Here is a 111,082-nt window from a genome sequence, read left to right as displayed (position 1 = left end):
AGGCGCGCGGCCAGGTCATGCCGATCAGACCCGCGGTCCCGGCACGGCGGCTGAAGCCGCGGTCGAAGGTGGTCCACGTCACTTCCCAGGGCTTGAAGCTGCCCCGCTCCACCTCGGCGGCGAGAAATGCCCGCACCCGCTGCCGCGTGGGCTCGCAGACCGAGAGGTCCGGCGGTTGATTGAACTCGAACATCGCCTCTCCTCAACGGCCCGTGAACATGGGCTTGCGCTTTTCCAGGAACGCCCGTACCGCTTCGTCGTGGTCCGAGGTGTAGTGCGCCAGCGCCTGGTAGGCCGCCGCCATCTCCAGCGACGAAGCCAGCGACACGGAGTCACTCTCGCGCAGCAGCCGCTTGGTGAGGCGCACCGTGCGCGACGGATTGGCGCTGATACGCGCCGCCAGATCGAGCGCCTGCGGCATCAGTTCCTCCGGTGGGATCACGCGCGAGACCAGCCCCAGCGCCAGCGCACGGGCGGCGTCGAAGGTGTCGCCGGTCAGCATCATTTCCATCGCCTTCGGCTGGCCGATGGTGCGCGCCAGCAGCCAGGCCCCGCCGTCGCCCGGCACGATGCCCAGCTTGACGAAACTGCTGGCGAAGGTGGCCCGCTCGGACGCGAGGCGAATGTCGCACATGCACGCCAGATCCAGACCGGCGCCGATGGCCGGGCCGTTCACCGCGGCGATGGTCGGCACGTCCACTTCGTACAGCGCCAGCGGGATCTGCTGGATGCCGTTGCGGTAGGCGTCGCGGATGTCGGCGGGAGAGCCGGCGGAAAAGCCCTTCTTGTCCCGCATGTTCTTGAGATTGCCGCCGGCGGAAAAGGCCGAGCCCGCGCCGGTCAGCACCAGTGCCGTCACGCCCGGATCGCGCCGAATCTGCGCGCACAGCTCGACGAATTCGAGCATCTGGTGCTCCTCGGTCAGCGCGTTGCGCTCGTCGGGCCGATTCATGGTGGCCACCACCACCCCGTCCATCCTGTCGATGCTCAGAAATCCGCTCATTGACGCTCCTTGTTGTCTTCTGGGGCGCAGTGTAGGAAGCCTGAATCAGTCTGAAAAGTGATATTTATGAATACTTTAAAAGTCGTTTTTTGAATAATCATAAGTGTCTAAAAACGACTGTCTTCTATTGAATAAATATCGCTTTCGCTACTTTGTGGATCGATTCAAGATTCGGCGCCCCTATGACAACTTCGGAGACATCGTGATGTTCAGCACCTCCATCCATCGCTCGATCCTCGCGGCCGCCGCGGCCCTTCTGACCGGCCTCGCGGCCGCGCCGGCGCACGCCGCCTGGCCCTCGGACGCGCCGATCAGCATCACCGTCGGGTTCGCCGCCGGCGGCACCACCGATGTGATGGTGCGCAATCTGGCGCCCTTCATCGCCAAGCATCTCGGCGACAACGCCTCCTTCGTCATTCAGAACCGGCCGGGAGCATCGGGCGAGATCGCCATCAATTCGGTGATGCGGGCCAAGCCGGACGGCTACTCCCTGGTGGTGGTCAATCTGCCGGGCTATTTTTTCGTACCGATGTACCGCAAGTCGTCGTACACAACCAAGGATCTGACCCTGGTCGCGCGCCTCGTCAGCGACCCCACGATCATGGTGACGCGCAAGGACAGCAAGCTGACCGACCTGCGGCAGGTCGTGAGCCAGCTGAAAACCGCTCCGTCGTCCTATTCGGCCGGCCACAACGGCCTGGGCACCAACGGACACCTGGCGATGGCCCAACTGGAAAACGCCGCCAGCGTGAAGTTCAACTCCATCCCGTTCAACGGCTCGGCGCAGCAGAAGGCCGCCCTCACGACCAGCACGCTCGACATCGCGTTCCTGGCCGCTTCGGAGGTGCCGGATCCCGAAAACGAAGCCACGCCCGTACGTCTGCTGGCCCAGTTCACCAAGGACAAGGTGCAGCGCATCGCCAGCACGCCGACCACGTTCGAGATGGGATTTCCGGTTGAGATGACGGCCGAGCGCGGCATCGCCGCGCCTAACGGCGTTCCGGCCGCGATTCGCGCCCGGCTCGAGAAAGCCATTGAAGCCGCCCTCAAGGATCCCGAGTACGTCAAGACGGCTCGCAACGATGCGCCTTTCCTGTCCTTCCTCGGTGGCGCCGAATGGGCCAAGGCAGTCGAACAGGCACAAAAATCCTACGAGCCGATCGCGCGGACGCTGCCCAAGGAATAAACGGAACTCATGGGTCGCGCTACGCTGGTATCGGCTCATGTGCCGTTGCTTCGTGCGCGCGGACATCGGCCTGGCTATTGCCGCGCGCCGTGGGCATGGCCAAGGTCTCCGAAATGGCCTTCACCGGCGAGGCCATCAATGCGCTGGATGCGCTGGCCTGCGGGCCTGGTCATCCGCGTGGTGCCCGCCGATCAGCTGCTGCCCACGGCCCGCGCGCTGGCCGAAAAAATCGCCGCCAACCCCGGCGCCGTGATGCGCATGACCAAGCGCCTGCTGCGCGAGGGCCAGCTCGCCACGCTGGAATCGCTGCTGGAGCTGTCCGCAGGCTACCAGGCCCTCGCCCACAAGACGGCCGACCACCGCGAGGCCGTCACCGCCTTCATCGAAAAGCGCGCGCCGCGCTTCCAGTGAGACGCGGGGGCCGGAGCGTTCGATAATCGCCCCATGGCATCACCCCACAAACGCTTCTCGATGATCCGCGAGTTCCACCTCGCGGACTGGTTCACACTGGGCAACGCCGTGTGCGGCGTCGGGGCACTGTTCTCGTCCATGACCTACCTGGAAACGGCGGACGTGCGCCACGTGTACTTCGCCTGCGCGCTGGTGCTGGCGGCGCTGGTGTTCGACGTGCTCGATGGCCGCGTTGCGCGCTGGCGGCAGAAAAGCTCGGCCATGGGGCGCGAACTGGATTCGCTGGCCGACGTGATCTCCTTCGGCGTGGCGCCGGCCATCATCGCCTATGCCTGCGGCATGCAGGGGCTGTACGACCGCATTGTGCTCGCTTTCTTCGTGGCCTGCGGCGTCTCGCGCCTGGCGCGCTTCAACATCACGGCCGAGGCGATGGCGGAGGGGCCGTCGGGCAAGGTCAAGTACTTCGAGGGCACGCCCATCCCCACCTCCATCGTGCTCGTGGGCCTGTTGGCGCTGGCGGCCTCCATGGGCGCGGTGCGCGAGCACCTGTGGCTGGGCACGGTGGTGATCGGCGGTTTCACGCTGCACCCGCTGGTGCTGCTGTTCGCGGTGTCGGGGTCGTTGATGATCAGCCGGATCAAGATACCGAAGCTCTGAAAACAATAGCTGTCTGCGCTTGCTGGATAAGCGCTAGCAGCCATTTCATCCAAAGCCGCAGGCCGCCCAGCCAGGCGCGGGGCAGGGCGGCATGTTTGCGGATCAGTGGTGTGGCCGATCAGGGGCAAGCCCAAGTGCCGTTGTTGCGCGTGAACAGTTCATTGCCGTAAAGCAGCGTGTTGCCATCGCGGGCCAACGCCCACGAGGTGCTACTTTGATAACCGCGCGAGATAGCGGCTTGCCGCTGCCATGTAGCGCCGCTGCGTGCAAACAATGCCATGTAATAGCGATGCGCTGACCCCTCTCCCACCAGAGGGCCGCACGAGAGATCGGCAGCATGGATAGCGCGCCCGGAGAGGTCATCTGGCAGATCTCGCGCCATGACAGCAAGGGTGCTGCCATCGTCGGATAGCTGCATACTGCTGTAAGCACCTGCTGCAACGTCCAAGAAGTAATGAATACCAACAGGAATGCGGGCTTGCTCGCTCCAGATACCGTTGCTTTGCTGTGCGAAGACCAGGGCGAAGGACGGCATGCTCCTGTCACGGTATGTGGCACCCTGGTTCACCGCCAAGGTCTTGCCATCACGGGCCAGCGTCATGAGAACAGTGTCTCTGTCACCTGTATCGAACAAGGCCCGTTGAGACCAAGTCGCTCCGTCGCGAGCGTGAATCGCGACGACTTTCATGTACTTGGCCGCGGTTTGCGAGGAGAGAGTTATCAACTCAGCCAGCAAGTTGCCGTCAGCGGACAGTGCGAATGTTGAGAGATCCATCTCGCATGGCTGTTGGCAGGCCGACGGGATATCGTGGGGTGTTAGCGAGGCTTGTTGGTTCCAGGTGCTGCCGCTGCGCTGATAGATGTAAGAACGTGTCCCGCGAGGGGAAAGGTTATCTTGGGGCCGTATGGATTCACCTACGGCCAGGGTGTTGCCATCGTCAGACAGCGCCAGGCCATATCCGAACCAGGCATTGCCGGAACGCAGCAGGGCGTGTTGCTGCCATGGTTGTGCGCTGCTGCTGCGTGTGAAAACAAATACGGCGGAATTTGCATCTCCACTGGGCTGGCCGATGGCAAGTGTGAGGCCGTCTTTGGACTGCGAGTGGAAGATTGGGACTCGACCTGATGGAAATTCGTAGCTGTACTCCTTGACGATGGGTGCTGTGTAGGCGCCACATCCCTTGGTATCGCACGCACGCAACCGATAGGTGGCATTGATTCTCCCAACTAAGTCAGGCGCAACAACGCTGCCATCGTAAAAGTACAGGGATCCGGTAAACGCCTGCGTACCATTTGATTGGAAATTGAAACCCGTCCCGGTGCCGTTGTTGTCGGGTACCTTGGTTTCAGGCAGTGGGCCAGGACCGTCTGGGTCGACATGCAACTCGTAGCGGGTGGCGCCTGGTGTGGCAGTCCACCGAAATTGCACTTCGTAGGTGAAGTTCGTGGGGGCCGCGAGGCTGGGGGCGGGGGGCTGTGCCGTGTCGTTAGAGCTCCCGCCGCAGCCCGCCAGGGCTACCAGGGCAAAGCCCGCGGCCGCAGCAATGCACAAGGGGTTCATGGCGCGCCATGGCGCGGGGAGTAAACCGGCAATGGAAGGCATCTGACACATCTTTCTTTAAAACGAGTGATGCGCCCGCAGTCTGTGGGGGGGCCGTGGTGCGCCCAGCGATTAAAACATCGTCGATTCGAATTTGCAGTGCCGTTCAAGGAAGGTCAGGTCTGCGCTCAAGACTCAGGGAGCAGCACGGTACACTTCGCGGGTTTCCGAGCCCCCTTCTCCACCCTCCTCCATGGCCCTTACGATGGCGGCCCAGGCCCGCACCAGCTTTGACCTCAAGAGCGCCTCGCTGCCCGTGGTGGCCGTGGTGCTCAAGACCTCCGACGCCGCCATCGACTTTGCCGCCCTGGTGGCCGTGCGCGGCGGCAGTCCCGCGCAGATGCCGGTGCTGCTGTTCGCGCTGTCGGGCTCGCTGATGATCAGCCGCATCCGCCTCCCGAAATTCTGACCCCCGGCGCAGACACTTCCTGAAGCAGTCCCGGCGCATGGCGCGGGTACACTTCGCGGCTTTGGCGCCGCTGGCGCGGCCCTTTCTCCACCGCATTGCTTCATGGCCGTTGATACGGCGGGCACCACCCGCACCCATCTAGACCTCAAGAGCGCGCAGTTGCCCGTGGTGGCCGTCGTGCTCAAGACCACCGACGCCGCCGCCATCGCCTCCGACCTGGCGGCCCGCGTGGCCGACGATCCCGAATTTTTCGACAACGACCCCGTGCTGCTCGACCTGACGGCCGTGCAGGGCGAGGCGCGGCCTATCGACTTTGCCGCGCTGGTGCAGGCGCTGCGCGGCCTGCGCACCCAGCCCGTGGCCGTGCGCGGCGGCAGCGCCGAGCAGATGCAGGCGGCCCACGCTGCGGGCCTGATCGCCGCACCCGATGTGGCCCCGGCGCGTGCGCAGCCGCGTGAGGCGATGCGCGAAATCGTCCGCGAAGTGCAGGTCGAAGTGCCCGTTCCTGCGCCCGGCACGGTGGTGGTGGACAAGCCGCTGCGTTCCGGCCAGCAGGTGTATGCGCGCGGCGCGGACCTGGTGGTGATGGCCGTGGTGAGCTTCGGCGCCGAAGTGATCGCCGACGGCAACATCCACGTCTACGCGCCGCTGCGCGGCCGCGCCATCGCCGGCGCGCGCGGCGACACCAGCGCCCGCATCTTCAGCACCTGCCTGGAGCCGCAGCTCGTGTCCGTGGCCGGCATCTACCGCACCACCGAGACCGAACTGCCCGACAACGTGCGCGGCAAGCCCGCGCAAGTGCGGCTGGACGGCGAGAAGCTGCTCATCGAACCGCTTTGAAAAGAACTAACGCAAGGAAACCGCACACATGGCCAAAATCGTCGTCGTGACCTCCGGCAAGGGTGGCGTGGGCAAGACCACCACCAGTGCCGCCTTCGCATCGGGCCTGGCGCTCGCCGGCTACAAGACCGCCGTGATCGACTTCGATGTCGGCCTGCGCAACCTGGACCTCATCATGGGCTGCGAGCGCCGCGTGGTGTACGACCTCATCAACGTGATCCAGGGCGAGGCCAACCTGAACCAGGCCCTCATCAAGGACAAGCAGTGCGAGAACCTGTTCGTGCTGGCCGCCAGCCAGACGCGTGACAAGGACGCGCTGAAGCTGGATGGCGTGGAGAAGGTGCTCAAGGACCTGGCCGAGATGGGCTTCGACTACATCGTCTGCGACTCCCCCGCGGGCATCGAGAGCGGCGCCCTCATGGCCATGCACTTCGCCGACGAGGCGCTGCTGGTCACGAACCCGGAAGTGTCCTCGGTGCGCGACTCCGACCGCATCCTGGGCATGCTCGGCAGCAAGACCAAGCGGGCCATCGAGGGCAAGGAGCCCATCAAGGAGCACCTGCTCATCACGCGCTACAACCCCAACCGCGTGGAGGACGGCCAGATGCTGAGCCTGGAAGACATCCAGGACATCCTGCGCATCAAGCTCATCGGCGTGATTCCCGAGTCCGAAAGCGTGCTGCAGGCCTCGAACCAGGGCCTGCCCGCCATCCACCTCGCGGGCACCGACGTGTCGGAAGCCTACAAGGACGTGGTGGCGCGCTTCCTTGGCGAGGACAAGCCTTTGCGCTTCATCGAGGCGGTCAAGCCCGGCTTCTTCAAGCGCATCTTCGGCGGGAGGTAAGCGGCCATGTCCCTGCTGTCTTTCCTGCTCGGCGAGAAGAAGAAAACCGCTACGGTGGCCAAGGAGCGCCTGCAGATCATCCTGGCCCACGAGCGCAGCGGCCGCAACGCGGGCCAGCCCGACTACCTGCCCGCGCTGCAGCGCGAGCTGGTGGCCGTGATCTCCAAGTACGTGAAGATCAACGCCGAAGACCTCAAGGTGCACTTCGAGCGCCAGGACGACCTGGAGGTGCTCGAAGTGAAGATCGAACTGCCCGAGGCGGTCAAGTAAAACTCCTCTGGACGGCGGTGGGGCCGGGCGCCAAGAATGGCGCTCCCAACCCCGGAGGAGACATGACCCTGACACGCCGCGCCTGCTGCGCGCTCGCCCTGGCGGGCCTGTGCGCCGCCCTGATGCCCCCATCCGCCCTGGCGCAAGAGCGCGTCGGCATCCTCATGCTGCACGGCAAGAGCCCGGGCAACCCGAACGACCCGAACTTCTCGCCGCTCAAGACCCGCTTCGAGGGCGAGGGCTGGCTGGTGCGGCTGCCCGACATGCCGTGGTCGCGCACGCGCTACCTCGACGGCAACTGGGACCAGGCCATGCAGGAGATCGCGGGCCACGTGCGTGCGCTGCGCGAGCAGGGCGCTACGCGCATCGTGCTCATGGGCCACAGCATGGGCGTGCCTGCCGCCATGGGCCATGCGGTTCGTGGCGGCGACGTGCAGGCGCTGGTGCTGCTGGCGCCCGGACATGTACCGTTGCTGTACGACACCCTGCCGGGCCTGTCGGCCGTTCATGACAGCATCGTGAAGGCGCGCGAGCTGGTGGCCGCAGGCAAGGGCGGCGAGCGCGAGCGCTTCATCGATATCAACCAGGGCCGCCAGCAACCCTTGATCACCACGGCGGCCAACTTCCAGTCGTACTTCGACCCGGCGGGCGATGCCGAGATGTCCGTCACCGCACCGCGCTTGCCCGCCAGCCTGCCTGTCTTCACGGCCGTGGGCGAGAAAGACCCGCTGTTCGGCCGTATCCGTGCCTACCTGGTGGACAAGCTGCCCGCCAACTCCCGCAATCGCTACCTGGAAGTGCCTGGCGGCCACCTGGAGACGCCCCGCGCCGCCTACGACGCGATGGTGGAATGGATCAAGACCACCGGCGCGGCGCCATAACCACGGGTTCGGAGTCAGTAGCCCGTTTCCTGGACGTAGCTGCGGTTGGCCCGGTCCCAGGCGGCCTTGAATGCCGGCTGGGCCTTTTCCCACTTGAGCCGGCCCTCGGCATGCTCGGCGTCCCACCTGCGGGCCCATTGCGCGCGCGCGGCATCCCAGTCGCTGCCGGCCGCACGGGCTTCCCAGCCCGCACGGTACGCGGGGGCGTAGTCCTCATAGGCGTAATCCGGGGAGTAGTACGGCTCGCGCACATAGGCCTCGCGCCAGTGCGCTTCTTCCACCGTGGGGTTGACCGCCTCGGCCGCGCCCTTGCCGGCCAGCCCGCCGATCACCGCGCCGACGACGGCGCCTGCCGCCGCCCCGATGGGGCCGCCCAGCGCGCCGGCCGCTGCGCCTGTGACCGCGCCGCCGGCGGCGCCGATGCCCGTTCCGATGGGATGCGCTCCCGGCGCACCGGTGAGGGGATCGCGGTTGAGAGTGTCCTTGGGGCTGTTCATGTGAGGCTCCTTGTGCATTGACGTTGCGGGAAGCCTCCATTGAGCGGCCCGCCAGCCGCCCTGTCTGTAGGAGAAGCGAGCCTGGGCTTTTAGGACGCGGGCATGTCAGGCACTGCCGTGTCCGACAGCGTGCCCAGCGGGTGCTCGGTATAGAACATCCCGCCGTGGTAGAGCAGCGGCGCCGCGCCGCCCAGGTGCGCGCAACGCTCCACCAACCCCACGAAGATCGTGTGGTCGCCCTCCACGTACTGGCTGCGGTTGGCGCACTCGAACACCGCCGCTGCCCCTTCGAGCACCGGCGCGCCGTGCAGGCCCGGGCGGTGTGCGACGCCCGCCCAGCGGTCGATGCCGCGCGTGGCGAAGCGCTCGGCCAGTGCGCGCTGCTCCACCGCCAGCACGTTGATCGCGTAGTGCGTGGCGGTGGCGAACGCCTGCAGCGACGAGGCCTTGTGCGCCAGGCTCCACAGCACCAGCGGCGGGTCGAGCGAGACGGAATTGAACGAATTGGCCGTCATGCCCACCAGCTCACCGCCCGCGCCGCGTGCGGTGACGATGGTCACGCCCGTGGCGAACATGCCCAGCGCGCTGCGAAATTCGCGCGAAGAGAAGGCGGTCGGGGGGTCGGTGTCAGGGCGAGAAGGCAGGCTGTTCACTGAGGCACGGAGCGCGGCGCGCTCCGGAGCGGGCGAAGGGAGGGCTATTATCGGCTGGCGGGCGCAAGCCTGCAGCGGCCCCGGCCGCACGGCCCCAGGCGCTTCCATGTCTCTTCTTCCCAGCTTTTCCCTCCTGGGCTCCGGCCCCACCGTCGTGCTGCTGCACGACGCCGACGGCGACCACCTCAGCTTCGCGCCCCAGCTCGAAACCCTGGCCTGCGCCGGCTACCGCGCCGTGGCCTGGGACATGCCGGGCTACGGTCGCAGCGCGCCGGTGGAGCCCTACGGCTTCAAGGGCCTGGCCCAGCGCTGCCTGCTGCTGCTCGACGCGCTGCAGTGCGGCGCGGTGACGCTCGTGGGCCATGGCCTGGGCGCCATGCTGGCACTGGAGGTGGCGCTGCGCGCGCCTGAGCGCGTGCAGCGTCTCGCGCTCTGCGCGGGCGGCCCGGCGCTGGATGCGGCCGCCACCGCCGCCTGGGTGGCGCCGCGCCTGGCAGCGCTGGGCGAAGGGCTGGACATGGCACGCATCGCCGAGCGCATCGTGCCGCGCGATGCCGGCCCGGCCGCGCTGCCCGAAGGGCTGCGGCTGGTGCACCACGCCATGGGCCGCGTGCACCCGGCCACCTACCGCCGCGCGCTGCAGGCGCTGCCGGAATTCGCGCGCAGTGCGTCCGCGCTGGCGCAATTGCATGTGCCCACGCTGCTGGTGGGCGGCGCTCTGGACCGCTGCACGCCGCCCGAGGCCCTGCTGGCCCTGGCCCACGTGCTGCCCGATGCGCGCGCTGTGATGCTGCCCGGCGTGGGCCATTGGCCGCAGCTCGAGAACCCCGAGGCCTTCGAGGGCGCGCTGCTGGACTTCCTGGCCCAGCCGGGGCGCGTGCTGCACTGATGAGGGGTCAAAACGGGCGCTAGCGCCCGCCCATCAAGCGCGAGCTGCTATCGAAAGAGGATTGGCGCCCTGACGGGCCGCGCCGTCGCCCAGGAACCGGAAATCCATCGCCGGCCGCTCGCCGCTGATCAGCTCGGCCATGGCCTTGCCCGAGCCTGCGCCGTGCGTCCAGCCCAGCGTGCCGTGGCCCGCGTTCACCCACAGGCCGCCCAGGCGCGTGCGGCCGATGAAGGGGATGTTGGTGGGCGTGGCCGGGCGCAGGCCGGTCCAGTACTGCGGGTTGCCGCCTTCCTCGGGCGTGCGCGTGTCGCATACGCCGGGCAGGATCTGCTCGATGCGGCGCGACAGCATGTGGCAGCGCGCGCGGGCCAGGGGGCTGTCCAGCGACAGGTCCCAGCCGCCCAGCTCGATGGTGCCCGCCACGCGCAGGAAGCCGCCCAGGCGGCTCATGGCGATCTTCTTGCCGTCGTCGATGGTGGAGACCATGGGCGCGCCCTCGGGCTTCAGAAGAGGGAAGGTGGCGCTGTAGCCCTTGCCGGGGTAGATGGGCAGGTCGACGCCCACGGTGCGCAGCAGCGGCGCGCTGTAGCTGCCGCAGGCGACGACGACGGCGTCGGCCTTCAATATCTGGTCTTTTTGGCCTCCAGCGCTTGTCCCGCGAGCGCGAACAGCTACCGATTCGATAGCATCCCCCACGCGGTTCAGGCGCAGCACGTCGTGGCCGTAGAGGAAGCGCACGCCGCGCTCGGCGCAGCGCTGCGCGAGCTGCTGGGTGAACACGCGCGCGTCGCCGCTCTCGTCGGTGCTGGTGTAGGTGCCGCCGGTGATGCGGTCGCCGTAGGCGCGGAATGCGGGTTCGATCTGGAGCAGCTCGTCCTTGCTGACGATGCGCCGCTGCACGCCGAAGCGGCGCATCAGCTCCACGGCGTGGCCCGCGTCGTCGAAGGATTTCTGGTCGGTGTAGAAGTGGGCGATGCCGCGCTCCAGCCGGTGGTACTCGATGCCCGTGGCGCGCACCATGTCCTTGAGCGCGGCGTGGCTGTAGGCGCCCAGCGCCACGATCTGCTGCACGTTGCGCGCGAAGGCCGCATCGTTGCATTGCGCCAGGAACCGCAGGCACCAGCGCCACTGGTCCCAGTCCATCCGGGGGCGAAAGAGCAGCGGCGCTTCCTTGTCGAACATCCACTTGAGCGCCTTCCACGGCGCCGAGCGGTTGGCCCAGGGCTCGCAATAGCTCACCGAGATCTGCGCCGCGTTGGCGAAGCTGGTCTCCAGCGCCGCACCGGGCTGGCGGTCGATGACGGTGACTTCATGCCCGCGCTCGCGCAGATGCCAGGCGGTGGAAATGCCGATGATGCCGGCGCCCAGGACGATGGTGTTCATGGCGCGCAGTGTGCTGCGGGCCGTGCGGAAACAAAAGCGTAATTAACGTTCCTCCAAAAACATCAGTTGCGCTAATAATCCACGGCCATGAGCACCTTCGATCCCGCCGCTTTGGAATGCCTGGCCGCCATCGTCGAGGAGGGCGGCTTCGAGCGCGCCGCGCGGCGCCTGCACATCACCCAGTCCGCCGTGTCGCAGCGCCTGCGCGCGCTGGAGGCGCAGGTGGGCTCGGTGCTCATCGTGCGCAGCCGCCCGCTGCGGCCCACGAACGCGGGGCAACTGCTGCTCAAGCACACCAAGCAGCTGCGCCTGCTGCGTGCCGACCTGGACCGCGACCTGCAGGACCTCGCGCCCAGCGCGCCCGGCGGCGTGCGCGAGGACGAGCGCATCGCCATCGCCATCAACGCCGACAGCATCGCCACCTGGGCGCTGGACGCCCTGGGCGACCTGGTGCGACAGCGCCTGCCGCTGGAGATCATCGCGGACGACCAGGACTTCACCCAGGAATGGCTGCGCTCCGGCCAGGTGCTGGGCTGCGTGACCACGCTCAAGAACGCGCTGCGCGGCTGCCGCGTGGTGCCCCTGGGCGCCATGCGCTACGTGGCCGTGGCCGCGCCCGGGCTGGCGCGCCGCCACCTGCCGCAAGGGCTCACGGCGCACAACTTCCGCAGCGTCTCCTTCGTCTCCTTCAACCGCAAGGACGACATGCAGGCCGAATTCGTCATGCGCACCTTCGGCCTCAAGCGCGCGGCCCTCAGCCGCGTCTTCGTGCCCAGCTCCGAAGGCCAGGTGCGCGCCGTGGTGGCCGGCTGGGGCGTGAGCGTGGTGCCCGAGCTGCTCGCGCGGCCGCTGCTGGCCGAGGGCCGGCTCGTCGACCTGGCGCCCGGCCACAGCCTGCCGGTGCAGCTCTACTGGCACTCGTGGAACCTGGAGTCGCAGGTGCTCGACGCACTGGCCGACGCGCTCACCACCGCCGCCGCGCGGTCGCTATCCGGCTGAACTGTGGGGCTTCTGGGGTTATGCGCCCGCGGCTTAACATGCGCCGCATGAACCTGCCGCAGCCGCCGCGCCCCTCCTTCAAGGCGCAAATGCACCAGGCGCGCGAGGACGCCATCGTCCAGGCCGCCAGCCGGCTGCTGGGCGAGAAAGGCTTCGAGTCCATGACCGTGGACGAGGTGGCCGCCGCTGTGGGCATCGCCAAGGCCAGCCTGTACAAGCACTTCGCCGGCAAGGACGACCTGTGCACCGCCGCCATGCTGCGCGCGGTGGAGCGCCTGCAGCGCTTCGTGGCCGAGCTGCCCGCTGGCCTGCCCGCCATGGAGCGCCTGCGCGCGCTGCTGCGCTGCCTGCTGGAGCTGCAGCTCGGCGACGAGACCCCGTTGCTGCCCGGCCGCAACTCCGCCCTGGCCCAGGCGCTGCGCGACTGCGCGCCCTACCAGGCGGCCATGCGCGAGGTGCACGCCCGTGCGCTCGGCTGGATCGCCGAGGCCCAGGCCGCGCGCCATCTGCGGTGTGACCTGCCGGCCGAGGTGGCGCTGTGCGTGCTGCTGGCGCGCTCGGCCGACCCGCTTCCGGGCCTGCTGCGCGAGCGCGGCCACGCGGACGCGCAGATCATCGACTGGGCCATGGACACCTGCCTGCAGGGCCTGGCCACCGCTCAGTGCGGCTTGCTCACCAGCAGATAGCAGCCTTCGCCGGGCGCCAGCACCAGTCCGGCCGTGCAGCGCGGCGTGTCCATGGGCGCCCGGTCGGTGTGCGCCGGCGTGAGGGTGATGCCCGTGATGCGCAGCGGCTGGCCGGTGGCGTTGCCCACCTCGTACTGGTACATGAAGTCGGCGAAAGGGGTGTCCAGCGCGACGTGGTAGGGGATGTCCGCCGACCCTCCGGCAGGGTTGTCCAGCAGCACGTCGCCCATCGCCAGGGGCAGCGCCTGCGCCCGCTCGCTCCAGCCCGCCGCCAGCAGCAGCGCGGCGGCCAGCAGCCCCGGCCCGGCCAGCGCCAGGCAGGTCAGGCGTCCGCGCGCCGCGCGCCAGGCCAGCGGCGCCAGCAGCAGCGAAAGCAGCAGCACGCCCCATTGCGTCAGCGTGGGTACCGGTTGGGCCGCGCCGGCCAGGGCGTAGGTGATGGTGCCTACCGGGGGCTGCGCCTGGGCCCAGGCGGCGGGCGCGCAGCAAGCGGTGGCGGCCAGCAGGGCGGCTGCGGAGCGAAGGGGGTAGAGAGTCCGTTTCATGGCAGGTTCTTGGCAGATGGGAAATCAATGAAAAAGGCCGCTGGCGCTTGCTGCGAAAGCACGGCCAGCTATCAAAAACAAAGCAGGAAAGAGCGCGCGGGGCCTCACCGCATCAGCGTGAAGCAGACGCTCACACCCTGGCCCGGCACGGACGGCTCCTTCAAGGCCACCATCAGGTCGATGGCGTGGCCGCGCTGGACGGTGGCTGAAAGGGGGCGGCCCGTGGTGCCGTTGCGCACATCCAGCACAACGGTGGAGTCGAGGCCGCCCGGCGGCGTGCCGAACACGATGAAGTAGGCGGGGTTGCCGGTCGTGTTGTCATAGGCGGGGTTCACGGTGTAGTCCGCACCGCTGATCAGTGTGGCTATGCCCCAGGTGTTGCCGGTAGGGTCGTCCTGCACCGAAAAGCAGCCGTGCCGCATGAAGGTCACGCCAGCCACGGCGCCTTGCGGCCCGGCGGGACCGGTATCGCCCTTGGGGCCGGCGGGGCCTTGCGGGCCGGGGTCGCCCTGGGGTCCAGCGGGCCCCGCAGGGCCGGCGGCACCGGCAGGGCCTTGCAGGCCGTTCGCGCCGGCGGCACCGGCAGGGCCTTGCGCGCCCGTTGCACCCGTTGCACCCGTTGCGCCCGTTGCACCCGTGGCGCCGGTATCGCCCTTCGGCCCCGCGGGCCCCGCGGGCCCCACCGGCCCGGCCGGATCGACCGACAGCACGCCCTGCGCGTCCGCCCGCACGAAGCCCGCGGCGCCGAGCTGGGGCATGGCGATCTTGCCGTCGTTGCCAAAGCCGGCGATGGCCTGCCCGGTGGTGTGGGACTGGATGTGTACGCCACTCGCGCCCGACAGGGTGACTTGCGCTTGCGCGGCACTGGCCGCCATCAGGGCAGCGCACAGGAGATGCAGTTGGTTTGGCATGGATCGCTCACGGATGAATGCAGAGGTACTTGCGCCGCCAGCCCAGCAGGCCCGTCAGCGCGGACAGCAGCAGCAGGCTCCAGGCACCCAGCGAGGGCACCGGCACGGCGCCCGGCGCGGGAGCCAGCGCAAACCAGCCTGGCGCGTTGCCGCCTCCGGGGCCGTTCTGGCCGGTGGGAGCCAGCCGTTGGCCGCGCGAGGCGTCCACGCCCGACACGCTCACGGCGCCGATCTGCTGCACGCCGCCAGGCAGCAGCGTGAGAAATGCGGCGCCGCCTTGGCCCCATAGCGTCACGTTGCCCAACGTGAGCGTGCCGGTCACCTGTTGTTCGCTGCCTGCGGCCAGGTGCAGCGTCTGCCCCGCCTGCGCAGCGCTCAGGGTGTCGAAGGTGGTGCTGCCGGTGATGTCTGTGGCGTTGCCAATGCTGCAGCGGCCCACCAGGGCCACGGTGCTGCTTGCGCCGGTGAAGCCGCTCGGGCCGGCTGCGTTGTGCCATCCCGCACCCACCTCGATGCGCGCGCCTGCTGCTGCGATGGAGCCCGCCGCGCCAATGCGCACGCGGCCCACGCCGGTGAAGGTGGCGCCCGCAGCGTCCAGGGGGCCATTCACCTCCAGGTCATCGCAGGCCAGGTCGATCGTGCCGTGGTACGCCCCACCCCCGGAGCCCACGGTGAACGCCGCTGCCTGCGCGCCTGCCGCGCCGGCCATCAGCAGCGCGGCCAGACTGGCGCGTAAACGTGAATGACTCCGTTTTTGATAGCTACGTGTGCTTTCCAGGCAAGCGCTGGCAAGGGGGTGGCTTGCATGGTCTTACTTGTTGACGCAGGTGATGTAGAGGGTGCCCGTGGCGCCTTGCCAGTCGCCAGAGGCCGGCGGGGCGAACTTGGCTATCCAGCCGTAGTAGGTCTTGGGAGCGGTGAAACCATCCACATAGGTGGGCGCGCACGTGACCAGTCGGGCGTCATGGTTGTTCGTCGTACAGCCGCCGGCAATGGCTTGCTTGCCAGCGGGGCATTTGGCGTAGATGTTCATGTACGCGCCTGCCTGCTTGGGGGCTTCAATCTCATACTCCATCACCTCCAGGCCCGAGAAGCCTGCCGGGCCTTGCGGGCCGGTCTCGCCCGTATCGCCTTTGTCACCCTTCGGTCCCTGGCCTCCTGTGGCGCCGGTCTCGCCTTTGGCGCCTTGTGGCCCCGTGGCACCGGCAGGGCCTGTCGGCCCCGTGGCTCCCGCAAGCCCTTGCGGCCCTGCCGGGCCTTGCGCGCCCGCCGCGCCCTGGGCTCCTGGCGCCCCCGCGGGCCCTGCGGCCCCACGGGCCCATTCGGATCGGCGGACAGCACGCCCTGCGCATCGGCCCGCACGAAGCCCGCCGCACCCAGCGCGGGAATGGCGACCGTGCCGTCGTTGCCGAAGCGGGTCACGGCCTGCCCCGAGGGGGCCTGGACGACCACGCCGCCAGCGCCCGAGAGCGTGACCTGGGCGTGGGCGGCGCTGCCCAGCAAGGCGGCGGCGAGGCTGATGAAGACCAGGAAGGGGTGCATACGGGGGCACGCAGGGGTTGTCATGGAAAGGGGTAAGGGGGGCGTCCGCTGCACCGTCATTGCGCATGAAAAATGCCTCCAGCGCTTATGTATCAAGCGCAGGCAGCTATCTTTATGGAAGCGATCGGCGCGGGTGGAAGCGCAACGCGGGCGATCTTGCGGGCGCCGCGCCCCGGCGGCTTGACTGGGCGTTTGCACGGCGCTTGACTGGGCGTCCGGCGGCGCTCACGCCCTGCGCCGCCGCGCGCCCAGGCCCGCCGCCAGCAGCGAGAGCAGCGCCAGCGCCCAGGCCGACAGCGTGGGAATGGCCTGCGCGCCGCCAGGCGGCGCGGCCAGCAGCACGGGCAGGCCGGGGTCGGTGATCTGGCCGGGCACGGCGTCGCTGTCGCCCGCGCCGCCGTCGGCCAGGGTGAAGGTCACGCTCAGGCCGTCGGGCGCGAACTGCGCGCCGGGCAGCGCGTACCAGTGCGGCTGCGCGCAGGCGGCGGCGCCGGTGCAGCCCAGCCCTTCGGGGCTGGGGCCGTATTTGAAATAAATGGCACCCTGGGGCACAGGCGCAGTGAAGCGCACGGTCACCTGCGCATCGCCATTGCCAGCGACACGCCGCAGTACCAGCCCCAGCGGTGCGTGCACCGCCCGCACATGGGGCGGCAAGGGCGCGGGCAGGGTGGAGGCAAAGGCGGCGCTGCTGATCTCCCAGCCGTTCGCGCCGTCCACCTCCACCGCACCCAGATTGCCATCGCCGCCCGCACCCTGCCAAGGCGCGCTGCACTGCTGCGCCGCGCCGCCATATTCACCGCTGCACTGCCATGTGTATTGGCCGCTGGCTGACAGCACGGCACCTGGCGTGCCCGTGGCGCACAGATTCGCGCCGGGCTTGAAGGCCACAGCGCCGTTGGCCGCCGAGCCGCAGGTGGCATCGACCGGGTCGTGGGTGAAAGTGGCCGAAACGCTGCGCGGGCTGGTCACGTTGGTGAGCTGGCATGAGCCCGTGCCCAAGCAATCGCCCGACCAACTGGTGAAGTGGTAGCCCGTATCGGGCGTGGCGGTGCAGCTTGCGTTCTGCCCATGGTTAACGGGGTTGGGTGCGCAGGTGACCGTGCCGTTCGCGGCGGCGGGGGTGGTGCTGATGGCATAGGCGTTGAGCGCAAAGGTGGCGCTCACGCTGCGCGGCGCGGTCACGTTGGTGAGCTGGCACGCACCGGTGCCCTCGCAATCGCCCGACCAGCCGGTGAAGTGGTAGCCCGCATCGGGCGTGGCGGCGCAGCTTGCGTCCTGCCCATGGTTAACGGGGTTGGGCGCGCAGGTGACCGTGCCGTTGGCGGCGGCGGGAGTAGCGATGGCGTGGGTGTTGGGCGTGAATGTGGCTGAGACGGTGCGCGACGCGGCCACGTTGGTGAGCTGGCATGTGGTGTTGCTGCCAGCGCCAGCACAATCGCCCGACCAGTTAGTGAAGTGGTAGCCCGCATCGGGCGTGGCGGTGCAGCTTGCATCCTGCCCATGGGTGACGGGGTTGGGCGCGCAGGTGACCGTGCCGTTGGCGGCGGCGGGGGTGATGCCGATGGCGTAGGTGTTGAGCGCAAAGGTGGCGCTCACGCTGCGCGGCCCGGTCACGTTATGGAGCATGCACGCAGTAGCAGTGCCTGAGCAATCGCCCGACCAATGGGTGAAGTGATGGCCTGCACCGGGTGTCGCGATGCAGATCGTGTCTTGCCCATGGGGCACGGGGTTGGACGTGCAGTACACGCTGCCGCCGGTGGCAGTGGGGGTGGCGACGGGGTAGGTGGTTTGTGCAAAGGTGGCGCTCACGCTGCGCGGGCTGGTCACGTTGGTGAACTGGCATGCGCCCGTACCCGAGCAATCGCCTGCCCAGCCGGTGAAGTGGTAGCCCGTATCGGGCGTGGCGGTGCAGCTTGCATTCTGGCCGCGGGGCACAGGGTTGGGCGTGCACGCCACACTGCCGCCGGTGGTGGAGGTGGTGGCGATGGCGTAGGTAATGGGTGTCGAGTGGGCCGAGACGGTGGTCGGGCCGAAAACCAGGGGCATGCAAGCCCCCGTGCCGCTGCATGCACCGCCCCAGCCGCTGAAGGGGCGGGCGACAGGGTCGGATACCGTGGCCGTGCAAACGGTGGTGACGCCATAGGCCACGGGGTTGGGGGTGCATTGCGCGCTGGCGATGCCCTCATCCATATTGACTGTCACCGTGTATTGGCGCGGCGCCTGGCAGGCAGCCGTGGCGCCGCCGTGGGTGCCTGCGCAGTTCCAGCGGAAGGCATCGGACGTGGCAAATGGGTTGGTGGGCGAACCGGCGCTGCACAAGCTGGTGGGCCAGTGGAGTGAGGGCGCCGTGTCGCCGCATGCGCCGTTGGCGGGCGGCGGGGTGAAGCTGGCGCTGACGGTGCATGGCCCGGTAATGGCTGCGGTGGTGTAGGTGCTGCCCGAGAGCGCGCCCCCGCAGCCGCTGGCCTGGGCCGTGTAGCCTGGCGGAATGGTGAGCGTGAAGCTGGCCTGCTGCCCCGCGGCCACTTCGCGCCCGGGCTCGATGCCGCCGCCGCCCGTGGCCTGGGTGGCGACGAAGTGGGCCCGGGGCGCAGAGCATTGCGGCGACGGGTTGCCGCCGTATTCGCCCTGGCACTGCCAGGCAAAGCGGTTCTCCTCTCCCCAAACACCGTTCGCCGTACCTACGCTGCACAGCGAGGCCCCCTGGGGCGGGTAGCGCAAAGGCGTGCTGCCGCTGGCGCTGCCGCAAACGCCATCGAGTTGCACAGACGCGCCGTTGACCGCCATGCCGAGGGACGTTTGGGGCTCGGCGACCCAGTTCGGGTTGTGGCTGGCACCCGAATACCAGGTCAGCCCGTTGTTGGTGGCGGTTGTGATCTGGCGGCGAATCTTGCTCCAGCCCGTGCTGCGCATCACCACCCAGGCGAAGTCGCCCGCCGCAACGACGCGGTTGCCCGTGAACACGCGCCGGCCCGCAGTGCTTGCATCGGGGGTGAAGGGGGCGCAGGCACCCATGAACGGTGTGTCGGCACTGGCGCTGGTTGCGCACACTTGCACCTCGAAGCCGTCGAACTGGTCCAAGTCCATCGTCACCTGGTTGATGCGCAGCGACTCGGCGCCGATGGGGATGCGGTTGGCCACCCACAGGTTGGTGTGGTACTGGGACGTAAAAGTGATGAGCCACGGGTCATTGGCCGCATTCAGGTTGTCGAACACCGTGACTGCGCCGGCAGACACTGAAGCCGCCGCCGTCAGCAGAAGCGAGGCCATCCGAAGGGCAAAGGTTTTCATGGACGTGGTCCGAAGGGGCGAGGTCCAAAAACCCCGCTAGCGCTTGCGTATCAAGCGCTGAAAGCTATCTTTATGGAAGCGTTCGGCGCCGATGGATGCGCGCTGTGGCCGATCTTGCGGGCGCCGCGCCCCGGCGGCTTGACCGGGCGTTCGCGCGGCGCTTGACTGGGCGTCTGCTCAGAGCCCGAGCAGCCAGTCGGCGTATTCCACCGAGGCCGCGCTGGGCAGCGCAGGCGGGTTGCGTCCGCTGGCGCGGGCGGCCTCGGCCATGGCGCGCACGTCGCTGGGCGTATGGCCGAAGGCGGCGCGGAAGGCGCGGCTGAAGTGCGCCTCGCTGGCGAAGCCCAGGCGCGCGGCCACGTCGGCCACGCGCAAGTGGCGGTAGACGGGGTTGGACAGGGTCTGGAAGGCGCGCTGCAGCCTGCGCTGCTGCACGTAGCGTGACACGCCGCCCAGCGGCTCGAAGAGCTGGTAGAGCCGGTGGCGCGAGAGGCCGAAGGCGCGGCAGAGCGCCTCGGGCGTGAGCGGCGCGCCCAGGTTGCGCGCGATGTGGCGCTGGATGCGCTCCAGCGTCACGGCCTGCACATCGGCGCGGGCCTCGGCCAGCGTGCGCTGGCTGGGGCGCAGGCAGGCGGCCAGCATCTGGGTGGTGGCGCGCACCACGTCGTCGGCCTGCTCCATGCCGATGGCGGGCAGGCGCCGGTGCAGCGCTCCGAGGTGGTCGGCCAGCAGGCCGCCGAAGACGCTGTCGCCGCGCAGCACGGTGCCGTGCGGGCTGGCCGCGCCCGCGAAGGCCACGTCGCCCAGCGCGCGCGGCACGATGAGCGAGAGCACGTGCGAGTCCTGCGCCACGGTGTGCTGGGTGCGGGCCATGTCGAAGACCACCACGTCGCCGCCGCGCACGCGCAGGCCGACACCATCGCCGTGCTGGCCGATGAATCCGCCCTGGCGGTACCACTGCACGAGGTAATGGTCCAGCCCGTCGTGCGCGGCGCGCGCGTGGCTGCGCGCGAAGCGCTGGGCGCCGAAGTGCAGGTCGCCCAGCAGGAGCTGGCCCAGGTGGACGGCCTCCACCTGCGCCTGGAAGTCCTCGACCGGCGCGCCCTGCGCCAGCGGGGCCACGTCGAAGAGCACCGAAATGCTGGTGCGCCACGCCTCGAAGCGGTCTTCGCCCGGGAGCTGGCTGGTGGAGAAGGTGGTGGAGGGGAGGGGCTGGGTGGGAGGCAGCATGGCCCAGCCCAGGCGGATCAGCGCACCAGCAGCACCGGCACGGTGCAGTTGGCCAGCACCTGCGTGCTCACGGAGCCCATCACCAGCTTGCCCAGCGAGCCGTGGCCGTGGGTGCCCATGACGACGAGGTCGAATTTGCCGGACTCGGCGGTTTTGGCGATGGTCTCGCCGGCGGGGCCCACCTTGGAGATGGTCTTGAGCTGCACGCCCTGGCGGCCCAGGAACTTCACCACGGGCGCGAGCACCTTCTCGGACTCCTCGGCGTAGTACTTATCGAGCACTTCCTTGCCCAGCGTGGCGCGCGCGCGCGGGGGCAGCTGGGGCTGGACGGTGATGGCCGTGTAGCTGTGCGAGGTGCCCAGCATCTCGTCGTGGGCGGCCAGGTAGGCCAGCATCTTCTTGGTGTAGGGGCTGCCATCGACGGCGAGCAGGATGTTCATTGCGAGACTCCGTAAGGGGATGGTTCAGGCTACTTCGCGACCGCGCCTGTTGTCTTGACCAGGGTCATATTTTGCGTGCTCTGTGTGCCGGCGATGGGTGCGCAGCACCCGGGCAGCATCATACGGTTTCACACGGCGACGATGCAGTGCGGCCGGAAGGTGGCCTGCTCGCCCTTGCGCGCGTAGCCGAGCGGGTTGGCGACCACGCGGCAGGCCCAGGCGCCGCCGTCGGCGCGGGTGCCGCGGACCGTGTAGTCGCTGGGCGCGTGCAGGTGGCCGTGCAGCCACAGGCGCGCGCGGGGCAGCAGGTCGTCCAGCGCGTTGCAGAAGCCCGCGGTGCCGGGCACCAGTCCGTAGCGCGGGTCGGCGCTTCTCAGGCTGGGCGCGAAATGGGTGACGGCGACGGTGGGCCCGTCGAAGGGCTGGGCCAGCGCCTCGCGCAGCCACGCCTGGCATTGCAGTGACTGCTCGCGCACGGCTTCGGCCAGGAAGGGCGTGCCGTGGCGCGTGCCGCCGGTCTTGGAGAGGTAGAAGTTGGCCGCGCGGAAGGCCTTGTCTCGCCGCCGCATCCGCTCGGTCTGGGGGGCGCCGGGGTCGGCGAGCGCGTCGAAGTCGCTCCACAGCGTGGTGCCCACCAGCCGCACGCCCTGCAGCACCACGCTCTCGCGCTCCAGCCAGATCAGGCCGAGCCGGTCGCACAGGTGACGCAGGCGCGCGTGCGCGGCGTCGAAGTCCTGCATGTCGTATTCGTGGTTGCCGGGCACGAAGACCACGGGCGTGGGCCAGCCGGCGTACTGCGGCAGCGGAGAGAAGCGGGCCAGGCCGAAGTCGTCGCCCTCGATGCGCGAGCCGGCCTGGTAGGAGCCGATGTCGCCGGCCAGCACCAGCAGGTCGGCGCCGGCGGCGGGGCTGGGGCTGAAGTGCGGATGGGCTTCGAGGTGCAGGTCGGACAGCAGCTGGATGTTCACGGCAGGGGCGGGGCGTGGAAGGTGCGGCGGGCCGAACGCGCCAGGGCGTCCTGCAGCCAGCGGTGGGCCGGGTCGTGCCGGCGGCGGCGGTGCCACAGCGCGTCCACGTGGACGATGGGCATGGGCATGGGCAGGGGACGCCAGACCAGCTCGTCCTTGAGGCTGGCCACGCCCACGAAGTGGCGCGGCAGCACGGTGAGCAGGTCGGATGCGGCGACCACGCGCCCGGCGGTGAAGAACTGGTTGACGGTGAGCACGATGCGCCGGTCGCGTCCTAGCGCGGCCAGCGCCTCGTCGATGAAGCCGAAGGGCTTGCCCGAGAAGCTCACCAGCAGGTGGCGTGCGGCGCAGTACTGGTCCAGCGTCAGCGGGCCGTGCGCCAGGGGGTGGCCGCGGCGCATCACGCAGACGTATTCGCCGTCGTACAGGCGCATGCTGTCGAAGGCCACCAGGCTGTCGGTCTGCGCGCGGGCCGTGAGGTCGGCCATGGCGGCGGGGAAGTAGCCTACGGCCACGTCGGCGGTCTCGTCGTCGAGCAGGCGGCGCGGGTCGCGCGTGGTCAGCGGCACCACGCGCAGCGACACGCCGGGCGCCTCGCGCTCCACGATCTCGACCAGCGGCGGGATCAGCGTGGCGCCGGTGGCGTCGGCCATGGCCAGCACGAAGGCGGTGCTGGCGGTGCCGGGGTCGAAGGCGCCGGGCGCCAGCGCCTGCTGCAGGTGCCCGAGCGCCTGGCGCACCGTGGGCCACAGCGCCAGTGCGCGCGGCGTGGGCTCCACGCCCTGGCCGCTGCGCACGAGCAGGTCGTCGCCCACCACCTCGCGCAGGCGGCGCAATGCGTTGCTGACGGCTGGCTGGGTGAGCGCCAGCTTCTCGGCCGCGCGCGTGAGATTGCGCTCGGCCATCACTTCGTCGAACACGCGCAGCAGGTTCAGGTCCAGGGTGCGGAAGTTGATCGGTGCCACGCCGCAATCATCACAGATGTGAATGACGGGGATTCAACATATAAAGTGGAATAAATATGGGGTAAACCCTAATATTCTCGTACCGGCCTTGGCAGTCTCGCCTACGTGGCTGGGAAGGATTGCAACCATGACCCATTTTGTCCACCCCGATTTCCGTGACGTCCACCCCGGCGTCGAGCGCGTGGAGCGCGCGGCGACGGCGCTCAAGGACATGGCCTCCCGCTTCGACGGCGTCCGCGGCGGCGCCTCGCTGCTGCTGGCGGCCGTGGTGTCTGCCCTGGTGGTGGTGGCCAACCAGGTGGTCGACGCCTGGGGCGACGGCCACCTGCTCGCCGCCTGGATGGTGCTGTGGGTGGTGGCCTTCGCCGCCCTCGCGCTGCTGGCCGCCCCGGCCCGCCGTGCCGCCGCCCTGCTGCGCGGCAGCGCCCGCGCCTGGACCGAGGCCCGCCGCCGCGACGCCGAGGACCAGCGGACCTGGAACGCCGCCCTGCACGACGCGCGCATCATGGCCGACCTGAGCCGCGCCATGAACGGCATCGCCGTCGAGGATCTGCGCCGCTACCGCTTCTAAGCGGGTCGCCGCAAAAAGAGAGCTGCCAGCGCTTGCCTGCTGAGGTTTTCGGGTAAAAAAATACCTGAAAGCCTGGCAGGGCAAGCGCTGGCAGCTCTCTTTTTTAGCCTCCCTCCGCTTGGCGGAGGGGGCGAAGCCGGTCAGGCGGCCAGGCGCTGTTGCAGCTTGTCCTTGGTGGACAGCAGTTCCTGGGGCAGGTGGTAGGCCAGCTTGTCGAAGTGCTCGGTGTGCAGCTTCAGCTCGTCGGCCCAGGCGGCCTGGTCGATGCTGGTCACGTTCTGGAACTGCTCGGGCGTGAAGTCCAGGCCGCTCCAGTTGATCTCGGCGTACTGCGGGGCGATGCCGAAGGCGGTTTCCTGGCCCTGGGCCTGGCCCTCGATGCGGTCGATCATCCACTTGAGCACGCGCATGTTCTCGCCGTAGCCGGGCCAGACGAACTTGCCTTCGGCGTTCTTGCGGAACCAGTTGGTGGTGAAGATGCGCGGCAGCCGGGCGCCCTGCGCCTGGATCTTGGCGCCGAGCTGCAGCCAGTGCTGGAAGTAGTCGCTCATGTTGTAGCCCATGAAGGGCAGCATGGCGAACGGGTCGCGGCGCACCACGCCCTGCTGGCCGAAGGCGGCGGCGGTGGTCTCGCTGCCCATGGTGGCGGCCATGTACACGCCCTCGACCCAGTCGCGCGCCTCGGTCACCAGCGGCACGGTGGTGGAGCGGCGGCCGCCGAAGATGATGGCGTCGATCTTCACGCCGGCCGGGTCGTCCCAGGCCTCGTCCAGCGCCGGGTTGTTGGTGGCGGCCACGGTGAAGCGGGCGTTGGGGTGGGCGGCCTTGGCGCCGGTCTCCTTGGCGATCTGGGGCGTCCAGTCCTTGCCCTGCCAGTCGATCAGGTGGTCGGGCAGCGTGCCGGTGTCTTTCTCGATGCCTTCCCACCACACGTCGCCGTCGTCGGTCAGCGCGACGTTCGTGAAGATCACGTCCTTGTCCAGGCTGGCCATGCAGTTGGGGTTGGTGTGGTAGTTGGTGCCGGGAGCCACGCCGAAGTAGCCGGCCTCGGGGTTGATGGCGCGCAGGCTGCCGTCGGCCTGGGGCTTGATCCAGGCGATGTCGTCGCCGATGGTGGTGACCTTCCAGCCTTCGAAGGCCTTCGGGGGCACCAGCATCGAGAAGTTGGTCTTACCGCAAGCGCTGGGGAAGGCGGCGGCCACGTGGTACTTCTTGCCCTGGGGGTTGGTCACGCCCAGGATCAGCATGTGCTCGGCCAGCCAGCCCTGGTCGCGGCCCATGGTGGAGGCGATGCGCAGCGCGAAGCACTTCTTACCCAGCAGCGCGTTGCCGCCGTAGCCCGAGCCGTAGCTCCAGATCTCGCGCGTCTCGGGGTAGTGCACGATGTACTTGGTCTTGTTGCAGGGCCAGCTCGTCTCGTCCTTCTGGCCGGGCTGCAGCGGCGCGCCCACGGTGTGCACGCAGGGCACGAACTCGCCGTCGGTGCCGATCACGTCGTACACCGCGCGGCCCATGCGGGTCATGATCTTCATGTTCACGGCCACATAGGCGCTGTCGGACAGCTCCACGCCCACGTGGGCGATGGGCGAGCCGAGCGGCCCCATGCTGAACGGCACCACGTACATGGTGCGGCCCCGCATGCAGCCGTCGAACAGCGGCTGCAGCGTGGCGCGCATCTCGGCCGGGGCCATCCAGTTGTTGGTGGGGCCGGCGTCTTCCTTCTTTTCGGAGCAGATGTAGGTGCGGTCTTCCACGCGGGCCACGTCCGACGGGTCGGACCACGCCAGGTAGCTGCCCGGGCGCTTGGCGGGGTTGAGCTTCTTGAAGGTGCCGGCCTGCACGAGCTGCGCGCACAGGGCGTCGTATTCCTCCTGGCTGCCGTCGCACCAGTGGATGCGGTCGGGCTTGCACAGGGCGGCCATGTCGGCCACCCAGGCGATCAGCTTGGCGTTCTTGACGTAGGCAGGCGCCTGGAGATCCAGGCCTTGCATGGTGGGAGCGTTCATCGCGGGGCTTCCTGAAGTTGAAAAACAGTCTTTTCAAAGGAAGCGAACCGGGTCACGACACGAGAGGCCTGCGCGGGGCGAACCCCTGCCGCTGCCTTTGAAAAAACGGCTTGAACGCAGTCGGCGGGCGGATGCGGAGGCTGCATGGCTGCGGCGGCAAGCATGCGCGGGTCGGCTGGGATGACGATTCTATGAAGCCGCCCCCGGCTTGTCTGTCGGACAGGGGGAAAATCTATGCATAACGAGCATGAGGTTATGCATGCGGTGGGCCTGGACGTAAAAAAGCCCCGCCGAGCGGGGCCGGTACGCAGCGCGCGGGCTTTTTCAGGCCATGTACACGGCGATGAAAGCCAGCAGGAGCATCATGGCCGCGCCCACGGCGGGCAGCACCACGGGCACCAGGTGCACCACCGACTCCACGGCGTCGGGGGCATGGTCCTCGCCGGCGTGGGGGACGGTGGTGGTGTCGTGGGCCATGGTGATCTCCTGTGTCGTTGGTGTGTTCGGGCGAGGTGCCAAGTGTAGCGGCATCGTGCGCCGGGCGCACCCCGGGTCAATAGGGCTTGCGGTCGGCCGCCGCAGGCGGCACCCACTGGTAGAGCCAGGTTTCCGTCAGCGGCCGGCCGCCGCTGCGCAGGAACAGGCGGATGGTGATGGGCTCGGTGCTCTCGTCGGGCGGGCGCACGTCGAACATGGCGCGCCAGCCGTCGATGGCGTGCAGCGGCCGTGCCGAGGGAATCTCCACCGTGCCGCGGCTCAGGGTGATGACGGGCTCCACTTGCGTGCCCTCGCCCAGGCGCGCCAGCGCCTCGCCCGCGAAATCCACCGCGAAGCGCCACGAGAAATGCCTGCGCGGCTGCCCCACCACGCCGCCCAGGCCGGTGCGCGTGGCCACGCAGCGCGCCAGCGGCGGACGGGCGGGCGCCTCCGCGCCCCAGTAGAGGCGGTAGCCCACCAGCCATTCCTCGCCCGCCTGCGGCTTGCGCTCGGGGTTCCAGAAGGCCACCACGTTGTCGAAGGTTTCGTCCACCGTGGGGATCTCCACGAGCTGGACCGCGCCCTTGCCCCAATCCTCCTTGGGCTCCACCCAGAGCGAGGGGCGGCGCTCGTAGAACACGCCGTCGTCCTGGTAGTGGTCGAAGTCGCGGTCGCGCTGCAGCAGGCCGAAGCCCTTGGGGTTCTCGTCGGCGAAGGCGTTGAACTGCAGCGTGGGCGGGTTGGTGAGCGGGCGCCAGACCCACTCGCCGTTGCCGCGCCACATCGCCAGGCCGTCGGAATCGTGGATCTCCGGGCGCCAGTCGTTGGCCATGCGCCTGTCGTTCTCGCCGTGCTGGAACATGCTGGTGCACGGCGCCAGGCCCAGGCGCTCGATGGGCTTGCGCGGGTACAGGGCCGCGTCCACGTCCATCACCAGCGTGTCGCCCGGCGTGATGGCGAAGCGGTAGGCGCCCGCGATGCTGGGCGAATCCAGCAGCGCCAGCACCACCACCGTGTTGGAGCCGGGCGCGGGGCGCTCCAGGTAGAAGGCCGTGAAGTCCGGGAACTCCTCCGGGCGGGGCAGGCCGGTGTCGATCGCCAGGCCGCGCGCGGACAGGCCGTACTGCCACTCGCCGCCCACGGCGCGGAAGTAGCTCGCGCCCAGGAAGGCCGCCACGTCGCGCAGCGGGTCGGTGTGGAAGTTCAGGCGAAAGCCCGCGAAGCCCAGGTCCGCCGGCAGCGCGTCCGCCTTGAGGCCGCTCTTGCCGTAGTCGAACAGCGCAGGGTCGTAAGCGAGTTCCTGCGCCTGGCCGTCGGCCAGCTCGTAGAGGCGCACGGGGCGCTTGAAGAACAGCCCCAGGTGGAAGAACTGCGCCTGGAAGCGGCGCTTCTCGCCGGCCCACAGCGCGTGGTCGGCGCGAAAGCGCAGGGCCTGGTACTGGTCCCAGTCCAGCGCGGCCACCGGCGGCGGCAGCTGGGCCGTGGGCGGCACGTGCGGGCGGGCAGCCAGGGCGCGGGCTTGGCCCTTGAGGGCGGCGTAGTCGAACGGGCGGGGCGCGCCCAGGGGCTTGAGGGCGGCGAAGGCCGGGGTCCAGTTCAGGAGGGCCAGGGCCGCGCCCTGGCCGAGCGAGCGCATGAAACGGCGTCGTGAAGGCATGGGCCGCAGTGTGCCCAAGCGTGCGGCGGTTTCCTGCAACGCCGTGTGCCCCGCCGGGGTTTTGGGCGCAAAAAGCGGCCTTTTCCTACATCAGCGCCGCTTCCATCTCCGCGGCGCGCAGGCGCTCGAGCACCTGCTGCACGTGGGCCTGGCCGCGCGTCTGCAGCACCAGCTCGATCTCCACGTTCTGTGCGGCCAGCACGGTGAAGGCGCGCTGGTGGTGCACCTCCTCGATGTTGGCGCCCGCTTCGGCCACGGTGGCGGTGATGCGCGCCAGCACGCCCGGTATGTCGCGCGCGCTGACCTTGATGCGCGCCAGCCGGCCCGAGCGCACCATGCCGCGCTCGATGATGGCCGCCAGCAGCATTGGGTCGATGTTGCCGCCCGAGAGCACCAGCCCCACCCGCTTGCCCGCGAAGCGCGCGGGGTGCTTGATGAGCGCCGCCAGTCCGGCCGCGCCCGCGCCCTCGACCAGCGTCTTCTCGATCTCCAGCAGCATCAGCACGGCCTGCTCGATGTCGCCCTCGTCCACCAGCAGCAGGTCGTCCACCAGGCGCGCCACCACCTCCTGGGTGATCTTGCCCGGCGCGCCCACGGCAATGCCCTCGGCGATGGTGGCATTGCCCATGGGGTGCTGCGTGCCCTGCACGGCGTTGACCATGGACGGAAAGCGCTGCGTCTGCACGCCCACCACCTCGATGCCCGGCTTGAGCGCCTTGGCCGCCGTGGCCACGCCCGCGATGAGGCCGCCGCCGCCCACGGAGAGGACGAGCACGTCCAGCCCCGGCTGCTCGCGCAGCATCTCCAGCGCCAGCGTGCCCTGGCCCGCGGCAATGGCTTCGTCGTCGTAGGGGTGCACGAAGGTCAGGCCCTGCTGATCGGCGAGCTGATAGGCATGCGCGCGCGCTTCCTCCAGCGTGTCGCCGTGCAGCACCACCTCGGCGCCGAAGCCGCGCGTGCGCTCCACCTTCACGCCGGGCGTGAAGCGTGGCATGACGATCACCGCGCGCACGCCCAGGCGCTGCGCGTGGTAGGCGACGCCCTGGGCATGGTTGCCCGCGCTCATCGCCACCACGCCGCGCGCGCGCTCGCCGGGCGAGAGCTGCGCGAGCCGATTGCACGCGCCGCGTTCCTTGAACGAGGCGGTGAACTGCAGGTTCTCGAACTTGAGGAACACCTGCGCGCCTACGACCTCGGAGAGCGTCTTGGATTCCACGCAGGGCGTTTGCAGCACGTGGCCGCGCAGGCGTTCGGCGGCGGCCTGGATGTCTTGGAGGCTGAGCATCCGGCGATTGTGGCGCCAACTTCCAGGCCGTCCCTGGACCGGTGTCACGCCGCGCCAGTGCCGCCGTTTCAGAACTGGTGCCGCAAGGTCATGAGGAAGTTGCGCGGGGCGCCCCAATAGCCGCCGCCGTAGCCCCCGAAGCCTGCGTAATAGTGCTTGTCCAGCACGTTGTCGATGTGGAGCGACAACCGTGTCTGCCGGGTCAGGTCGTAATGGGCGGAGAGGTTGAGCAACGCATAGGCGCCTTGCACGCGGGTTGCCGTCACGCCGCCGAAGGTCTTGGTGGTTTCCATGCGGCTTTGCCAGCTCAGCGCGCCGCCGATACGCAACCGGCTCCAGGCGCCCGGGAGCCGGTAGTCCGTGGACAGCTTCAGCAGGTGGTTGGGCGGCAGGGCCGAGTCGAACAGCCCCAGCTCGGCTTCGCGCCGGGTGCGCTTCAGCGTGTAGCCGCCATAGATGTTCCAGTGCGGCGCCAGCTTGCCGGAGATCTCCACCTCCACGCCGCGCGACAGCATGCCCTTGCCATTGCGGTAGGCGTAGTCGCCGGAGGGCGTGGTGCGGTCGCCGTCGGACTCCGCGTTGTTCCTTTCCTCGGTGCTGAAGAATGCGATGCTGCCCTGCAGCGCATTGCCGGGCAGCGCGCCCTTGGCGCCGATCTCGACGTTGCGCCCGACGATCGGGTCCAGCCTGTCGCCGTTCACGTCGGTGAAGGTCTGGGGCGTGAAGATTTCCGCGTAGCTCGCGTAGAGCGAAAGGCCGGGAGACACGTCGTACACCATGCCCAGGAAGGGCGTGAGGACGCGCTTCTCCTCCTTGGCGCTGCCCCAGGCGTAGGCGCCATCCACCAGATAGCGGTGGCTGCTGTCCTTGTAGGAAGTCAGGCGGGCGCCTGGAATGACGGCCAGGGTGTCGGTGATGCGCAGCTGGAGCGCGCCATGCGCGGCCACCTGGCGGGTCTTGCGGTACCAGTAACCCCAGTGCGCCAGCGTGGGGTGCGCGAAATCGTTGTCCCAGGTGAAGAAGTCCGGAATGTCCAGGTACAGCGCCCGGCCGGGCCGGCTGGCCGAGTAATAGACATCGGAATGGCCGTCGATGTCCGAGTAGTGCGCCCCGAAGTGAGCCTGGTGCTGGCGCCCCCAGAGCGTGAAGCCGCCGCTGGCGGACGCATTGAGCACCGTCGTCTTGTTGGTGTCGGGCCCCTGCGAGACGTTGGCGCGCACGCCCGACCCATCGAGCGCGGGCCAGTCGTACGCGCCGGACACCAAGTCCTGCTCCCGGTGGTTCTCCAGCCGGTGGGCCGAGAACTTCCCGACCCAGGCGTTGCCGAAGTGGTGCTCCACCTCGGCGAAGAGGGAGCGCGTGGTCGTGTCGAACCGCCCCCACTTGACGCCGGGGTTGCGCGTGCGTGGCGCGTCGTAGGGCGTGCCGTCGCGCAGGAACAGCGGCAGCGGCCCCCAACTCGGGGCGTCGGCATTGCTGGTGACCTGCTCGGCGCCCACGGTGAGCAGCGTGGTGGGCGCCAGGTCGGCTTCCAGCACGGCGTAGACGTCCGTGCGCTTCTGGCGGTAGTGCTCCATGAAGGACTGGCGGTCCTGGTACGCCGTGACCAGCCTGCCGCGCAGCGAGCCTTCCGCGTTGAGCGGGGAGGAAATGTCCAGCAGGGTGCGATAGCGGTTCCAGGAGCCCAGGTTCGCCTCCACGGCCGCCTGGAAGGTGCGGGTGGGTTTCTTGCGTACCAGGTTGATTGCCCCGGCGGGAGTGCCGACGCCGTTGAGCAGGCCGGACGCGCCGCGCACCACTTCCACGCGGTCGTACGCGGCCGCATCCTGCAGCAGGTAGGCGTACCCGAACAGGTTGTCGCCCGTCGGCAGGGGCGCGCCATCGAGTTGCAGCGACGGAACCGAGAAGCCGCGAATGGTGGGGTAGGCACGCTCGCTGTCGGACTGGTCCATGTGGACGCCCACGGTTTGTTCCAGAACCTCTTGGACGCTGTGCAGCGCCTGGTCGTCCATCTGCTGGCGGGTGACCGTGGTGACCGACTGCGGGGTTTCGCGCAGCGCCAGACGCAGGCCGGTTGCCGTGCCGCTGGGGCCGGCCGGGGCATAGGAGCCGCTGCCCTCGGTGGTTGCCTCGGCCTGCGCGACGACCCGGACTTCGGCCAGTTGGACATGGGGCCCGGCTTCTGGCGCAGGGGTTTGCGGTATGCGCCGCAGCACATAGGCGCCTTGCGGGCCGGCGGAGGCCGACAGGCCCGTGCCCGCCAGCAGCGCATCCAGTGCCTGCCGGGTGGACAGGCTGCCGCTGGCGCCCCGGGTCCGCTCGCCCGCCACGAGTTCCGGCGCAAAGGTGATCAGCGTGCCCGACTCCCGCCCCCACTGGTTGAGCGCGGGGCCGAGCGGCCCGGCGGGAATGGCGTAGCTGCGGACAGCCGTCGTTGCGGCCGGCTGGGCCGATGCATTGTGCGGCAGGGCCGCGAAGGCCGCCAGGCTGGCGCAGAGCAGTTGCGTGGCGAAGGTGGTGCCGCGAGCGCGGGACGGGTGGTGGTGCATGTGCCCTCGGATGGTTGGTGATGGTTGGGTCCGAAAGGCTTGACACGCGTGGCGGCCGGATTGGCCGCTTTTCTTGGCGTTGCGAATGAAATCGGCCTCTAGCGCTTGTCCAGCAAGCGCAGGCAGCTATCAAAACAGGAATTCAGGGCGACGCCTGCCGTTCCACCACCACCCACCAGCGCGTGCGGCTGCGCACCTGAACGGGCAGCGAGAGCGTGAGCGCGGCCAGCACGCGGTCGGTGTCGGCCAGCGGGTAGCTGCCCGACACGCGCAGCCCCGCCGCATCGGGCGCGCAGCGCAGCACGCCGGGGCGGTGACGGCCCAGTTCGGCGAGGAAATCGGGCAGCGGCATGCCGTCGGCCACCAGCATGCCGTCGGCCCAGGCGGCGGCGCTGTCCTGCAGCGGCGCGGGCGGGCTGGCGGCGGTGGCGGTGAAGCGGCCCTGCTCGCCGGCCGACAGGCGTTGCGCGGCGTGCGGCGCCTGCGCGGGGGTGAGTTCCACCGCGCCTTCGAGCACGGCCACGGTGGTGTGCCCGCCGTGCTGGCGCACGGTGAAGCGCGTGCCGATGGCGCGCACCGTGCCCTCGGCCGTGCGCACGCGCAGGGGGCGGTCGGCAGCATCCGGCGCGCTGCGCACCAGGATCTCGCCCGCGCGCAGCACGATCAGGCGCTCGGCGGCGCTGTAGCGCACGTCCACGGCGCTGGCGGTGTTGAGCAGGAGGCGCGTGCCGTCGGCCAGCACCGTCTCGCGCCGCTCGCCGGTGGCGGTGGAGTGGTCGGCCGCCATCTGCTGCCAGGTGCCCGTCTGCCGCGCGGCCAGCAGCCCGCCCGCGCCGGCGGTCAGCAGCACGGCCAGCCGCACCGCATGGCGGCGCGCCAAGCCGGGGGCGGCCAGCGTCTGCAGGGCCAGGGGCGTAGAGACGCTGCGCAATTGCCCGTCCACCTCGGCGATGCGCTGCCAGGCGCGCGCGTGCAGCGGGTCGGCGGCCAGCCAGGCCTGCCATTGCTGGCGGGCGCCTTCGCTTCCGCCGTCCAGCGCCAGCAGCCAGCGCACGGCGGCACGGGCGACGTGCGGCGGAATCGGATCAGTCGGCATGGAAGTAGCAGCGCTCGGCCGCCGCCGCCAGGTGCCGGCGCACGCTGGTGCGCGAGATGCCGAGCTGCGCGGCGATCTGCTCCTGTGTCAGCTCCTCCAGCCGCCACAGCAGGAAGGCCTTGCGCGCGGCCAGGGGCAGGCCGTCCAGCAGGCGGTCGATGGCGACCAGCGTCTCCAGCACCATCAGGCGCGCGTCGGGCGGGGGTGCCACGGGCTCGGGCAGGGTGGCCAGGGCGTCGAGGTAGGCGCGCTCGATCTGCCGGCGCCGCAGGTGGTTCGCCAGCAGGCGTTGGGAGATGGTGGTGAGGTAGGCACGCGGCTCGGCCACCGTGTCCGCCGGCTGGCCGCGCGCGGTGAGCACGCGCACGAAGGTGCTCTGCGCGAGGTCGGCGGCGTCCCAGGCGCAGCCCAGCTTGCGGCGCAGCCGCGCCACCAGCCAGCCGTGGTGCTGCAGGTACAGGGCCTGGGTGGCCTCGGCGTGGGTGGGGGAGGGCGCGGGCATGGCGGGCGCTTTAATGAGAATGCATCGCATTCTATGTGTTGCGGACGCCACCGCCGGGTGCGCCTGGGTCCGGTTCAGAAGTCGTAGCGCATGCCCACGTTCACGCTGCGCGGCGCGCCCCAGGTGTACATCAGGCCCACGGCACTGAAGTTGGTGAGTCCGGCCAGGTAGTGCTTGTCCAGCGCATTGTTCACGTTCAGGCTGAACGACAGGTGCCTGTCGACCTGGTAGCGGGCCATCAGGTCCAGCAGCGCATAGCCCTGCTGCGCCAGCGTGGCCGCGCTGTTGCTCACCGCCGTCTTGCCCTGCCAGCGCGTGGCGGCGCCCACGGTCAGCCCGCGCAGGGTGCCGCCGTCGAAGCGGTAGGTGGTGCCGAGCTTGAACTGGTACTTGGGATACTGGCTTGTGGTGCTGAGCGAGCTGCTTTGCTGCACCAGGCTGCCCTGCGCCTGCCAACCGCGCGCCAGTTCGCCCGACAGCTCCAGCTCCCAGCCGCGCCGCATGGCGCTGGAGACGGCGCGGTAGGCCGTGTCGCCGCCGGGGGTGAGGCCGCCGCTCTCCTCGGCGGTGTTGCGGGTCTTCATCCAATAGTGGCTGATGCCAACGTTCAGACGCTTGTCGAAGAATTCGCCCTTGGCGCCGGCCTCGTAGGTGCTGCCCTCTTCGGGGGCCAGCGTGCGGCCCTGCTCGTCCTGCGCGGTCTGGGGCTGGAAGATGCTGGCGTAGCTCGCGTAGAGCGACACGTTCGGGTGCACCTCGTAGACCAGCCCGGCATACGGCGTGGTCACGCCGTTTTCCTTCATGTCGTAGTTCCACCAGTAGGGCGTGATGTCGCGCTCCTCGTACCGGGTCACGCGCAGTCCTGCGATCAGCTGCAGCGGGTCGGCCATGCGGAAGCGCCCGGCGGCGTATGCGTAGCGCTGCTTCTGGCTGAAACTGTTGTCGCCATAGTTCCAGCCGCTGGCATCGGGCTGGGGCAGCGTGGCGCCGCCCTGGGCGAAGCTAGCCCCCAGGTCCGCGAGCGGAACCAGCGTCAATGGGTTGAGGGGCAACTGCACGTCGCTGCGAAAGCGCGAGATGCCTGCGCCGGCCAGCAGCTCGTGCGTGCGGCCCAGCAGGTCGAATGTGCCCTTGACGTCCAGGTTCACCGTCCAGTTGCGGCTCTCCATGTCGCGCCAGCGTCCGAAGCTCGCGCGGTCCTGGTCGTAGAAATAGCCCGCGACCATGTCGTCCATGGCCACGCGTTGGTGCGAGAACTTGAGCGTGGCCGTCCAGTCGTCCGCCAAGCGCTGCTCCAGGCTGCCGAAGAGATTGAGCGCGTCCTGCTCGTACCCGCCCCAGGGCGCCCCCACGTTGAACGAACGCGGCATCCACGGCACTGCGGCGCCCGCGCGGGTGTAGCGCTGGATGGGCTGCGTGGTGCCGATGCCGCGTGCCTCGCGCCGGCGGTAGGTCATGCCTACGTTGAGCAGCGTGTCGGGCGCCAGGTCGGCCTCTAGCGTGCCGTACAGCATCTTGCTGCGGTTCTTCTCGTGGTCGCGGAAGCCTCCCGCATCCATGCCGGACGCCACCAGCCTCCCGCGCAGCGTGCCGGCTTCGTTGAGCGGACCGCCCACATCGGCCTCGGCGCGGTAGGTGTCCCAGCTGCCGGCGCTGGCGCGCACGCTGGCCTGGAACTCGCGCGTGGGCCGCTTGCGCACCATGTTGACGGTGGCGCCGTAGTTGCCCTTGCCGACCACCAGGCCCGATGAGCCCTTGAGCACCTCGATGCGGTCCATCTCCGCCATGTCGTCCAGCGCATACATGGTGCTGGTCAGGTAGTACCAGCCGCTGCTGACCTGGGCCATGCCGTCGGTCTGCAGGTTGACGCTGGCCCCGCGCGCCTGGAAGTCGGTGGCGTTGTTCTGGCGGTAGACGCCGATGCCGGGCGTCTGCTCCAGCACGTCGGTCAGCGTTTCCAGCTTGAAGTCGTCCATCCGCTGGCGCGTCATCACGCTGACGGACTGCGGCGTCTCCCGCAGCGACAGGCCCAGCCCCGTGGCCGTGCGGCTGGGGCCGGTCTGGGTGTAGCTGCCGGTGCCTTCGGTGGCGCCGTTGTCGCGCACGGCCGCCGCAGTCACGGTGACGGGGGCCAGCGCCACGGAGGTGCCGTCACCGCCGGCGGCCGGCGTGGGCTGCGGCGCCGCCTGCAGCGTGTAGCCGCCGCCTTCGCGCGCCACGGCGCGCAGCCCTGTGCCCTCGAGCAACTGCGCGAAGCCCTGGGCCACGCCGTGGCTGCCTTGCAGGCCCGGGGTGCGCAGCCCGTTCGTCTGCGCGGGCGTGAACGACAGGCTCACGCCCGCCTGCCCGGCGAAGGCCGAGAGCGCCGGGGCCAGCGGGCCGGGAGCAATGGCATAGCTGCGTGGGGCCTGCTGCGCCTGCGGCTGGGCCAGGGCGCCCGGAGGCAGGGCGGCGGCGAACAGGCAGGCCAGCGCCACGGGGCGCAAGGCGGGAAGGGTGGGGGTCATGGGCGGATTCCTCGTCGGTGGTTCAGCGGATGCGAGGCCCCGGAGACGGGGCAATCCGCTGCTTGCCGGACGAGCCGGGGCCAAAGTGCCAGCCTGGCGAAAAAAAGTCAGCCCGCGCCGCGCGGCACCACGGTCACCCACCAGCGCGTGCGCAGCAGCACCTGCACGGGCAGGGTTTCGCGCAGCAGGGCGAGCACGTACTCGGTATCCGCGAGCTGGAACGCGCCCGAGATGCGCAAATCCGCCACCTCGGGCGCGCAGCGGACCACGCCGGGGCGGTAGCGCGCCAGCTCTTCCAGGAAATCGGCGAGGCGCATGCCGTCGGCATACAGCACGCCGTGCAGCCAGCCGGGCGCGCCGTCCGGTGCGGCCTGCGGCAGCAGCGCGTTGGATTCGGGCGGCGCGGCCCCGGCGGCGCCGAGGACGGTGTGCTGGCCCGCGTCCACGACGAGCGGCGCGCCGCCGCCGCGCGGCGTGGCCTCCACGCGGTGCTCCAGCACGGTGAGCCGGGTGCGCGGGGCGCCGCCGCCGTCCTCGATGCGCACGACGAAGCGGGTGCCCAGCGCGCGCAGGCGGCCCTGGGGCGTCTCGACGATGAAGGGGCGGTGCGTGCCCGGCGTGTCGGGCGCGGTGCGCACGTACACCTCGCCCCGGTGCAGGCGCACGAGGCGCTGCGCGTCGCTCCAGGCCACGTCCAGCGCGGTGGCGGTGTTCAGGGTGAGGCGGCTGCCGTCGGCCAGCAAGGCTTCGCGGCGCTCGCCGGTGGCCGTGGCGTAGTCGGCCGTCCAGCCCTGCCAGGGCACGTGGCGCCAGCCCAGCCAGGCGGCGGGTGCGGCCACGCCGAGCAGGGCCAGGGTGCGCAGCACGGCGCGGCGGCTGGCGTGCGTGGAGGGGCGCATGGTCGGGCGCGTGAGTACGGGCACGCCCAGCGCGGGCGGCACGGCGCCGAACTGGCGCGCCAGGCGCTCGGCCTTCTGCCATGCGGCCTCGTGCGCGGGGTGCGCGGCGCGCCAGCGCTCGCAGGCGGCGAAGTCGGCGGCGACTGCGTTGCCCGAGTGCAGGCGCACCAGCCAGCGCGCCGCCGCGCGGACGACGGCGGGGTCGAGCGCGGGCACCGCCGTCGCGCTCATTCCATCAGCGTGAGGCACAGCTCGAACCCCTGCGCCATGTAGCGCTTGACGGTGCGCTCGCTCACGCCCACCCGGGCCGCGATCTGCGCGTAGCCCAGTCCCTGCAGCTGCGAGAGCACGAACACCTCGCGCGCCTTGGGCGCCAGGCGGCCGAGCAGGTCGTCGAGCTGCTGCAGCGCCTGGCGGATGGCGAGCGCGTCCTCGGGCGCGGGCGCGTGTTCCTCGGGCAGCGCGGCGAGGGTGTCGAGCCAGGCCTGCTCCAGCGAGCGGCGCCGCCAGTGGTCGTGCAGCAGGCCGCGCGCGATGGTGGTGAGGTAGGCGCGCGGCTCGCGCAGGCCCGGCAGCACCTCGGGCCTGAGCAGCACGCGCACGAAGGTGTCGTGCGCCAGGTCGGCCGCGCCGTCCGGGCAGCGCAGGCGGCGGCGCAGCAGGGCCAGCAGCCAGCCGTGGTGCTCCCGGTAGAGGGCCTGCACCGGGTCGAGGGGTGCGCGCAGGGAGGCGGGAGGCATGGCGGGTGTCTGGGATTAAATGAGAATGTGTCGCATTCTATAGAACCCTGTCCTGCTGGATACCGGGGGGTGCATGCTATCGAAAAAGTAGCTGCTTGCGCTTTCTGTATAAGCGCTGGAGGCGGATTTCGCTTGAATCTACCCTGCGAAGGCGCGTGCCAGGATCGCACCCACGTCCAGCCCGCGCGTGTCGATGGCGCCCGCCACGCGGCCCGCGCCGCCGCCCTCCAGCCGCGTGGCGATGAACGCATCGGCCACGCAGGCGGGCGCCTGCGCGCGCAGCAGGCAGGCCTGGGCCACGAGCACCAGTCGCTGCGCGAGCATGCGGCCCAGGCCCTCCAGTTCGGCGGGCGGGGCGGCCAGCAGCGCCTGCAGTTCATGCAGTGCGGCAGCGATGCGCGGCTCGCCCTGCGCGGCGTGCAGCAGATCGGCCAGCAGGGCCTGGGCGGCCTCGGGCTCGCGCGAGAGGGCGCGCAGCACGTCCAGGCACATCACGTTGCCGGAGCCTTCCCAGATGGAGTTGACGGGCGCCTCGCGGAACAGGCGCGCCATCACGCCGCCTTCCACGTAGCCGTTGCCGCCGAAGACTTCCATGGCCTCGCCCGTCAGCTCCACTGCGCGCTTGCAGACCCAGAACTTGGCGGCGGGCGTCATTACGCGCTTCCAGGCGCGCTGGGCGGGAGCGTCGTCGTTTTCATAGGCTTCGGCCAGGCGCATCAGCAGCGCCAGCGCGGCTTCGCTCTCCAGCGCCAGGTCGGCCAGCACGGCGCGCATCAGCGGCTGCTCGGCCAAGGCCTTGCCGAAGGCGTGGCGCTGGCGCGTGTAGGCGATGGCCTGCACCGTGGCCTGCCGCAGGATGGCGGCGCTGCCGGCCACGCAGTTCAGGCGCGTGTAGGTCGCCATCTCGATGATGGTCGGGATGCCCCGGCCTTCCTCGCCCATGAGCAGGCCCCAGGCGTCCTGGAACTCGACCTCGCTGCTGGCGTTGCTGCGGTTGCCCACCTTGTCCTTGAGGCGCTGCACGACCACCGCGTTCCTGCTGCCGTCGGGGCGCCAGCGCGGCACGTAGAAGCAGGCCAGGTTGGAAGAGGATTGGCCGCCCTCGCCGGTGCGCGCGACGACGAGGTGCGCGTCGCTCGTCGGCGCCGAGAAGAACCACTTGTGCCCGCGCAGCAGGTATTCGCCGCCGCGCCCGCCCGCGCCGGTGGGTGTGGCGACGGTGGTGTTGGCGCGCACGTCGGAGCCGCCCTGCTTCTCGGTCATGCCCATGCCGAGCCAGACGCTGGCCTTGTCCTGCGCGGGCACGTCGCGCGGGTCGTAGGCGCGGCTGTAGAGCTTGCCGCGCAGCTGCTCCCACAGCGCGGGTTCGCGCTGCAGCAGCGGGATGCTGGCCTGCGTCATCGTCGCGGGGCACAGCGTGCCCTGTTCCACTTGGCCGTGCAGGTAGAAGCCCGCCGCCCAGGCGGCCCAGCGGCCCGTGCGCGTTTCCTCGAAGGGCAGGCCGACGAGTCCCTGCGCGCGGTACAGCGCCATGAGCGTGTGCCAGCTCGGGTGGAACTCCACCGCGTCGATGCGCCGCCCGCGCGTGTCGAAGGCGTGCAGCGCAGGCCCATGGCGGTTGGCCTGCTCGGCGAGCGCGTAGGTCTCGGCACTGCCCAGCTGGCGCGCGTAGCCGCCAAGCCAGGGCCGGGCCCACTGGGCGCCCGCGCGCGCGAGGGCTTCGCCCAGGGCCGGATCGGTGCCGAGCGGGTCGTAGCCGGTCAGCTCGGGGAACTGGTTGAAGACGCTGTGGGTGTGCCAGTCCATGGTGTGCCTGCCTTTCGTGCCTGGATCGCCGCCAAAGTCTATCCAGGGTCCCTAGTCCTCCATGGGGTCGCCCAGCCAGCGGCGCGCGCCGGCGCCGTTCTGGCCGCAGCGGTCGCCGGCGTTGTAGAGCGCGCAGCTGCGCATCGACAGGCAGCCGCAGCCGATGCACTGGTCCAGGCTGGAACTCAGTCGCTGCAGCTCGGCCATGCGCTGGTCCAGGCGCTCCTTCCAGACGCGCGACATGCGCTCCCAGTCGCGGCCGGTGGGCACGTGGCGCGTGGGCAGCTTGCGCAGCTGCTCGGCGATCTCCTCCAGCGTGAAGCCGATGCGCTGGGCGAACACGACGAAGGCGATGCGCCGCAGCGCGGAGCGGTGGTAGCGCCGGTGGCTGCCCTCGCCGCGCACCGATTCGATCAGCCCCAGCGATTCGTAGAACCGCAGCGCGGACGCCTTGACGCCGCTGCGCTGCGCCACCTGGCCGATGCCCAGCAACGGATCGTCCTCAATTTTCATGGGTGTTTCTCCAGGGGCCGTTTGACTTCAAGTTTACTTGAGCTTTGAGAATGCGCCGCATCGTTATCCAACCAAGTAGAGAGAGCACACATGCACAAGAAGAGATGGCTCCACGGCGCACTGCGCTGGGCAATGGCGGGCGGCGCGGCAGCGGTGCTTACGGGCTGCGGCGCCCAGGCCGATACCTCCGCCCAGGCCCCGGCGGCGGCAGAGGTGCGCGTGCAGACCGTGCAGGCCCAGGCGGTGCGGCAGTGGGACGAGTTCCAGGGCCGCATCCGCGCGGTGGATTCGGTAGAGCTGCGCCCGCGCGTGAGCGGCTACATCGAACACGTGGCGGCGCGGGAAGGCCAGGAGGTGCGCAAGGGCCAGCTGCTGTTCGCCATCGATGCGCGCCCCTACCGCGCCGCGCTGGCCAGCGCCCAGGCGCAGCGCGAGCGCAGCCACCGCGCCGCGGAGCTGGCGCAGGCCCAGCACCACCGTGCCCAGCAACTGGTGGGCGAGCGGGCCATCTCGCAGGAGGAGGCCGACCACCGCGCCGCCGCGCTGGCGCAGGCCCAGGCGCAGGTGCGCGCCGACGAGGCCGCCGTGGAGGCCGCGCGGCTGAACCTGGAGTTCACCGAGGTGCGCGCGCCGGTGGCCGGCCGCATGGGCCGGGCGCTGCTGACCGTGGGCAACCTGGTCCAGGCCGACCAGAGCCTGCTGACCACGGTGGTCTCGCAGGACCCGGTGTACGTGGACTTCGATGCCGACGAGCACAGCTACCTGCGCTACCGCCAGTTGGCCGGCGGCGCCCAGGCCGTGCGCGTGGGCCTGGCCGATGAGCAGGGCTTTCCGCACGAGGCCCGCCTGCAGTTCATGGACAACCAGCTCGACGCCGGCACCGGCACCATCCGCGTGCGCGCGCGGCTGGCGAACCCGCAGCAGCGCTTCACGCCCGGCCTGTTCGCCCGCGTGCAGCTGCAGGGCGCCCGCGACGCCCAGGCCCTGCTGATCGACGACAAGGCCGTGCTGGTGGACCAGGACCGGCGCTACGTCTACGTGGTCGGACCGGACCAGCGCGCCGAGCGCCGCGACGTGCGGCTGGGGCGCATGGTGGACGGGCTGCGCGTGGTCGAGTCGGGCCTGCGCGAGGGCGACGCGCTCGTGGTGGGCGGCGTGCAGCGCATCCACTACCCCGGCATGCCGCTGCAGCCGCAAACGCAGCCGCAGGGGCAGTGAGGAACGCCATGGACTTCTCCAAATTCTTCATCGACCGGCCGATCTTCGCGGTCGTGCTATCGGTCATCCTCTTCGCCCTGGGGCTGATCGCCATCCCGCAGCTGCCCGCGGGCGAATACCCCGAGGTCGTTCCGCCCAGCGTGGTGGTGCGCGCCAACTACCCCGGCGCCAATCCCAAGGAGGTGGCCGAAGCCGTGGCCGTGCCGCTGGAAGAGGCCATCAACGGCGTCGAGGGCCTGATGTACATGAAGTCGGTGGCCGCCTCCGACGGCAGCCTGCAGGTGGTCGCCACCTTCCGTCCCGGCGAGGACGCGGACGCCGCCGCGGTGCGCGTGCAGAACCGCGTCAGCCAGGCCCAGAGCCGGCTGCCCGAGGAGGTGCGCCAGTACGGCGTGACCACGCAGAAGCAGTCACCCACGCCGCTGATGTACGTGGCGCTGGTGTCGCAGGGCGGCCGGCACGACACGCTCTACCTGCGCAACTACGTCACGCTCAAGGTCAAGGACGAACTCGCGCGCCTTCCCGGCGTCGGCGACGTGGGCGTATACGGCGCGGGCGACTATGCAATGCGCATCTGGCTGGACCCCGAGAAGGTGGCTGCGCGCCAGCTCACCGCCGGCCAGGTGATCGCCGCCGTGCGCGAGCAGAACGTGCAGGTCTCGGCCGGCCAGCTCGGCGCCGAGCCGAGCAGCGCCGGCGCCGACAAGCTGCTGTCCATCAACGTGCGCGGCCGCCTGCGCACCGGACAGGAGTTCGGCGACATCGTGCTCAAGACCGGCGAGGCCGGCCAGATCGTGCGCCTGTCGGACGTGGCGCGCATCGAGATGGGCTCCAGCGACTACACGCTGCGCGCCTCCATGAACGGCAACTCCATGGCCGCCATCGGCATCTTCCTCACGCCGGGCGCCAATGCCCTGGCCGTGGCAGGGAAGGTCCACGAGACGCTGCAGCGTCTGTCGCGCGACCTGCCGCCGGGCCTGTCCTTCGAGGAATCGTGGGACCCGACGGTGTTCGTGCAGGACTCGATCCAGTCCGTGCAGCACACGCTGATCGAGGCCGTGGTGCTGGTGGTGCTGGTGGTCGTGGTGTTCCTGCAGACCTGGCGCGCCTCCGTCATCCCGCTGCTGGCCGTGCCGGTGTCCATCGTCGGCACCTTCGCGGGCCTGCTGCTGCTGGGCTATTCGATCAACACGCTCACCCTGTTCGGCCTGGTGCTGGCCATCGGCATCGTGGTGGACGATGCCATCGTCGTGGTCGAGAACGTGGAGCGTTTCATCGCGCAGGGCCATGGCCCGCGCGAGGCGGCCCACTTGGCGATGGCCGAGGTCTCCGGCCCCATCATCGCCATCGCCCTGGTGCTTTGCGCGGTCTTCGTGCCCATGGCCTTCCTGGACGGCATCACCGGGCAGTTCTACAAGCAGTTCGCGGTGACCATCGCCATTTCCACGGTGATCTCGGCCGTCAACTCGCTGACGCTCTCGCCCGCGCTGGCGGCGCGGCTGCTGCAGCCGCGCGGCGCGCCGAAGGACGGGCTTTCGCGCCTGCTCGATCGATGCTTCGGCCGCTTCTTCGGAGCCTTCAACCGCTTCTTCGACCGCAGCGCGCGCGGCTACGAACGCACCGTGGCCCGCAGCCTGGGGCGGCGCGGCGTGGTGTTCGTGGTCTATGTGCTGCTGCTGGGCGCCGCCGCGCTGCTGTTCGACCGCGTGCCGGGCGGCTTCATCCCCATGCAGGACAAGCTCTACCTGTTCGCCGGGGCCAAGCTGCCCGAAGGCGCCTCGCTGCGCCGCACCGAGGAGGTGACGCAGGAGCTGACGCGCCACGCGCTGGAGGTGGAGGGCGTCAAGACCGTGAGCGCCTTTGCGGGCCTGAACGCGCTGCAGGGAACGACCACGCCCAACCTGACCAGCGCCTACGTGCTGCTCCAGGGTTTTGGCGATCGCACGCGCAGCGCAGGGGACATCAGCGCGGAGCTGAATGCGAAGCTGCAGGGTATCGAGGGCGGCTACGCCTATGCGCTGATGCCGCCGCCCATCGAGGGACTGGGCAACGGCTCGGGCTACTCGCTGTTCCTGATCGACCGGGGCGGCCTGGGCTACGCGGCGCTGCAGCAGGCGCTGGACGCCTTCCAGGCCGAGGTCGCCAAGACGCCGGGCATGCATTACCCGGTCAGCGCCTTCCAGTCCAACATCCCGCAGCTCGAAGTGCGCGTGGACCGCGCCAAGGCCAAGGCCCAGGGCGTGCCGCTCGACGAGCTGTTCCAGACGCTGCAGGCCTACCTGGGTTCGGTGTACGTGAACGACTTCAACGCCTTCGGCCGCGTGTACCGCGTGGTGCTGCAGGCCGATGCGGACTTCCGCCAGCGCGTGCAGGACATCGGCCGGCTGCAGGTGCGCAACGGCCGTGGCGAGATGGTGCCCATCGCCGCCATGGTGACGGTGGAGCCGGCGTTCGGCCCCGACCCGGTGCTGCGCTACAACGGCTTCGCCGCGGCCGACCTGATCGGCGACGCCGACCCGCGCGTGATGTCGTCCGCGCAGGCACTGGAGAAGCTGCGCGAGATCGCCGCGCGCACGCTGCCGCGCGGCATCGAACTGGCCTGGACCGACTTGAGCCACCAGCAGGTGGAGCAGAGCCACGCCTCGGCGGTGGTGTTCGCGCTGGCGGTGATGCTGGTCTTCCTGGTGCTGGCCGCGCTGTACGAGAGCTGGACCCTGCCGCTGGCGGTGATCCTCATCGTGCCCGTCACCCTTTGCGCGGCGCTGTTCGGCGTCTGGCTCTCGGGCGGGGACAACAACGTCTTCGTGCAGGTGGGCCTGGTGGTGCTGATGGGGCTGGCGTGCAAGAACGCCATCCTGATCGTGGAGTTCGCGCGCGAGCTGGAGATGCAGGGCGTCGCCACCCGCGACGCCGCGCGCCAGGCCTGCCGCCTGCGCTTGCGGCCCATCGTGATGACCTCCATCGCCTTCATCGCCGGCGCCGTGCCGCTGCTGATCGGTTCCGGCGCGGGCAGCGAGGTGCGCGCCGCCACCGGCGTGACCGTGTTCTCCGGCATGCTGGGCGTCACGCTGTTCGGCCTGTTCCTCACGCCGGTGTTCTACGTCACCCTGCGCCAATGGAGCGGCACGCGCCTGGCCCGCCCGGCGGCGCCCCGCATCGCGGAGGGCCACCATGCGTGAGTCTTTGCGAATCCAGCTGCCGCTGGCCCTGGCGTGCGCGGCCCTGCTGGCTGGCTGTGCGGCGGGCCCCGACTTCACCCGCCCCGCCGTGTCCGAGCCGCCCGCGCGCTTCGCCCATGCCGATGCGCTGCCCGCAGACCCCACCCTGCTCTGGCAGGGCCTGGGTGACGACCAGCTCTCCGCGCTGATGCGGCGGGCGCTGGCCGGCAACCATGACCTGGGCGCCGCCCTGGCGCGACTGGACGGCGCCCAGGCCCTGCGCCGCCAGGACGAGCTGGATGCGTGGCCCGTGGTCACGGCCCAGGCCCGCGCCGCGCAGCAGCACGCCAGCGCCAGTGAGGCCGCAGGCGCCCCGCGCAGCCAGCGGCAGTTCAGCGCCGGTATCCAGGCCGGTTGGGAGCTGGATCTTTTCGGCCGCCTGCGCCGCAGCACCGAGGCGCAGCAGGCCGAGGTGCAGGCCAGCGCCGCAGACCTGCAGGCGCTGCAGGTGGCGGTGGCGGCCCAGGTGGCCGCCGCCTACACCGACCTGCGCAGCGGCCAGCAGCAGCTGCAGCTGGCGCGGCAGCAGGCCGACAACCAGCACGCCACGCTGCGCCTGGCCCGGGTGCGGCTGGGGGCAGGCAGCGCCACCGCGCTGGAGGCGGCCCGCGCCAGCGCCCAGTGGCAGGCCGCCCAGGCGCGCCTGCCCGCGCTGCAGGCCCGCGTTGCCGTGGCCCAGCACCGGCTGGCGGTGCTGCTGGGCCTGCCGCCGCAGGCGCTGCTGGCCGAGCTGGACGCCCTTCGGCCGCTGCCCGCGCTGCCGCCGGCCGTGGATCCCGGCACGCCGGCCGACCTGCTGCGCCGCCGTCCCGACGTGGCTGCTGCCGAGGCCCGGCTGCATGCCGCCACGGCCCGCATCGGCGTGGCCACGGCCGACCTGTTCCCGCGCCTGTCGCTGGGCGGGCTGCTGGCCAGCGTGGCACCGGGCGCCGGTGCGCTGTGGGAAGCGGGCAGCGCCAGCCGGTCCGTGTGGCTGGGCGTGGACTGGTCGTTCCTGGACGTGGGCCGCGTGCGTGCGCGCATCGCTGCCAGCGAGGCCGGGGCCGCCGCCGCGCTGGCCCTGTACCAGCAGACCGTGCTGCAGGCGCTCGAGGACACGGAAAATGCCCTGGTGCAGCTGCAGCGCACGCGCGAGGAGGATGCGCTGCTCCAGCAGGCCGCGGCGGAGCGCGCCGCGGCCGAGCGCCTGGCCTGGCGCCGCTACGAGGCGGGCAGCGCGGCCCTGGGCGAGGTGCTGGACACGCAGCGCGACCTGCTCGCCGCGCAGGATGCGGCTGCCGACAGCCGCCGCCGCGCGCTGCAGGCGGCCGTGGCGCTGTACCAGGCGCTGGCCGGCGGCTGGGCGGGTCAGGCCGCTTCGAGCTGAAACAGCTTGCGCGCCCCCACCGGCGCCACTGCCCGCGCGATGGCGCCGATGTGGTCGGGCGTGGTGCCGCAGCAGCCGCCGACGATGTTGACCAGCCCCTCGGCGGCGAACTCGTGCACCAGGCGGCTCGTGACCTCCGGCGTCTCGTCGAAGCCGGTGTCGCTCATCGGGTTGGGCAGGCCGGCGTTGGGGTAGCAGCTGATGAAAGTCTCGGGCGCGGCGCGGTTCAGCTCCTGCACGTAGGGGCGCATCAGTGCCGCGCCCAGCGCGCAGTTCAGGCCGATGGAGAGCGGATTGGCATGGCGCACGCTGTGCCAGAAGGCGGTCACGGTCTGGCCGCTCAGGATGCGGCCCGAGGCGTCGGTCACGGTGCCGCTGATCATGATGGGCAGGCATTCGCCGGTCTGCTCGAAGGCCTCGTCTACGGCGAACAGGGCCGCCTTGGCGTTGAGCGTGTCGAAGATGGTCTCGACCAGGATCACGTCGGCCCCGCCCTCGATGAGCGCGAGCGTCTGCTCCAGATAGGCCGCGCGCAATTGCTCGAAGGTCACGTTGCGCGCGCCGGGGTCGTTCACGTCGGGGCTGATGCTGGCCGTCTTGGGCGTGGGGCCGAGGGCGCCGGCAACGAAGCGGGGTTTATGGGGCGTGCTGAATTTGTCGCACGCGGCGCGCGCCAGCTTGGCACTCTCCAGGTTCATCTCATAGGCCAGGTCGGCCATGTGATAGTCGTCCTGCGCGATCGTGGTGGCGCCGAAGGTGTTGGTCTCGATCAGGTCGGCGCCCGCGGCCAGGTAGCCCTCGTGGATGTCGCTGATCACGTCGGGCCGCGTGAGCGACAGCAGCTCGTTGTTGCCCTTCACGTCGCGCGGGAAGTCCTTGAAGCGCTCGCCGCGGTACTGCGCCTCGGTCAGCTTGAAGCGCTGGATCATGGTGCCCATGGCGCCGTCGAGGATGCAGATGCGTTGCCCGAGGATGGCGGGCAGTTGCTGGGCGCGGGTATAGCGAGGCAGGGTCATGGGGCCGACATTGTAGGAACCTGCCAGGCGCAGCGCGAGTTCCGGGCGCAAAGGCCGCGTGCCCATCTGCGGTTACATAACAAAACGTGGTGTAGCAGGGTGTGCCCGATAGAGTGGGCAGCCGGCCCGCAACGGTCCGGCACCTTTGCAACAACCCCACGACAACAGGAGACAACCATGGCGTATCAGAAGCTCTGGCCGGCGGCACCGCTGGCCCTGGCGCTCGCACTGGCAGGGTGCGGCAGCTCCGACGATTCCTCCGGTCCCGGCGACGGGCTGGCGGTGGACAACAACGCCGACAGCTGCTCGGTGGTCTCCAGCAGCGGCCAGCCCATCATCGTGGGCTCGGGCGTGCCGGGCGACCCGGCGGCGCCCGAGGCCGCATCGGGCTACCGCCTGGGCTACAAGGCCAAATACTCCAGCAAGTACATGGTGGTGGCCAACACGCCGCTGGCCACCAAGGCGGGGTGCGAGATCCTCAAGGCCGGCGGCACGGCGGCCGACGCGGCCGTGGCGGTGCAGGCCGTGCTGGGGCTGGTGGAACCGCAGTCCAGCACCATCGCGGGCAGCGCGTTCATGATGTACTACGACGCGGCGACGAAGAAGGTCACCGCCTACGATGGCCGCGAGACGGCGCCCGCCGCCGCCAACGGCTACTACCTCGCACGCCAGGACCAGGCCGACGAGAACTCCCCCGCGCCCGTGCCCAGCGCGCGGCGCAGCGGCCGCTCCATCGGCGTGCCCGGCGTGATGCGCATGCTCGAGATGGCGCACGGCGAGCACGGCAAGCTCAAGTGGAACCAGCTCTTCGGCGAAGGCATTCGCCTGGCCAATGACGGCTTCCGCGTGCCGCAGCGGCTGGCCAGCGCCATCGCCAGCAACGCCTCCAGCCTGGCGCTGGACGCCAACGCCGTGCAGACCTATTTCAACGCGGATGGCACGCCGCGCGCGGCCCTGTCCATCATGACCAACGCGCCGTATGCGGTCACCCTCAAGGCGCTGGCCGACGGCGGCGCCGACGCGCTGCACAAGGGCCCGATCGCCGAGGCCATCGTCGCCAAGGCCCGCCAGTCGGTGGGCGACGACGCGGCGCGCACGCCCATCACGCCCAGCCTCATGACGGTGGATGACCTGGCCGGCTACCAGGCCAAGAAGCGCGAGCCGGTGTGCACCACCTACCGCAATGCGTACTACGTGTGCTCCATGTCGCCCCCGTCGTCGGGCGGCATCGCCATCGTGCAGGCGCTGGGCATCCTGGAGAACTTCGACCTCGCGGCGCACAAGCCCGCTTCCCCGGAAAACGAGGGCGGCATTCCCAGCGTGATGGGCGTGCACCTGGTCACCGAGGCCGAGCGCCTGGCCTATGCCGACCGCGACAAGTACGTGGCCGACACCGACTTCGTGCCACTGCCGGCCCAGGGCGCGGCCTCGATGCTCGACAAGAACTACCTGAAGGCCCGCGCCGCGTTGATCAGCCCCGACCAGAGCATGGGCGTGGCCGAGGCCGGCGTGTTCGGCGGCGCCAGCGCCAGCTACGCCGTGGACCGCACGCAGGAATACGGCACCACGCACTACTCCATCGTCGATGCGTACGGCAACGTGGCCTCCATGACCACCACGGTGGAGTCCAGCATGGGCTCGTTCCACATGGTCGGCGGCTTCCTGCTCACCAACCAGCTCACGGACTTCTCCGCCCAGCCGCAGGACAGCGCGGGCAACCCCGTGGCCAACCGCGTGGAAGGCAACAAGCGCCCGCGCAGCACCATGGCGCCCACGCTGGTGTTCAAGGGCACGCAGCCGGGCGACTTCCTCATGGCCACGGGCTCGCCCGGCGGCGGGGCCATCATCCAGTACGTGCTCAAGACCGTCGTGGGCGCGCTGGACTGGGGGCTGGACGCGCAGCAGGCCACGTCGCTCAACGACTTCGGCGCCAGCAACAGCCGCACCACCAACGTGGACGGCTCCAACACCACGCAGGATCTTTCCGGCCTGAAGGCGGGGCTGGAGGCCAAGGGGCATACGGTGTCCACCAGCGCGCAGTCGAGCGGCATCTCGACCATCATGCGCGTGAACAAGGGCGGCGCCGTCAAGCTCGAAGGCGGCGTGGACCCGCGGCGCGAGGGGATCGTGCTGGGCGACGGGGCGCTGTAGGCGCCGTCAAGGGGGCCCGCCGCCGCCGCGGGCTACCTCCAGGAAGGCCTGCAGCGCGGGCGCATCCGCCTCCTCGTGCCAGGCCAGCACCCCCACCGTGGGATGGCGCAGCCCGGCGATGGGCACGAAGCGCACGCCCTGGACGCCCGCCTGGGCGAGCGATGCGGGCACCAGCGCCACGCCCATGCCCAGCGCCACCAGCGATACCACCGTGAGCCACTGGCGCGCCGCGTGGCGCGTGTGCGGATGGATGCCCGCGCGGTGGAAGAGCGCGATCACGTTGTCGTGGTTGGCCGGCGCCACGTCGCGCGCGAACATCACGAAGCTCTCCTGCGCCAGCGCGCGCAGCGCCACGGACGGGGCGTGCGCCAGCGCGTGGCCCTCGGGCAGGCAGCACACCAGGTAGTCCGCCGCCAGCGGAAGGCTGGCCAGCCGCGGCGGCACGGCGCCCAGGTTGACGAAGCCCGCATGGAGTTGGCGGCGCAGCAGCGCCTCGATCTGCTCGCTGGAGGACATCTCGCACAGGCGCACCTCGATGCCCGGCGCCTGCTGCCCGAAGGCGCGCACGATGCGCGGCATGTCGCGGTAGACCATGGAGCCCGTGAAACCGATGTCCAGCCGCCCGCGCAGTCCCGCGGCCACGGCGCGCGCCGTCTCGCCCGCGCGCCCCACGCGGTCGAGCACCACGCGCACCTCGGCCAGGTAGGCATGGCCGGCGGGCGTCAGGGCCACGTGCTTGCTGGTGCGCTCGAACAGCTTCACGCCCAGTTCGTCCTCCAGCGCCTTGATGCCCGAGCTGAGCGGCGGCTGGGTGATGGACAGGCGCTCGGCCGCGCGGCCGAAGTGCAGCTCCTCGGCCAGCACGGCGAAGTAGCGCAGCAGGTGGAGTTTCATGGGGCCATCATGCCCCGCGCGCGGCTCAGTACGACTTGGGGAGACCCAGGACTTTTTCGGCGATGAAGCACAGGATGAGCTGCGGGCTCACCGGTGCCAGGCGCGGGATCCAGCTCTCGCGCATGTAGCGCTCGACGTGGAATTCCTTGGCGTAGCCCATTCCGCCATGCGTGAAGATGGCCGTCTCGCAGGCGCGAAAGCCGGCCTCCGCGCCCAGGAACTTGGCGGCGTTGGCCTCGGCGCCGCAGGGCTGGCGCTGGTCGTAGAGCCAGGCCGCCTTCATGGCCATGAGAAAGGCGGCCTCCAGCTCCATCCAGCGCTCGGCCAGCGGGTGCTGGATGCCCTGGTTCTTGCCGATGGGGCGGCCGAACACCTCGCGCTCGCTGGCGTACTGCGCGCCGCGCGCCAGTGCCGCGCGGCCCAGGCCGATGGCCTCGCAGGCGATCAGGATGCGCTCGGGGTTCATGCCGTGCAGGATGTATTCGAAGCCCTTGTTCTCCTCGCCGATGCGGTCTTCCACGGGGATGCGCAGGCCGTCGATGAAGAGCTGGTTCGTATCGACGCACTTGCGGCCCATCTTCGGGATCTCGTGCACCTCGATCTTGCTGCGGTCGAAGTCGGTGTAGAACAGCGACAGCCCTTCGGTGCCCTTGCATTCCTCCACCGGCTTGGTGCGCGCCAGCAGCAAAATCTTGCTGGCCTGCTGCGCGGTGGAGATGAACACCTTCTGCCCGTGCACCACGTAGTGGCCGCCCTCGCGCACTGCACGGGTCTTGAGCTTGAGGGTGTTGAGCCCGGTGTTCGGCTCGGTCACGCCGAAGCACGCCTTGTCCTTGCCCTGGATCAGCGGCGGCAACATGCGCGCCTTCTGCTCGGGCGTGCCGTAGACCACGACCGGGTGCAGGCCGAAGATGTTCATGTGCACGGCCGAGGCGCCCGACAGCCCGGCGCCGGAGGCCGAGATGGTGTGCATCATCAGCGCGGCTTCGGTGATGCCGAGGCCCGCGCCGCCGTATTCCTCGGGCATGGCGATGCCCAGCCAGCCGGCGTCGGCCAGGGCGCGGTAGAAGTCCTCGGGGAATTGGCCGTCGTCGTCGCGGGCGTGCCAGTAGTCGGCGTCGAAGGGCGCGCAGACGCGCTCGATGGCGTCGCGGATCTGCTCCTGCTCGGGGGTGTGCGCGAAGTTCATGGCCGGATAACCTTTTCGGGGGATTCGCCGTAGGGCGGGCTGTAGATGACGAGCAGCTTCACGGGCGTGTCGCTGGTCACGGTGAAGACGTGCATGCGGTCGGCGGGGAAGAAGCACATGTCGCCGGGCACCATGTCGAAGGCTTCGCCATCGACCTCGGCGCGGGCCGTGCCCTCGAGCAGGTAGCAGGCCTGCTCGATGCCGGGGTGGGCGTGCGGCAGCGCGCCGCCGCCCTGGTGCAGCGTGCCCAGCAGCACTTCCATCTGCCGTGCACCCACGGTCTCGGGGCCGATCAGGCGCTGGTTGACGGTGTGGTGGTGGTTGGCGGGCTGGTAGCCGGGCACGTCGGCGGCGCGCACCAGGTAGCGGGATGGGGTGGTCATGTGGGTTCTCCTGCAGCGCGGCAGGCCCCCTGGGCCAGCAGCGCCTCGATCCGTTCGGGGGAATAGCCCGCCTGGGCCAGCAGTGCGCGTGTGTGTTCGCCCAGGCGCGGAGCGTGCGCTGGCGCGCGCGCGGGCGGCGTGGCACTCCAGCGCGTGGGGTGGGCCAGAGCGTGCATCGGGCCTTCGGTGGGGTGCACGGTGTCGCTGACGAAGCCGGTGGCGCGCAACTGCGGATTCACCAGCAGGTCGGCGGGCGAGTTCATGGGCATGTGGGGCACGTCGGCCGCGTCCAGCAGCGCCTGCCACTCGGCCGTGGTGCGCGTGCGCAGGATGCGCGCCACCTCGGCATACACGGCGTCGATGTTCGCGGCGCGCGCGCCGTGGGTGGCGAAGCGCTCGTCGCGCGCAAGGCCCTCGCTCTCGCCGATGGCGGCGAAGAAGCTGCGCCAGTGCTTGTCGTTGTAGATCAGCACGCAGAGCATGCCGTCTGCCGTGGCGTAGGGCTTGCGGTGCGCGGTGAGCAGGCGCGCGTAGCCGGGGTCGCCCAGCGGCGGCTCGAAAGTGAGCCCGGCCATGTGGTCGCCCAGCACGAACTGCGCCATGGCCTCGAACATGGGCACCACGATGGCCTGGCCCTGGCCCGTCTTCTCGCGGGCGTAGAGCGCGGCCGTCACCGCGTACACGGCGTGCAGGCCGGTCACGCGGTCGGACAGCGTGGTCGGCGCGTAGGCGGGCTCGGGCGCGCCGTACTGCTGCATCAGCCAGGGGATGCCGGTGGCGCCCTGGATCAGGTCGTCGTAGGCGGGGCGCGCGGCGTCGGGGCCGTCCTGGTCGAAGCCGCAGCAGCTCACGTGGATGATGCGCGGGCTGCGCGCGCGCACCGCGTCATAGTCCAGCCCCAGCCGCTGCATGGCCTGCGGGCGCACGTTGCTGATGAGCACGTCGCAGCCCTCGGCGAGCTTCAGCGCGGCCTCGCGCCCCTCGGGGTGCTTGAGGTCAAGCACGATGCTCTGCTTGCCCGCGTTGGCGTGCAGGAAGATGTGGCCCATGCCGGGGTGGCGCATGGGGCCCACGTGGCGCATGTTGTCGCCCTCGGGCGTTTCCACCTTGATGACCTCGGCACCGAGCTGCGCGAGGATCTGCGTGGCGAAAGGACCGAGGATGACAGTGGTCAGGTCGAGCACGCGCACGCCTGCGAGCGGGCCGGCAGCGGGAGTGGTCATGGCGGTCGTCACTCGGGTTGGATGCCGGCCTGCTGGATCAGCGTGCGCCAGTGGGCGAGCTGGCCGCCCACGTACTGCGCGAACTCCTCGGGCGTCTTGCTCGGCCACACCTGGAAGCCGATCTGCCCGAGCTTGTCCTGCAGCTCCTTGTCGGCCAGCACGGCCTGCAGCTCGGTGTTCAGGCGCTGCACCACGGCCGGCGGCAGGCCCGCGGGGCCGAAGATGCCGTTCCACGAGGTCAGGTCGAACCCCTTCACCGTCTGGCCGATGGGCGGTACGCCCGCCAGCAGCGGCGTGGGCTCGGCCGTGGTGATGCCCAGCGTGCGCACCTTGTCGGTCTTGAGCATGCCCATGCCCGAGCCCAGGTCGGCCACGTAGACCTGCACCTGCCCGCCCACGAGGTCGGTCATGGCCTGCGGGCTGGACTTGTACGGAATGCCGACGATGTCCACCTTCGCGATGTGCTTGATGCTCTCCATCGCCACCAGCGAGGTGCTGTTGGGCGTGGCGTAGCTCAGCTTGCCGGGATTGGCGCGCGCGTAGTCCAGCAGCTCGGCCAGGGTCTTGGCGGGCAGGGCGGGGTTCACCGCCAGCGCGAAGGGCAGCTCGCCCACGCGCGCCACGGGCGTGAAGTCCTTGATCGGGTCGTACTTGAGGTTCTTGACCAGCCAGGGGTTGGCCGAGTGCGAGGTGTTCGTGGTCATGAACAGCGTGTAGCCGTCGGCCCTGGCCTTGGCGACGGCTTGCGCGGCCACCTGGGCGTTGGCGCCGGGCTTGTTGTCCACGACCACCGGCTGCCTGAGCCGCGCGGCCAGCCCCGAGGCCACGGCGCGTGCCACCGAATCGGTGCCGCTGCCGGCCGCGAACGGCACGACGAGGGTGACGGGGCCGCTGGGGTAGGGCTGCTGTGCCAGTGCCGCCGAGGCGCCGGCGGCGAGGGCACACGCGGCGAACGTGGCGCGCAGGATGGTTTTCATGGGCGTGTCTCCTGTATCGGTGTGGGAATGCGCGCCCATGGTGGCCATCGCGGCGATTCAAGTCCAATTCAATCGGCGGACCGATCGATTCGCTTTGCGAATGGTTGGGCGCGCGCACAATAGGCGCTTCGCGCGCGTGCGTGTCTTCGCTACAGGTTTCAAGCCAAATCGGCCTCCAGCGCTTGCAGGACAAGCGCAAGCAGCTATCAAAACAAGAGTGTCTCCCGCATCCCCCGCCCACTTCGTCCTGCACGACGTCTTCGGCTACGAGCAGTTCCGTGGCCCGCAGGAATCCATCGTCGAACACGTGATCGCCGGCGGCGACGCGCTGGTGCTCATGCCCACGGGCGGCGGCAAGTCGCTGTGCTACCAGGTGCCGGCCATCGTGCGGCGCGACGCGGGGCAGGGCGTCACCGTGGTCGTCTCGCCGCTCATCGCGCTCATGCACGACCAGGTGGGCGCGCTGCACGAGGCGGGGGTGGAGGCGGCATTCCTCAACTCCACGCTCGACTGGCAGCAGACGCTGGACGTGGAGCGGCGCATGGCGCGCGGCGAGATCACGCTGCTCTACGCCGCGCCCGAGCGCGTGACGACCGAGCGCTTCCTGGGCCTGCTCGACGGCCTGCACGAGCGCGGGCAGCTTTCGCTCTTCGCCATCGACGAGGCGCACTGCGTGAGCCAGTGGGGCCACGACTTCCGGCCCGAATACCGCCAGCTCTCCATCCTGCACGAGCGCTACGCCAGCGTTCCGCGCATCGCCCTCACCGCCACGGCCGACGCGCTCACGCGCGCCGACATCGTCGAGGGCCTGAAGCTGCAGGACGCGCGCCAGTTCGTCAGCAGCTTCGACCGGCCTAACATCCGCTACCGCATCGAGGAGAAGAAGGAGCCGCTCACGCAGCTCATGCGCTTCATCGACCGCGAGCACCTGGGCGACGCCGGCGTGGTCTATTGCCAGTCGCGCAAGCGCGTCGAGGAAATGGCCCAGGCGCTGCAGGACGGCGGCGTCAACGCGCTGCCCTACCACGCGGGCCTGCCGGCGGAGATGCGCCAGGCGCACCAGGACCGCTTTTTGCGCGAGGACGGCATCGTCATGGTCGCCACCATCGCCTTCGGCATGGGCATCGACAAGCCCGACGTGCGCTTCGTCGCCCACGTGGACATGCCCAAGAACATCGAGGGCTACTACCAGGAAACCGGCCGCGCCGGCCGCGACGGCCTGCCCGCCGACGCCTGGATGGCCTACGGCCTGCAGGACGTGGTGAACCAGCGCCGCATGATCGACGACGGCGACGCGGCCGAGGAATTCAAGGCCGTGCTGCGCGGCAAGCTCGACGCGCTGCTGGCCCTGGCCGAGGCCACCGACTGCCGCCGCGTGCGGCTGCTGGCCTACTTCGGCGAGCATTCCGAGCCCTGCGGCAACTGCGACAACTGCCTGAACCCACCCGCGGTGTGGGACGGCACAGACGCGGCGAGGAAGCTCCTGTCGACCATCTACCGCGTGCACCAGGCCAGCGGCATCAGCTTCGGCACCGGGCACGTCATGGACATCGTGCGCGGCAAGGACACGGACAAGGTCAGGCAGTTCGGCCACGACAAGCTCTCCACCTTCGGCGTGGGCAAGGAATACACCGAGGCGCAACTGCGCGGCGTGCTGCGCCAGCTGCTCGCCACCGGCGCCGTGGGCATGCACAAGGTGATGCTGGAAAGCGGCCACAGCTTCGACACCCTGACCCTCACCGACGGCTCGCGCCCCGTGCTGCGCGGCGAGCAGACCGTGCAACTGCGCGAGGCCACGGCCCAGGCGGCCCCGAAGTCCAAGCGCACGCGCCGCGCCGCCACCCCGCCCGTGGCCGCCGCCAACCTGGGGCAGGACGCGCAGGTGCGCTTCATCAACCTCAAGGCCTGGCGCGCCGAGGTGGCGCGCGAGCACAACCTGCCGGCCTACGTGATCTTCCACGACGCCACGCTCGCGGCCATCGCCGAGCGCAACCCCGCCACGCTTGACGACCTGCAGGGCATCAGCGGCATGGGGGTGAAGAAGCTCGAAGCCTATGGCGAGGACGTGGTGCGGGTGTGCCGCCAGTAGCGGCGCTCAGGCGCGGCGCACGGCGAGCGTGCCGGGCCAATGCTGCGCGATGCGCTGCGGCGCGGCCCAGGGGGGCGCCCTCCTTGCGGCACTCCTGCAGCGCCCAGTGCCGAACGCCTTCGGCCGCCAGGGCGCCGGCAAGGGCCTGCAGGTCGTCCTCCCCGTAAAGCCCCGTGTTCCAGGTGGTGCGGCATTCATAGGCCACGCCGCTGACGAGCACATGGCGCAGCGACTCCCACGCCCTCGCGCCGCTGCCCGGCGTGCGCGTGATCGCGTCGTAGCGGTGCAGCGGGGCCTTGATGTCCAGCCCCACCCAGTCGAGCAGCGGCAGCAGGGCCGCGAGCCGCTCGGGGTACATGCCGGCCGTGTGCAGGCCGGTGGCGAAGCCCAGGACGCGCACGCGTGCCAGCGCATCGGGAAGGGCGGCCTGCAGCGTGGGCTCGCCGCCCGAGAACACCACGCCGTCGAGCAGGCCGCGCCGCGCGTGCAGCAGGCGCTCCACGTCGGCCCAGATGTGGGCCGTGGGTGCGCCGGCATCGAGCAGTTCCGTGTTGTGGCAGTAGCCGCAGCGCCAGGGGCAGCCCTGGCAGAAGACCACGGCCGCCAGCCTGCCGGGGAAGTCGATGGTGGTGAGCGGCGTCAGGCCGCCGATGCGCAACGCCTCAGCAGTGGTAACTGCAGCCACGTGCGGGCTCGGCGAAGAAGCGGCGCTCGTTGTGCTCGCCCTGCTTGCCGGTGTTGAAGCTGGCCACGGGGCGGTGGTAGCCCATCACGCGGGTCCAGACCTCGCAGGGCTGGCGCTCCTCGTCGGTGAGCTGTACGGCGGCCAGGGCGGCTTGCTCGGTGGTGGAGAAATGGCTCATGGTGAACTCCTTCAGGGTTGGGATACTTCGGTTTTGATAGCTGCTCGCGCTTGGTGGAAAAGCGCTGGAGGGCGATTCGGCTTCAAGCCGCGAGGCGTCGGCGCTTGGCCTCCAGGCGCTCCGCATCGCACGTGGGGCAGAACTGGTGCTCGCCCGCGAGGTAGCCGTGCGTGGGGCAGATGGAGAACGTCGGCGTGACGGTGATGTAGGGCAGGCGGAAGTTCGTCAGCGCGCGCTTGACCAACTCGCGGCAGGCCGCGCCGCTGGAGATGCGCTCGCCCATGTAGAGGTGCAGCACGGTGCCGCCGGTGTACTTGCCTTGCAGCGCCTCCTGGCGCTGCAGCGCGTCGAACGGGTCGCTGGTGTAGCCCACGGGCAGTTGCGAGCTGTTGGTGTAATAGGGTTGCTCCGCCGTGCCCGCCTGCAGGATGGCGGGCCAGCGCTTCCTGTCTTCCTTGGCGAAGCGGTAGGTCGTGCCCTCGGCGGGCGTGGCCTCCAGGTTGTAAAGGTGGCCGGTTTCCTCCTGGAATGCCGTCATGCGTTCGCGCACGTGGTCCAGCAGGCGCACGGCGAAGGCGTGGCCCCATTCGCTGGTGATGTCGTGCGCGTCGTGCGTGAAGTTGCGGATCATCTCGTTGATGCCGTTCACGCCCAGCGTGGAGAAGTGGTTGCGCAGGGTGCCCAGGTAGCGCTTGGTGTACGGGAACAGGCCCTGGTCCATCAGGCGCTGGATGAGCTTGCGCTTGACCTCCAGGCTCTGCTTGCCGAGTTCGAGCAGCCGGTCGAGCGCGCTGAACAGTGCAGCCTCATCCCCCGCGTGCAGATAGCCCAGCCGCGCGCAGTTGACCGTGACCACACCCAGGCTGCCCGTCTGCTCGGCGCTGCCGAACAGGCCGTTGCCGCGCTTGAGCAGCTCGCGCAGGTCGAGCTGCAGCCGGCAGCACATGGAGCGCACCATGTTCGGCGAAAGCTCCGAGTTGATGAAGTTCTGGAAGTACGGCAGGCCGTACTTGGCCGTCATGTCGAAGAGGGCAGCGGCGTTCTCGCTCTCCCACGGGAAGTCGGGCGTGATGTTGTACGTGGGGATGGGGAAGGTGAACACGCGGCCCTTGGCGTCGCCCGTGGTCATCACGTCGATGTAGGCGCGGTTGATGAGGTCCATCTCGGCCTGCAGCGCGCCGTAGCTGAAGGGCATCTCCACGCCGCCGATCACCGGCACCTGCTCGCGCAGGTCCTCGGGGCAGGTCCAGTCGAAGGTGAGGTTGGTGAACGGCGTCTGCGTGCCCCAGCGCGAGGGCACGTTGAGGTTGTAGACCAGCTCCTGGATGCACTGGCGCACCTGGGCATAGTCCATGCCGTCCTTGCGCACGAAGGGCGCCATGTAGGTGTCGAACGAGGAGAACGCCTGCGCGCCTGCCCATTCATTCTGCAGCGTGCCGAGGAAGTTCACGATCTGCCCGACGGCGGAACTCATGTGCTTGGGTGGCCCCGCCTCCACCTTGCCGGGCACGCCGTTCAGCCCCTCGTGCAGCAGCGTGCGCAGCGACCAGCCGGCGCAGTAGCCGCTGAGCATGTCCAGGTCGTGGATGTGGATGTCGCCATTGCGGTGCGCCTCGCCGATCTCGGGCGCGTACACATGAGAGAGCCAGTAGTTGGCCGTGACCTTGCCGGCCACGTTGAGGATCAGCCCGCCGAGCGAATAGCCCTGGTTGGCGTTGGCGTTCACGCGCCAGTCGGCGCGCGTGAGGTATTCGTTGATGGAGCTTTCCACGTGCACCAGCGTCTGCCGGTCGGCGCGCAGCGTGGCGTGGCGCTGGCGGTAGGCCATGTAGGCGCGCGCGGTCTGCAGGTGGTTGGCGGCGATCAGCGTCTGCTCCACCACGTCCTGGATCTGCTCGATGGCCGGCGCCTCGCCGCGGAAGCGGTGGATCAGCACCTTGGTGGCCTGGGCGGTGAGCAGTTGCGCCTCGTCCTCGCCGAATTCGCCGGTGGCGCTGCCGGCGCGCGCGATGGCGGACTGGATGCGGTGGGCGTCGAACGCGGCGCGGGTGCCGTCGCGCTGGATCACGTCGCGCGGCAGGGTAGCCAGGGGGGTGGAGGGATGGACCATGGAAGCTCCAAAACACTACATATAGCGTCCACGATACCCATCGGACACTATAGGTAGTTTGATCGGGCACAAACCCCGGGGCCGCGGAGCCAAAAAAGAGGGCTGGAGAGCAGGGCGCCCGCGCCGCTGCGCGGTGCCCCGCAATGGTGCGGCGGGTTCAAGCAAAAACAGCCTCCAGCGCTTTATGGGAAAGCGCAAGCAGCTCACTTTTTGATAGTTGGCACGCAATTCGCTCATTCCTCCGCGTCGCCGGGCGCATGCCGCGCCGGGCCTGCATTCGCCGAAGGAGCGTTCCCTGCCATGACCCGATTCCACACCCCCCGCCGCGTCTTCCTCCATGCACTGGCCGCCGCGGTCCTCGCCACCGGCACGGCCGCGCGCGCCGACGCGCTCGCCCACATCCAGAAAGCGGGCGTGGTGCGCGTCGCCATCCCGCAGGACTTCCCGCCGTTCGGCTCGCTGGGCACCGACCTGAAGCTGCAGGGCTACGACATCGACATGGCCCAGCTCGTCGCCAAGGGCCTGGGCGTGAAGGTGGAACTGGTGCCCGTGACCAGCACCAACCGCATTCCGTTCCTGACCACGGGCAAGGCCGACGTGGTGATCTCCAGCCTGGGCAAGAATGCCGAGCGCGCCAAGGTGATCGACTTCACCCAGGCCTACGCGCCCTTCCCCAAGAGCGTCTACGGCCCCAAGGACGTGGCGATCAAGGCGCCCGCCGACCTCGCGGGCAAGACCATCGGCGTGACGCGCGGCTCCACCGAGGACCTGGCCCTCACGGCCGTGGCGCCGCCCTCGGCCACCATCAAGCGCTACGAGGACAACAACGCCACCGCGCAGAGCTACCTCACGGGCCAGGTGCAGCTCGTCACGCTGGGCAACATCGTCGCCAACGCGGTCAACGAGCGCACGCGGCTGCGCCAGCTCGACGCCAAGTTCCCCGTCGAGGAAACGCCGTGCTACATCGGCGTGGCCAAGGGCGAGGAGGCGCTTCTCAAGAAGCTCGACGAGATCATCGCCAAGGCGAAGACCGACGGCTCGCTGAACGACCTGTCCGTGCGCTGGATGAAGATGCCGCTCCCGGCAAAGATGTAAATGGCCTATGCGTTCGACTTCGCCGCCGTCTTCGACTACAGCGGCCTCCTCGCCGAAGGCGCCGCGTTCACGCTGGGCCTGACGGCGGCGGGCGCCGTGCTGGGCGGCCTGATCGGCGTGGCCGGCGGCGTGATCCGCGCGTGGCGCATCGCGCCGCTGCACTGGCTGTTCAAGGGCTACGTGGAGGTGATCCGCAACACGCCGTTCCTGGTGCAGCTCATGTTCGTGTTCTTCGGCCTGCCCTCGCTCGGCGTGCAGATCAACGAATGGCAGGCCAGCCTGCTGACCACGGTGGTCAACCTGGGCGCCTACATAACCGAGATCGTGCGCGCGGGCGTGCAGGAGACGCCGCGCGGCCAGATGGAGGCCGCGAGCGCGCTGGGCATGGGCCGCTGGGCGCAGTTCCGCCACGTGGTGCTGCGCCCGGCGCTGCAGCGCGTGTGGCCGGCGCTCAGCAGCCAGATCGTGATCGTGATGCTGGGCACTTCGGTGGTGTCGCAGATCGCGGCGCAGGATCTGACCTTCGCCGCCAACTTCATCCAGTCGCGCAACTTCCGCGCGTTCGAGACCTACGTCATCGTCACCGCGATGTACTGCGCGCTTGCGCTGGTGCTGCGCTGGCTGCTGGGGCAGGTGGGCGAGCGCTGGGTGTCAGGGCGACGGCTGGCCAACGCGGGGGCCGCCGCATGATCGCCGACATCCCGCTCTGGCCCATCCTCGCCAAGCTGGCCGAGGGGCTGCTCGCCACGCTGGCGCTCTCGCTCATCGCGTTCGCGCTGGGCGGCGTCGCGGGGCTCGCGGTGTTGTTCGCGCGCGTGGGGCGCAGCCCGCTCGCGCGGCGCATCGCGCGCACCTACATCCAGGCGTTCCAGAACACGCCGCTCTTGATGCAGATGTTCCTCGTGTTCTTCGGCGCGTCGATGGCGGGCCTGGACGTGTCGCCGTGGACGGCCGCGGCCGTGGGCCTCACGCTCTACACCAGCGCGTACCTCGCCGAAGTCTGGCGCGGCTGCGTGGAGGCCGTGCTGCGCGGGCAGTGGGAGGCCTCCGCCAGCCTCGCTATGGGCTACGTGCAGCAGATGCGCCACGTGGTGCTGCCGCAGGCGCTGCGCCTGTCGATCGCGCCCACGGTGGGCTTCTCCGTGCAGATAGTCAAGGGCACGTCGGTGGCCTCGATCATCGGCTTCAACGAGCTGACCAAGCTCGGCTCCATGCTCGCCAACGCCACCTTCCAGCCCTTCCTCATCTACGCGCTGGTGGCGGCCGGCTACTTCCTGTTGTGCTGGCCGCTGTCGCTGTGCGCGTCCCATCTCGAAAAGAAGCTCCATGCCGCTCGTTGACCCTCTCGTCGAAATCCTCGCCGTGCACAAGCACTACGGCCCCAACCACGTGCTCAAGGGCGTGGACCTGCGCGTCGAGAGCGGGCAGGTGGTCGCCATCATCGGCCGCAGCGGCTCGGGCAAGAGCACGCTGCTGCGCTCCATCAACGGCCTGGAATCCATCGACTCCGGCCAGATCGTGGTCGACGGCGCGACGCTGCAGGCCGAGCACGCCAGCCCCGCGCAGCTGCGCGCGCTGCGGCTCAAGGTGGGCATGGTGTTCCAGCAGTTCAACCTGTTCCCGCACCTCACGGCGGGCGAGAACGTGGCCCTGTCGCCCGTCGTGGTCAAGGGCATGAAGAAGCCGGAGGCCGCCGCCCTCGCGCGCAAGATGCTCGCCAAGGTGGGCCTGGGCGACAAGTACGGCGCCTACCCCGACCAGCTCAGCGGCGGCCAGCAGCAGCGCGTGGCCATCGCGCGGGCGCTGGCCATGCAGCCGAAGGTGCTGCTGTGCGACGAGATCACCTCGGCCCTCGACCCGGAACTCGTCAACGAGGTGCTGGCCGTCGTCAAGCAGCTCGCCGCCGAGGGCATGACCCTGGTGATGGTCACGCACGAGATGCGCTTCGCGCGCGACGTGGGCGACCAGCTCGTGTTCATGCACCAGGGCCGCATCCACGAACGCGGGCCGGCCAAGGAGTTGTTCGCCGATCCGCAAACGCCCGAGCTGGCGGCGTTCATCGGCGCGGTGCATACCGGCGCGGTGCATACCGGCGCCGTGAACTGATGAGCGCTCCCGCCTGGCTACCCGTGCGCACGCTCAGCGCGCAGGCCTTCGCGCCGTTCGGCGAGGTGATCGAGGCCGGCGCGGGCAGCGCCATCCCGATCAACGGTGGCACCTGCCTGCGCCACCACGACCTCGCGCGCCCCTGCGCGGCCGAGCCCGGCAGCATGTCCTTGAGCCTGTTCGAGGCCGCCGCCGCGCCTCGGCCCTGCGCGCTGCACCTGATGGAGCGCCACCGCCTGGGCAGCCAGAGCTTCGCGCCCTTCGGCGCCGCGCTGCGCATGCTGGTGGTGGTGGCCGACGCGCGGCTCGCGCCCGCCGAACTCGCGCCGCACCACCTGCACGCCTTCGTCAGCAACGGGCAGCAGGGCATCCACCTGCGCGCGGGCACGTGGCACCACCCGCTGCTCTCGCTCACCGCGGGCACCTGGCTGGTGGCCGACCGCGTGGCCGCGCAGGCCGACTGCGACGTGGTGCCCATCGACGGCTGGCGGCTGCGCTGCGTGGCGTGAGGCCAAAAAAAGCCGGCACGAAGCCGGCTGAAAAGCAAGGTGCCCCTATGGCCTTGCCGATGGAAGCTATTTCGGGTTGCAGCGCTTGTCCATCAAGCGCTGGCAGCTATCACAACAGGAGCGCAGCCTCTTCCGCCTCGATGCGCGGATAGAAGTCGCGGTTCTCGCGCTGCATGCGTTCGTACACGCGGCGCAGCACGGTGTTGGCGTCGGCGCGGAAGCCTGCGGCGTCGGCGCGCACGCGCTCGGGGGTGTTCCAGTGCCGCGCGAATTCCATGTAGGCGCCGGCGATGGCGCCCATCTCGCGCTGGAACTGTTCGCCCAGGCGGGCCAGTTCCGGGTCCGCTCCGCCTTGCAGCGCGGGGTAGAGCAGACGGTCTTCCACGGCCAGGTGGAGCTTGATGGTGGAGCTCATGGCCACGATGCCGCGCGCGATGGCGGCGGCGTTGTGTTCCACGCCGGCATGGGTGAGCTGGCGCAGCGCCGCGATCTGGTCGAGGATGTCGCGGTGTTCGTGTTTGAAGCGGTCGATGTTCATGGCGTTTCCTTGAAGGCGTGGCGCCGATGCGCCACGCCGTGGGCCGTTGTCAGCGGCTGGCGCCTGCCAGCGCGCCGGTCTTGGGCACGGAGGGTGCGCGGGGCCCGAAGAGCACGCCGCTCACCACCTGCCAGGTCACGCACAGGGCGCCGACGATGAAGACCACGTCGCCGAAGGTGCGCACCCAGCGCAGCGTTTCCAGGAAGGGCTGCTGCAGGAATTCCTCGCTGCGCGCGTACCACATGCCGTGCGTCACGCTGGCGTGGAACTGGAACAGGCCGATGGGCAGCAGGCTGGTGGAGATCATCAGCACGATGCCGGCGTTGAGCCACCAGAAGCCGGTCTTCATCAGGCGCTCGTTGAACTGCAGCTCGGGGCGCACGTAGCGCAGCACCATCAGCGTGAAGCCCAGGGCCAGGAAGCCGTAGACCCCGAAGAGCGCGGCGTGGGCGTGCACGGGCGTGGTGTTCAGGCCCTGGATGTAGTACAGCGAGATGGGCGGGTTGATCATGAAGCCGAAGACGCCCGCGCCCAGCATGTTCCAGAAGGCCACGGCCACGAAGCACATCAGGGGCCACTTCAGGTTCTTCATCCAGGTGGCGCTGTGCTGCAGGCGCCAGTGTTCCCAGGCCTCGTGGCCCAGCACCACCAGCGGCACCACTTCGAGCGCGCTGAACGATGCGCCCACGGCCATCACGGGGGTGGTGGTGCCGGCGAAGTACAGGTGGTGGAAGGTGCCGGGCACGCCGCCCAGCATGAAGAGCGATGCCGATGCCAGGCTGGCCGCCGTGGCCATGCGGTACGAGACCAGGCCCAGGGTGGAGAAGATGAAGGCCAGGGCCGTGGTGGCGAAGACCTCGAAGAAGCCTTCCACCCACAGGTGGACCACCCACCAGCGCCAGTACTCCATCACCGACAGGTGCGTGCGCTCGCCGTAGAACAGGCCCGCGCCGTAGAACAGGCCGATGCAGACCACCGAGCAGGTCAGCAGCGCCAGCAGGTTCTTGTCCTGGCCGTTGGGGGCCAGCAGCGCCGGGAAGATGCCGCGCGCCATGAGCACCAGCCAGAAGGCCACGCCGGCGAACTTGCCGATCTGCCACAGGCGCCCCAGGTCCACGTATTCATAGCCCTGGTGGCCCAGCCAGAAGTTCCACTCGGGCGGCATGATCTGCGCGATGGCCAGGTAGTTGCCGATGAACGAGCCCACGCAGACGACGACCAGCGCCCAGAACAGGATGTCCACGCCCAGCTTCTGGAACTTGGGGTCCTTGCCGCCGTTGATCAGCGGCGCGAGGAACAGGCCAGCGGCCAGGAAGCCGGTGGCGATCCAGAACAGCGCGGCCTGGATGTGCCAGGTGCGCACCAGCGAGTAGGGCAGCCACTGCGACACGTCGAAGCCGTAGAACGTCTGGCCCTCGATGGTGTAGTGCGCGGTGAAGCCGCCCAGGAACACCTGCGCGGTGAACAGCGCCACCACCAGGAACAGGTACTTGCCCAGCGCGCGCTGCGAGGGGGTGAGCGGCACGCGGCTCAGGGGGTCGTGCGCGGGCGGGGTGGGGTCCTGCTCGTCGTGCTTGCGCAGGAAGGCCCAGCCCCACACGAGGAAGCCCACGCCGGCCATCATCACCACCACGCTCATGATCGACCACACCAGGTTCTCGCCCGTGGGCACGTTGCCCACCAGCGGCTCGTGCGGCCAGTTGTTGGTGTAGGTGGCGCCGCTGCCGCCCAGGTCGGCGGGGCGCTCGGTGGCGGCGGCCCAGGCCGTCCAGAAGAAGAAGCCGGCCATCTGCGCGCGCCGCTCGGCGCTGGGCAGGGTGTTTTCCTTCATGGCGTAGCTCTCGCGCGTCTTGTGCAGCGCGGGGTCGTTGCTGAAGAGCTGGTCGTAGTACTTGGCCGTGTCGGCGATCGCCTGCGCGCGCAGCGGCGTGAGCGTCACTGCGTCCTTGCCCTGGTCATAGGTGTTGGTGCGGTACTCGCTGCGCAGCCGTGCCTTCAGCACGGCCTGCTGGCCCGCGTCCAGGTCGGCGAAGGCGCGGCCGTAGTCCTGCTGGGCGGCCAGCGCGAGCCAGGTCGTCAGCTCGCGGTGCAGCCAGTCGGCCGTCCAGTCCGGCGCCTGGTAGGCGCCGTGGCCCCAGATGGAGCCGAGCTGCATGCCGCCCACCGACTGCCAGGCGGTCTGGCCGTCGAGGATGCTGTCCTTCGTGAAGAGCGGCTTGTCCTGGCCCTGCACCAGCACCTGCCCCGGGATCGGCGGCGCCGTGCGATAAACCTCGGCACCGTAGTAGCCCAATAGGCTGAAGGTGACGATCAACACGCCTATGAGCGTGTACCAATACTTGGCGTATTTCCCCATGAAGGGCCTCCATCGTTGTTGCACTGAGACGCTGGCCATTTCGCAAGGCGCGGGCCAGCGTGGGTGCGCAGCAAAATCAAGGGTTTACACGGGTGAAGGTAAAATAAACCCCATCCAATCAGGGTTTAAAAAACCATCAAAGGGTTGAAATGACCGTTTTCGAAACCAGTGCCTCGGCCTCGCAGGCGGTGCTGCCCGCCCTGTGGTCCGACCTGGGCGGCGAGCTGCCCCAGGCCGTGCGCCTGCAGCGGCTGGTGGACCTGCTGCGTGCGCAGTTCGGCTGCGGGGCGGTGGCGCTGCTGCGGCTGGAGGACGAGCACCTGCGCCCCGTGGCCGTCAACGGCCTGGTGGGCGATGCGCTGGGCCGGCGCTTCGCCGTGGCGCAGCACCCGCGGCTGGCCGCCATCCTGGCGCGGCGCGAGGTGACTTGCTTCGAGCACGACAGCCAGCTGCCCGACCCCTACGACGGCCTGCTCGACACCCTGGTCGGCGAGCCCCTGCCGGTGCACGACTGCATGGGCGTGGCGCTGCACGTGGAAGGGCGGCCCTGGGGCGCGCTCACGTTCGACGCGCTGGCCACCGGCACCTTCGGCCCCGCCGCGCGCCAGCGCCTGGCGCAGTGCGTGCCGCTGGCCGAGGCCGTGGTGCGCGTCGCGCGGCTGGAGCAGGAGCTGCGCGCCCTGCGCATGGCCGCCACCGCGCCCGGCGGCCTGGGCGGGGACGATGCGGCCCACGCAGCGGCGCAGCGCGACCCCGGCGAGCTGGAGATCGTGGGGGAAAGCCCCGCGCTGCAGCGCCTGCTGCACGAGCTGGGCGTGGTCGCCGCGTCCGAGCTGCCCGTGCTGCTGCTGGGCGAAACCGGCGTGGGCAAGGAGCTGTTCGCCCGCATGCTGCACCACCACTCGCCCCGGCGCGCGCGGCCGCTGGTGCACGTGAACTGCGCGGCCCTGCCCGAGTCGCTGGCCGAGAGCGAGCTGTTCGGCCACGTGCGCGGCGCCTTCTCGGGCGCCGTCAGCGACCGGCCCGGCCGCTTCGAGGCCGCCGAGGGCGGCACGCTGTTCCTCGACGAAGTGGGCGAGCTGCCCCTGTCCGTGCAGGCCAAGCTGCTGCGCACGCTGCAGAACGGCGAGATCCAGCGCCTGGGCGCCGACCGCCCGCGGCGCGTGCACGTGCGCGTGGTCGCCGCCACCAACCGCAACCTGCGCGAGCAGGTGGCCAGCGGCGCCTTCCGCGCCGACCTGTACCACCGCCTGTCGGTCTACCCCGTGCCCATCCCGCCGCTGCGCGAGCGCGGCAACGACGTGCTGCTGCTGGCCGGCCGCTTCCTGGAGCTCAACCGCGCCCGCCTGGGCCTGCGCAGCCTGCGCCTGTCGCCCGACGCGCAAGGAGCGCTGCGCCGCTACCGCTGGCCCGGCAACGTGCGCGAGCTGGAGCACGTCATCAGCCGCGCCGCGCTCAAGGCCCTCAGCCGGGGCGTGGACCGCAACGAGATCGTGACGCTGGAGGCCGGCCTGCTCGACCTGGACGCGCTGGAGGCGCCCGCCCCTGCCGCGCAGCCCGCCGCCGCCCCGGCCGCCGGCGCGCCCGCGGCCCTGGACGGCACGTTGCGCGACGTGGTGGACGCCTGCCAGCGCCAGGCCGTCACCGCCGCGCTGGACCGCCACCAGGGCAACTGGGCCCAGGCCGCGCGGGCGCTGGACGTGGACCCGAGCAACCTGCACAAGCTGGCGCGGCGCCTGGGGCTCAAGGGGTAGTTCCAAGCAAAATCGGGTTCCAGCGCTTGTGCAGCAAGCTCTGGCAGCTACCGATTTGGTAGCGTGCTAGCGTCCGCAGTCAGGGTAATACCCCAGTCATTTTTGGGGATTAGGCCCGCTGGGCTTCCTACAATACGGATGTTGCTGGCATCTGCTGGCAACGGATGGCATCTTCGGGGAATCGCGCGATCCGCTCGCGCTGTGCACCCACCGGGGCGCTCCGCGCCCCCGCTGCTCCCGCGGAGCGGCACCCGCCCTCCTTCCTTGCCGGCCGCGCAGCGCGGCCAGTGTCTTTTATCCCTTCCCTTCTCAGGAAATCCCACAGATGCGTCTGTTCCATCGCTTGCCCCTCGGTTTTGCCTCTCTCCTCGCCGCCGCCCTGCCTGCCGCGGCGCAATCCTCGGTCCAGATCAGCGGCTACCTCGATGCCGGCGTGTTCCGCGACTTCGACAAGACCAGCAAGCTTGGAACCATCCAGCGCAGCAACCTTGCCCTCTCCGGCAACGAAGACCTGGGCGGCGGCCTGCAGGCCACCTTCCGCCTGAGCACCCGCTTCGACCTCGACACCGGCGCGCCCGAAGACGCCGGCCGCAAGCCCTTCTGGCACGACGAGTCCACCGTGGGCCTGCGCGGCGGCTGGGGCCACCTGCGCGCCGGCCGTGCCCTGAGCGCCATGTGGGCGCAGGACTGGAAGTTCGACCCCTGGGCCAACTTCAACCGCGTGGCCTCGCCCGCATGGCACTTTTGGCACTACCTCGCGCCTACCGACCGCGCCAGCAACAACGGCACCGCCGAATACGGCCGCATGGCCAATGGCGTCTTCTACGACTCGCCCACGCTGGCCGGCTTCACGCTGCACCTGAGCGCCTCGCCCGAGCGCACCGCCGCGCCGGGCCGCGACGGGCGCGCGCGCTCCGTCTCGCTCAACTACGACCAGGGCCCCGTGGCCGCCATGCTCGCGCACGAACGCAACGGCAGCGGCGACCGCAACCTGTTCCTGGCCGGCAAGTACGGCTTCGGCGCGCTGGCGCTCATGGCCGCCTACGACCGCAGCCGCTCGGGCGACACGCCGGACAAGGCCCGCGCCGCCACCCTGGGCGCCACCTACGCGCTGGGCGCCACCACCCTCAAGGCAGGCTACGGCCGCCAGCGCCTGAACGACGACACCCACCACTTTGCCTCGCTGGGCGCGGACTACGCGCTGTCCAAGCGCACCACGGTCTACGCCAGCCTGGGCCACCAGCGCTATGAGCACCATCCCTCGCGCACCGCGTTCGGGGTGGGGATGGCGCACGCGTTCTGACGGGGTGGAAAAGGCCCCTCGCGCTTAGGCCCGAAAGCAAGGAGGTCGCGCCCCACCTGGAAGGCGGGGTGCGATCGCCTGGAAAGTGCTGGGTAGCCTGCAAAAGCGGGCGCTGCCAGATATCCCGCCGAATGAGGGGTTTGGGCCCGGTCAGGCTTTCTTGATGTACTCGGACTTCAATTGCATGGACCCGAACCCTTCGATCTTGCAGTCGATGTCGTGGTCGCCATCAATGAGGCGAATGTTCTTGACCTTCGTTCCGACTTTGACAACGGAAGATGAACCCTTGACCCTGAGGTCCTTGATAACGGTCACCGAATCTCCGTTATGGAGTTCATTGCCGAAGGCGTCTTTCCACACCCGCTGGCCTTCTACAACTTCTTCTGCAACGGTATTCCATTCGTGGCCGCATTCCGGGCAAATGTACAGGCCGCCGTCTTCATATGTGTAGACCGAATTGCACTTCGGACAGCATGGCAAACTGCTCATCAACATTCTTGGTAAATTCTCTTGTGGAAAAAGGTGGCTGATTGGATTGAAAGGGCTAATGTCTAAGTTAAGCCGCGCCGCGAAGCGGCGTAGATTTGAATGAATTGTCTGGTCTAGGCCTACTTGGCTTTGCATTGAATTGGCGGCATGCGGCCAATCGTCACGGTAAGTTCATCACCTTTGCCCCGAATTGTGCTGGAGCTATTGCTGTACATGAAGCCAGAGCCGCTGGGTTGCTGTTGAAGTTCAATGCTCCCGTCATTGCGTGTCAGGACAGCCGTTTCGTTGACGAGTGAAAAGCGAACTGAAATGTTATCGCCATTGGCGCAGGAAAAGGCAACATCACGATCAGTCTGAACAGGCGGGCTTGAACTACATGCGGAAGCCAGAAAAGAGCAGAAAAAGGCAGAGTAGAGTGTTTTCATGCGCTTTCCTGTAGGTGGTTGGAATTCAGATCTAGGGGCGCTTTTCATTCAGTGCCCTTACAAGGTCTCCCGACAATTCGATGGAGGGACCGTTACGAACGAGTAGTGTGTTTATCATCGAGTGAATAACGCTCGCCTTCAAATTTTCAGGAATAAGGCTAGTCAGGTTGTACGCGAACACAATGTCGTCACGTTGGACGAGCGTTGCATAGAATACATTCAATTGCTTCAAGTTGCGGGTGTACAGGAAAAAGAAACCTGCACCAATAAATTGAGTAAGAACCCCACCTGCTGTTGTTGCGACCGATATGGCTGATGCATAACCGGCTAGCGCTAATCCTACACCTACGACAAGGACAACCAGACCAATGATCAAAGCCGTGAGGCTCGCCCAGAAGCTCCAAGCCAAGTGACGCTGATTCGTCTTGTAGTAAGCGTCAATATGAACGGCTGCACTGCTGGATGTCATGGAATTTCTTAACTCCGAAATTAAGCCGCGCCGCGAGGCAGCGTCGGCTTGAATGAATTGTTGGCCATATTCATGCAGGACGTTTGACTAGCAGTGCCCATACACCCGCGACTGAAAGAAGCGACCCCCCGGCAAGGTTGAAGCGCCGCTGCGCCAGAGGAGATGCCAAGAATTTGCGAGCAGAAGCGGCAAACGCTGCATAGAGCCCCGCATTGATAGCAGCCATGAACACAAACGTGACAGAGAGAATCCAAAGCTGGCGGGTCAAGTTGGCATTTGGATTGATGAATTGCGGCAGGAACGCCACGAAGAATACGATGCCCTTCGGGTTGAGCGCCGTGACAAGATAAGTGTTCGCAAATAGCCTCCAACGAGACTTCGGCGTGGCTGGTGCAGTGAACTCAGCGGATGAGACGCCTGCCCGTAAAAGCTTCACGCCAAGATAGAGCAGATACAGGCCACCCGCCCACTTGACTACCGTGAACCAGAAGGCCGACGTTGCCAGGAGCGCGCCGAGGCCGAGCAGCGACACCACCAATGCGGTTGAATCCCCCAGTGCGACGGCAGCAACAAGAGGGACATTGGCGCGACGGCCATGGGCAATGGAATAGCTGATAACTGTGAGGATGGTCGGGCCAGGAATGATGAGAAGAACTGCAGATGCAACGACAAAGGCGAGCCAGATTTCGATGGGCATGGAATGTGCTCTAGACGGTTGACTGATCAGACGACGCCCATCCTAGGGAGAGGTATCGGATAGTGCAATACGTCTTGCCCCTTCTGGCAGAAAACTCCAATCTGTCGCTAACTTGGCCAAATCTAGAGTTTTGCGGATGGATATGAACGCGGCCGAGGTGGGGGCATTTCTGAGTCCGCCGGATGCGCTGTAACGGACTGGATGGCAAAAGGGGTTGCACGATGGCAGTCAGTGTTTTCGACTTGTTCAAGATCGGCATCGGGCCGTCCAGTTCGCACACCGTGGGCCCCATGCGGGCCGCGCGGCTGTTCGTGCAGCGGCTGGGGCGCGAGGGCGTGCTGCCTCGCGTGGCGCGCGTGCGCAGCACGCTCTACGGTTCGCTGGGCGCCACCGGCCGGGGGCACGCCAGCGACCGCGCCGTGCTGCTGGGCTTGGCCGGCCATGCGCCTGACACGGTGCCCGTCGATGCCATCGAGCCACTGATCGCCCGCATCCGCGCCCGGCGCCGCCTGCCGCTGGCCGACGGACTGGAGATCGCCTTCGACGAAGCGGCGGACCTGCCGCTGGTGGCGGAGGTCACGCTGCCGCTGCATGCCAACGGCATGCGCTTCGAGGCCTTCGACGCCGCGGGCGGGCTGCTGGACGCCCAGGTGTACTACTCGGTGGGTGGCGGCTTCATCGTCAGCGAGGAGGCCGCTGCCGACGCGCAGCGCCAGGCCGAGATTGCGCCCGACACCGAGGTGCTGCCCCTGCCGTTCCACAGCGGCGAGCAGCTGCTGGCCCAGGCGCGCGCGCAGGGCGGCTCCATCGCGCAGGTCATGCGCACCAACGAGCGCCACTGGCGCGACGACGCGGCCATCGACACCGGCCTGCTCGCCATCTGGCGCGCCATGCAGGACTGCGTGGCGCGCGGCTGCGCCGTGGGCGGCGTACTGCCCGGCGGCTTCCAGGTGCGCCGGCGCGCGCCCGCGCTGCACCGGGCGCTGCAGGCGGCGCCAAGCGTGGAGCAGGATCCGCTGCAGGTCATCGACTGGGTGAACCTGTTCGCGCTGGCGGTGAACGAGGAGAACGCCGCGGGTGGGCGCGTGGTCACCGCGCCCACCAACGGCGCGGCGGGCATCGTGCCGGCGGTGCTGCACTACTACTGGCGCTTCGTTCCCAGCGCCAGCGAGGCCGGCGTGATCGACTTCCTGCTCACGGCCGGGGCCATCGGCATCCTCTACAAGGAAAACGCCTCCATCTCCGGCGCAGAGGTCGGCTGCCAAGGCGAGGTGGGCGTGGCCTGCTCCATGGCCGCCGCGGGCCTGTGCGCCGTGCTGGGCGGCACACCCGCGCAGGTGGAGAACGCGGCCGAGATCGGCATGGAGCACCACCTGGGCCTCACTTGCGACCCCGTGGGCGGCCTGGTGCAGATCCCCTGCATCGAGCGCAACGCGCTGGCCTCCGTGAAGGCCATCAACGCCGCGCGCATGGCGCTGCACGGCGACGGCACGCACCACGTGAGCCTGGACCAGGTCATCAAGACCATGCGCGAGACGGGCGCGGACATGATGACCAAGTACAAGGAGACCTCGCGCGGCGGGCTGGCCGTGAACATCGTCGAATGTTGAGAACGTGTGAACGCATCCGCCACGCCCGCTCATCACGCCAAAACACGTCCCCTCGGCGTTGCAAATGCTCGCCATAGCCCGCGCTATGGCTGCGCTTTGCGCCTAGAGGGGCCGCGTTTTGGCGCGCTGCTCGGCCACGCCGGGTGCGCTCGCACGTTCTGAGCACAATGCAGCCCATGCCTTCTGCCCCTTCCTTTCCCGCCCAGCCGCGCGCCGCCATCCAGGACCTGGGCGGCTCCCTCATCCGCGAAGTCGCCAACACCGGCATGGGCCGCGCGGACGTGCTGCCGTTCTGGTTCGGCGAGTCCGACCAGCCCACGCCGCAGTTCATCCGCGACGCCGCGGCCCGCTCGCTGGATGCGGGCGAGACTTTCTATTCCCAGAACCTGGGCCGTCCCTATCTGCGCGAGGCCATCGCGCAGTACCTCGCGCGCCTGCATGGGCGCGAAGTGGGGGTGCCGCGCATCGGTGCCGTCGCCTCGGGCGACGCGGGGCTGATGCTGGCCAACCAGATGCTGCTGTCGCCCGGCGACCGCGTGGTGGCCGTCACGCCGCTGTGGCCCAACCTGCTGGAGATGCCGCGCATCCTGGGCGCGCAGGTCGTGCGCGTGCCGCTCGCCGTGCGCGAGGGGCGCTGGGCGCTTCAGCTCGACCGGCTCATGGACGCGCTCACGCCCGGCACGCGCATGCTCGTCCTGAACTCGCCCAACAACCCCACGGGCTGGACCATCGACGAGGAGGGCATGGCCGCCGTCCTGGCGCGCTGCCGCCAGCACGGCATCTGGATCCTGAGCGACGACGTATACGAGCGCCTGGTGTACGACCCGGCGCTGGCGAGCGCCCCATCCTTCCTGCGCCACTACGAGCGCGGCGACCGCATCGTCTCGGTCAACAGCTGCTCCAAGGCCTGGCGGATGACCGGCTGGCGCGTGGGCTGGATGGTGGTGCCCGAGACGCTGGAGGCCGACCTGGGCAAGGTCATCGAATACAACTTCTCCTGCATCTTCGAGCCCATCCAGCGCGCGGCCGCCGTGGCGCTGGCGCAGGGCGAGGCGCACGTGGCGCAACTGCGCGCGGGCCTGGTGGAGAGCCGCCGGCTGCTGGTCGATGCGCTGCGCGCCGTGCCCGGCGTGGAGGTGCCCGACGCGGGCGGCGCCATGTACGTGTTCTTCCGCCTGCAGGGCCATGACGATTCGCTGGATCTGGCCAAGCGCCTGGTGAGTGAGGTGGGCCTGGGCCTGGCCCCCGGTTCCGCCTTCGGCCCCGAGGGCAACGGCTGGCTGCGCTGGTGCCACGCGGTGGCGGACGGCGCCAAGCTGCTGGACGGCGTGGAGCGGCTGGCGCGCTTCGTGCGCCGGTAGGCGGGCTTTTTCAGCCTGGCGCGTGGTGCGCCTGCACCGCCGCCATCAGGGCCTGTACGTGCGCGGGCAGGCCGTCCAGCGAGCGCACCAGCATGTAGCGCGGCCGCACGGCCCAGGCGTCCAGCAGGCGGATCTGGTGCACGTGCGCGCTGTCGGCGTAGCGCTGCGCGCCGCTCTCGGGCACCACCGCGATGCCCACGCCCGCCGCTACCATGCGGCACATGGCGTCGAAGCTCGCGAGCTGGATGCGCAGCTTCAGCGTGGCACCCAGCTGCTGGGCCACGCCGTCCAGGAAGGCCTGCAGCGTGCTGCTGCGGTGCATGCCCACGAAGCGCTCGTGCAGCACCTGGGCGAAGGGCAGCTCCCGCAGCGCGCGCCAGGCCGGCGTGGGCGGCGTGACGAGCGCCAGCCGGTCGGTGCTGAAGTGCACGCTGGCGAGGCCGTGCGTGTCCACCTCGCCCGCGATGATGCCCAGGTCGGCCCGGCCTTCGCGGATGTCGTCGGCGATGCGCGCGTTGGGGCGCTCCTGCAGGTCCACGCTGATGTGCGGGTGCGCGATCAGGTAGGCCGACAGGATGTCGGGCAGGAAGTCCGTCACCGCCGTGGTGTTGGCGAACACGCGCAGGTGGCCGCGCAGGCCGGCGCCGTATTCCTGCAGGTCGGCCTGGAGCTGGCGCGACTGCTGCAGCATGGCCTGGGCGTGGTGCAGGAAGGCCTCGCCCGGTGGCGACAGGCGCACCCCCCGAGCCTCTCGTATCAGCAAAGGCATGCCCGCCTGCTCCTCCAGCGCCTTGGCGCGCGCGCTGGTGGCCGCCAGGGACAGGTGCGATTGCTCCGCAGCCCTTGTCAGGCTTCCGGTTTGCGCTATCAAAACGAAGAGCCGCAGGTCCTTCAGATCGAATTGCATGGAGGTTCAGGGTTTCTACTGAGAAGAACAAGCCTTTTGAAAAACCGAAGGCTGGCTTGCAAACTCCGTGATTGTAGAAAGCCCGCCCGCCCCGGAAGATGGCGCCCCATCTTCAGGAGACACAACATGCGCAGCCCCCGCCTTCCCGCCCTTTCCCGCCGTGCCCTGTGTGCCTTGGCCTGGGGCCTGGCGGCCCTGCCGGGCGCGTGGGCGCAGGCCGCCTACCCCAGCCGCCCCATCGTGATGATCGTCCCCCAGGCCGCGGGCGGCACCAACGACATCGTGGGCCGCGTGGTGAGCCAGAAGCTGGCCGAGAAGCTCGGCGGCAGCGCCGTGGTGGAGAACCGCCCGGGTGCCGGCGGCAACATCGGCACGCAGGCCGTGGCCAAGGCGCCCAAGGACGGCTACACGCTGCTCATGACCATCAGCAGCAGCCAGGCCATCAACCCGGCCCTCTACAAGGCGCCGGGGTTCGACCCCGTGGCCGACTTCCAGCCCGTGGCGCTGATCGGCGCCGTGCCCAACGTGCTGCTGGCCCACCCCGCGTTCCCTGCCAAGACGGTGCCCGAGCTGCTCGCCATGGCCAAGGCCCAGCCGGGCCAGCTGCAGTACGCCTCGGCCGGCAACGGCACGCTGAATCACCTGCTGGGCGAGATGCTGAACCAGATGGCCGGCATCGAGCTGCAGCACGTGCCCTACAAGGGCGTGGCGCCCGCGCTCAACGACGTGCTGGGCGGGCAGCTGCCGCTGCTGTTCGGCAGCCTGCCGTCCACGCTGTCGCACATCAAGTCGGGCAAGCTGCGCGCGCTGGCCGTGAGCAGCGCGCAGCGCTCGCCGGTGCTGCCGGACGTGCCGGCCCTGGGCGAATTCGTGCCGGGCTACAACGGCACGCTGTGGATCGGCCTGTTCGCGCCCGCGGGCGTGCCCAAGGACGTGCAGGACCGCCTGCAGGAGGGCATGCGCCAGGCCATGGCCGACAAGGAGATGCGCGACAAGCTGGAGGCCCAGGGCGTGGAGCTGGCCGGCACGGCCGACAAGCCCGTCATGGGTACCGAGTTCGCCGCCATCCTCAAGCAGGACATCGCCAAGTGGGCGCGCATCGTGAAGACCTCCGGTGCCACGATCAACTGACCTCTTCCCGCACATGACCGCCACCATCGACGCCGCCGCCCTGGCCCACCTGCAATCCTGGCAGGGCAGGAGCGAGACCACCCCCGACACCGCCACCGCCGCGCCCGTGCGCGCCCTGTCGGCCACGCTGGACCGGGACGACCCAGCGCCCGTTCCCGGCACGCCCGTGCCGCCGCTGTGGCACTGGCTGTACTTCCTGCCGCACGCGCGCCAGAGCGAGATCGGGCCCGACGGGCATCCCAAACGCGGCGGCTTCCTGCCGCCCGTGCCGCTGCCGCGCCGCATGTGGGCCGGCGGGCGGCTGCGCTGGGAAACCGGCAACCCGCTGCAGGTGGGGCAGGCGCTGGAGCGCCTGTCCACCATCCGCTCCGTCACGCACAAGGCGGGCCGCTCGGGCGAGCTGCTGTTCGTGCTGGTGGAGCACCGCTTTTCCAATGCGAACGGCCTGTCGCTGACCGAGGAGCACGACATCGTGTACCGCGCCGCCGCGCAGCCAGGCGACCCGGCCCCGCAGCCCCAGCAGCCGCCTGCGCAGGCGGCGTGGTCGCGCACCGTCGTGCCGGACGACGTGCTGCTGTTCCGCTACTCCGCGCTCACCTTCAACGGCCACCGCATCCACTACGACCGCCAGTACGTCACGCAGGTGGAGGGCTACCCCGGCCTGATCGTGCACGGCCCGCTGATCGCCACGCTGCTCGTCGACCTGCTGCGCCGCAGCCTGCCCGGTGCGCAGGTGGCGGCGTTCGATTTCAAGGCCGTGCGGCCCACGTTCGACCTGCACCCGTTCAGCGTGCACGGCAAGCCGCGCGAGGATGGCAGGACCATCGACCTGTGGGCCCAGGACCACGAAGGCTTCCTCACCATGCAGGCCACGGCCACGCTGGCCTGAAGACTCCCAAAACCATAGCTGCTCGCGCTTGCTGGGCAAGCGCCAGGGGCCAAAAAGGCTTGAAATGATCGAACACACCAGTTCCAACAACCACCACGAGATCCGCGACGCCATCCGTGCGCTGTGCGCGGAATTCCCGGACGAGTATTTCCGCACGGTCGACGAGCAGCGGGCCTATCCCGAGGCCTTCGTCAACGCGCTCACGCAGGCCGGCTGGCTGGCCGCGCTGATCCCGCAGGAATACGGCGGCTCGGGCCTGGGCCTGACCGAGGCCAGCGTCATCATGGAGGAGATCAACCGCTGCGGCGGCAACTCCGGTGCCTGCCACGGCCAGATGTACAACATGGGCACGCTGCTGCGCCATGGCAGCGCGGCGCAGAAGGAAAAGTACCTGCCCAAGATCGCTTCGGGCGAATGGCGTCTGCAATCCATGGGCGTGACCGAGCCCACCACCGGCACCGACACCACCAAGATCAAGACTAGCGCCGTGAAGAAGGACGGCCGCTACGTGGTCAACGGCCAGAAGGTGTGGATCAGCCGCATCCAGCACAGCGACTTCATGATCCTGCTGGCGCGCACCACGCCGCTGGCCGAGGTGAAGAAGAAGAGCGAGGGCATGTCCATCTTCATGGTGGACCTGCGCGAGGCCGAGAAGAAGGGCATGACCGTGCGGCCCATCCTCAACATGGTCAACCACGAGACCAACGAGCTGTTCTTCGAGGACCTGGAGATCCCCGAGGAGAACCTGATCGGCGAGGAGGGCAAGGGCTTCAAGTACATCCTCGACGGCCTGAACGCCGAGCGCACGCTGATCGCGGCCGAGTGCATCGGCGACGGCTACTGGTTCCTGGACCGCGTGACGAACTACGTGAAGGACCGCCAGGTGTTCGGCCGCCCCATCGGCCAGAACCAGGGCGTGCAGTTCCCCATCGCCGACGCTTTCATCGAGGTGGAGGCCGCCAACCTCATGCGCTGGAAGGCCTGCGAGCTGTTCGACCGGCACGAGCCCATGGGCGCGCAGGCCAACATGGCCAAGTACCTCGCGGCCAAGGCCAGCTGGGAGGCGGCCAACGCCTGCCTGCAGTTCCACGGCGGCTTCGGCTTCGCCTGCGAATACGACGTGGAGCGCAAGTTCCGCGAGACGCGCCTCTACCAGGTGGCGCCGATCTCGACCAACCTCATCTACTCCTACGTGGCCGAGCACCTCCTCGGCTTGCCTCGCTCTTTCTGAGGGAGAAAACATGACCCCCACGCTCGGCACTGACGTGTCCTCGCTGCCCCCCGAGGGGGCGCAGCCCGCCTTGGGGCGGCCCGGCGGCGGGCTGTCCATGACCCGCCCCCTCGACGGCATCACCGTCGTCTCGCTCGAACACGCGGTGGCCGCGCCGTTCTGTACGCGCCAGCTGGCCGACCTGGGCGCGCGCGTCATCAAGGTGGAGCGCCCCGGCAGCGGCGACTTCGCGCGCGGCTACGACCAGCGCGTGAAAGGCCAGTCCTCGCACTTCACCTGGATCAACCGCAGCAAGGAAAGCCTGGCGCTGGACGTGAAGCAGCCGCAGGCCAGGGCCGCGCTGCTGCAGCTGCTCAAGACCGCCGACGTGCTGGTGCAGAACCTCGCGCCCGGCGCGGCGGCGCGCATGGGCCTGTCGTACGAAGCCCTCAAAGGCCACAACCCGAAGCTCATCGTCTGCGACATCAGCGGCTACGGCAGCGACGGCCCCTACCGCGACAAGAAGGCCTATGACCTGCTGATCCAGAGCGAGGCGGGCTTCCTCTCGATCACCGGCACGCCCGACACGCCGTCCAAGGGCGGCATCTCGGTCGCCGACATCGCCGCGGGCATGTACGCCTACACCAACATCCTCTCGGCCCTGCTGCTGCGCGGCAAGACGGGCGAAGGCAGCCACATCGACGTGTCCATGCTCGAAGCCATGGGCGAGTGGATGGGCTACCCGATGTACTACGCCTTCGACGGCGCCCCGCCGCCGCCGCGCACCGGCGCATCGCACGCCAGCATCTACCCCTACGGCCCGTTCACCGCCGGCGACGGCGGCACGGTGATGCTGGGCCTGCAGAACGAACGCGAGTGGAAGGTGTTCTGCGATGCCGTGCTGCAGCGCCCCGAAGTGGCGACCGACGCGCGCTTCGACAGCAACGCCCAGCGCAACCAGCACCGCGCCGAGCTGCAGGCGCTGATCCTGGAGACCTTCGCCGCGCTCACCGCCGCGCAGGTGGTCGAGCGGCTGGACGCGGCGGCAATAGCCAACGCCCGTGTCAACGACATGGCGGGCCTGTGGGCGCACCCGCAGCTGCAGGCGCGCGGCCGCTGGCGTACCGTGGCCACGCCCGCGGGCGAGGTGCCCGCGCTGCTGCCGCCGGGCGTGAACAGCGCGTTCGACTATCGCATGGAGCCGATCCCTGCCGTGGGCCAGCACAACGCGGCCATCCTGGCCGAGCTGGGCTGGACGGCCGAGCAGATCGACGCCCTGCAAGCCCCGCAAGCCATCTGAAACCATAGCTGCCCGCGCTTGTCCCATCAGCCCTGGAGGCCAAAATGAAGCAAGAAACCCCAGTGACCATCCACCCCCTGGCCCAGTTCGCCGCGACGCTGCAATGGAGCGACGTGCCCGACGCCGTGCAGCGCCGCACCGAAGACCTGTGGGTGGACTGGTTCGGCTCCGTGCTCGCGGGCTGCCAGGCGCGGCCCGTGGCCAGCATCGCGCGCTTCGCGCTGTCGCAGGGCCCGGCCCAGGGCCCCAGCGAGGTGATCGGCCTGGGCGGCAGTACCTCGCCGATGATGGCGGCCCTCGCCAACGCCGCCGCCAGCCACGTGGCCGAGCAGGACGACGTGCACAACGGCTCCGTGTTCCACCCCGCGGCCGTGGTCTTCCCGCCCGCGCTGGCGGTGGCGCAGAGCATCGGCGCGAGCGGCGCGCAGCTCATGGCCGCGTGCGTGGCGGGCTACGAGGTCGGCATCCGCGTGGGCGAATTCCTGGGCCGCAGCCACTACAAGGTCTTCCACACCACGGCCACGGCCGGCACCCTGGCGGCGGCCGCCGCCGTGGGGCGCCTGCTGGCGCTGACGCCCGCGCAGATGCAGCACGCCTTCGGCTCGGCCGGCACGCAGTCGGCGGGGCTGTGGGAGTTCCTGCGCACCGCCGCCGACAGCAAGCAGCTGCACACGGCCCATGCCGCTGCCGCCGGCCTGATGGCCGCCTATCTGGCCCAGGACGGTTTCACCGGCGCGCAGGACATCTTCACCGGGCCGCAGGGCATGGCCGCGGGCATGTCCACCGATGCCGATCCCTCCAAGCTCACCGACGGCCTGGGCACGCGCTGGGCCACGGCCGAGACCAGCTTCAAGTGGCACGCCTCGTGCCGCCACACGCACCCCGCGGCCGATGCGCTGCTGCAGGTCCTGCAGCGGGAGCGGCTGTCCCTCGCCGACATCGCGCAGGTCACCTGCCACGTGCACCAGGGCGCCATCGACGTGCTGGGCCCCGTGGTCTCGCCCGCCACGGTGCACCAGTCCAAGTTCTCCATGGGCACGGTGCTGGCACTGGCCGCGCGCCACGGCCATGCGGGTTTGACCGAGTTCGACCGCGAGTACCTCGCGCCCGACACTGTGGCCCTGCGCGACCGGGTGGCCATGGTGCTGGACGCCGAGGTGGACGGCGCCTACCCCCGCCGCTGGATCGGCAAGGTGACGGTGCGGACCACCGACGGCCGCCTGCTCCACGGCCGCGTCGACGAGCCCAAGGGCGACCCCGGCAACACCTTGTCGCGCGAGGAAATCACCGCCAAGGCGCTGCGCCTGGCCGCCTACGGCGCCGCCGTGCCCGCGCACCAGGCCGAGGCCGCCGTGCAGCGGCTGTGGCAGGTCGCGCAGTGGGGCCGCGTGGAGCGGCTGGTGGCACAGCCATGAATCCGGACGCCGGCACGCTGGGGATGTGCCGGCGCACCTCTCAACCCCCCGAACAACAGGAGACACTATGACGCACAACACCGCCCTGATCCGCCGCCGCATGGCGGGAGCCATCGCATCCGCCTGCGTCCTGCTGGCCATGGGCATGGCCCAGGCGGCCACCTGGCCCGAGAAGACCGTCACCCTCGTCGTGCCCTACAGCGCCGGCGGCCCCACCGACGTGGTGGCGCGCCTGCTGGCCGTGCCCATGGGCCAGTCGCTGGGCCAGACCGTGGTGGTGGAAAACACCGTGGGTGCGGGCGGCACCATCGCGCCCAACCGCGTGGCCAAGTCCAAGAACGACGGCTACACCATCCTGATCCACCACATGGGCATGGCCACCGCGCCCGCGCTCTACAAGAAGCTGCCCTACGACCCTTTGAGAGACTTCGAGTACATCGGCCAGGTGCTCGACGTGCCCATGACCCTGCTGTCGCGCAAGGACTTCCCGGCCAACACCTTCCCCGAGCTGCTCGACTACGTGCGCAAGAACCAGGACAAGGTGTCGCTGGCCAACGCGGGCATCGGCGCGGTGTCGCAGCTGTGCGGCATGCTGTTCATGCACCAGGTCGGCGTGAAGCTGACCACCGTGCCCTACAAGGGCGCCGGCCCCGCCATGAACGACCTCATGGGCGGCCAGGTGGACCTGCTGTGCGACCAGACCACGCAGACCGTGCCCGTCATCCAGGACGGCAAGCGCGCCAAGGTGTTCGGAGTGACCACGCCCCAGCGCCTGTCGTCGCTGCCCGACATCCCCACACTCGACGAGCAGGGCCTCAAGGGCTTCGACGTGAAGGTGTGGCACGGCATGTACGCACCCAAGGGCACGCCCAAGGAAGTCATCGACAAGCTGAACAAGGCGCTCAACGTGGCGATCAAGGACGACAACGTCAAGAAGCGCATCGCCGAGCTGAGCTCCGACCTCGCCACGCCCGAGAAGGCCACGCCCGAAGGCCTGCGCAAGCACCTGGAGGCCGAGGTGGCGCGCTGGGACAAGGTGATCAAGGCGGCCGGCGTCTCGGCCGAGTAAGGCCCATGGCCGACCTGCTGCAGCACGCCTGCACCTTCCTCTTCGTGCCCGCCACCCAGCCCGCGCGGCTGGGCAAGGCCCTGGCCAGCGGGGCCGACATGGTCATCGCCGACTGGGAGGATGCCGTGGCCCCGGGCGACAAGGATGCCGCCCGCGCCGCGCTGGAGCAGGCCGTGCAGGCGCTGCCGCCCGCCGACCGCGCGCGCCTGCTGGTGCGCATCAACGCCCAGGGCAGCGCGTGGTTCGGCGCCGACCTGCAGGCGCTGGCGCGGCTTGCGGAGGCCGGCGTGGCGGGCGCCATGGTGCCCAAGGCCGAAGGGGCCGGCGTGCTGCGGCAGGCGGCCGAGGCCGCGGGCGGCGGCTGTGCGCTGGTGCCGCTCATCGAAAGCGTGGCCGGCATCGACGCGCTGGACGCCATCGCCGCCGCGCCGCAGGTGGCGCGCCTGGCGTTCGGCCACCTCGACTTCCAGGTGGACGCGGGCATGCAGTGCGCGGCCGACGAGGGCGAGCTGCTGCCCACGCGCATGGCCCTGGTCATGGCCTCGCGCCGGGCGGGGCTGGCGCAGCCGGTGGACGGCGTGACCGTCGACACGCGCGATGCGGCCCGCACCGAGGCCGACACGCGCCGCGCCCGGCGCATGGGCTTCGGCGCCAAGCTGTGCATCCACCCGGCCCAGGTGCCGCTGGTCAACGGCGTGTTCGCCCCGTCGGCCGAGGCCGTGGCGCACGCGCAGGCCGTCGTGCAGGCCATGCAGGCCGCGCAGGGCGGCGTGTGCGTGGTGGGCGGCAAGATGGTCGATGCGCCCGTGCTGCGCCTGGCCGAGCGCACGCTGGCGCGCCATGCCTGGGCGTGCCAGCGCACTTCCAAAATCATAGCTGCCAGAGCTTGATGGGCGGGCGCTGGAGCCCGTTTTCGCTTTAAATGAGAAAGCCGGCCCGCTCCTGCGGGTCCAACTGCCCGAGCAGCCCCGTCTCCCACGCCAGGTACTGCCGCGCGGCCTCCTTGTTGCCGTCGTGGCGGTCGTGCACGAAGAACAGGTAGTCGATGCACTGCGCATCGCCGGGGCTGTGCGGCGTGGCCTCCGCGGGCAGGCCCGCCTCCAGCCAGGCCGCCATGCCGCCCGCGAGCAGCAGCGGCGTGCGCGGCAGCTCGAGCGCGCTCCAGGCGGCGAGCCGGGCATCGTCGGCCACCAGCACCACGTCGCGCGTGTCCCCGCCCAGGTCGTGCGCTAGGCGCGGGCGGATCGACCAGCGCGCGCCGGGAATGTGCCCGGCGCGGTACTGCATGCCCGCGCGCAGGTCCACCACGGCCACGTCGCTGCGCTGCGCCAGCGCGGCCGGGGCGACCGTGGGCAGCGCGGGCGCGGCGGGCGCCTGCGCAACGTCCAGCGCCAGGCCGCTGTGCAGGCCGCCCCGCAGCACGCAGGCATCGTGCCCCATCTGGCGCAGCCAGCTGGCCACCACGGGCGCGCGCACTCCATCGGCAGGGCCGTCGCCGTCGAACAGCACCAGCCGCGCGCCGCGCACGCCCACGTACTGGTCCAGCGCCTGGACCAGCTGCCCGCCCGGCGTGTGCTGCGCGCCGGGCAGCGTGCCGGCAGCGAACTCCTCCGGCGTGCGCACGTCGCAGAGGAACAGCGTGCGCGTGGGCGTGTCGGCCCAGCGCCGCACGGTGGAGGCATCCACCTCGGGCACGCCCATGCGCCGGGCCAGGGCCTGGGCCTGCGGGCGCAGGAAGGGGCTGCCGGAACCGTCGGCATAGCGGCGCGTGCCGCCGTGCGCCAAAGGCAGGTCGGCCAGGAACCAGCCCTGCGTGCCGTTCTCCAGCGCATACACGGGGTTGGGCAGGCCCAGGTGGATGAGCGTCTGCGCGCCGATCAGGGAGCGCGTGCGGCCCGCGCAGTTGACGACGATGGGTGTCGTTTCGTCGGGAACGAGGCTGCGCACGCGCCAGGCCAGCTCGCCGTTGGGGCAGCAGAGGGCGCCGGGAATGTTCATCTTGCCGAACTCCGCCACCGGCCGCCCGTCCAGCACCGCCACCGGCGTGCCGGCCGCCTGCATGGCGGCGAGTTCCCGCGCCGTGATGCGCGGTGTGTGGCAGACGTGCTCCACCAGCTCGCCGAAGGTCTTGGACGGCAGGTTCACGCCCGCGAACAGCGTGTAGCCCGCGTCGCGCCATGCGGGCGTGCCGCCCTGCAGCACGGCTACCTGCGTGTAGCCCAGCGCCCGCAGACGCGCCGCCGCGCGCTCGGCCACGCCGTCGCCGCCGTCGCAGACCACCGTGCGCACGGAGGGGCGCGGCACGAGGCGCGCCACGTCCAGCTCCAGCCGGCTGTAGGGCAGCGGCGTGGCGTAGAACAGGTGCGATTCGCCGTACTGGCCGTGCTCGCGCACGTCGAGCAGGGCGATCTCCTGGCCGTCGTGCAGCCAGTGCTTGAGCATGCGGGCGTCGATGAACGAGGACATGTTGATTTCCCAGGGGATTGGGCGATACCCGCGCCGTTTGAAACTGGCGCACGCCATGCCAGCGGACGCCGCGCAAGGGCCGCCCCGCCGCGCTGGCGTCGTCCCCCTTCCCGAAGCGCGCAGCGCGTAGAGAGAAGGGGAAGCGGCGCAGCCGCTCAGGGGGTTGATCTCCGAGTCTGCACGCCGATGTCCTTGACGCTGCACGTGCCCGCCTCCAGGTCGTAGCTGGTGCGTGCGGTGAGCGCCTCCAGCGCGCGGCCGTACATGTGCAGGTGGCGGATCACCTGCTCGCCGTGGATCTTCACTGCGTGGATGTCGTCGGGCATCAGCGCGATGCCCCGGCCCGGCGCGACCTCGACCACGGCCGTTTCCGCCAGCGTGGCCCTGCCGGGCACGCTGCCGTCGTCGGTGCGTTCGTAGACGTGGTTGTGCTCCGTGCCCTCGACAGCGGCGATGCAGGCCCAGGTGGTGTGGTTGTGCGGCACGATCTTCTTGCCGGGGCGCATCACGTTGAGGTAGAGCGCGTAGGTCTGGTCCGCATCCTCGGCGATGAGGTAGCGCGCCTGGTGCTCGCCGTCCTCCGGTGCGGGGAAGTCGCCCTGCTGCCACAGCGCGCGCCGCGCGGCCAGGCCGAGCAGCTGCTGCAGCACGGCGTCGAGGCTGGTCCGTGTGGCGGGGCCGGGGCCGACGGCGGCCTTCATGGCGGCGATGGCCGTGGCGACGGCCTGCTGGCGTTCGGGGGCGGTGTCCATGGTGTTCTCCTGGGGTTGCAGCACTCTAGCCGCGCGGCCGGCGGGCGGACAATCCCTGCAGCGCGAAGAACACTTCAAGAAAATTCAACTATGGACACGCTCGATCTCGAACTGCTGCGCACGCTGGCCGCCATCGACGCCCAGGGCAGCTTCGCCGCCGCCGCCGTGCACCTGGGGCGCACGCAGTCGGCCGTCACCCACCAGATGCAGCGGCTGGAGGCGCAGATCGGCCACGCGCTCTTCGAGAAGCAGGGCCGGGGCAAACGCCTCACGGCCCACGGCACGCGGCTGCTGGGCTACGCGCGGCAGATGCTGGCGATCCACGACGAGGCGCTGCGCCACCTGCGCCACCGGCCGGTGGCGGGCATGGTGCGCATCGGCGCGCCGCACGACGTGGCCGACACGCTGCTGCCGCAGGTGCTGCGCGACATCGCGGCGCGCTTTCCCGGCATGCGCATCGACGTGCACGTGGGGCGCAGCCCCTTCCTCATGGAGTCGCTCAGGAACGCCGAGCTGGACATGGCAATCTCCAACCGCGAAGACCCGCAGTGCGAGGGCTTCGCGCTGCGCGCCAGCCCCACGGTGTGGCTCTGCGGCGCGGGCTACGTGCACGATGCCGCGCGCCCCGTGCCGCTCATCGTGGCCGACGGGCCGAGCGTGTTCCGCCGCCTGGCCTGCGAGGCGCTGGATGCCGCCGGCATCGCCTGGACGCCACGCCACCTGTGCACCAGCCTCGCGGGCATCCGCGCCGCGCTGCGCGCGGGCCTGGGCGTGACGGCGCGCGGCGTGGAGCAGCTCGACGCGGGCCTGCGCGTGCTGGGCGCGGGCGACGGCATGCCGCCGCTGCCCGACCTGGCCTACCGCCTGTGCGTGCGCCGGGGCGTGGCCAGCCGCAGTACGCGACAGGTGTTCGAGAGCCTGCGCGCGCGGGGCGGGTGATTCATGGAAAGAAACGGCTCCAGCGCTTGTACAGCAAGCGCAAGCAGCTATGTTTTTTGATGCTGGCGCGCGCGCTCGATGAGCTTGAAGGTGCCCGTGGCCAGAGCCACCAGCGTGCCGTCTTCGGCGCGCACCTCGCCGCGCGCGAAGCTGACGGAGCGCCCGCGCCGCTCGCAGTGCCCGGTGGCGACCAGGTCGCCCTTGCCGGCCGCGACGAAGTGCAGCGTCAGGTCGATCGTGGCCACGCCGAAGGTGGCCGGATCGTGCGCACGCGCGGCCGAGGCGAGCGCGCAGTCCAGCAGCGTGGCGATGGCGCCGCCGTGCGCCTCGCCCCGGCTGTTGGCCAGGTCGGGCTGGAAGCCCATGCGGATGCGCGCCGTGTCGCCGCCGATGTGCTCGCCGCGCAGCGCCATGGCGGCGGCCATCGGCATGGGCAGGCCGAACAGCACGCCGGGGGCTTCGTCCGCGAAAGAGGAAGGGGTGGTCTGTGTACTCATGGAGCGGGCATGGTAGCGGGCCTGCGCCGCAGGCCCGCCTTGCGGCCCCGGCTCAGTTCGCCTGCGCGCCCGAGATCTTGACCACCTTGGCCCACTTCTCGTTCTCGGCCTTCACGTAGGCCAGGAACTCGTCGGGCTGCGAGGTGCGGATGGTCACGCCGCGCTCCTCCAGCTTGGCGCGCACCTGCGGCGCGTTCACGCTGGTCACGACGGCCTTGTGCAGGCTGTCCAGGATGGGCTTGGGCAGCCCGGCGGGCGCCATCACGCCCACCCAGGCGTCCACCACCATCTCGGGCAGGCCCGATTCCACGGAGGTGGGCACCTGCGGCAGCTGCGTGATGCGCTCGCGCGAGGTGATGGCCAGCGGACGCAGCTTGCCGGCCTGCACCAGGCCCAGCGCCGAGGGCAGGTTGTCGAACATCACGTCGATCTGCCCGCCGACGAGGTCGGTCAGCGCCGGGCCGCTGCCCTTGTAGGGCACGTGCACGAGGTCCACGCCGGTGAGGATCTTGAAGTATTCGCCCGTGAGGTGCGGCGACGTGCCCGAGCCGGGCGAGCCGAAGTTCATGGCCCGGCCGGCCTTCTTCGCGTAGCTGATCCATTCGCCCAGGGTCTTGACCGGCGTGGCGGGGTTCACCAGCACCAGGTTGGTGTAGTAGCCGATCTGGCTCACCATGGTGAAGTCCTTGATGTGGTCGAACGGCAGGTTCTTCTGCAGCACCGGGTTGATGCCGTGCGTGGCCAGCGTGCCCAGGTAGATGGTGTAGCCGTCGGGCGCCGAGCCGGCGACGAACTGCGAGGCGATGTTGCCGCCCGCGCCGGGCTTGTTCTCCACGACGATGGGCTGCTTGAGCTCCTCGGACATCTGCGCTGCCACGATGCGCGTGACCAGGTCCGTGGAGCCCCCCGGCGGGAAGGCCACGATGAACTTGATGGGCTTGTTCGGGTAACTTTGCGCCAGCGCGGGGCTGCCCGCCAGCAGGCCGGTGGCGGCCATGGCGGCCAGGGCCGCCCGTACCAATGTGCGCTTGTTCATGCTGTCATCTCCTTGAGTGGTTGTAGGGATCGGCTCAGCTATGGCCGAAGGTGCGTATGAATTCGTCCCTGAGCTGGCGCTTTTGCACCTTGCCCAGGGAATTGCGGGGCAGCTGCTCCACGATGTGGATGGCCTTGGGCGTGCGCACCGCGCCGAGCGCGGCGCGCACGTGCTCGCGCAACGCCTCGGCCGTGGCCTGCCGGCCCTGCTTGAGCTCCACCGCCGCCTCCACGCGCTCGCCCCAGTGGGCGTCGGGGATGCCGAAGACCACGCTCTCGGCCACGTCGCCGTGCTGCGCGAGGGCGTCCTCCACGTCCGAGGGGTAGACGTTGAAGCCGCCCGTGATGACCACGTCCTTGGAGCGGCCCTTGATGAACAGGTAGCCCCGCTCGTCCAGGTAGCCCACGTCGCCGGTGCGCAGCCAGCCGTCGGCCATGACGGCCGCGGTCTCGGCCGGCATGTCGAGGTAGCCGGTCATCAGCAGGTCGCCCCGGGCGACGATCTCGCCCATCTCCCGTGGGGCGCAGAGCTGGCCGCCCTGGCCCATGACGGCCAGGCGCGTGAGCGGGCCGGCGCAGCCCGCGCTGCCCAGGTTGGCGTCCACGGCGCTGGCCTGGCCGGGCATGCCGGCGATGATGACGGGCGCCTCGGTCAGGCCGTAGGTCACGCCCACCACGGGGCCCAGCAGGGCGCGCGCCTGGTGCAGGCGCTCCAGCGTGGCGCCCGCGCCGCCGTAGAGCAGGTTGCGCAGGCAGGGCAGGGCGCGGGGCTGCTGCGCCTGCTGGTCCAGCAGCTGGTAGAGCAGCGTGGGCGGCACCCAGGCGCCGGTGGCCTCGTGCGCGGCCAGGGCGTCCAGCAGCGCGTCCGCCCTGGCCCCGTCCATGATGAGGAGGCAGCCGCCCGCCGCCAGCACGGGCACGACGAAGGTGCCGGCGCCGTGCGTCATGGGCGGGCTGATCAGGAAGCGGTCGGCCTCCGTGAGGCCGTAGACCTGCATCAGCGACGCGACCATGGTGTTCAGGCAGCGCACCGACTGCAGCACGGCCTTGGGGCGGCCGGAGGAGCCGCCGGTGAACTTCATGGCGATGGTGTCCTCGCCCACGGCTTCCTCGATGGCGGGGGCCTCGTCCAGGGCCAGCGGCGGGTCGAAGCGCGGCGCGCCGCCGGCCGCGTGGCCGAGGGTGACGATGGGCACGGCCTGCCCGGCGGCCAGCGCGGCGGCGGAGTCGTCGAGCACCACCAGGTCGGGCTGCGCCACCGCGATCTGCTGGCGCAGCTCGGCCTCGGGGTTCTTGGGCGTCAGCGGAATCAGCACGCCCCGGCAGTGGTAGGTCGCCAGGATGCTCACCAGCATCGCGGTGCTGTTGCGGCTGGCCAGCACCACGCGGGGCCGGCGCTGGCCCGAGAGCCGCTGGAAGAGGGCGGCGGCGGCATGCACCTGCTGCGCCAGCGCGGCGTAGTCCACGCGGTGCAGGACGCGCCCGTCCGCCGCCACCTCGATGGCGGCATCGGCGCCGGGGCGGCTGCGCACGGCGGCCCAGAAGAAATCGATGGGTGTCATGGCTGGATGCGGTCGAGGACGGTGACGACGGCGGCGGCGTCTTCCACGCGCAGGAAGCCGCCGCCGTTCTCGGCCACGGCGATGCGCGCGCCCTGCACCTGGCGCGGCCCGGCCTCGCCGCGCAGCTGCGTGACCAGCTCGTGCAGCTGGATGATCCCGGTGGCCGCGATGGGGTGGCCCTTGGAGACCAGCCCGCCGGAGACGTTCACGGGGCATTCGCCGCCGAGCGTGGTGGCGCCGCTGGCCGTGTAGGGGCCGCCTTCGCCGCGCGCGCACAGGCCCAGGTTCTCGATCTGCAGCACTTCGGCGAAGCTCGATGCGTCGTGCACCTCGACCACGTCGATGTCCCTGGCCGCGATGCCCGCGGCGCCATAGGCGCGGGTGGCCGCGAGCGTCACGCAGTGCGATTCCAGTGCCTCGGGCGCGCGGTCCACGGTGCTGGACACGCCCATGCCGCGGATGCGCACCGCACGGGCGCGCCCGATGCGGTCCAGCGCCTTCTCGCTGCAGACCACGGCCGCTGCGGCGCCGTCGGAGATGGGCGCGCACATGGCGCGGGTCAAAGGCCAGGCGATTAGGGGCGTGTCCAGCACTTCCTGCACGCTCATGGGCGTGCGGTACTGCGCGAGCGGGTTCAGCGCCGAATGGCCGTGGTTCTTGGCGGCGGCGTGGGCGTAATGCGCCTGCGTCGTGCCGTACAGCTTCATGTGCATGCGCGCGAGGGCCGCGTACACGTCCATGAAGAAGCTCTGCTGGCGCCAGTCGCCGCCGGCCGCCTGCTGCGGGCCGATACCGTCGCCGATGCGCTGCAGGCCCGCCCAGGTGCTCTGCATCTCGTGCACGTCGGTGCCGCCGAAGAAGGCCTCCATCATGGCCTGGCGCTTCTCGGGGTAGTACATCTTCTCGACGCCCGCCACGACCACGATGTCGTGCAGCCCGGCCTTGATGGCGGCATAGGCCTGGTACAGCGCCGAGCTGCTGCTGGCGCAGGCGTTCTCCACGTTGAAGATCGGGATGCCGCCCAGGCCCATGGCGGTCAGCGCGCACTGCCCGCGGATGGAGTTCTGCCCCTCCATCTGCCCCTGGCGCACGTTGGCGAACCAGGCCGCGTCGATGGAGCCCAGATCTACGCCCGCGTCGCGCAGGGCGCCCCCGACGGCCTGGCGCGCCAGCTCCTTGACCGATGTGTCCGGGTGCCGGCCCAGCGGGGTCTGCGCGATGCCCGCGATGAAAACGTCCATGCCACTTCCTTGGAGTCAATGGCCTGGAATTCCAATATCTGGACTTATCGCAGGCCGCGTGAAAAAGAATGCGTTGCGGCAAAGCATAGAATTGGCCCCTCTGCGATTCTTGGATTTCCAGATATTGGAAAAATGGCACACGGCACGCAAACCCTGGAACGGGGCATCGAGCTGCTCAAGCTCGTCGCCGCGCACCACCCTTCGGGCGTGCGGCTGACGGACCTCGCCGCGCTCAGCGACCTGGAGCGCCCCACGGTCCACCGCCTGCTGGGCAGCCTGGTGCGCGAGGGGCTGGTGATGCAGCACGAGACGGGCAAGCGCTACGCGCTGGGGCCGTACTGCCAGCAGCTCGCCAAGGCCGCGGGCAACGAGGCGCCGATCCAGGAGACCTACGGCCCGCTGCTGGAAGAGATCGCGCAGGCCACGGGCGATGCCACCTTCCTCGTGGTGCAGAGCGGCTTCGACACCCTGTGCATCGCCCGCGCCATCGGCACCTACATGATCCAGGCGCTGGCCGTGAACGTGGGCCACCGCCAGCCCATCGGCGTGGGCGCGGGAGGCCTGGCCATGCTGGCGGAGATGCCCGCGCGCGACGCGGACGCGCTGATCCGCGCCAACCGCGAGCGGCTGCCCTACTACCGCAACCTCACCATGGCCGCGCTGCGCGGCATGGTGGCGCAGGCGCGCACGGACGGCTACGCGGTGATCGGCAACCACGCCGTGTCCGGCGTGGTGGGCGTGGGGGTGGCGCTGCGCGACCCGCTGGGCAACATCGTCGGCGGCGTGAGCGTGGCCTCGATCAAGTCACGCATGGGCCGCGAGCGGCAGGAACTCGTCGCGCGGCAGATGCGCGAGCTGATCGCGCAACGCTGAGGCTTCAGGGATACAGGCCGCGCATCTCGCGCGCATGCAGGATGCGCTTGCAGGCCACGATGAAGGTGGCCGTGCGCAAGCTCACCTTGTGCTCCTGCGCCACGTGCCATACGCCCGCGAAGGCCTCCTGCATGATGCGCACGAGGCGGGCGTTGATCTCGTCCTCGGTCCAGAAGAAGCTGGAGAAGTCCTGCACCCACTCGAAGTAGCTCACCGTCACGCCGCCGGCGTTGGCGATCACGTCTGGCACCACGAGCACGCCCTTGTCGTGGAGGATGTCGTCGGCCTCGGGCGTGGTGGGGCCGTTGGCGCCCTCGATGACCATCTTGGCCTGGATGCGGCCGGCGTTGTCCTGGGTGATCTGGCCCTCCAGCGCGGCGGGGATCAGGATGTCGCACGCCACGCCCCAAAAGTCCGCGTCCGCCATGCGGGTGCCGCCCGCGAAGCCGCCCACGCCGCCGTGCTCCTTCACATGCGCCAGCAGCGCAGGCACGTCCAGCCCCTTGTCGTTGGCCACCGTGCCGGTGTGGTCCTGCACCGCGACGATCTTCGCGCCCGCCTCGGCGAACAGCTTGCCCGCCGTGCCGCCCACGTTGCCGAAGCCCTGCACGGCCACGCGCGCGCCCTCGATGGACAGGCCCGTGAGCCGCGCCGCCTCCACGCCCACGGTGAACACGCCGCGGCCCGTGGCTTCCACGCGGCCCAGCGAGCCACCCAGGTCCACCGGCTTGCCGGTGACCACGCCGGTGGCGGTGCTGCCCACGTTCATGGAATAGGTGTCCATCATCCAGGCCATGATCTGGCCGTTGGTGTTCACGTCGGGCGCGGGGATGTCCTTGGAGGGGCCGATGATGATGCCGATCTCGCTGGTGTAGCGGCGCGTGAGGCGCTCCAGCTCGCCCTTGGAGAGCTTGCGCGGATCGACGCGGATGCCGCCCTTGGCGCCGCCGTAGGGCACGTTCACCGCCGCGTTCTTGATGCTCATCCAGGCCGACAGGGCCATCACCTCGGACAGCGTCACGTCCTGGTGGAAGCGCACGCCGCCCTTGCCCGGGCCGCGGCTGGTGTTGTGCTGCACGCGGTAGCCCTCGAAGTGGGCGATGGTGCCGTCGTCCATCTCGATGGGCACGTCCACGATCAGCGCGCGCTTGGGGCGCTTGAGCGTTTCCACCCAGCGCGCCAGGCCGCCCAGGTAGGGCGTCACGCGGTCCACCTGCTGCAGGTAGATGCCCCAGGGGCCGAGGTGGTCGGCCTGCAGGTACGAGGGCAGGGCGTGGGTGGGCAGGGAGGTCGGGGTGGTGGATGACATGGGAGGGTCCTTGTGGGAAATCTGTCAGCCGGCCACTGTATGCCTGCCCCCGCGCGCTGTCCAACGCCGCCCTGTTTCGATGGCATGCACGGCGTGCATGGATTCGGCGGACGCCGTGCGGGCGGTTTGCTCCTGAAAAAGAGCTTCTTGCGCTTGTTGGATAAGCGCTGGAGCCTGTTTTGGCTGTTATTGGATGCGGATGCCGTCCAGCGCCGGGTCGCCCGGCGGGTAGCGCAGGTCCAGGCGTTGCAGCACGGCGCGCAGCAGCGTGGCGACCATCAGGTTGCGGTGCGTCTTGGAGTCGGCCGGCACGACGGTCCACGGCGCCCAGGGCGTGTGGGTGGCGGGCAGCAGCTGCTCGTAGGCGCGCTGGTAGTCGTCCCACTGCTTGCGCACGGCGATGTCGCCCTGGTCGAACTTCCAGTGCTTGGCCGGGTCGTCCAGGCGCTCCTGCAGGCGCTGGCGCTGCTCGTCCTTGCTGATGTGCAGCATGAACTTCACGATCACCGTGCCGGTCTCGGACAGCATGCGTTCGAAGTCGTTGATGTGCGCGAAGCGCTGGCGCTGCTGCGCGGGCGTGATCCAGCCGCCCACCACGGGCACCAGCACGTCCTCGTAGTGGCTGCGGTTGAACACCGTCAGCTCGCCCGCGCCAGGCACCTGCTGGTGGATGCGCCACAGGTAGTCGTGCGCGCGCTCCAGCTCCGTGGGCGCCTTCCAGCCCACGGCGTGCACGCCCAGGGCGCTCATGCGGCCGAACACGCCGCGCACCGTGCCGTCCTTGCCGGCCGTGTCGGTGCCCTGCAGCACCACCAGCAGCTTGAAGCGCTTGTCGGCGTACAGCAGGTTCTGCAGTGCGTCCAGCTCCAGCGCCAGCTCCTCCACGCGGGCCTTGTCCTGCGCCTTGTCGCCGCCGGAGAAGGGCTTGGCGCCGGGGTCGAGGGCCTTCAGGCGGAAGTCCTGGCCCTGCCCGTTCAGCGGGGGCTGCCACGGCTGCCAGCGCTGCGCCAGCGTGCGGTCGGCGATGTCGAAGGGGAAGAGGAGGGAGGAGGGCATGGGGCTATTGTGGCCCGCTCGCGTGTGGCGCCATCAGCGCCACGAAGCGCTGCGCGCCCAGGCCCAGCGGCCGCTCCTTGGACCAGACCACGTCCACCCACAGCTCCACGCCGTTGGTCAGGTTGGCCAGGGGCAGCTCGGCCAGCGTGCCGGCGGCGATGCGCGGCTGCACCAGCGCGCGCGGCTGCCAGCCCCAGCCCAGGCCGGCCTCGATCAGGCCCAGCGCGGCCAGGTGGTTGTCGGTGCGCCAGTGGTGGCGCGCGAAGACGAAGCGCGGGTCGGTCTGCGCCAGGTCGCGCCCGGCCACCACGATCTGGCGCGTGCCGGTCAGGTGCTCCTCGCGCAGCGGCGTGCCCGCGGCCAGCAGCGGGTGGCGCGGGGAGAGGACGGCCACCAGCGTTTCGCTGCCCACTTCCTGGAAACCCTCGCGCCCGTCCATGCTGGGCCGCTCGAACACCAGCGCGAGCTGCGCGCGCCCGGCGTGCAGCATGGCCAGCGCGTCGGCCTGCGGCGCGGCCAGCACTTCCACCTGCAGCAGCGGGTGCTCCTGCGCCAGCGTGGCCAGCGGGCCGTGCCAGGGGGCGGCGAGTAGCTCGGGGGCGATGGCCAGCGTCAGCCGCTCCTCCAGCCCCTGGTGCAGCGCCAGCGCCTGCGCGTTGAGCTGCTGCAGCTGCGCTGCCAGCAGCCGCGCCTGGGGCTCCAGCGCGCGCGCCGCCGGGGTGGGGCGGGGTTCGCGGCCGGCGCGGTCGAACAGGGGCAGGTCCAGCTCGGCCTCCAGGTGGGCCATGGCCATGCTGACGGCCGAGGGCACGCGCGAGAGCGCCCGCGCGGCCGCGGAGAAGGAGCCGTGGTCGAGCACGGCCAGGAAGACCTGCGCGCTGTCGGAGGTGAAGGCCATGGCGCAATCTATCAAATAATCTGAAAGAAGATGACTTTTTTCTTCAATTTTCAACGCATACACTGCGCCGCATGAATGCAACAACAACACAGGCCACCGGCCTGCAGGGCGCCAAGCGCCGGGTGGTTTTCGTGGCGCTGTACGAGCTGATCGCCATCGCCGTCTCCAGCCTGCTGTTCATGGCCATCGGCCAGGGCGCGGGCGCGTCCGGCGCGATGGCGGTGGCCGCGTCCGTGATCGCCATCGTCTGGAACGTGAGCTTCAACACGCTGTTCGAGAAGTGGGAGGCGCGCCAGCGCGTCAAGGGCCGCTCCGTGCTGCGCCGCGTGGTGCACGCGGTGGGCTTCGAGGGCGGACTGGCGCTGGTGCTGATCCCGCTGATGGCGTGGTGGTTCGGCGTGGGCCTGTGGGAGGCCACGCTGATGGAGGCCGGGCTGCTGCTGTTCTTTCTGGTCTACACCTACGTGTTCAACTGGTCGTTCGACCGCGTCTTCGGCCTGCCGGCCTCGGCCCAGGCGGTGGCCGTGGCCTCGTAGGCTCCTGTTTCCATAGCTGCCAGCGCTTGTCCGTCAAGCGCCGGGGCCGGATTCGATGCTTGATCAGCGGGGTACGAGGAACACGGACTTTTCCGACACCTGCGCCGTGCCGTCCACCTCCCGCACCTCGAAGCGCACGGCGTGCGACCCTGCCGGCGCCGCGCCGTAGGGCGCGCGCAGCCGCACCGGCACCCAGCGCGACTCGGCGGGGCCCACATCCACCTCGGGCTCCGAGGCCACCCGCACCTGCGGCAACCCCTGCGCCTCGATGCGGTAGCGCCGGGGCCCCTCGGTGGCGTTCATCACCTGCAGGCGGTAGATGTTCTCGATCTGCCCGCCCTCCACCAGCCGCGCCAGGGCGGCGCGGTCGCGCACCACGTCCACCTTGAGCGGGGTGCGCGTGGCCAGGCTGGCCAGCATGGCGATGCACAGCGCCAGCAGCACCGTGCCGTAGACCAGCACGCGCGGGCGCAGCACGCGGCGCAGCATCTGTGCGCTGCTCCAGGCCTGGCGCATGCCGTTCTGCGTGGCGTAGCGCACCAGGCCGCGGGGGAGATGCACCTTGTCCATGACCGAGTTGCACGCATCCACGCACATGCCGCAGCCGATGCACTCGTACTGCAGCCCGCCGCGGATGTCGATGCCAGTGGGGCAGACCTGAACGCACAGCCCGCAGTCGATGCAGTCGCCCAGGCCCTGCGCCTGCGCCTTCTTGCCGCGCGCGCCGCGCGGCTCGCCGCGGGGGGTGTCGTAAGTGACGATGAGCGTGTCCTTGTCGAACATCGCGCTCTGGAAGCGCGCGTAGGGGCACATGTACTTGCACACCTGCTCGCGCATGTGGCCCGCGAAACCATAGGTGGCGAAGCCGTAGAAGCCCACCCAGAAGATCTGCCACGTGCCCTGCAGGGCCAGCAGCTGCGGCGCGAGCTGGCGGATGGGCACGAAGTAGCCCACGAAGGTGAAGCCGGTCCACAGCGCCACGGCGATCCACGCCGTCTGCTTGAGCGCCTTGCGCCAGAGCTTGTCCAGGCTCCAGGGGCCGCGGTCCAGCCGCATGCGGGCGCTGCGGTCGCCCTCGATGCGGCGCTCGATCCACAGGAAGATCTCGGTGTAGACCGTCTGCGGGCAGGCGAAGCCGCACCACAGCCGCCCGGCCACGGCGGTGAACAGGAACAGCGAAAGGGCCGAGATGATGAGCAGCCCCGTGAGGTAGATGAAGTCCTGCGGGTAGAGCACCAGCCCGAACAGGTAGAAGCGCCGCGCGCCCAGGTCGAACAGCACCATCTGCCGCCCGCCCCACTGGAACCACGGCAGGCCGTAGAACACGATTTGCGTGAGCCATACCAGCGCCCAGCGCCAGCGCGTGAACAGGCCGCCGATGGCGCGGGGGTAGATCTTCTTCTTGGCCTCGTACAGGTCGATGTAGCCGTCGTGTGCGGCGGGCGTGGAGGGCTGGGGCGTGGGCATGGCGGATCGTTGTTGTTGTGGTGGTGCGTGGCTCAGGCGGCGTCGCCGTCCTCGCCGATGCGCAGGCGCGTGGCGCTCAGGAAGCGGTGCGGCGGCACTTCCAGGTTGGTGGGCGCGGGCTTGTTGCGGTACACGCGGCCGGCGTTGTCGAAGGTGGAGCCGTGGCAGGGGCAGAAGAACCCGCCGGGCCAGCCCGCGCCCAGCAGGGCCGCCTGGGGCGCGCCCTCGGCCACCTGCGTGGGCGAGCAGCCCAGGTGCGTGCAGATGCCGATGGCGACGAACACCTCCGGTGCGATGGAGCGGTGCGCATTGCGCGCATAGGGCGGCTGCTGGTCCTTGGCGGAGGCGGGGTCGGCCAGCTCGCCGTCGTGCCCCTGCAGCGACTGCAGCATGGCGGGCGTGCGCCGCACCACCCAGACCGGCTTGCCGCGCCACTCCACCGTCAGCATCTCGCCGGGCTGCAGGGCGGCGATGTCCACCTCCACCGCCGCGCCCATGGAGCGCGCCCGCTCGCTGGGCGCCAGGCTGGAGACGAAGGGCACGGCCGCCGCCACGGCGGCGGCGCCGCCCGCTGCGGCGGTGGCGTGGATCAGGGTGCGCCGTTGGGCGTCGGGTGGCAGAGCGGGTGCGGACATGGCGGAACTCCAATGCAAGGCGGGGGACAGGCCCTGTTGCACATCAAGACCCGTGCCAGCGCCCGCCGTGCCGGAGCGGCAGAAAAAAACCAATGCCGACAGGCGTTTACGCTTGCCGTGCGCACGAGGTTTGATGCCAGTCAAGTGCCATCGCTGCCACTGGCGTCACCCTGTGGCACTTCCACTCCCGCCGAAGCGCCCGTGACCACCGCCCCTTCCCTGCCCGACGACGCGCCCCCGGCGGCGCTGCCGTCCCTGCTGGCCTCCTGGCTGGAGGCCCAGCCCGAGCCCCACATCCTGTTCGACCGCGCCTACCGCATCGTGGCCGCCAACGCCGCCTACCGCGGCCAGTTCGCCCAGGGCGCGCCGGTGGTTGGACGCAGCTGCCACGCGGTGTCGCACCACTCGGCCGTGCCCTGCGACCAGGCGGGCGAGACCTGTCCGCTCGCGCGCTCGCTGCACAGCGGCCAGCGCGAGCGCGTGCTGCACCTGCACCACACGCCGGGCGGCGAGGAATACGTGCAGATCGAGCTGGTCCCCCTGCGCGGTGCGGACGGCGAGCCGCTCTATTTCGTGGAGAAGATGGAGCCGCTGCGCATCGCCCAGGGCCGCTCCGGCGCGCCGGGCATGATCGGCCGCAGCGCGCCCTTCCAGGCGCTGCTGGAGCTGATCGCGCGCGTCGGCCCCTCGCAGGCCAGCGTGCTGCTGCTGGGCGAATCGGGCACCGGCAAGGAGCTGGCCGCCCGCGCCGTGCACGAGGCCAGCGCCCGCGCCGCGCGTCCCCTGGTGGTGGTGGACTGCGCCAGCCTGCCCGAGACGCTGTTCGAGAGCGAGCTGTTCGGCCACGAGCGCGGCGCCTTCACCGGTGCGCACGCCGCCCGCGCCGGGCTGGTGGAAGCCGCGCACGGCGGCACGCTGTTCCTCGACGAGGTGGGCGATATTCCGCTCACCATGCAGGTCAAGCTGCTGCGCCTGCTGGAAAGCGGCACCTACCGCCGCGTGGGCCAGACCGAGCTGCGCCGCGCGGACATCCGCCTCGTCGCCGCCACCCACCGCGACCTGCGCGCGCTGGTGGCCGAGGGGCGCTTCCGCGAAGACCTGTACTACCGCCTGAGTACCTTCCCCATCCGGCTGCCCGCGCTGCGCGAGCGCGTGCAGGACATTCCCCTGCTGGCGGCGTCGCTGCTGGAGCGCGTCGCTCCCGGCCGGCGCCTGGCGCTGGCACCCGCGGCCCAGCGGCGCCTGGCCCGGCACCCCTTCCCCGGCAACGTGCGCGAACTGCGCAACGTGCTGGAGCGCGCCGCGCTGCTGACCGACGGCCCCGTGGTCACCGCGCAGACCATCGAGCGCGCCCTCGGGTTCGACAGTCCCCCACCCGCGCCCGCGGCCCCTGCCCCGCGGGCCACGCTGCGCGGCATCGAGAACGCGGCCCTGCGCGCCGCGCTGCAGCCCGGCGCCCCCACCCACGCGGCCACGCGCCGCGAGCAGGCGCGGGCGCTGGGCGTCAGCCCCCGCACGCTGTACCGCCGCCTGCGCGCGCTGGAGCAGGAAGAATGTGAAAAAATGATAGCTGGCCGCGCTTGATGGACAAGGGTTGCAGGCCGATCTGGCCATAATGCAGCCCAGATGCACGCCTGCCGCCTCACCCTCGCCACCGCCGCCGCCCTGCTGTTGGCCGCCTGCGGCACGCCTGCGCCCACGCACAAGGGCGAGGTCAAGGGCGCGGACGCCAGCATGCAGGAATGGGGCCAGTCCGACATGAACCGCGTGGCGACCGTGGCCATGCGCGAGAACCTGGAAAGCCTCCACCGCCTGGCCGACAAGCTCTACCGCCGCAACCCGGCTGAGTGGCGCAAGGGCGGCGCCGCCAGCCGCGACCTGGCCGTGACGCAACTGCGTGCCGCCATCGCCCAGCGCAGCGGCTGGCCCGCGCTGCAGCAGCGCCGCGACATCGACGCGCTGGCCCTGGCCCTCTCGCCCGACTTCACGGGCGACCGCGTGGCGGGCTTCATCTACGCCGTGGCCGACATGCTCATCACCGCCCATGGCGGCAAGACCGAGTTCTACCTGGTCGACGGCCAGGACGCGCAGCACCTCTACAACGCCGCGCGCAACCTGGAGGTCGCCGTGTGGATGCTCGCGCAGCGCCGCGCCGCCACGGGCGCGCCGCTGCTGCTGGCCGACGAGATCAGCGCCGCCGAGCGCAACCTGAGCTACGAGCGCGAGTTCGGCAAGATCATCGCGCGCGTGGACCTGCTGGCGCAGGTCACCACGGAGAAGTACCGCCGCGCCGTCATCGGCTATGTGCAGGGGCTGGCGGGCGGCACGTTCATGCAGTTCCTGCCGGTGCGGTAGCGTTACTTGCCGCCCAGGAAGGCGAAGCCCTGGATCTGCGAGGGCAGCAGGCCCACGGCCATCAGGCGTCCGCTGTCGTAGTACGCCACGCCCGTGGCGATGGCCCCGTGGCCCAGCGCGCAGGCGTCGCCCGCGAATGCGATGCGCAGGTCGAAGATGTTCTTGCCGCCCGGGCGCGGCGCGGCCGAGCCCTGGGCCGTGCAGCCCTGCATGGGCTCGGTGGCCACGGCGCCGTTCGCGGAGATTGACAGCGTCACAGGCATGCTCGCCGCGCCGGTGCTCACGCCCATGCCCCGGTAGGTGCCCGCCAGCTGGGCGAGGGACGCGGGCTGCTCGTAGGCGGCGCTGTAGGTGCCCGAGAACGCATCGAAGCCGAACCCGATCTGGATGTCCTTCTGCATGGCGTAGGTGCCCTCGTAGGCGCGCGAGGCCACGGTGTTGCCGGCGAGGTCGAACTGCGCGCCGGAGCCGCGCAGGCGCCCGTCGGCCGAGAGGGTGGTGCCGTGCACCGCGCCGTGGATCACGCCATCGCGGGCATACACGCCCCAGGTGTCGCCGTTGTCGAGGATAGCCAGGGCCACGTCGTAGCCGGTGGAGGCCTTGCCGGCCCAGAAGCCCTCGGCGCCGGTGACCTTGGGCGTGGGCGGCGGCACGTAGCCGTCATCGTCGTCGCCACCGCCGCAGCCCGCCGCCAGCGCGAGCGCCATGGCCGCGCCCGCATATCGTGTCCATCGAAACATCGTTGCCCTCTTCTTGTCGGTGTCGGGGAAAAGGCCCTGCGCCTGATCCTGTCGCGCAATGTAACAAGATCAGCCGGTAAAATCGCCCTTTCCCCCAAGGAGCGTTGCAGCGGGCCGTCCACCGGCCCGTCAGGCTTGGGGCCGTCCCCCGTTCGCAACGACGCTCACCTGTCCCCCCGAACCGTTTGCACAGGTGAGTCCGATGTCCGCTGCCCTCGTCCCCCCCATGAAACTCTCCGGCCTGGAGCCCGTCTTCATCGGCGAGGGCACGCTGTTCGTCAACGTGGGCGAGCGCACCAACGTCACCGGCTCCAAGGCCTTCGCGCGCATGATTCTCAACGAGCAGTACGAGGAAGCGCTGTCGGTGGCGCGCCAGCAGGTGGAGAACGGCGCCCAGGTCATCGACGTGAACATGGACGAGGCCATGCTCGACAGCAAGGCCGCCATGGTGCGCTTCCTGAACCTCATCGCGTCGGAGCCCGACATCGCCAAGGTGCCGGTGATGGTGGACTCGTCCAAGTGGGAGGTGATCGAGGCCGGGCTGCGCTGCATCCAGGGCAAGGGCATCGTCAACTCGATCAGCATGAAGGAGGGCATCGAGAAGTTCAAGCACGAGGCCCGCCTGGTCAAGCGCTACGGCGCCGCTGCCGTCGTCATGGCCTTCGACGAGCAGGGCCAGGCCGACACCTACGCGCGCAAGATCGAGATCTGCGAGCGCGCCTACCGCGTGCTGGTGGACGAGGTGGGCTTTGCGCCCGAGGACATCATCTTCGACCCCAACATCTTCGCCGTCGCCACCGGCATCGAGGAGCACAACAACTACGCGGTGGAGTTCATCGAGGCCACGCGCTGGATCAAGCAGCACCTGCCGGGCGCGAAGGTGAGCGGGGGCGTGTCCAACGTGTCGTTCAGCTTCCGCGGCAACGACCCGGTGCGCGAGGCGATCCACACCGTGTTCCTGTACCACGCCATTCAAGCGGGCATGGACATGGGCATCGTCAACGCGGGCATGGTGGGCGTGTATGACGACCTCGACACCGAGTTGCGCGAGCGCGTGGAGGACGTGGTGCTCAACCGCCGCGCCGATGCGGCGGAAAGGCTGCTGGAGATCGCCGAATCCGCCAAGGGCGCGGCCAAGGACGACAGCAAGAAGCTCGAATGGCGCGGCACGCCCGAGCACCCCAAGAGCGTGGGCGAGCGGCTGTCGCACGCGCTGGTGCACGGCATCACCGACTTCATCGTCGAGGACACCGAGGAGGCGTACCAGGCCATCGTCGTCAAGGGCGGCGGCCGCCCGCTGCATGTGATCGAGGGCCCGCTGATGGACGGCATGAACATCGTCGGCGACCTGTTCGGCGCGGGCAAGATGTTCCTGCCCCAGGTGGTCAAGAGCGCGCGCGTGATGAAGCAGGCCGTGGCCCACCTGATCCCCTACATCGAGGAAGAAAAGCGCCAGCAGGAAGCCGCCGGCATGGACGTGTCGAGCAAGGGCAAGATCGTCATCGCCACCGTCAAGGGCGACGTGCACGACATCGGCAAGAACATCGTCACCGTGGTCCTGCAGTGCAACAACTTCGAGGTCATCAACATGGGCGTGATGGTGCCCTGCCACGAAATATTGGCGCGCGCCAAGGCCGAGGGGGCGGACATCATCGGCCTGTCGGGCCTCATCACGCCGAGCCTCGAGGAAATGCAGTACGTGGCCGGCGAGATGGACAAGGACGAGTACTTCCGCATCAAGAAGATCCCCCTGCTGATCGGCGGCGCCACCTGCTCGCGCGTGCACACCGCCGTGAAGATCGCGCCCAAGTACGACGGCCCCGTGGTCTACGTGCCCGACGCCTCGCGCAGCGTGAGCGTGGCGCAGAGCCTGCTCGGCGAGAACAAGGACGGCTACCTGGCCGAGGTGCAGGCCGACTACGACCACGTGCGCCAGCTCCACGCCAACAAGAAGAAGGTGCCGCTGTGGCCGCTGGCCCAGGCGCGCGCCAACGCGACCGTGGTGGACTTCGCGGCGCACCCGCCCGTGGCGCCGCGCGCGCTGGGCCGGCGCGTGTTCAGGAACTTCGACCTGGCCGAGATCGCCCAGTACATCGACTGGGGCCCGTTCTTCCAGACCTGGGACCTGGCCGGGCCTTACCCCGCCATCCTGCAGGACGAGATCGTGGGCGAGGAGGCGCGCAAGGTGCTGGCCGACGCCCTGGCCATGCTCAAGAAGATCATCGAAGGCCGCTGGCTCACGGCCAGCGGCGTCATGGCCCTGTACCCCGCCAACCGCGTGGGCGACGACATCGTCTTCTATGCCGACGAGTCGCGCACCAGCGCGCTGATGACCTGGTACGGCCTGCGCCAGCAGACCGAGAAGCAGGCCATCGACAGCGTGATGCGCCCCAGCCGCTGCCTGTCGGACTTCGTTGCGCCGGTGGGCACGCCCGACTACGCGGGCCTGTTCGCCGTGACGGCCGGCATCGGCGCGGAGAAGAAGGAAAAGGAATTCCTGGATGCGCTGGACGACTACAGCAGCATCATGTTCAAGGCCCTGGCCGACCGCTTGGCCGAGGCCTTCGCCGAATGCCTGCATGAGCGCGTGCGCAAGGACCTGTGGGGCTATGCGGCCGACGAGCAGCTGACGAACGAACAGCTCGTCAAGGAGCAGTACAAGGGCATCCGCCCCGCGCCCGGCTACCCCGCCTGCCCGGACCACACGGCCAAGACCGACTTGTTCAAGGTGCTCCAGGCGGACGAGATCGGCATGAGCCTGACCGACAGCCTGGCGATGTTCCCCGCGTCCAGCGTGAGCGGCTTCTACCTGGGCCACCCCGACGCCACGTATTTCAACGTGGGGCAGATCGGGGAGGACCAGGTGGAGGACATGGCCGCGCGGCGGGGGATGGATGTGGAGGAACTGCGCCGACGGCTCGCGCCCAACCTGGGGTGAGCCGGCCGGCCGGCCTCCCGGTCGGGCGTGGCGCTTACTTGTCGGACCAGGGCGAGGTCTTCCACAGCTCCACGAAATCGGCCGTGGCCTTGTCCAGGCGGGCCTTCCAGGCGGGGCCTTCGACATAGTCCATCTCGGTGAACTGGGCCGCCATCTGCTTCTGGAACTCGGGATCGGCGGCGATGGCGCGCAGGGCCTCGGCTAGGCGGCGCTGTACGTCGGCGGGCGTGGCAGCGGGCGCGACGATGCCGCGCTCGGAGTTGAAGACCAGGTTCACGCCCTGTTCGGTGAAGCTTGGCACGTCCTTGCCCAGCTGCGAGCGGCCCGCGCTGGCCTGGGCCAGCACGCGCACCTTGTCGCGGAAGGGCATCACCTCGCCCAGGTTCATGCCCCCGATGACCACGTGGCCGCCCAGCACGGCGGTGCGCAGCGGGCCCGCACCGTTGTAGGGCACGTGGTTCAGCCGCGTGCCGGTCAGGCGCTCGAACAGCACCATCGCCAGGTGGTCGTCGGTGCCCACGCCGGTGGAGCCGTAGCTGAGCTCGCCGGGGCGGGCCTTGGCGTCCGCGATCAGGTCGGCCAGCGTCTGGTACTTGCTGCTGCCCAGCACGCTGAAGGCGCTGGGGTCGCGCACCAGGTTGGCGATGTAGGCGAAATCGTTGCCCTTGAACTGCGTCTTGCGCTCGATCGGCAGGGTCACCAGGCCGGGCATGTTGGTCATGCCGATGGTGTAGCCGTCGGGCGCGGCCTTGGCGACCTGGGCCAGGCCCAGCTCGCCCGAGGCGCCGGCCTTGTTGGTCACCACCACCTGCGTGCCCAGGTGCTTGCCCAGGTGCACGGCCAGCGTGCGCGCGGTGATGTCGGTGCCACCGCCGGCGGCGAAGCCCACCACGAGTTCGATGGGCTTTTCCGGCCAAGCGGCCCAGGCAGGCGCAGCGCCGAGCGCGAGGGCGCCGACGGCGGCGAGCAGGAGCGCCGCGTGCCGGCGAGGAGGGTGCGAGAGGGGAAGGACATAGGTCTCCTGAAGGGTGGTTGTCGGTATGGAAAGGGAAGCGGATTCAGTCTTTCGCCGGCACGGCCGGGCAGCCCCAGGCGGCCCAGAGCTTGGCGACGGCGGCGTAGTCGTCGCGCCCATGGCCAGCGGCCACGGCCATGTCGTACACGCTGTGCGAGCCCTGGATGGCGAACAGCGGCACGCCCAGCGTCTGCGCCAGTTGCAGCGCGAGCACCGAGTCCTTGCGCGCGGCGTCCAGCGGCATGCCGCCGGCGTAGTTGCCGTCCACGATGCGCTCGGCGTAGCGGTGTGTGAGTGGGCGGTGCAGACCCATCTGCGCATCGGACAGCAGCGCGATGAGCTTGTGGCAGTCCACGCCCGCGGCCGTGGCCATGGCGCCGGCCTCAGCCACCACGATCATCACGGCGTGGGCCACGGCGTTGTTGATCACCTTGGCGGCGGCGCCCGCGCCGAGCGCGCCGAAATAGACCTGCTTTGCGGCGATCGCGTCGAGCACGCCCTGGGCGCGCGCGATGGCGGCCGGGTCGCCCCCCAGCGCGAGCGAGGCCGTGCCGGCGACCATCTGCCCCACGCCGGCCATGATGGAGGCGTCCACCACGTCGATGCCGTGGGCGGCGAGCAGCTTCTGTTCGGCGTGCACGTGCTCCGGGTTCACGGTGCTGGTCTCCAGCACCACGGCGCCGCGCGGCAGGTGCGGCGCGATCTGCTGGAGCACCTTCTGCGAGATCTCGGGGTTGGGAAGGCACAGCACGACAGTGCGTGTGTTCGCCAGGTCCGAAGGCGCCTGGATGGGCGCCGCGCCGAACGCGGCCTGCGCGCGCTGCAGCTGCGCGGCGTCGAGGTCGAAGACCTGCGTGGGGAAATGGCGGCCGATCCGCTCTGCGAGCGGATAGCCCATGTTGCCAAGGCCATAGATGGCCACGGGGGATGGCTGGGTCATAACGATAAGGAGAAAAAGAGAGGGGTTACTTGGCGACGGCCAGCGGCTGCTCGTGCAGGCCGAAGTACATGCTCTTGACCTGGGCGTAGAGCTTCAGGCCGTCGATGCCTTTTTCGCGGCCGATGCCGCTGTTCTTGAAACCGCCGAAGGGCGTGCTGGTCACCGACTGCTTGTAGGTGTTGATCCACACGGAGCCCGCTTCCAGCGCGCGGCCGATGCGCCAGGCACGCTTGAAGCTCTCCGTCCAGATGCCGCAGGCCAGGCCGAAGGCCGTGCCGTTGGCCTGGGCGATCAGGTCGGCCTCGTCCTTGAAGGGCAGGGCCACGAGCACGGGGCCGAAGGCTTCCTCCTGGCACGAGGCGGCGCCGTATTGCAGGCCGTCGATCACCGTGGGCAGGTAGTAGGCGCCCTGGTCGAACGCGCCGCCCGTGGGCGCTTCGCCGCCGCACAGCACGTTGCCGCCTTCGGCGCGCGCGCGCTCCACGAAGCGCGCCACGCGCTCGCGGTGGTGGAACGAGGCGAGCGGCCCCATCTCCACGCCCTCGGCGTCGGGCGCCGCGACCTTGAGGCCGCGCGCGCGGGCCACCACGGCGGCCAGCACCTCGTCGTAGATGCTCTCTTCGATGAACAGGCGCGAGCCCGCCACGCACGACTGGCCCGCCGAGCCGAAGATGCCCGCCACCACGGCCGCCACGGCATGTTCGCGGTCCGCGTCGGCGAACACCACGTGGGGCGACTTGCCGCCGAGTTCGAGCGCCGCGGGCACGAGCCGGTCGCCCGCCACGCGCGCGATGGCGCGGCCCGAGACGGTGCCGCCGGTGAACGAGACCATGCGCACGCCGGGGTGCGCCACGAGGGCCGCGCCCACGTCGGCGCCGCGGCCCTGCACCACCTGCAGCAGATCTTTGGGCAGGCCTGCGGCCAATGCGATGCGCGCGAGCTCGGGCGCCAGCAGCGGCGAATCCTCCGAGGGCTTGAGGATCACGGCGTTGCCGGCGGCGAGCGCGGGCGCGACCTTGGTCGCGTCGTTCATGACGGGCGAGTTCCACGGCGTGATCGCGGCCACCACGCCGAAGGGCTCGAGCACGGTGAACGACACGTACTCGCCGCGCGAGGGCGTCACGTCCGTCTCCAGCGTCTCGCACACGCCGGCGTAGTAGCGGAAGGTGCCGATGGCCGACTCCACCATGCCGCGGCATTCGCCCAGCGGCTTGCCGTTGTCCTGCATCTGCAGGCGCGCGAGCGATTCCTTCTCGGCCGCGAGGCCGTCGGCGATGGCCTGGAGCACCAGCGCGCGCTTGTGCGGCAGCAGCGATTTCCAGCCACTGTGGTGGAAGGCGTGCCAGGCGCGCTCGACCGTGGCGTCGAGCTCCAAGGCGGAGGTGACCGCCACGCGGGCGATCTCCTGGCCGGTGGCGGGGTTGATACTGACGAGTTCGTTGGCGGCGTTGACCGGTGCCATGGAGGGGTTCCTGTGTTGAAGCTGGGCGGCAGTCTAGGAAGCCTCCCGCCGGTGTTCAACAGGCACGTTGTCGCCGATTCCGGCGATGAAACTATTGATAAAAAGAGGGGCGCGAAAGCGCTACGCTCCGGGGCGTAGCCAGAGCAACGCGCGCACATTCAGATGAGCAACAACCGGCAATCCGCCATGGACGCGGGGGTGTTTCCCCGGGCCGAACTGTCCCCCCAGGTCGCGGCGGTCATCGAGGCCATCGAGACCGACATCATCCGCGGCATCATCCTGCCGCGCACGCGGCTCATCGAGGACCACCTGATGGAGGACTACGGCGCCAAGCGCCATGTGGTGCGGGCGGCGCTCACCGAGCTGCAGCGCCTGGGCGTGGTGGTCAAGCCGCCGCACCTGGGCGCGCGCATCCGCCGCTTCGACGCGCAAAGCCTCGAAGACCTCTACCACCTGCGCACGGTGCTGCACCGCGCGGCCGTCGAGGCCATGCCGCTGCCCCCTCAGGCCGAGCCCCTGGAGTCCGTGCGCGCCGCCGCGCAGGCGCATGCGCAGGCCGCCCAGTCGGGCGACCTGATCGCCATCCACCGCACGAACATGGCGTTCCACCGGCTGTTCTACGGCCTGTGCGGCAACCCGTACATCGCCGAATCCATCCGCCTGCACGACTGGCTGAGCTTTCCAGCGCGCGCCTATGCGATCGCCGACCGCGAGGCGCTGCAGCGCGCCTGCGCCGAGCATGCGCATATGGTCCAGGCGCTGGCGGATGCCGACCGGCCGCGCCTGGTGGAGCTGGCGCTCGGCCACATGCGTCCGGCGCGGCGGATCTACGAGGAGAAATACCTCTCGCGCTGAAAGAGGGCTATGCGCCCGCGCCCAGCGCCATCTCCAGCTGCATCACGATCATGTTCACCAGCGTGTTCACCGTCGGCCGCCCGGTTTCGATGACGTAGTGCGCCGCTTGGCGGTACAGCGGGTCGCGGGTGCGGTAGAGGTCGCGCAGGCGGGCCATGGGGTCATCCACCTGCAGCAGAGGGCGGCTGCGGTCGTGCTTGACGCGCTTGAAGATTTCCTCGGGCGAGGCGCGCAGGTAGAGCACGTGGGGAAAGCCCTGGCGCAGGACGTCGCGGTTGGCCTCGCGCAGCACGGCGCCGCCGCCGGTGGAAAGCACCATGGGGCCGGGCTCGGCCGCCAGCGCGGCCAGCAGGGCGGCCTCGCGGTCGCGGAAGGCGTCTTCTCCGTGCTGCTCGAAGAACTGGCGGATGCTCGTGCCCAGCTGCTGCTCCAGCCGCTGGTCCAGGTCCACGAAGGGCAGGCCCAGGCGGCGGGCGAGCTGGCGGCCCACCGTGGATTTGCCGGAGCCCGGCATGCCGACCAGGGCGCAGCGCGTTTGCATTCTTCGAAATCCTGTGGGATGGGGGAGCGCCGAGTGTAGCGGCGCGCGCCGACACGGTGCCCGTGCGGCAGTGGTCACAATCGGGCATGCCTTCTTTCTTGACTTCCCTGCAGGAGCGCGCGCAGCGGCTGCTGCGCCCGGTGATGCCGCTGGTCACGCCCTTCGTGCGCGCGGTGCAGATGTGGCTCGACGCGGAGGGCCTGCGCATGAGCGCGGCCATGTCGTTCTACGGCATGCTGAGCCTGGCGCCGCTGCTGCTGCTGCTGGTGGGCGTGCTGGGCTGGTGGATCGACAAGTCGTACCTGGAGAGCAACCTGATCGGCCAGGTGCAGAGCGTGATGGGCGAGCGTGGTGCCGAGGTGGTGCGGCTGGCGCTGGCGAGTGCGCAGGCGCCCGGCGAGGGGCGGCTGGCTTCCATCGCCGGCTTCGTCCTGCTGATGTCGGGTGCCACGGGGGTGTTCGTGGAGCTGCAGTCGGCCCTGGAGCGCCTGTGGACGGGCGGCAAGCCCGTGCACGAGGACAAGGCCTGGTGGCGCATGGCCACGCTGCGGCTACGCGGGCTGGCCTACGTGCTGGTGATCGGCTTCCTGCTGCTGACGTCGCTGGTGCTGTCCACCGTCATCAACATGGTGGCGAAATGGGCCGGCGAGATGCTGCCGTTCGGCTCGGGCCTGCTGCTGGGCGCGGTGAACGAGACGGTGTCGTTCGGGGTGACGGTGCTGCTGTTCGTGGGGCTCATGCGCATCGGCGGCGGGCCCCGGCCGCCCACGCGCTGCCTGGTGTTCGGCGCGGTGGTGGGCGCGGTGCTGTTCACCGTGGGCAAGCAGGCGCTGGCGCTGTACCTGTCCACGGCGGCGGTGGTGTCGGCCTACGGGGCGGCGGGCTCGCTGGTGGTGCTGCTGATGTGGATCTACTTCTCGTCGGCGGTGCTGCTGTTCGCGGCGAGCTGCGCGCGGGCGCTGCACGAATCGCGCACGGCCAAGGCTGCACCACAGTCCTGAACGTCTCATTACGTTCTTTACGGGCGGCGCGGCATTGTGTCGGCCATCGCGGGATAGGCTGCATGCTTGCTATTGCACGACCAGAACCGACCCATGCATACCACCGCTTCCTCTCCCGCCGCGGGTTCCTCTGCCTCTCTCAAATACCTCTGGATTGCCGTGGGCGCGCTCGGCGCCTGCGTGCTTGCCCTGGGGGGCACGCTGCTGGCGCAGAAGCTTCCGGGCGATGCGCCGCGGACTGCGCCCGCAGCACCCCAGGTGATCGAGGAAAAAGCGCCCCCAGCGCTTTCCAGGCAAGCGCAGCCAGCTCCTGATTCAAGAGCAAACCGCGTGCTGCCGGTGGCGCAGGCCCCGGCGCCGGTCTGCGCGAGCTGCGGGCGCGTCGAGTCGGTGCAGCCGGTCGCGCAGGCCGCACCCGCCACGGGCGTGGGCGCGGTGGCCGGCGGGGTGCTGGGCGGCGTGCTCGGCAACCAGATCGGCAAGGGCTCGGGCCGCACGGCCGCGACGGTGCTGGGCGCGGTGGGCGGCGGCTACGTGGGCCACCAGGTGGAGCAGCGTACGCGCACGACGACCGTCTACCAGATGCGGGTGCGCATGGACGACGGCTCGCTGCGCACCTTCACCCGCGCACAGCCCGTGGCCGAGGGCACGCCGGTGCGCGTGGAGGGTAAGGGTTTCCGCGTGGACGACCGCGCGGCGGCCGGCGCGCAGCCGGTGTACGCCTCCGACCGGAATTATTGACGCTTTCTGGCTTCAGGCCAATACCAGTAAGCGTGGGCAGCTATCTATTCGATAGCTGCTTTTTTACTTCTCTACAAAAGCCCGCTCGACGACGAAGTCGCCCGGCGTGCTCGTGTTGCCTTCCTCGAAGTCGCGCTTTTCCAGCATCACCTTGAGGTCGGCCAGCATCGCGGGGCTGCCGCAGAGCATCACGCGGTCGGTGAGCGGGTCCAGCGACGGCAGGCCGATGTTGGCGGGGAAGGTGCCGCTGGCGATCAGGTCGGTGATGCGGCCCTGGTTGCGGAAGGGCTCGCGCGTCACCGTGGGGTAGTAGATGAGCTTGTCCCGCACGATCTCGCCGAGCAGCTCGTGGTTGGGCAGGTCCTTCTCGAACAGCTCCTGGTAGGCCAGCTCGTTCACCTGCCGCACGCCGTGCACGACGATCACCTTCTCGAAGCGCTCGTAGGTGTCGGGGTCGCGCACGATCGACAGCCAGGGCGCCAGGCCCGTCCCGGTGCCGATCAGGTACAGGTTCTTGCCGGGCAGCAGGTAGTCGATGAGCAGCGTGCCCGTGGGCTTCTTGCCGACGATGATGGTGTCACCCACCTGGATGTTCTGCAGGCGCGAGGTCAGCGGGCCGTCGGGCACCTTGATCGAGAGGAACTCCAGGTGCTCTTCCCAGTTCGGGCTGGCGATGGAATAGGCGCGCAGCAGCGGCTTGCCGTCCACCTTCAGGCCGATCATGGTGAAGTGGCCGTTGGAGAAACGCAGCGCGGGGTCGCGCGTGGTGGTGAAGGAGAACAGGCGGTCGGTCCAGTGGTGTACGGAGAGAACCCGTTCTTCGAGGAATGCGCTCATGGATGGACTGGAAGAAAGAGTGAAAAGGAGAGGGCTTGTGCCGATTCGGCTAGTTTCACCGTTTTGTTATTCGTGTTGGGCATAAGCCGAAAAGTGCGGCCTGCCCGCCCGGCATGCGGGCAAACCCGCGCATTGTGGGGCAAACTCGCCGCGGGGGTACATTTCTGTGCCTTGCAATTGACCCGTGGCAAAGGATCCGACCATGCACAAGCACCTCGCCGTCTGTCTCGCAACGCTGGCCTGCGGCCTGGGCGCGGCCCATGCGCAGGGGGGGCGTACAAGATCGGCGAAATCAACAGCTACAAGGCCCAGCCGGCCTTCCTGGAGCCCTACAAGAAGGGCATGGAGCTGGCCGTGGAACAGGTCAACGCCGCCGGCGGCGTGGGCGGCAAGAAGCTGCAGCTCGTCACCCGCGACGACAACGGCAACCCCGCTGACGCGGTGCGCGCGGCCGAGGAGCTGATCGCGCGCGAGAAAATCGACGTGCTCATGGGCAGCTTCCTCTCGCACGTGGGCCTGGCGCTGACCGACTTCGCGCAGCAGAAGAAGCGCTTCTTCCTCGCCGCCGAACCGCTGACCGACAAGATCGTCTGGGAGCACGGCAACCGCTACACCTTCCGCCTGCGCCCCTCCACCTACATGCAGGTCGCCATGCTGGTGCCCGAGGCCGCGGCGATGAAGAAGCAGCGCTGGGCCATCGTCTATCCCAACTACGAATACGGCCAATCGGCCGTCGCCACCTTCAAGCAGCTGCTCAAGGCCGCGCAGCCCAATGTGGAGTTCGTCGCCGAGCAGGCCACGCCGCTGGGCAAGGTGGATGCGGGCAGCGTGGTGCAGGCGCTGGCGGATGCCAAGCCCGATGCGATCTTCAACGTGCTGTTCGCGGCCGACCTCGCCAAGTTCGTGCGCGAGGGCAACACGCGCGGGCTGTTTGCGGGCAAGGGCGTGGTGAGCCTGCTCTCGGGCGAGCCCGAGTACCTGGACACGCTCAAGACCGAGACGCCCGAGGGCTGGGTGGTCACCGGCTACCCCTGGTACGCCATCCAGACGCCCGAGCACAAGGCCTTCCTCGACGCCTACCAGAAGCGCTTCAACGACTACCCGCGCGCGGGCTCGGTGGTGGGCTACAACGCCATCCTGTCGATCGCGGCGGGGCTGAAGAAGGCCGGCTCCGCCGATACCGAGAAGCTCATCGCCGCGTTCCGGGGCCTGGAGGTGAAGACGCCGTTCGGCCCCATCACCTACCGCGCGCAGGACCATCAATCCACGATGGGCGCCTACGTCGGCAAGACCGCGCAGGTCAAGGGCAAGGGCGTGATGGTGGGCTTCACGTACCAGGACGGCGGCAAGTTC

General features: G+C 69.8%; 101 protein-coding genes, 3 pseudogenes and 1 riboswitch (2 of these 105 cut by a window edge). Of the genes and pseudogenes, 43 read left to right on the top strand and 61 right to left on the bottom strand.

Translation table 11 applies throughout. The features are described 5' to 3' along the window. Both AAG689_RS21710 and AAG689_RS21705 read right to left on the bottom strand, forming a co-directional pair. Nucleotides 1-193, bottom strand: a pseudogene (locus AAG689_RS21710) (acyl-CoA dehydrogenase family protein); it reaches 949 nt to the left of the window's first position. A gap of 9 nt (nt 194-202) precedes the next feature. Continuing rightward, nucleotides 203-1,003 carry a crotonase/enoyl-CoA hydratase family protein gene (locus tag AAG689_RS21705; RefSeq protein WP_024001445.1) on the bottom strand — a complete coding sequence of 267 codons (801 nt, stop codon included), beginning with the start codon at nt 1,001-1,003 and terminating at the stop codon, nt 203-205. A gap of 205 nt (nt 1,004-1,208) precedes the next feature. On the opposite strand from AAG689_RS21705, the gene AAG689_RS21700 reads away from it, so the two are divergent. The 3 genes and pseudogenes from AAG689_RS21700 to pssA all read left to right on the top strand — a co-directional run bounded on the left by AAG689_RS21700 (nt 1,209) and on the right by pssA (nt 3,257). Then, nucleotides 1,209-2,189, top strand: a complete 981-nt coding sequence (locus AAG689_RS21700) for a tripartite tricarboxylate transporter substrate binding protein (RefSeq protein ID WP_406623724.1) — start codon at nt 1,209-1,211, stop codon at nt 2,187-2,189. A gap of 68 nt (nt 2,190-2,257) precedes the next feature. After that, a pseudogene (locus tag AAG689_RS21695) lies at nt 2,258-2,600 on the top strand (enoyl-CoA hydratase-related protein); the annotation flags it as partial. Between the two features lie 33 nt (nt 2,601-2,633). Then, complete coding sequence (gene pssA / locus AAG689_RS21690; protein ID WP_406623723.1) at nt 2,634-3,257, top strand: CDP-diacylglycerol--serine O-phosphatidyltransferase; 624 nt, start codon at nt 2,634-2,636, stop codon at nt 3,255-3,257. 118 nt (nt 3,258-3,375) lie between these two features. On the opposite strand, the gene AAG689_RS21685 is transcribed toward pssA, so the two are convergent. Continuing rightward, nucleotides 3,376-4,860 carry a hypothetical protein gene (locus AAG689_RS21685; RefSeq protein WP_406623722.1) on the bottom strand — a complete coding sequence of 495 codons (1,485 nt, stop codon included), beginning with the start codon at nt 4,858-4,860 and terminating at the stop codon, nt 3,376-3,378. A gap of 190 nt (nt 4,861-5,050) precedes the next feature. Between AAG689_RS21685 and AAG689_RS21680 the strand changes: the two genes are divergently transcribed. The 5 genes from AAG689_RS21680 to AAG689_RS21660 all read left to right on the top strand — a co-directional run bounded on the left by AAG689_RS21680 (nt 5,051) and on the right by AAG689_RS21660 (nt 8,101). After that, nucleotides 5,051-5,266 (top strand): hypothetical protein, encoded by a 216-nt coding sequence (locus AAG689_RS21680; protein ID WP_406623721.1) that lies wholly within the window; start codon nt 5,051-5,053, stop codon nt 5,264-5,266. 102 nt (nt 5,267-5,368) lie between these two features. Then, the gene (gene minC / locus AAG689_RS21675; RefSeq protein WP_406623720.1) at nt 5,369-6,106 is read left to right on the top strand and encodes a septum site-determining protein MinC; all 738 of its coding nucleotides are present in this window, start codon (nt 5,369-5,371) and stop codon (nt 6,104-6,106) included. A gap of 28 nt (nt 6,107-6,134) precedes the next feature. Then, nucleotides 6,135-6,950: a septum site-determining protein MinD gene (gene minD / locus AAG689_RS21670; protein ID WP_406623719.1), complete on the top strand. Its 816-nt coding sequence runs from the start codon at nt 6,135-6,137 to the stop codon at nt 6,948-6,950. A gap of 6 nt (nt 6,951-6,956) precedes the next feature. Next, complete coding sequence (gene minE, locus AAG689_RS21665; protein ID WP_020228599.1) at nt 6,957-7,220, top strand: cell division topological specificity factor MinE; 264 nt, start codon at nt 6,957-6,959, stop codon at nt 7,218-7,220. Nucleotides 7,221-7,282: 62 nt separating this feature from the next. Next, nucleotides 7,283-8,101, top strand: a complete 819-nt coding sequence (locus tag AAG689_RS21660; RefSeq protein ID WP_406623718.1) for an alpha/beta fold hydrolase — start codon at nt 7,283-7,285, stop codon at nt 8,099-8,101. 14 nt (nt 8,102-8,115) lie between these two features. On the opposite strand, the gene AAG689_RS21655 is transcribed toward AAG689_RS21660, so the two are convergent. Further along, complete coding sequence (locus tag AAG689_RS21655) at nt 8,116-8,598, bottom strand: hypothetical protein (protein WP_406623717.1); 483 nt, start codon at nt 8,596-8,598, stop codon at nt 8,116-8,118. A gap of 89 nt (nt 8,599-8,687) precedes the next feature. Continuing rightward, entirely contained in the window at nt 8,688-9,173 is a 486-nt protein-coding gene (locus tag AAG689_RS21650) for a flavin reductase family protein (RefSeq protein ID WP_406623716.1), read from the bottom strand. 184 nt (nt 9,174-9,357) lie between these two features. On the opposite strand from AAG689_RS21650, the gene AAG689_RS21645 reads away from it, so the two are divergent. After that, entirely contained in the window at nt 9,358-10,140 is a 783-nt protein-coding gene (locus AAG689_RS21645) for an alpha/beta fold hydrolase (RefSeq protein ID WP_406623715.1), read from the top strand. A gap of 33 nt (nt 10,141-10,173) precedes the next feature. On the opposite strand, the gene AAG689_RS21640 is transcribed toward AAG689_RS21645, so the two are convergent. After that, a complete protein-coding gene (locus AAG689_RS21640) occupies nt 10,174-11,523 on the bottom strand; it encodes a D-amino acid dehydrogenase (protein ID WP_406623714.1) in 1,350 nt (449 codons plus the stop codon). Between the two features lie 87 nt (nt 11,524-11,610). Here AAG689_RS21640 and AAG689_RS21635 point away from each other — a divergent pair, with 87 nt between their 5' ends. Both AAG689_RS21635 and AAG689_RS21630 read left to right on the top strand, forming a co-directional pair. Further along, nucleotides 11,611-12,522, top strand: coding sequence for a LysR family transcriptional regulator ArgP (locus tag AAG689_RS21635; protein WP_020228593.1), 912 nt, complete (start codon nt 11,611-11,613; stop codon nt 12,520-12,522). 47 nt (nt 12,523-12,569) lie between these two features. Then, nucleotides 12,570-13,208: a TetR/AcrR family transcriptional regulator gene (locus tag AAG689_RS21630; protein ID WP_406623713.1), complete on the top strand. Its 639-nt coding sequence runs from the start codon at nt 12,570-12,572 to the stop codon at nt 13,206-13,208. Here AAG689_RS21630 and AAG689_RS21625 read toward each other — a convergent pair. The 10 genes from AAG689_RS21625 to AAG689_RS21580 all read right to left on the bottom strand — a co-directional run bounded on the left by AAG689_RS21625 (nt 13,181) and on the right by AAG689_RS21580 (nt 23,100). Beyond that, nucleotides 13,181-13,753, bottom strand: coding sequence for a midcut-by-XrtH protein (locus AAG689_RS21625; protein ID WP_020228591.1), 573 nt, complete (start codon nt 13,751-13,753; stop codon nt 13,181-13,183). The genes AAG689_RS21630 and AAG689_RS21625 overlap by 28 nt on opposite strands. 104 nt (nt 13,754-13,857) lie before the next feature. Continuing rightward, entirely contained in the window at nt 13,858-14,664 is an 807-nt protein-coding gene (locus AAG689_RS21620) for a hypothetical protein (protein WP_406623712.1), read from the bottom strand. Between the two features lie 7 nt (nt 14,665-14,671). Continuing rightward, nucleotides 14,672-15,373 (bottom strand): IPTL-CTERM sorting domain-containing protein, encoded by a 702-nt coding sequence (locus AAG689_RS21615; RefSeq protein ID WP_406623711.1) that lies wholly within the window; start codon nt 15,371-15,373, stop codon nt 14,672-14,674. Between the two features lie 102 nt (nt 15,374-15,475). Further along, nucleotides 15,476-15,697: a hypothetical protein gene (locus tag AAG689_RS21610; protein WP_034690766.1), complete on the bottom strand. Its 222-nt coding sequence runs from the start codon at nt 15,695-15,697 to the stop codon at nt 15,476-15,478. Nucleotides 15,698-15,738: 41 nt separating this feature from the next. Continuing rightward, nucleotides 15,739-16,230, bottom strand: a complete 492-nt coding sequence (locus tag AAG689_RS21605; protein WP_406623710.1) for a hypothetical protein — start codon at nt 16,228-16,230, stop codon at nt 15,739-15,741. 201 nt (nt 16,231-16,431) lie between these two features. Next, on the bottom strand, nt 16,432-19,497 hold the full coding sequence (locus AAG689_RS21600; RefSeq protein WP_406623709.1) for an IPTL-CTERM sorting domain-containing protein: 3,066 nt from the start codon (nt 19,495-19,497) through the stop codon (nt 16,432-16,434). A 177-nt stretch (nt 19,498-19,674) separates the two neighbouring features. Then, entirely contained in the window at nt 19,675-20,727 is a 1,053-nt protein-coding gene (locus AAG689_RS21595; RefSeq protein WP_406623708.1) for a helix-turn-helix domain-containing protein, read from the bottom strand. Nucleotides 20,728-20,744: 17 nt separating this feature from the next. Further along, a complete protein-coding gene (locus AAG689_RS21590; protein WP_020228588.1) occupies nt 20,745-21,167 on the bottom strand; it encodes a universal stress protein in 423 nt (140 codons plus the stop codon). Nucleotides 21,168-21,295: 128 nt separating this feature from the next. Beyond that, nucleotides 21,296-22,135, bottom strand: coding sequence for a metallophosphoesterase (locus AAG689_RS21585; RefSeq protein ID WP_406623707.1), 840 nt, complete (start codon nt 22,133-22,135; stop codon nt 21,296-21,298). Then, a complete protein-coding gene (locus tag AAG689_RS21580) occupies nt 22,132-23,100 on the bottom strand; it encodes a LysR family transcriptional regulator (RefSeq protein WP_406623706.1) in 969 nt (322 codons plus the stop codon). Before AAG689_RS21580 ends, AAG689_RS21585 begins: the two co-directional genes overlap by 4 nt. Nucleotides 23,101-23,227: 127 nt before the next feature. Between AAG689_RS21580 and AAG689_RS21575 the strand changes: the two genes are divergently transcribed. Beyond that, entirely contained in the window at nt 23,228-23,671 is a 444-nt protein-coding gene (locus tag AAG689_RS21575) for a hypothetical protein (RefSeq protein WP_406623705.1), read from the top strand. 140 nt (nt 23,672-23,811) lie between these two features. Here AAG689_RS21575 and AAG689_RS21570 read toward each other — a convergent pair whose 3' ends face one another. From AAG689_RS21570 to soxR, 12 genes are all read right to left on the bottom strand, one after another. Continuing rightward, complete coding sequence (locus AAG689_RS21570) at nt 23,812-25,677, bottom strand: phosphoenolpyruvate carboxykinase (GTP) (RefSeq protein WP_406623704.1); 1,866 nt, start codon at nt 25,675-25,677, stop codon at nt 23,812-23,814. A gap of 324 nt (nt 25,678-26,001) precedes the next feature. Continuing rightward, nucleotides 26,002-26,154 carry a hypothetical protein gene (locus AAG689_RS21565; RefSeq protein WP_020228583.1) on the bottom strand — a complete coding sequence of 51 codons (153 nt, stop codon included), beginning with the start codon at nt 26,152-26,154 and terminating at the stop codon, nt 26,002-26,004. A 76-nt stretch (nt 26,155-26,230) separates the two neighbouring features. Further along, nucleotides 26,231-27,811: a glucan biosynthesis protein gene (locus AAG689_RS21560; RefSeq protein ID WP_406623703.1), complete on the bottom strand. Its 1,581-nt coding sequence runs from the start codon at nt 27,809-27,811 to the stop codon at nt 26,231-26,233. Nucleotides 27,812-27,896: 85 nt separating this feature from the next. Then, nucleotides 27,897-29,096 (bottom strand): threonine ammonia-lyase, encoded by a 1,200-nt coding sequence (locus AAG689_RS21555; protein WP_406623702.1) that lies wholly within the window; start codon nt 29,094-29,096, stop codon nt 27,897-27,899. 68 nt (nt 29,097-29,164) lie between these two features. Continuing rightward, nucleotides 29,165-31,645 (bottom strand): TonB-dependent siderophore receptor, encoded by a 2,481-nt coding sequence (locus AAG689_RS21550; RefSeq protein WP_406623701.1) that lies wholly within the window; start codon nt 31,643-31,645, stop codon nt 29,165-29,167. A gap of 142 nt (nt 31,646-31,787) precedes the next feature. Continuing rightward, nucleotides 31,788-32,741, bottom strand: coding sequence for a FecR domain-containing protein (locus AAG689_RS21545; RefSeq protein WP_406623700.1), 954 nt, complete (start codon nt 32,739-32,741; stop codon nt 31,788-31,790). Further along, the gene (locus AAG689_RS21540; protein WP_406623699.1) at nt 32,731-33,243 is read right to left on the bottom strand and encodes a sigma-70 family RNA polymerase sigma factor; all 513 of its coding nucleotides are present in this window, start codon (nt 33,241-33,243) and stop codon (nt 32,731-32,733) included. The genes AAG689_RS21545 and AAG689_RS21540 overlap by 11 nt, the downstream gene beginning before the upstream one ends. A 74-nt stretch (nt 33,244-33,317) precedes the next feature. After that, nucleotides 33,318-35,750, bottom strand: a complete 2,433-nt coding sequence (locus AAG689_RS21535; RefSeq protein ID WP_406623698.1) for a TonB-dependent siderophore receptor — start codon at nt 35,748-35,750, stop codon at nt 33,318-33,320. A gap of 107 nt (nt 35,751-35,857) precedes the next feature. Beyond that, nucleotides 35,858-36,880 carry a FecR domain-containing protein gene (locus AAG689_RS21530; RefSeq protein ID WP_406623697.1) on the bottom strand — a complete coding sequence of 341 codons (1,023 nt, stop codon included), beginning with the start codon at nt 36,878-36,880 and terminating at the stop codon, nt 35,858-35,860. Further along, entirely contained in the window at nt 36,877-37,389 is a 513-nt protein-coding gene (locus tag AAG689_RS21525; protein WP_406623696.1) for a sigma-70 family RNA polymerase sigma factor, read from the bottom strand. The genes AAG689_RS21530 and AAG689_RS21525 overlap by 4 nt, the downstream gene beginning before the upstream one ends. Nucleotides 37,390-37,527: 138 nt before the next feature. After that, nucleotides 37,528-39,195, bottom strand: coding sequence for an acyl-CoA dehydrogenase family protein (locus tag AAG689_RS21520; protein WP_406623695.1), 1,668 nt, complete (start codon nt 39,193-39,195; stop codon nt 37,528-37,530). A 51-nt stretch (nt 39,196-39,246) separates the two neighbouring features. Then, nucleotides 39,247-39,708 (bottom strand): redox-sensitive transcriptional activator SoxR, encoded by a 462-nt coding sequence (soxR, locus tag AAG689_RS21515; protein WP_406623694.1) that lies wholly within the window; start codon nt 39,706-39,708, stop codon nt 39,247-39,249. Between the two features lie 90 nt (nt 39,709-39,798). Here soxR and AAG689_RS21510 point away from each other — a divergent pair, with 90 nt between their 5' ends. The 3 genes from AAG689_RS21510 to AAG689_RS21500 are packed head-to-tail and all read left to right on the top strand — an operon-like array spanning nt 39,799 to nt 45,510. Then, nucleotides 39,799-40,926, top strand: coding sequence for an efflux RND transporter periplasmic adaptor subunit (locus tag AAG689_RS21510; protein WP_406623693.1), 1,128 nt, complete (start codon nt 39,799-39,801; stop codon nt 40,924-40,926). 8 nt (nt 40,927-40,934) lie between these two features. After that, complete coding sequence (locus AAG689_RS21505) at nt 40,935-44,105, top strand: efflux RND transporter permease subunit (RefSeq protein WP_406623692.1); 3,171 nt, start codon at nt 40,935-40,937, stop codon at nt 44,103-44,105. Further along, complete coding sequence (locus AAG689_RS21500) at nt 44,098-45,510, top strand: efflux transporter outer membrane subunit (protein WP_406623691.1); 1,413 nt, start codon at nt 44,098-44,100, stop codon at nt 45,508-45,510. The genes AAG689_RS21505 and AAG689_RS21500 overlap by 8 nt, the downstream gene beginning before the upstream one ends. Here AAG689_RS21500 and AAG689_RS21495 read toward each other — a convergent pair. Next, nucleotides 45,492-46,526: a homocysteine S-methyltransferase family protein gene (locus AAG689_RS21495; protein WP_020229126.1), complete on the bottom strand. Its 1,035-nt coding sequence runs from the start codon at nt 46,524-46,526 to the stop codon at nt 45,492-45,494. The two genes, AAG689_RS21500 and AAG689_RS21495, sit on opposite strands and share 19 nt — an antisense overlap. A gap of 177 nt (nt 46,527-46,703) precedes the next feature. On the opposite strand from AAG689_RS21495, the gene AAG689_RS21490 reads away from it, so the two are divergent. Continuing rightward, nucleotides 46,704-48,677 (top strand): gamma-glutamyltransferase family protein, encoded by a 1,974-nt coding sequence (locus AAG689_RS21490; RefSeq protein ID WP_406623690.1) that lies wholly within the window; start codon nt 46,704-46,706, stop codon nt 48,675-48,677. Between the two features lie 6 nt (nt 48,678-48,683). Here the strand turns inward: AAG689_RS21490 and AAG689_RS21485 are convergent, their stop codons facing one another. The 5 genes from AAG689_RS21485 to AAG689_RS21465 are packed head-to-tail and all read right to left on the bottom strand — an operon-like array spanning nt 48,684 to nt 53,343. Beyond that, nucleotides 48,684-49,571 (bottom strand): LysR substrate-binding domain-containing protein, encoded by an 888-nt coding sequence (locus AAG689_RS21485; protein WP_406623689.1) that lies wholly within the window; start codon nt 49,569-49,571, stop codon nt 48,684-48,686. A 25-nt stretch (nt 49,572-49,596) separates the two neighbouring features. Continuing rightward, nucleotides 49,597-50,760 carry an acyl-CoA dehydrogenase family protein gene (locus AAG689_RS21480; RefSeq protein WP_406623688.1) on the bottom strand — a complete coding sequence of 388 codons (1,164 nt, stop codon included), beginning with the start codon at nt 50,758-50,760 and terminating at the stop codon, nt 49,597-49,599. Further along, complete coding sequence (locus tag AAG689_RS21475) at nt 50,757-51,143, bottom strand: cupin domain-containing protein (RefSeq protein ID WP_406623687.1); 387 nt, start codon at nt 51,141-51,143, stop codon at nt 50,757-50,759. The genes AAG689_RS21480 and AAG689_RS21475 overlap by 4 nt, the downstream gene beginning before the upstream one ends. Beyond that, nucleotides 51,140-52,366 carry a CaiB/BaiF CoA transferase family protein gene (locus AAG689_RS21470; RefSeq protein ID WP_406623686.1) on the bottom strand — a complete coding sequence of 409 codons (1,227 nt, stop codon included), beginning with the start codon at nt 52,364-52,366 and terminating at the stop codon, nt 51,140-51,142. The genes AAG689_RS21475 and AAG689_RS21470 overlap by 4 nt, the downstream gene beginning before the upstream one ends. 8 nt (nt 52,367-52,374) lie before the next feature. Further along, complete coding sequence (locus AAG689_RS21465) at nt 52,375-53,343, bottom strand: Bug family tripartite tricarboxylate transporter substrate binding protein (RefSeq protein ID WP_406623685.1); 969 nt, start codon at nt 53,341-53,343, stop codon at nt 52,375-52,377. A gap of 217 nt (nt 53,344-53,560) precedes the next feature. Here AAG689_RS21465 and recQ point away from each other — a divergent pair, with 217 nt between their 5' ends. Next, a complete protein-coding gene (recQ, locus tag AAG689_RS21460; protein WP_406623684.1) occupies nt 53,561-55,432 on the top strand; it encodes a DNA helicase RecQ in 1,872 nt (623 codons plus the stop codon). Here the strand turns inward: recQ and AAG689_RS21455 are convergent. The 3 genes from AAG689_RS21455 to AAG689_RS21445 all read right to left on the bottom strand — a co-directional run bounded on the left by AAG689_RS21455 (nt 55,365) and on the right by AAG689_RS21445 (nt 58,405). Next, complete coding sequence (locus AAG689_RS21455) at nt 55,365-56,117, bottom strand: anaerobic ribonucleoside-triphosphate reductase activating protein (protein ID WP_406623683.1); 753 nt, start codon at nt 56,115-56,117, stop codon at nt 55,365-55,367. The genes recQ and AAG689_RS21455 overlap by 68 nt on opposite strands. Further along, entirely contained in the window at nt 56,095-56,295 is a 201-nt protein-coding gene (gene nrdD, locus AAG689_RS21450) for an anaerobic ribonucleoside-triphosphate reductase (protein WP_406623682.1), read from the bottom strand. The genes AAG689_RS21455 and nrdD overlap by 23 nt, the downstream gene beginning before the upstream one ends. Nucleotides 56,296-56,377: 82 nt before the next feature. Beyond that, nucleotides 56,378-58,405 carry a ribonucleoside triphosphate reductase gene (locus tag AAG689_RS21445; protein WP_406623681.1) on the bottom strand — a complete coding sequence of 676 codons (2,028 nt, stop codon included), beginning with the start codon at nt 58,403-58,405 and terminating at the stop codon, nt 56,378-56,380. A 300-nt stretch (nt 58,406-58,705) separates the two neighbouring features. On the opposite strand from AAG689_RS21445, the gene AAG689_RS21440 reads away from it, so the two are divergent. The 5 genes from AAG689_RS21440 to AAG689_RS21420 are packed head-to-tail and all read left to right on the top strand — an operon-like array spanning nt 58,706 to nt 62,115. After that, nucleotides 58,706-59,500, top strand: coding sequence for a transporter substrate-binding domain-containing protein (locus tag AAG689_RS21440; RefSeq protein ID WP_406623680.1), 795 nt, complete (start codon nt 58,706-58,708; stop codon nt 59,498-59,500). After that, nucleotides 59,501-60,190, top strand: coding sequence for an amino acid ABC transporter permease (locus tag AAG689_RS21435; RefSeq protein ID WP_406623679.1), 690 nt, complete (start codon nt 59,501-59,503; stop codon nt 60,188-60,190). It abuts the gene before it with no gap. Further along, a complete protein-coding gene (locus AAG689_RS21430; protein ID WP_406623678.1) occupies nt 60,187-60,840 on the top strand; it encodes an amino acid ABC transporter permease in 654 nt (217 codons plus the stop codon). Before AAG689_RS21435 ends, AAG689_RS21430 begins: the two co-directional genes overlap by 4 nt. After that, the gene (locus AAG689_RS21425) at nt 60,827-61,606 is read left to right on the top strand and encodes an amino acid ABC transporter ATP-binding protein (protein WP_406623677.1); all 780 of its coding nucleotides are present in this window, start codon (nt 60,827-60,829) and stop codon (nt 61,604-61,606) included. The genes AAG689_RS21430 and AAG689_RS21425 overlap by 14 nt, the downstream gene beginning before the upstream one ends. After that, complete coding sequence (locus AAG689_RS21420; protein ID WP_406623676.1) at nt 61,606-62,115, top strand: ureidoglycolate lyase; 510 nt, start codon at nt 61,606-61,608, stop codon at nt 62,113-62,115. Before AAG689_RS21425 ends, AAG689_RS21420 begins: the two co-directional genes overlap by 1 nt. A 109-nt stretch (nt 62,116-62,224) precedes the next feature. On the opposite strand, the gene AAG689_RS21415 is transcribed toward AAG689_RS21420, so the two are convergent. Together AAG689_RS21415 and AAG689_RS21410 are read right to left on the bottom strand one after the other, a co-directional pair. Next, nucleotides 62,225-62,653, bottom strand: coding sequence for a hemerythrin domain-containing protein (locus AAG689_RS21415; protein ID WP_406623675.1), 429 nt, complete (start codon nt 62,651-62,653; stop codon nt 62,225-62,227). A gap of 49 nt (nt 62,654-62,702) precedes the next feature. Continuing rightward, nucleotides 62,703-65,009 (bottom strand): nitric-oxide reductase large subunit, encoded by a 2,307-nt coding sequence (locus AAG689_RS21410; protein WP_020229114.1) that lies wholly within the window; start codon nt 65,007-65,009, stop codon nt 62,703-62,705. A gap of 149 nt (nt 65,010-65,158) precedes the next feature. On the opposite strand from AAG689_RS21410, the gene norR reads away from it, so the two are divergent. Together norR and AAG689_RS21400 are read left to right on the top strand one after the other, a co-directional pair. Then, entirely contained in the window at nt 65,159-66,763 is a 1,605-nt protein-coding gene (gene norR, locus AAG689_RS21405; protein ID WP_406623674.1) for a nitric oxide reductase transcriptional regulator NorR, read from the top strand. A gap of 325 nt (nt 66,764-67,088) precedes the next feature. Continuing rightward, entirely contained in the window at nt 67,089-68,066 is a 978-nt protein-coding gene (locus tag AAG689_RS21400) for a porin (RefSeq protein WP_406623673.1), read from the top strand. Between the two features lie 150 nt (nt 68,067-68,216). On the opposite strand, the gene AAG689_RS21395 is transcribed toward AAG689_RS21400, so the two are convergent. The 4 genes from AAG689_RS21395 to AAG689_RS21380 all read right to left on the bottom strand — a co-directional run bounded on the left by AAG689_RS21395 (nt 68,217) and on the right by AAG689_RS21380 (nt 70,146). Next, on the bottom strand, nt 68,217-68,555 hold the full coding sequence (locus AAG689_RS21395; protein WP_406626387.1) for a zinc ribbon domain-containing protein YjdM: 339 nt from the start codon (nt 68,553-68,555) through the stop codon (nt 68,217-68,219). Between the two features lie 119 nt (nt 68,556-68,674). Beyond that, nucleotides 68,675-68,980 (bottom strand): MliC family protein, encoded by a 306-nt coding sequence (locus AAG689_RS21390; RefSeq protein WP_406623672.1) that lies wholly within the window; start codon nt 68,978-68,980, stop codon nt 68,675-68,677. A 31-nt stretch (nt 68,981-69,011) separates the two neighbouring features. After that, nucleotides 69,012-69,449, bottom strand: a complete 438-nt coding sequence (locus AAG689_RS21385) for a TRADD-N-associated membrane domain-containing protein (RefSeq protein ID WP_406623671.1) — start codon at nt 69,447-69,449, stop codon at nt 69,012-69,014. A 70-nt stretch (nt 69,450-69,519) separates the two neighbouring features. Beyond that, nucleotides 69,520-70,146 carry a LysE family translocator gene (locus AAG689_RS21380; RefSeq protein WP_406623670.1) on the bottom strand — a complete coding sequence of 209 codons (627 nt, stop codon included), beginning with the start codon at nt 70,144-70,146 and terminating at the stop codon, nt 69,520-69,522. 221 nt (nt 70,147-70,367) lie between these two features. On the opposite strand from AAG689_RS21380, the gene AAG689_RS21375 reads away from it, so the two are divergent. Next, a complete protein-coding gene (locus tag AAG689_RS21375; RefSeq protein WP_406623669.1) occupies nt 70,368-71,756 on the top strand; it encodes an L-serine ammonia-lyase in 1,389 nt (462 codons plus the stop codon). 176 nt (nt 71,757-71,932) lie between these two features. Next, on the top strand, nt 71,933-73,117 hold the full coding sequence (locus AAG689_RS21370; protein WP_406623668.1) for a pyridoxal phosphate-dependent aminotransferase: 1,185 nt from the start codon (nt 71,933-71,935) through the stop codon (nt 73,115-73,117). A gap of 10 nt (nt 73,118-73,127) precedes the next feature. Here AAG689_RS21370 and AAG689_RS21365 read toward each other — a convergent pair whose 3' ends face one another. Then, a complete protein-coding gene (locus AAG689_RS21365) occupies nt 73,128-74,024 on the bottom strand; it encodes a LysR family transcriptional regulator (RefSeq protein ID WP_406623667.1) in 897 nt (298 codons plus the stop codon). 126 nt (nt 74,025-74,150) lie between these two features. Here AAG689_RS21365 and AAG689_RS21360 point away from each other — a divergent pair, with 126 nt between their 5' ends. The 7 genes from AAG689_RS21360 (at nt 74,151) to AAG689_RS21330 (ending at nt 81,928) form a co-directional block, all read left to right on the top strand. After that, nucleotides 74,151-75,155 (top strand): Bug family tripartite tricarboxylate transporter substrate binding protein, encoded by a 1,005-nt coding sequence (locus tag AAG689_RS21360; protein ID WP_406623666.1) that lies wholly within the window; start codon nt 74,151-74,153, stop codon nt 75,153-75,155. A 13-nt stretch (nt 75,156-75,168) separates the two neighbouring features. After that, nucleotides 75,169-76,044, top strand: coding sequence for a MaoC family dehydratase N-terminal domain-containing protein (locus AAG689_RS21355; protein ID WP_406623665.1), 876 nt, complete (start codon nt 75,169-75,171; stop codon nt 76,042-76,044). Nucleotides 76,045-76,108: 64 nt separating this feature from the next. Continuing rightward, a complete protein-coding gene (locus tag AAG689_RS21350; protein WP_020226774.1) occupies nt 76,109-77,275 on the top strand; it encodes an acyl-CoA dehydrogenase family protein in 1,167 nt (388 codons plus the stop codon). Nucleotides 77,276-77,372: 97 nt separating this feature from the next. After that, entirely contained in the window at nt 77,373-78,554 is a 1,182-nt protein-coding gene (locus AAG689_RS21345; protein WP_406626386.1) for a CaiB/BaiF CoA transferase family protein, read from the top strand. A 44-nt stretch (nt 78,555-78,598) separates the two neighbouring features. Then, nucleotides 78,599-79,969 (top strand): MmgE/PrpD family protein, encoded by a 1,371-nt coding sequence (locus AAG689_RS21340; protein WP_406623664.1) that lies wholly within the window; start codon nt 78,599-78,601, stop codon nt 79,967-79,969. A 100-nt stretch (nt 79,970-80,069) separates the two neighbouring features. Beyond that, complete coding sequence (locus AAG689_RS21335; RefSeq protein ID WP_406626385.1) at nt 80,070-81,038, top strand: tripartite tricarboxylate transporter substrate binding protein BugD; 969 nt, start codon at nt 80,070-80,072, stop codon at nt 81,036-81,038. Nucleotides 81,039-81,043: 5 nt separating this feature from the next. Further along, a complete protein-coding gene (locus tag AAG689_RS21330; protein ID WP_406623663.1) occupies nt 81,044-81,928 on the top strand; it encodes an HpcH/HpaI aldolase/citrate lyase family protein in 885 nt (294 codons plus the stop codon). A 28-nt stretch (nt 81,929-81,956) separates the two neighbouring features. On the opposite strand, the gene AAG689_RS21325 is transcribed toward AAG689_RS21330, so the two are convergent. After that, on the bottom strand, nt 81,957-83,504 hold the full coding sequence (locus AAG689_RS21325) for a rhodanese-like domain-containing protein (RefSeq protein WP_406623662.1): 1,548 nt from the start codon (nt 83,502-83,504) through the stop codon (nt 81,957-81,959). A 155-nt stretch (nt 83,505-83,659) separates the two neighbouring features. Continuing rightward, nucleotides 83,660-84,256: a hypothetical protein gene (locus AAG689_RS21320; RefSeq protein ID WP_406623661.1), complete on the bottom strand. Its 597-nt coding sequence runs from the start codon at nt 84,254-84,256 to the stop codon at nt 83,660-83,662. 90 nt (nt 84,257-84,346) lie between these two features. On the opposite strand from AAG689_RS21320, the gene AAG689_RS21315 reads away from it, so the two are divergent. After that, a complete protein-coding gene (locus AAG689_RS21315) occupies nt 84,347-85,195 on the top strand; it encodes a LysR substrate-binding domain-containing protein (RefSeq protein ID WP_406623660.1) in 849 nt (282 codons plus the stop codon). 47 nt (nt 85,196-85,242) lie between these two features. On the opposite strand, the gene AAG689_RS21310 is transcribed toward AAG689_RS21315, so the two are convergent. Genes AAG689_RS21310 through AAG689_RS21295 form a run of 4 tightly spaced genes read right to left on the bottom strand, consistent with a single transcriptional unit; the run spans nt 85,243 to nt 89,530 of the window. After that, nucleotides 85,243-85,692 carry a PaaI family thioesterase gene (locus AAG689_RS21310; protein WP_024000780.1) on the bottom strand — a complete coding sequence of 150 codons (450 nt, stop codon included), beginning with the start codon at nt 85,690-85,692 and terminating at the stop codon, nt 85,243-85,245. A 52-nt stretch (nt 85,693-85,744) separates the two neighbouring features. Continuing rightward, nucleotides 85,745-86,728 carry a Bug family tripartite tricarboxylate transporter substrate binding protein gene (locus AAG689_RS21305; RefSeq protein WP_406623659.1) on the bottom strand — a complete coding sequence of 328 codons (984 nt, stop codon included), beginning with the start codon at nt 86,726-86,728 and terminating at the stop codon, nt 85,745-85,747. Nucleotides 86,729-86,762: 34 nt separating this feature from the next. After that, the gene (locus AAG689_RS21300) at nt 86,763-88,289 is read right to left on the bottom strand and encodes a class I adenylate-forming enzyme family protein (protein ID WP_406623658.1); all 1,527 of its coding nucleotides are present in this window, start codon (nt 88,287-88,289) and stop codon (nt 86,763-86,765) included. Then, nucleotides 88,286-89,530: a thiolase family protein gene (locus AAG689_RS21295; protein WP_406623657.1), complete on the bottom strand. Its 1,245-nt coding sequence runs from the start codon at nt 89,528-89,530 to the stop codon at nt 88,286-88,288. The genes AAG689_RS21300 and AAG689_RS21295 overlap by 4 nt, the downstream gene beginning before the upstream one ends. Nucleotides 89,531-89,662: 132 nt before the next feature. On the opposite strand from AAG689_RS21295, the gene AAG689_RS21290 reads away from it, so the two are divergent. Then, on the top strand, nt 89,663-90,403 hold the full coding sequence (locus AAG689_RS21290; protein ID WP_020226762.1) for an IclR family transcriptional regulator: 741 nt from the start codon (nt 89,663-89,665) through the stop codon (nt 90,401-90,403). Nucleotides 90,404-90,407: 4 nt separating this feature from the next. On the opposite strand, the gene AAG689_RS21285 is transcribed toward AAG689_RS21290, so the two are convergent. The 3 genes from AAG689_RS21285 to AAG689_RS21275 form a co-directional block, all read right to left on the bottom strand. Next, nucleotides 90,408-91,712: a Glu/Leu/Phe/Val dehydrogenase gene (locus tag AAG689_RS21285; protein WP_020226761.1), complete on the bottom strand. Its 1,305-nt coding sequence runs from the start codon at nt 91,710-91,712 to the stop codon at nt 90,408-90,410. 186 nt (nt 91,713-91,898) lie between these two features. Next, on the bottom strand, nt 91,899-92,768 hold the full coding sequence (locus tag AAG689_RS21280) for a PPK2 family polyphosphate kinase (RefSeq protein WP_406623656.1): 870 nt from the start codon (nt 92,766-92,768) through the stop codon (nt 91,899-91,901). A 4-nt stretch (nt 92,769-92,772) separates the two neighbouring features. Continuing rightward, on the bottom strand, nt 92,773-93,666 hold the full coding sequence (locus tag AAG689_RS21275) for a LysR family transcriptional regulator (RefSeq protein ID WP_406623655.1): 894 nt from the start codon (nt 93,664-93,666) through the stop codon (nt 92,773-92,775). Between the two features lie 71 nt (nt 93,667-93,737). On the opposite strand from AAG689_RS21275, the gene AAG689_RS21270 reads away from it, so the two are divergent. Next, complete coding sequence (locus AAG689_RS21270; protein WP_406623654.1) at nt 93,738-94,202, top strand: PACE efflux transporter; 465 nt, start codon at nt 93,738-93,740, stop codon at nt 94,200-94,202. A gap of 63 nt (nt 94,203-94,265) precedes the next feature. Here AAG689_RS21270 and ccoG read toward each other — a convergent pair whose 3' ends face one another. Together ccoG and petA are read right to left on the bottom strand one after the other, a co-directional pair. Beyond that, nucleotides 94,266-95,669 carry a cytochrome c oxidase accessory protein CcoG gene (gene ccoG, locus AAG689_RS21265; protein ID WP_406623653.1) on the bottom strand — a complete coding sequence of 468 codons (1,404 nt, stop codon included), beginning with the start codon at nt 95,667-95,669 and terminating at the stop codon, nt 94,266-94,268. Between the two features lie 32 nt (nt 95,670-95,701). Next, nucleotides 95,702-96,304, bottom strand: a complete 603-nt coding sequence (gene petA, locus AAG689_RS21260) for a ubiquinol-cytochrome c reductase iron-sulfur subunit (protein ID WP_406623652.1) — start codon at nt 96,302-96,304, stop codon at nt 95,702-95,704. 201 nt (nt 96,305-96,505) lie between these two features. On the opposite strand from petA, the gene AAG689_RS21255 reads away from it, so the two are divergent. Together AAG689_RS21255 and AAG689_RS21250 are read left to right on the top strand one after the other, a co-directional pair. Continuing rightward, on the top strand, nt 96,506-97,888 hold the full coding sequence (locus tag AAG689_RS21255) for a sigma-54 interaction domain-containing protein (RefSeq protein WP_406623651.1): 1,383 nt from the start codon (nt 96,506-96,508) through the stop codon (nt 97,886-97,888). Nucleotides 97,889-97,930: 42 nt separating this feature from the next. Continuing rightward, entirely contained in the window at nt 97,931-98,659 is a 729-nt protein-coding gene (locus AAG689_RS21250) for a hypothetical protein (RefSeq protein ID WP_406623650.1), read from the top strand. Between the two features lie 2 nt (nt 98,660-98,661). On the opposite strand, the gene AAG689_RS21245 is transcribed toward AAG689_RS21250, so the two are convergent. Continuing rightward, nucleotides 98,662-99,399 carry a hypothetical protein gene (locus AAG689_RS21245; protein WP_406623649.1) on the bottom strand — a complete coding sequence of 246 codons (738 nt, stop codon included), beginning with the start codon at nt 99,397-99,399 and terminating at the stop codon, nt 98,662-98,664. A 90-nt stretch (nt 99,400-99,489) separates the two neighbouring features. Further along, a riboswitch (S-adenosyl-L-homocysteine riboswitch) is annotated at nt 99,490-99,572 on the top strand. Between the two features lie 29 nt (nt 99,573-99,601). Between AAG689_RS21245 and metH the strand changes: the two genes are divergently transcribed. Next, nucleotides 99,602-102,337, top strand: a complete 2,736-nt coding sequence (metH, locus tag AAG689_RS21240; protein WP_406623648.1) for a methionine synthase — start codon at nt 99,602-99,604, stop codon at nt 102,335-102,337. Nucleotides 102,338-102,371: 34 nt separating this feature from the next. On the opposite strand, the gene AAG689_RS21235 is transcribed toward metH, so the two are convergent. The 3 genes from AAG689_RS21235 to AAG689_RS21225 form a co-directional block, all read right to left on the bottom strand. Next, the gene (locus AAG689_RS21235) at nt 102,372-103,226 is read right to left on the bottom strand and encodes a tripartite tricarboxylate transporter substrate binding protein (RefSeq protein WP_406623647.1); all 855 of its coding nucleotides are present in this window, start codon (nt 103,224-103,226) and stop codon (nt 102,372-102,374) included. Nucleotides 103,227-103,395: 169 nt separating this feature from the next. After that, the gene (locus AAG689_RS21230; RefSeq protein ID WP_406623646.1) at nt 103,396-104,292 is read right to left on the bottom strand and encodes an NAD(P)-dependent oxidoreductase; all 897 of its coding nucleotides are present in this window, start codon (nt 104,290-104,292) and stop codon (nt 103,396-103,398) included. A gap of 25 nt (nt 104,293-104,317) precedes the next feature. Next, nucleotides 104,318-105,754, bottom strand: a complete 1,437-nt coding sequence (locus AAG689_RS21225; protein WP_406623645.1) for an aldehyde dehydrogenase — start codon at nt 105,752-105,754, stop codon at nt 104,318-104,320. A gap of 162 nt (nt 105,755-105,916) precedes the next feature. On the opposite strand from AAG689_RS21225, the gene AAG689_RS21220 reads away from it, so the two are divergent. After that, nucleotides 105,917-106,609, top strand: coding sequence for a GntR family transcriptional regulator (locus AAG689_RS21220; RefSeq protein ID WP_406623644.1), 693 nt, complete (start codon nt 105,917-105,919; stop codon nt 106,607-106,609). A gap of 7 nt (nt 106,610-106,616) precedes the next feature. On the opposite strand, the gene AAG689_RS21215 is transcribed toward AAG689_RS21220, so the two are convergent. Beyond that, nucleotides 106,617-107,150, bottom strand: a complete 534-nt coding sequence (locus AAG689_RS21215; protein ID WP_406623643.1) for a shikimate kinase — start codon at nt 107,148-107,150, stop codon at nt 106,617-106,619. 86 nt (nt 107,151-107,236) lie between these two features. On the opposite strand from AAG689_RS21215, the gene AAG689_RS21210 reads away from it, so the two are divergent. Then, nucleotides 107,237-108,151 carry a YihY/virulence factor BrkB family protein gene (locus AAG689_RS21210; RefSeq protein ID WP_406623642.1) on the top strand — a complete coding sequence of 305 codons (915 nt, stop codon included), beginning with the start codon at nt 107,237-107,239 and terminating at the stop codon, nt 108,149-108,151. 93 nt (nt 108,152-108,244) lie between these two features. Beyond that, entirely contained in the window at nt 108,245-108,892 is a 648-nt protein-coding gene (locus tag AAG689_RS21205) for a glycine zipper 2TM domain-containing protein (RefSeq protein ID WP_406623641.1), read from the top strand. Nucleotides 108,893-108,955: 63 nt separating this feature from the next. Here the strand turns inward: AAG689_RS21205 and AAG689_RS21200 are convergent, their stop codons facing one another. Continuing rightward, on the bottom strand, nt 108,956-109,729 hold the full coding sequence (locus AAG689_RS21200; protein WP_406623640.1) for a ferredoxin--NADP reductase: 774 nt from the start codon (nt 109,727-109,729) through the stop codon (nt 108,956-108,958). A gap of 202 nt (nt 109,730-109,931) precedes the next feature. Between AAG689_RS21200 and AAG689_RS21195 the strand changes: the two are divergent. After that, nucleotides 109,932-111,082, top strand: a pseudogene (locus AAG689_RS21195) (ABC transporter substrate-binding protein) (it continues 48 nt past the right edge of the window).

The sequence above is a fragment of the Acidovorax sp. SDU_ACID1 genome (genome assembly GCF_045291395.1).
Lineage (GTDB): Bacteria > Pseudomonadota > Gammaproteobacteria > Burkholderiales > Burkholderiaceae_C > MR-S7.
This window is presented reverse-complemented; position numbering and strand designations above follow the sequence as displayed.

Bases quoted from the DNA above. Each gene is read 5' to 3' on its own strand.
- soxR (WP_406623694.1), bottom strand. From the start codon at position 39,708: ATGAAAATTGAGGACGATCCGTTGCTGGGCATCGGCCAGGTGGCGCAG.
- AAG689_RS21465 (WP_406623685.1), bottom strand. From the start codon at position 53,343: ATGAAAACCATCCTGCGCGCCACGTTCGCCGCGTGTGCCCTCGCCGCC.
- AAG689_RS21220 (WP_406623644.1), top strand. From the start codon at position 105,917: ATGAGCAACAACCGGCAATCCGCCATGGACGCGGGGGTGTTTCCCCGG.
- AAG689_RS21495 (WP_020229126.1), bottom strand. From the start codon at position 46,526: ATGACCCTGCCTCGCTATACCCGCGCCCAGCAACTGCCCGCCATCCTC.
- AAG689_RS21330 (WP_406623663.1), top strand. From the start codon at position 81,044: ATGGCCGACCTGCTGCAGCACGCCTGCACCTTCCTCTTCGTGCCCGCC.
- metH (WP_406623648.1), top strand. From the start codon at position 99,602: ATGTCCGCTGCCCTCGTCCCCCCCATGAAACTCTCCGGCCTGGAGCCC.
- minD (WP_406623719.1), top strand. From the start codon at position 6,135: ATGGCCAAAATCGTCGTCGTGACCTCCGGCAAGGGTGGCGTGGGCAAG.
- AAG689_RS21365 (WP_406623667.1), bottom strand. From the start codon at position 74,024: ATGCAATTCGATCTGAAGGACCTGCGGCTCTTCGTTTTGATAGCGCAA.
- AAG689_RS21575 (WP_406623705.1), top strand. From the start codon at position 23,228: ATGACCCATTTTGTCCACCCCGATTTCCGTGACGTCCACCCCGGCGTC.
- AAG689_RS21650 (WP_406623716.1), bottom strand. From the start codon at position 9,173: ATGTTCGCCACGGGCGTGACCATCGTCACCGCACGCGGCGCGGGCGGT.
- AAG689_RS21620 (WP_406623712.1), bottom strand. From the start codon at position 14,664: ATGCCAAACCAACTGCATCTCCTGTGCGCTGCCCTGATGGCGGCCAGT.
- AAG689_RS21435 (WP_406623679.1), top strand. From the start codon at position 59,501: ATGGCCTATGCGTTCGACTTCGCCGCCGTCTTCGACTACAGCGGCCTC.
- AAG689_RS21425 (WP_406623677.1), top strand. From the start codon at position 60,827: ATGCCGCTCGTTGACCCTCTCGTCGAAATCCTCGCCGTGCACAAGCAC.
- AAG689_RS21505 (WP_406623692.1), top strand. From the start codon at position 40,935: ATGGACTTCTCCAAATTCTTCATCGACCGGCCGATCTTCGCGGTCGTG.
- AAG689_RS21480 (WP_406623688.1), bottom strand. From the start codon at position 50,760: ATGAACTTCGCGCACACCCCCGAGCAGGAGCAGATCCGCGACGCCATC.
- AAG689_RS21445 (WP_406623681.1), bottom strand. From the start codon at position 58,405: ATGGTCCATCCCTCCACCCCCCTGGCTACCCTGCCGCGCGACGTGATC.
- AAG689_RS21640 (WP_406623714.1), bottom strand. From the start codon at position 11,523: ATGAACACCATCGTCCTGGGCGCCGGCATCATCGGCATTTCCACCGCC.
- AAG689_RS21605 (WP_406623710.1), bottom strand. From the start codon at position 16,230: ATGACAACCCCTGCGTGCCCCCGTATGCACCCCTTCCTGGTCTTCATC.
- petA (WP_406623652.1), bottom strand. From the start codon at position 96,304: ATGTCCGCACCCGCTCTGCCACCCGACGCCCAACGGCGCACCCTGATC.
- AAG689_RS21380 (WP_406623670.1), bottom strand. From the start codon at position 70,146: ATGCCCATCGAAATCTGGCTCGCCTTTGTCGTTGCATCTGCAGTTCTT.
- AAG689_RS21645 (WP_406623715.1), top strand. From the start codon at position 9,358: ATGTCTCTTCTTCCCAGCTTTTCCCTCCTGGGCTCCGGCCCCACCGTC.
- AAG689_RS21285 (WP_020226761.1), bottom strand. From the start codon at position 91,712: ATGTCATCCACCACCCCGACCTCCCTGCCCACCCACGCCCTGCCCTCG.
- AAG689_RS21415 (WP_406623675.1), bottom strand. From the start codon at position 62,653: ATGAACATCGACCGCTTCAAACACGAACACCGCGACATCCTCGACCAG.
- AAG689_RS21355 (WP_406623665.1), top strand. From the start codon at position 75,169: ATGACCGCCACCATCGACGCCGCCGCCCTGGCCCACCTGCAATCCTGG.
- AAG689_RS21595 (WP_406623708.1), bottom strand. From the start codon at position 20,727: ATGCTGCCTCCCACCCAGCCCCTCCCCTCCACCACCTTCTCCACCAGC.
- AAG689_RS21525 (WP_406623696.1), bottom strand. From the start codon at position 37,389: ATGCCTCCCGCCTCCCTGCGCGCACCCCTCGACCCGGTGCAGGCCCTC.
- AAG689_RS21230 (WP_406623646.1), bottom strand. From the start codon at position 104,292: ATGACCCAGCCATCCCCCGTGGCCATCTATGGCCTTGGCAACATGGGC.
- AAG689_RS21490 (WP_406623690.1), top strand. From the start codon at position 46,704: ATGGCGTATCAGAAGCTCTGGCCGGCGGCACCGCTGGCCCTGGCGCTC.
- AAG689_RS21685 (WP_406623722.1), bottom strand. From the start codon at position 4,860: ATGCCTTCCATTGCCGGTTTACTCCCCGCGCCATGGCGCGCCATGAAC.
- AAG689_RS21555 (WP_406623702.1), bottom strand. From the start codon at position 29,096: ATGCTCAGCCTCCAAGACATCCAGGCCGCCGCCGAACGCCTGCGCGGC.
- AAG689_RS21215 (WP_406623643.1), bottom strand. From the start codon at position 107,150: ATGCAAACGCGCTGCGCCCTGGTCGGCATGCCGGGCTCCGGCAAATCC.
- AAG689_RS21305 (WP_406623659.1), bottom strand. From the start codon at position 86,728: ATGAACAAGCGCACATTGGTACGGGCGGCCCTGGCCGCCATGGCCGCC.
- minC (WP_406623720.1), top strand. From the start codon at position 5,369: ATGGCCGTTGATACGGCGGGCACCACCCGCACCCATCTAGACCTCAAG.
- AAG689_RS21470 (WP_406623686.1), bottom strand. From the start codon at position 52,366: ATGACCACTCCCGCTGCCGGCCCGCTCGCAGGCGTGCGCGTGCTCGAC.
- AAG689_RS21600 (WP_406623709.1), bottom strand. From the start codon at position 19,497: ATGAAAACCTTTGCCCTTCGGATGGCCTCGCTTCTGCTGACGGCGGCG.
- AAG689_RS21400 (WP_406623673.1), top strand. From the start codon at position 67,089: ATGCGTCTGTTCCATCGCTTGCCCCTCGGTTTTGCCTCTCTCCTCGCC.
- AAG689_RS21410 (WP_020229114.1), bottom strand. From the start codon at position 65,009: ATGGGGAAATACGCCAAGTATTGGTACACGCTCATAGGCGTGTTGATC.
- AAG689_RS21385 (WP_406623671.1), bottom strand. From the start codon at position 69,449: ATGACATCCAGCAGTGCAGCCGTTCATATTGACGCTTACTACAAGACG.
- AAG689_RS21360 (WP_406623666.1), top strand. From the start codon at position 74,151: ATGCGCAGCCCCCGCCTTCCCGCCCTTTCCCGCCGTGCCCTGTGTGCC.
- AAG689_RS21680 (WP_406623721.1), top strand. From the start codon at position 5,051: ATGGCCCTTACGATGGCGGCCCAGGCCCGCACCAGCTTTGACCTCAAG.
- AAG689_RS21205 (WP_406623641.1), top strand. From the start codon at position 108,245: ATGCATACCACCGCTTCCTCTCCCGCCGCGGGTTCCTCTGCCTCTCTC.
- AAG689_RS21570 (WP_406623704.1), bottom strand. From the start codon at position 25,677: ATGAACGCTCCCACCATGCAAGGCCTGGATCTCCAGGCGCCTGCCTAC.
- AAG689_RS21630 (WP_406623713.1), top strand. From the start codon at position 12,570: ATGAACCTGCCGCAGCCGCCGCGCCCCTCCTTCAAGGCGCAAATGCAC.
- AAG689_RS21440 (WP_406623680.1), top strand. From the start codon at position 58,706: ATGACCCGATTCCACACCCCCCGCCGCGTCTTCCTCCATGCACTGGCC.
- AAG689_RS21370 (WP_406623668.1), top strand. From the start codon at position 71,933: ATGCCTTCTGCCCCTTCCTTTCCCGCCCAGCCGCGCGCCGCCATCCAG.
- AAG689_RS21520 (WP_406623695.1), bottom strand. From the start codon at position 39,195: ATGGACTGGCACACCCACAGCGTCTTCAACCAGTTCCCCGAGCTGACC.
- minE (WP_020228599.1), top strand. From the start codon at position 6,957: ATGTCCCTGCTGTCTTTCCTGCTCGGCGAGAAGAAGAAAACCGCTACG.
- AAG689_RS21250 (WP_406623650.1), top strand. From the start codon at position 97,931: ATGCACGCCTGCCGCCTCACCCTCGCCACCGCCGCCGCCCTGCTGTTG.
- AAG689_RS21275 (WP_406623655.1), bottom strand. From the start codon at position 93,666: ATGGCCTTCACCTCCGACAGCGCGCAGGTCTTCCTGGCCGTGCTCGAC.
- AAG689_RS21335 (WP_406626385.1), top strand. From the start codon at position 80,070: ATGGCGGGAGCCATCGCATCCGCCTGCGTCCTGCTGGCCATGGGCATG.
- AAG689_RS21625 (WP_020228591.1), bottom strand. From the start codon at position 13,753: ATGAAACGGACTCTCTACCCCCTTCGCTCCGCAGCCGCCCTGCTGGCC.
- AAG689_RS21610 (WP_034690766.1), bottom strand. From the start codon at position 15,697: ATGAACATCTACGCCAAATGCCCCGCTGGCAAGCAAGCCATTGCCGGC.
- AAG689_RS21310 (WP_024000780.1), bottom strand. From the start codon at position 85,692: ATGAGTACACAGACCACCCCTTCCTCTTTCGCGGACGAAGCCCCCGGC.
- AAG689_RS21485 (WP_406623689.1), bottom strand. From the start codon at position 49,571: ATGAAACTCCACCTGCTGCGCTACTTCGCCGTGCTGGCCGAGGAGCTG.
- AAG689_RS21345 (WP_406626386.1), top strand. From the start codon at position 77,373: ATGACCCGCCCCCTCGACGGCATCACCGTCGTCTCGCTCGAACACGCG.
- pssA (WP_406623723.1), top strand. From the start codon at position 2,634: ATGGCATCACCCCACAAACGCTTCTCGATGATCCGCGAGTTCCACCTC.
- AAG689_RS21540 (WP_406623699.1), bottom strand. From the start codon at position 33,243: ATGCCCGCGCCCTCCCCCACCCACGCCGAGGCCACCCAGGCCCTGTAC.
- AAG689_RS21475 (WP_406623687.1), bottom strand. From the start codon at position 51,143: ATGACCACCCCATCCCGCTACCTGGTGCGCGCCGCCGACGTGCCCGGC.
- AAG689_RS21510 (WP_406623693.1), top strand. From the start codon at position 39,799: ATGCACAAGAAGAGATGGCTCCACGGCGCACTGCGCTGGGCAATGGCG.
- AAG689_RS21290 (WP_020226762.1), top strand. From the start codon at position 89,663: ATGGCACACGGCACGCAAACCCTGGAACGGGGCATCGAGCTGCTCAAG.
- AAG689_RS21530 (WP_406623697.1), bottom strand. From the start codon at position 36,880: ATGAGCGCGACGGCGGTGCCCGCGCTCGACCCCGCCGTCGTCCGCGCG.
- AAG689_RS21295 (WP_406623657.1), bottom strand. From the start codon at position 89,530: ATGGACGTTTTCATCGCGGGCATCGCGCAGACCCCGCTGGGCCGGCAC.
- AAG689_RS21375 (WP_406623669.1), top strand. From the start codon at position 70,368: ATGGCAGTCAGTGTTTTCGACTTGTTCAAGATCGGCATCGGGCCGTCC.
- AAG689_RS21550 (WP_406623701.1), bottom strand. From the start codon at position 31,645: ATGCACCACCACCCGTCCCGCGCTCGCGGCACCACCTTCGCCACGCAA.
- AAG689_RS21590 (WP_020228588.1), bottom strand. From the start codon at position 21,167: ATGAACATCCTGCTCGCCGTCGATGGCAGCCCCTACACCAAGAAGATG.
- AAG689_RS21655 (WP_406623717.1), bottom strand. From the start codon at position 8,598: ATGAACAGCCCCAAGGACACTCTCAACCGCGATCCCCTCACCGGTGCG.
- AAG689_RS21320 (WP_406623661.1), bottom strand. From the start codon at position 84,256: ATGGACACCGCCCCCGAACGCCAGCAGGCCGTCGCCACGGCCATCGCC.
- AAG689_RS21390 (WP_406623672.1), bottom strand. From the start codon at position 68,980: ATGAAAACACTCTACTCTGCCTTTTTCTGCTCTTTTCTGGCTTCCGCA.
- AAG689_RS21420 (WP_406623676.1), top strand. From the start codon at position 61,606: ATGAGCGCTCCCGCCTGGCTACCCGTGCGCACGCTCAGCGCGCAGGCC.
- AAG689_RS21210 (WP_406623642.1), top strand. From the start codon at position 107,237: ATGCCTTCTTTCTTGACTTCCCTGCAGGAGCGCGCGCAGCGGCTGCTG.
- AAG689_RS21615 (WP_406623711.1), bottom strand. From the start codon at position 15,373: ATGGCCGGCGCGGCAGGCGCGCAGGCAGCGGCGTTCACCGTGGGCTCC.
- AAG689_RS21700 (WP_406623724.1), top strand. From the start codon at position 1,209: ATGTTCAGCACCTCCATCCATCGCTCGATCCTCGCGGCCGCCGCGGCC.
- norR (WP_406623674.1), top strand. From the start codon at position 65,159: ATGACCGTTTTCGAAACCAGTGCCTCGGCCTCGCAGGCGGTGCTGCCC.
- AAG689_RS21705 (WP_024001445.1), bottom strand. From the start codon at position 1,003: ATGAGCGGATTTCTGAGCATCGACAGGATGGACGGGGTGGTGGTGGCC.
- AAG689_RS21560 (WP_406623703.1), bottom strand. From the start codon at position 27,811: ATGCCTTCACGACGCCGTTTCATGCGCTCGCTCGGCCAGGGCGCGGCC.
- AAG689_RS21245 (WP_406623649.1), bottom strand. From the start codon at position 99,399: ATGTTTCGATGGACACGATATGCGGGCGCGGCCATGGCGCTCGCGCTG.
- AAG689_RS21635 (WP_020228593.1), top strand. From the start codon at position 11,611: ATGAGCACCTTCGATCCCGCCGCTTTGGAATGCCTGGCCGCCATCGTC.
- AAG689_RS21395 (WP_406626387.1), bottom strand. From the start codon at position 68,555: ATGAGCAGTTTGCCATGCTGTCCGAAGTGCAATTCGGTCTACACATAT.
- ccoG (WP_406623653.1), bottom strand. From the start codon at position 95,669: ATGCCCACGCCCCAGCCCTCCACGCCCGCCGCACACGACGGCTACATC.
- AAG689_RS21280 (WP_406623656.1), bottom strand. From the start codon at position 92,768: ATGCCCTCCTCCCTCCTCTTCCCCTTCGACATCGCCGACCGCACGCTG.
- AAG689_RS21200 (WP_406623640.1), bottom strand. From the start codon at position 109,729: ATGAGCGCATTCCTCGAAGAACGGGTTCTCTCCGTACACCACTGGACC.
- AAG689_RS21430 (WP_406623678.1), top strand. From the start codon at position 60,187: ATGATCGCCGACATCCCGCTCTGGCCCATCCTCGCCAAGCTGGCCGAG.
- AAG689_RS21325 (WP_406623662.1), bottom strand. From the start codon at position 83,504: ATGTCCTCGTTCATCGACGCCCGCATGCTCAAGCACTGGCTGCACGAC.
- AAG689_RS21535 (WP_406623698.1), bottom strand. From the start codon at position 35,750: ATGACCCCCACCCTTCCCGCCTTGCGCCCCGTGGCGCTGGCCTGCCTG.
- AAG689_RS21545 (WP_406623700.1), bottom strand. From the start codon at position 32,741: ATGCCGACTGATCCGATTCCGCCGCACGTCGCCCGTGCCGCCGTGCGC.
- AAG689_RS21350 (WP_020226774.1), top strand. From the start codon at position 76,109: ATGATCGAACACACCAGTTCCAACAACCACCACGAGATCCGCGACGCC.
- AAG689_RS21300 (WP_406623658.1), bottom strand. From the start codon at position 88,289: ATGACACCCATCGATTTCTTCTGGGCCGCCGTGCGCAGCCGCCCCGGC.
- AAG689_RS21565 (WP_020228583.1), bottom strand. From the start codon at position 26,154: ATGGCCCACGACACCACCACCGTCCCCCACGCCGGCGAGGACCATGCC.
- AAG689_RS21225 (WP_406623645.1), bottom strand. From the start codon at position 105,754: ATGGCACCGGTCAACGCCGCCAACGAACTCGTCAGTATCAACCCCGCC.
- AAG689_RS21500 (WP_406623691.1), top strand. From the start codon at position 44,098: ATGCGTGAGTCTTTGCGAATCCAGCTGCCGCTGGCCCTGGCGTGCGCG.
- nrdD (WP_406623682.1), bottom strand. From the start codon at position 56,295: ATGAGCCATTTCTCCACCACCGAGCAAGCCGCCCTGGCCGCCGTACAG.
- AAG689_RS21340 (WP_406623664.1), top strand. From the start codon at position 78,599: ATGAAGCAAGAAACCCCAGTGACCATCCACCCCCTGGCCCAGTTCGCC.
- AAG689_RS21270 (WP_406623654.1), top strand. From the start codon at position 93,738: ATGAATGCAACAACAACACAGGCCACCGGCCTGCAGGGCGCCAAGCGC.
- AAG689_RS21660 (WP_406623718.1), top strand. From the start codon at position 7,283: ATGACCCTGACACGCCGCGCCTGCTGCGCGCTCGCCCTGGCGGGCCTG.
- AAG689_RS21315 (WP_406623660.1), top strand. From the start codon at position 84,347: ATGGACACGCTCGATCTCGAACTGCTGCGCACGCTGGCCGCCATCGAC.